Annotated in this window: 97 protein-coding genes, 1 other RNA gene and 1 pseudogene (1 of these 99 running past the window's edge); 48 read left to right on the top strand and 51 right to left on the bottom strand. The window is 39.6% G+C overall.

The window, feature by feature from the left end:
- Together ABJE44_RS19880 and ABJE44_RS19885 are read right to left on the bottom strand one after the other, a co-directional pair.
- Positions 1-815, bottom strand: the 5' portion of a protein-coding gene (locus tag ABJE44_RS19880) for a KpsF/GutQ family sugar-phosphate isomerase (RefSeq protein ID WP_348112107.1). 151 nt of this gene lie to the left of the window's left edge; 815 of the gene's 966 nt are visible here — the first part of the coding sequence; its start codon is at positions 813-815; its stop codon lies off the left edge, out of view.
- 8 nt (positions 816-823) lie between these two features.
- Positions 824-1,780, bottom strand: coding sequence for a calcium/sodium antiporter (locus ABJE44_RS19885; protein ID WP_348112106.1), 957 nt, complete (start codon positions 1,778-1,780; stop codon positions 824-826).
- Between the two features lie 361 nt (positions 1,781-2,141).
- Between ABJE44_RS19885 and ABJE44_RS19890 the strand changes: the two genes are divergently transcribed.
- The 7 genes from ABJE44_RS19890 to murA all read left to right on the top strand — a co-directional run bounded on the left by ABJE44_RS19890 (position 2,142) and on the right by murA (position 6,825).
- On the top strand, positions 2,142-2,942 hold the full coding sequence (locus ABJE44_RS19890; RefSeq protein WP_348112105.1) for an ATP-binding cassette domain-containing protein: 801 nt from the start codon (positions 2,142-2,144) through the stop codon (positions 2,940-2,942).
- Positions 2,939-3,718, top strand: coding sequence for a lipid asymmetry maintenance ABC transporter permease subunit MlaE (mlaE, locus tag ABJE44_RS19895; RefSeq protein WP_348112104.1), 780 nt, complete (start codon positions 2,939-2,941; stop codon positions 3,716-3,718). Before ABJE44_RS19890 ends, mlaE begins: the two co-directional genes overlap by 4 nt.
- 12 nt (positions 3,719-3,730) lie before the next feature.
- Positions 3,731-4,198 (top strand): outer membrane lipid asymmetry maintenance protein MlaD, encoded by a 468-nt coding sequence (gene mlaD, locus ABJE44_RS19900; RefSeq protein ID WP_348112103.1) that lies wholly within the window; start codon positions 3,731-3,733, stop codon positions 4,196-4,198.
- Between the two features lie 80 nt (positions 4,199-4,278).
- Positions 4,279-4,866 carry an ABC transporter substrate-binding protein gene (locus tag ABJE44_RS19905; protein ID WP_348112115.1) on the top strand — a complete coding sequence of 196 codons (588 nt, stop codon included), beginning with the start codon at positions 4,279-4,281 and terminating at the stop codon, positions 4,864-4,866.
- Between the two features lie 4 nt (positions 4,867-4,870).
- Positions 4,871-5,188, top strand: coding sequence for an STAS domain-containing protein (locus tag ABJE44_RS19910; protein ID WP_348112102.1), 318 nt, complete (start codon positions 4,871-4,873; stop codon positions 5,186-5,188).
- 28 nt (positions 5,189-5,216) lie between these two features.
- Positions 5,217-5,474, top strand: a complete 258-nt coding sequence (locus ABJE44_RS19915; protein WP_348112101.1) for a BolA family protein — start codon at positions 5,217-5,219, stop codon at positions 5,472-5,474.
- 91 nt (positions 5,475-5,565) lie between these two features.
- Positions 5,566-6,825 (top strand): UDP-N-acetylglucosamine 1-carboxyvinyltransferase, encoded by a 1,260-nt coding sequence (gene murA, locus ABJE44_RS19920; RefSeq protein WP_348112100.1) that lies wholly within the window; start codon positions 5,566-5,568, stop codon positions 6,823-6,825.
- 90 nt (positions 6,826-6,915) lie between these two features.
- Here the strand turns inward: murA and ABJE44_RS19925 are convergent, their stop codons facing one another.
- The 3 genes from ABJE44_RS19925 to ABJE44_RS19935 all read right to left on the bottom strand — a co-directional run bounded on the left by ABJE44_RS19925 (position 6,916) and on the right by ABJE44_RS19935 (position 10,012).
- Entirely contained in the window at positions 6,916-7,923 is a 1,008-nt protein-coding gene (locus ABJE44_RS19925) for a trypsin-like peptidase domain-containing protein (RefSeq protein WP_348112114.1), read from the bottom strand.
- A 228-nt stretch (positions 7,924-8,151) separates the two neighbouring features.
- Entirely contained in the window at positions 8,152-9,516 is a 1,365-nt protein-coding gene (locus ABJE44_RS19930; protein ID WP_348112099.1) for a Do family serine endopeptidase, read from the bottom strand.
- 58 nt (positions 9,517-9,574) lie between these two features.
- On the bottom strand, positions 9,575-10,012 hold the full coding sequence (locus ABJE44_RS19935; RefSeq protein ID WP_348112098.1) for a DUF1043 family protein: 438 nt from the start codon (positions 10,010-10,012) through the stop codon (positions 9,575-9,577).
- 234 nt (positions 10,013-10,246) lie between these two features.
- On the opposite strand from ABJE44_RS19935, the gene zapE reads away from it, so the two are divergent.
- Positions 10,247-11,353 (top strand): cell division protein ZapE, encoded by a 1,107-nt coding sequence (zapE, locus tag ABJE44_RS19940; protein ID WP_348112097.1) that lies wholly within the window; start codon positions 10,247-10,249, stop codon positions 11,351-11,353.
- Positions 11,354-11,486: 133 nt separating this feature from the next.
- Complete coding sequence (locus ABJE44_RS19945; protein WP_348112096.1) at positions 11,487-12,209, top strand: YebC/PmpR family DNA-binding transcriptional regulator; 723 nt, start codon at positions 11,487-11,489, stop codon at positions 12,207-12,209.
- A gap of 88 nt (positions 12,210-12,297) precedes the next feature.
- On the opposite strand, the gene ABJE44_RS19950 is transcribed toward ABJE44_RS19945, so the two are convergent.
- The 7 genes from ABJE44_RS19950 to ABJE44_RS19980 form a co-directional block, all read right to left on the bottom strand.
- Positions 12,298-13,464 (bottom strand): ABC transporter permease, encoded by a 1,167-nt coding sequence (locus ABJE44_RS19950; protein WP_348112095.1) that lies wholly within the window; start codon positions 13,462-13,464, stop codon positions 12,298-12,300.
- The gene (locus tag ABJE44_RS19955; protein ID WP_348112094.1) at positions 13,457-14,377 is read right to left on the bottom strand and encodes an ATP-binding cassette domain-containing protein; all 921 of its coding nucleotides are present in this window, start codon (positions 14,375-14,377) and stop codon (positions 13,457-13,459) included. Before ABJE44_RS19955 ends, ABJE44_RS19950 begins: the two co-directional genes overlap by 8 nt.
- 99 nt (positions 14,378-14,476) lie before the next feature.
- Positions 14,477-15,451, bottom strand: a complete 975-nt coding sequence (locus tag ABJE44_RS19960) for a 5'-methylthioadenosine/S-adenosylhomocysteine nucleosidase (RefSeq protein WP_348112113.1) — start codon at positions 15,449-15,451, stop codon at positions 14,477-14,479.
- Positions 15,452-15,659: 208 nt separating this feature from the next.
- Positions 15,660-16,214: a GTP cyclohydrolase I FolE gene (gene folE, locus ABJE44_RS19965; RefSeq protein WP_348112093.1), complete on the bottom strand. Its 555-nt coding sequence runs from the start codon at positions 16,212-16,214 to the stop codon at positions 15,660-15,662.
- A gap of 151 nt (positions 16,215-16,365) precedes the next feature.
- A complete protein-coding gene (locus ABJE44_RS19970) occupies positions 16,366-16,548 on the bottom strand; it encodes a hypothetical protein (RefSeq protein WP_348112092.1) in 183 nt (60 codons plus the stop codon).
- Between the two features lie 36 nt (positions 16,549-16,584).
- The gene (locus ABJE44_RS19975; RefSeq protein ID WP_348112091.1) at positions 16,585-17,013 is read right to left on the bottom strand and encodes a CopD family protein; all 429 of its coding nucleotides are present in this window, start codon (positions 17,011-17,013) and stop codon (positions 16,585-16,587) included.
- Between the two features lie 22 nt (positions 17,014-17,035).
- Positions 17,036-18,712: a chloride channel protein gene (locus ABJE44_RS19980; RefSeq protein WP_348112090.1), complete on the bottom strand. Its 1,677-nt coding sequence runs from the start codon at positions 18,710-18,712 to the stop codon at positions 17,036-17,038.
- A gap of 125 nt (positions 18,713-18,837) precedes the next feature.
- Here ABJE44_RS19980 and ABJE44_RS19985 point away from each other — a divergent pair, with 125 nt between their 5' ends.
- A complete protein-coding gene (locus ABJE44_RS19985; protein WP_348112089.1) occupies positions 18,838-19,536 on the top strand; it encodes a DUF6776 family protein in 699 nt (232 codons plus the stop codon).
- 74 nt (positions 19,537-19,610) lie between these two features.
- Positions 19,611-19,955 carry an iron-sulfur cluster insertion protein ErpA gene (erpA, locus tag ABJE44_RS19990; RefSeq protein WP_133470797.1) on the top strand — a complete coding sequence of 115 codons (345 nt, stop codon included), beginning with the start codon at positions 19,611-19,613 and terminating at the stop codon, positions 19,953-19,955.
- A gap of 33 nt (positions 19,956-19,988) precedes the next feature.
- Here erpA and ABJE44_RS19995 read toward each other — a convergent pair whose 3' ends face one another.
- From ABJE44_RS19995 to rpe, 8 genes are all read right to left on the bottom strand, one after another.
- Complete coding sequence (locus tag ABJE44_RS19995) at positions 19,989-20,810, bottom strand: DUF1338 domain-containing protein (RefSeq protein ID WP_348112088.1); 822 nt, start codon at positions 20,808-20,810, stop codon at positions 19,989-19,991.
- Positions 20,811-20,832: 22 nt separating this feature from the next.
- Positions 20,833-22,305: a succinylglutamate-semialdehyde dehydrogenase gene (gene astD, locus ABJE44_RS20000; RefSeq protein ID WP_348112112.1), complete on the bottom strand. Its 1,473-nt coding sequence runs from the start codon at positions 22,303-22,305 to the stop codon at positions 20,833-20,835.
- Positions 22,302-23,336 carry an arginine N-succinyltransferase gene (astA, locus tag ABJE44_RS20005; RefSeq protein WP_348112087.1) on the bottom strand — a complete coding sequence of 345 codons (1,035 nt, stop codon included), beginning with the start codon at positions 23,334-23,336 and terminating at the stop codon, positions 22,302-22,304. Before astA ends, astD begins: the two co-directional genes overlap by 4 nt.
- Before the next feature lie 21 nt (positions 23,337-23,357).
- Positions 23,358-24,563: an aspartate aminotransferase family protein gene (locus ABJE44_RS20010; protein WP_348112086.1), complete on the bottom strand. Its 1,206-nt coding sequence runs from the start codon at positions 24,561-24,563 to the stop codon at positions 23,358-23,360.
- Between the two features lie 278 nt (positions 24,564-24,841).
- Positions 24,842-26,005 (bottom strand): HDOD domain-containing protein, encoded by a 1,164-nt coding sequence (locus tag ABJE44_RS20015; RefSeq protein WP_348112085.1) that lies wholly within the window; start codon positions 26,003-26,005, stop codon positions 24,842-24,844.
- A 195-nt stretch (positions 26,006-26,200) separates the two neighbouring features.
- Positions 26,201-26,809: an aminodeoxychorismate/anthranilate synthase component II gene (locus tag ABJE44_RS20020; RefSeq protein ID WP_348112084.1), complete on the bottom strand. Its 609-nt coding sequence runs from the start codon at positions 26,807-26,809 to the stop codon at positions 26,201-26,203.
- A 6-nt stretch (positions 26,810-26,815) separates the two neighbouring features.
- Entirely contained in the window at positions 26,816-27,820 is a 1,005-nt protein-coding gene (gene trpS, locus ABJE44_RS20025) for a tryptophan--tRNA ligase (protein ID WP_348112083.1), read from the bottom strand.
- A gap of 51 nt (positions 27,821-27,871) precedes the next feature.
- Positions 27,872-28,549: a ribulose-phosphate 3-epimerase gene (gene rpe / locus ABJE44_RS20030; protein ID WP_348112082.1), complete on the bottom strand. Its 678-nt coding sequence runs from the start codon at positions 28,547-28,549 to the stop codon at positions 27,872-27,874.
- Between the two features lie 313 nt (positions 28,550-28,862).
- On the opposite strand from rpe, the gene ABJE44_RS20035 reads away from it, so the two are divergent.
- Both ABJE44_RS20035 and ABJE44_RS20040 read left to right on the top strand, forming a co-directional pair.
- A complete protein-coding gene (locus ABJE44_RS20035; protein WP_348112081.1) occupies positions 28,863-29,531 on the top strand; it encodes a TorF family putative porin in 669 nt (222 codons plus the stop codon).
- A gap of 162 nt (positions 29,532-29,693) precedes the next feature.
- Entirely contained in the window at positions 29,694-30,011 is a 318-nt protein-coding gene (locus tag ABJE44_RS20040; RefSeq protein WP_348112080.1) for a hypothetical protein, read from the top strand.
- Positions 30,012-30,032: 21 nt separating this feature from the next.
- Here the strand turns inward: ABJE44_RS20040 and ABJE44_RS20045 are convergent, their stop codons facing one another.
- From ABJE44_RS20045 to pilM, 9 genes are all read right to left on the bottom strand, one after another.
- Positions 30,033-30,857 (bottom strand): Dam family site-specific DNA-(adenine-N6)-methyltransferase, encoded by an 825-nt coding sequence (locus ABJE44_RS20045; RefSeq protein ID WP_348112111.1) that lies wholly within the window; start codon positions 30,855-30,857, stop codon positions 30,033-30,035.
- 81 nt (positions 30,858-30,938) lie between these two features.
- Positions 30,939-32,450, bottom strand: a complete 1,512-nt coding sequence (locus ABJE44_RS20050; protein ID WP_348112079.1) for a DamX protein — start codon at positions 32,448-32,450, stop codon at positions 30,939-30,941.
- Positions 32,451-32,504: 54 nt separating this feature from the next.
- Positions 32,505-33,572, bottom strand: a complete 1,068-nt coding sequence (aroB, locus tag ABJE44_RS20055; protein WP_348112078.1) for a 3-dehydroquinate synthase — start codon at positions 33,570-33,572, stop codon at positions 32,505-32,507.
- Between the two features lie 31 nt (positions 33,573-33,603).
- A complete protein-coding gene (gene aroK / locus ABJE44_RS20060) occupies positions 33,604-34,119 on the bottom strand; it encodes a shikimate kinase AroK (protein WP_133470810.1) in 516 nt (171 codons plus the stop codon).
- 226 nt (positions 34,120-34,345) lie between these two features.
- The gene (locus ABJE44_RS20065; protein WP_348112077.1) at positions 34,346-36,115 is read right to left on the bottom strand and encodes a type IV pilus secretin PilQ family protein; all 1,770 of its coding nucleotides are present in this window, start codon (positions 36,113-36,115) and stop codon (positions 34,346-34,348) included.
- Entirely contained in the window at positions 36,108-36,641 is a 534-nt protein-coding gene (locus tag ABJE44_RS20070; protein ID WP_133470812.1) for a pilus assembly protein PilP, read from the bottom strand. The genes ABJE44_RS20065 and ABJE44_RS20070 overlap by 8 nt, the downstream gene beginning before the upstream one ends.
- Positions 36,638-37,264, bottom strand: a complete 627-nt coding sequence (locus ABJE44_RS20075; protein ID WP_348112076.1) for a type 4a pilus biogenesis protein PilO — start codon at positions 37,262-37,264, stop codon at positions 36,638-36,640. Before ABJE44_RS20075 ends, ABJE44_RS20070 begins: the two co-directional genes overlap by 4 nt.
- On the bottom strand, positions 37,261-37,845 hold the full coding sequence (locus ABJE44_RS20080) for a PilN domain-containing protein (protein ID WP_348112075.1): 585 nt from the start codon (positions 37,843-37,845) through the stop codon (positions 37,261-37,263). The genes ABJE44_RS20075 and ABJE44_RS20080 overlap by 4 nt, the downstream gene beginning before the upstream one ends.
- Positions 37,833-38,864: a type IV pilus assembly protein PilM gene (pilM, locus tag ABJE44_RS20085; RefSeq protein WP_348112110.1), complete on the bottom strand. Its 1,032-nt coding sequence runs from the start codon at positions 38,862-38,864 to the stop codon at positions 37,833-37,835. The genes ABJE44_RS20080 and pilM overlap by 13 nt, the downstream gene beginning before the upstream one ends.
- Positions 38,865-39,035: 171 nt before the next feature.
- On the opposite strand from pilM, the gene ABJE44_RS20090 reads away from it, so the two are divergent.
- Both ABJE44_RS20090 and ABJE44_RS20095 read left to right on the top strand, forming a co-directional pair.
- Entirely contained in the window at positions 39,036-41,663 is a 2,628-nt protein-coding gene (locus ABJE44_RS20090) for a penicillin-binding protein 1A (RefSeq protein WP_348112074.1), read from the top strand.
- Positions 41,664-41,720: 57 nt separating this feature from the next.
- Positions 41,721-43,415 carry an NAD-dependent malic enzyme gene (locus ABJE44_RS20095; RefSeq protein WP_348112073.1) on the top strand — a complete coding sequence of 565 codons (1,695 nt, stop codon included), beginning with the start codon at positions 41,721-41,723 and terminating at the stop codon, positions 43,413-43,415.
- A gap of 13 nt (positions 43,416-43,428) precedes the next feature.
- Here the strand turns inward: ABJE44_RS20095 and ABJE44_RS20100 are convergent, their stop codons facing one another.
- On the bottom strand, positions 43,429-43,791 hold the full coding sequence (locus ABJE44_RS20100) for a DUF3703 domain-containing protein (protein WP_348112072.1): 363 nt from the start codon (positions 43,789-43,791) through the stop codon (positions 43,429-43,431).
- 176 nt (positions 43,792-43,967) lie between these two features.
- Between ABJE44_RS20100 and ABJE44_RS20105 the strand changes: the two genes are divergently transcribed.
- On the top strand, positions 43,968-44,141 hold the full coding sequence (locus ABJE44_RS20105) for a DUF6435 family protein (protein ID WP_348112071.1): 174 nt from the start codon (positions 43,968-43,970) through the stop codon (positions 44,139-44,141).
- 11 nt (positions 44,142-44,152) lie between these two features.
- On the opposite strand, the gene ABJE44_RS20110 is transcribed toward ABJE44_RS20105, so the two are convergent.
- From ABJE44_RS20110 to ABJE44_RS20120, 3 genes are all read right to left on the bottom strand, one after another.
- Positions 44,153-45,145: a D-cysteine desulfhydrase gene (locus ABJE44_RS20110; protein ID WP_348112070.1), complete on the bottom strand. Its 993-nt coding sequence runs from the start codon at positions 45,143-45,145 to the stop codon at positions 44,153-44,155.
- Positions 45,146-45,198: 53 nt separating this feature from the next.
- Positions 45,199-45,798, bottom strand: coding sequence for a GGDEF domain-containing protein (locus ABJE44_RS20115; RefSeq protein ID WP_348112069.1), 600 nt, complete (start codon positions 45,796-45,798; stop codon positions 45,199-45,201).
- Between the two features lie 175 nt (positions 45,799-45,973).
- Entirely contained in the window at positions 45,974-47,203 is a 1,230-nt protein-coding gene (locus tag ABJE44_RS20120; RefSeq protein WP_348112068.1) for a cation:proton antiporter, read from the bottom strand.
- A gap of 543 nt (positions 47,204-47,746) precedes the next feature.
- Between ABJE44_RS20120 and ABJE44_RS20125 the strand changes: the two genes are divergently transcribed.
- Together ABJE44_RS20125 and ABJE44_RS20130 are read left to right on the top strand one after the other, a co-directional pair.
- Entirely contained in the window at positions 47,747-49,462 is a 1,716-nt protein-coding gene (locus tag ABJE44_RS20125; RefSeq protein ID WP_348112067.1) for a hypothetical protein, read from the top strand.
- A gap of 20 nt (positions 49,463-49,482) precedes the next feature.
- Positions 49,483-50,985, top strand: coding sequence for a mannitol dehydrogenase family protein (locus tag ABJE44_RS20130; protein WP_348112066.1), 1,503 nt, complete (start codon positions 49,483-49,485; stop codon positions 50,983-50,985).
- Here ABJE44_RS20130 and ABJE44_RS20135 read toward each other — a convergent pair.
- Together ABJE44_RS20135 and ABJE44_RS20140 are read right to left on the bottom strand one after the other, a co-directional pair.
- A pseudogene (locus tag ABJE44_RS20135) lies at positions 50,982-51,221 on the bottom strand (hypothetical protein); the annotation flags it as partial. The gene ABJE44_RS20130 and the pseudogene ABJE44_RS20135 overlap by 4 nt on opposite strands.
- Positions 51,222-51,409: 188 nt before the next feature.
- Positions 51,410-51,595, bottom strand: coding sequence for a hypothetical protein (locus ABJE44_RS20140; RefSeq protein WP_348112065.1), 186 nt, complete (start codon positions 51,593-51,595; stop codon positions 51,410-51,412).
- A gap of 172 nt (positions 51,596-51,767) precedes the next feature.
- On the opposite strand from ABJE44_RS20140, the gene ABJE44_RS20145 reads away from it, so the two are divergent.
- From ABJE44_RS20145 to ABJE44_RS20160, 4 genes are read left to right on the top strand one after another with little or no spacing between them, the layout of a single operon-like run.
- Positions 51,768-52,625 (top strand): MipA/OmpV family protein, encoded by an 858-nt coding sequence (locus ABJE44_RS20145; RefSeq protein WP_348112064.1) that lies wholly within the window; start codon positions 51,768-51,770, stop codon positions 52,623-52,625.
- A 60-nt stretch (positions 52,626-52,685) separates the two neighbouring features.
- Positions 52,686-53,006, top strand: coding sequence for a DUF3019 domain-containing protein (locus ABJE44_RS20150; protein WP_348112063.1), 321 nt, complete (start codon positions 52,686-52,688; stop codon positions 53,004-53,006).
- Entirely contained in the window at positions 53,006-53,707 is a 702-nt protein-coding gene (locus tag ABJE44_RS20155; protein ID WP_348112062.1) for a response regulator, read from the top strand. The genes ABJE44_RS20150 and ABJE44_RS20155 overlap by 1 nt, the downstream gene beginning before the upstream one ends.
- Positions 53,708-53,713: 6 nt before the next feature.
- Positions 53,714-54,946, top strand: a complete 1,233-nt coding sequence (locus ABJE44_RS20160; RefSeq protein ID WP_348112061.1) for an ATP-binding protein — start codon at positions 53,714-53,716, stop codon at positions 54,944-54,946.
- Positions 54,947-54,988: 42 nt separating this feature from the next.
- On the opposite strand, the gene ABJE44_RS20165 is transcribed toward ABJE44_RS20160, so the two are convergent.
- Genes ABJE44_RS20165 through ABJE44_RS20175 form a run of 3 tightly spaced genes read right to left on the bottom strand, consistent with a single transcriptional unit; the run spans position 54,989 to position 60,286 of the window.
- Positions 54,989-56,581, bottom strand: coding sequence for a hypothetical protein (locus ABJE44_RS20165; RefSeq protein WP_348112060.1), 1,593 nt, complete (start codon positions 56,579-56,581; stop codon positions 54,989-54,991).
- A 31-nt stretch (positions 56,582-56,612) separates the two neighbouring features.
- Positions 56,613-59,126: a LamG domain-containing protein gene (locus ABJE44_RS20170; protein ID WP_348112059.1), complete on the bottom strand. Its 2,514-nt coding sequence runs from the start codon at positions 59,124-59,126 to the stop codon at positions 56,613-56,615.
- 2 nt (positions 59,127-59,128) lie between these two features.
- Positions 59,129-60,286, bottom strand: coding sequence for a hypothetical protein (locus ABJE44_RS20175; protein WP_348112058.1), 1,158 nt, complete (start codon positions 60,284-60,286; stop codon positions 59,129-59,131).
- A gap of 668 nt (positions 60,287-60,954) precedes the next feature.
- On the opposite strand from ABJE44_RS20175, the gene ABJE44_RS20180 reads away from it, so the two are divergent.
- The 17 genes from ABJE44_RS20180 (at position 60,955) to rnpB (ending at position 77,736) form a co-directional block, all read left to right on the top strand.
- Positions 60,955-63,849 (top strand): hypothetical protein, encoded by a 2,895-nt coding sequence (locus ABJE44_RS20180; protein WP_348112057.1) that lies wholly within the window; start codon positions 60,955-60,957, stop codon positions 63,847-63,849.
- Between the two features lie 41 nt (positions 63,850-63,890).
- Positions 63,891-64,649 (top strand): SH3 domain-containing protein, encoded by a 759-nt coding sequence (locus ABJE44_RS20185; RefSeq protein ID WP_348112056.1) that lies wholly within the window; start codon positions 63,891-63,893, stop codon positions 64,647-64,649.
- Positions 64,619-65,257: an outer membrane beta-barrel domain-containing protein gene (locus ABJE44_RS20190; RefSeq protein WP_348112055.1), complete on the top strand. Its 639-nt coding sequence runs from the start codon at positions 64,619-64,621 to the stop codon at positions 65,255-65,257. Before ABJE44_RS20185 ends, ABJE44_RS20190 begins: the two co-directional genes overlap by 31 nt.
- 27 nt (positions 65,258-65,284) lie before the next feature.
- Positions 65,285-65,845 (top strand): TlpA disulfide reductase family protein, encoded by a 561-nt coding sequence (locus tag ABJE44_RS20195; RefSeq protein WP_348112054.1) that lies wholly within the window; start codon positions 65,285-65,287, stop codon positions 65,843-65,845.
- A 12-nt stretch (positions 65,846-65,857) separates the two neighbouring features.
- A complete protein-coding gene (locus tag ABJE44_RS20200) occupies positions 65,858-66,094 on the top strand; it encodes a DUF4266 domain-containing protein (RefSeq protein ID WP_348112053.1) in 237 nt (78 codons plus the stop codon).
- A 22-nt stretch (positions 66,095-66,116) separates the two neighbouring features.
- Entirely contained in the window at positions 66,117-67,250 is a 1,134-nt protein-coding gene (locus ABJE44_RS20205) for a DUF3570 domain-containing protein (protein WP_348112052.1), read from the top strand.
- Positions 67,251-67,289: 39 nt separating this feature from the next.
- Positions 67,290-67,835: a hypothetical protein gene (locus ABJE44_RS20210; RefSeq protein ID WP_348112051.1), complete on the top strand. Its 546-nt coding sequence runs from the start codon at positions 67,290-67,292 to the stop codon at positions 67,833-67,835.
- Between the two features lie 2 nt (positions 67,836-67,837).
- Positions 67,838-69,910 (top strand): tetratricopeptide repeat protein, encoded by a 2,073-nt coding sequence (locus ABJE44_RS20215; protein ID WP_348112050.1) that lies wholly within the window; start codon positions 67,838-67,840, stop codon positions 69,908-69,910.
- Complete coding sequence (locus ABJE44_RS20220; protein ID WP_348112049.1) at positions 69,907-72,933, top strand: tetratricopeptide repeat protein; 3,027 nt, start codon at positions 69,907-69,909, stop codon at positions 72,931-72,933. Before ABJE44_RS20215 ends, ABJE44_RS20220 begins: the two co-directional genes overlap by 4 nt.
- Positions 72,920-73,675, top strand: coding sequence for a tetratricopeptide repeat protein (locus ABJE44_RS20225; protein WP_348112048.1), 756 nt, complete (start codon positions 72,920-72,922; stop codon positions 73,673-73,675). The genes ABJE44_RS20220 and ABJE44_RS20225 overlap by 14 nt, the downstream gene beginning before the upstream one ends.
- Positions 73,672-73,950 (top strand): hypothetical protein, encoded by a 279-nt coding sequence (locus tag ABJE44_RS20230; protein WP_348112047.1) that lies wholly within the window; start codon positions 73,672-73,674, stop codon positions 73,948-73,950. Before ABJE44_RS20225 ends, ABJE44_RS20230 begins: the two co-directional genes overlap by 4 nt.
- 63 nt (positions 73,951-74,013) lie before the next feature.
- The gene (locus tag ABJE44_RS20235) at positions 74,014-74,682 is read left to right on the top strand and encodes a MotA/TolQ/ExbB proton channel family protein (protein ID WP_289029991.1); all 669 of its coding nucleotides are present in this window, start codon (positions 74,014-74,016) and stop codon (positions 74,680-74,682) included.
- A gap of 38 nt (positions 74,683-74,720) precedes the next feature.
- Complete coding sequence (locus ABJE44_RS20240) at positions 74,721-75,260, top strand: biopolymer transporter ExbD (protein WP_348112046.1); 540 nt, start codon at positions 74,721-74,723, stop codon at positions 75,258-75,260.
- Positions 75,260-75,814: a biopolymer transporter ExbD gene (locus tag ABJE44_RS20245; protein WP_348112045.1), complete on the top strand. Its 555-nt coding sequence runs from the start codon at positions 75,260-75,262 to the stop codon at positions 75,812-75,814. Before ABJE44_RS20240 ends, ABJE44_RS20245 begins: the two co-directional genes overlap by 1 nt.
- Positions 75,811-76,839, top strand: coding sequence for an AgmX/PglI C-terminal domain-containing protein (locus ABJE44_RS20250; protein WP_348112044.1), 1,029 nt, complete (start codon positions 75,811-75,813; stop codon positions 76,837-76,839). Before ABJE44_RS20245 ends, ABJE44_RS20250 begins: the two co-directional genes overlap by 4 nt.
- Positions 76,840-76,887: 48 nt before the next feature.
- Positions 76,888-77,313 carry a hypothetical protein gene (locus ABJE44_RS20255; RefSeq protein ID WP_348112043.1) on the top strand — a complete coding sequence of 142 codons (426 nt, stop codon included), beginning with the start codon at positions 76,888-76,890 and terminating at the stop codon, positions 77,311-77,313.
- Positions 77,314-77,368: 55 nt separating this feature from the next.
- An RNA gene (gene rnpB / locus ABJE44_RS20260) (RNase P RNA component class A) lies at positions 77,369-77,736 on the top strand.
- A gap of 91 nt (positions 77,737-77,827) precedes the next feature.
- Here rnpB and ABJE44_RS20265 read toward each other — a convergent pair.
- The 6 genes from ABJE44_RS20265 to ABJE44_RS20290 all read right to left on the bottom strand — a co-directional run bounded on the left by ABJE44_RS20265 (position 77,828) and on the right by ABJE44_RS20290 (position 86,006).
- Complete coding sequence (locus tag ABJE44_RS20265; RefSeq protein ID WP_348112042.1) at positions 77,828-79,264, bottom strand: hypothetical protein; 1,437 nt, start codon at positions 79,262-79,264, stop codon at positions 77,828-77,830.
- A gap of 180 nt (positions 79,265-79,444) precedes the next feature.
- Positions 79,445-82,615, bottom strand: a complete 3,171-nt coding sequence (locus ABJE44_RS20270) for a CHAT domain-containing tetratricopeptide repeat protein (RefSeq protein ID WP_348112109.1) — start codon at positions 82,613-82,615, stop codon at positions 79,445-79,447.
- Positions 82,616-82,621: 6 nt separating this feature from the next.
- Positions 82,622-83,140, bottom strand: a complete 519-nt coding sequence (locus tag ABJE44_RS20275; protein ID WP_348112041.1) for a hypothetical protein — start codon at positions 83,138-83,140, stop codon at positions 82,622-82,624.
- A gap of 13 nt (positions 83,141-83,153) precedes the next feature.
- The gene (locus ABJE44_RS20280; RefSeq protein ID WP_348112040.1) at positions 83,154-84,563 is read right to left on the bottom strand and encodes a peroxidase family protein; all 1,410 of its coding nucleotides are present in this window, start codon (positions 84,561-84,563) and stop codon (positions 83,154-83,156) included.
- A gap of 13 nt (positions 84,564-84,576) precedes the next feature.
- Positions 84,577-85,212 carry a hypothetical protein gene (locus tag ABJE44_RS20285; RefSeq protein ID WP_348112039.1) on the bottom strand — a complete coding sequence of 212 codons (636 nt, stop codon included), beginning with the start codon at positions 85,210-85,212 and terminating at the stop codon, positions 84,577-84,579.
- Positions 85,209-86,006, bottom strand: coding sequence for a sigma-70 family RNA polymerase sigma factor (locus ABJE44_RS20290; protein WP_348112038.1), 798 nt, complete (start codon positions 86,004-86,006; stop codon positions 85,209-85,211). Before ABJE44_RS20290 ends, ABJE44_RS20285 begins: the two co-directional genes overlap by 4 nt.
- Before the next feature lie 297 nt (positions 86,007-86,303).
- On the opposite strand from ABJE44_RS20290, the gene ABJE44_RS20295 reads away from it, so the two are divergent.
- Positions 86,304-88,925, top strand: a complete 2,622-nt coding sequence (locus tag ABJE44_RS20295; RefSeq protein WP_348112037.1) for an ATP-binding protein — start codon at positions 86,304-86,306, stop codon at positions 88,923-88,925.
- A 73-nt stretch (positions 88,926-88,998) separates the two neighbouring features.
- Complete coding sequence (locus ABJE44_RS20300; protein ID WP_348112036.1) at positions 88,999-89,478, top strand: thioredoxin family protein; 480 nt, start codon at positions 88,999-89,001, stop codon at positions 89,476-89,478.
- A gap of 106 nt (positions 89,479-89,584) precedes the next feature.
- Here ABJE44_RS20300 and ABJE44_RS20305 read toward each other — a convergent pair whose 3' ends face one another.
- From ABJE44_RS20305 to ABJE44_RS20330, 6 genes are all read right to left on the bottom strand, one after another.
- Positions 89,585-90,988 carry a M20/M25/M40 family metallo-hydrolase gene (locus ABJE44_RS20305; RefSeq protein WP_348112035.1) on the bottom strand — a complete coding sequence of 468 codons (1,404 nt, stop codon included), beginning with the start codon at positions 90,986-90,988 and terminating at the stop codon, positions 89,585-89,587.
- 77 nt (positions 90,989-91,065) lie between these two features.
- Positions 91,066-92,205, bottom strand: coding sequence for a carboxynorspermidine decarboxylase (gene nspC / locus ABJE44_RS20310; RefSeq protein WP_348112034.1), 1,140 nt, complete (start codon positions 92,203-92,205; stop codon positions 91,066-91,068).
- 92 nt (positions 92,206-92,297) lie between these two features.
- Positions 92,298-93,500, bottom strand: a complete 1,203-nt coding sequence (locus ABJE44_RS20315; RefSeq protein ID WP_348112033.1) for a saccharopine dehydrogenase family protein — start codon at positions 93,498-93,500, stop codon at positions 92,298-92,300.
- Positions 93,501-93,596: 96 nt separating this feature from the next.
- Entirely contained in the window at positions 93,597-94,136 is a 540-nt protein-coding gene (locus ABJE44_RS20320; RefSeq protein ID WP_348112032.1) for an ATP-binding protein, read from the bottom strand.
- A complete protein-coding gene (pnuC, locus tag ABJE44_RS20325; protein WP_348112031.1) occupies positions 94,136-94,753 on the bottom strand; it encodes a nicotinamide riboside transporter PnuC in 618 nt (205 codons plus the stop codon). Before pnuC ends, ABJE44_RS20320 begins: the two co-directional genes overlap by 1 nt.
- Positions 94,754-94,855: 102 nt before the next feature.
- Positions 94,856-95,758, bottom strand: coding sequence for a pyridoxal-phosphate dependent enzyme (locus tag ABJE44_RS20330; protein ID WP_348112030.1), 903 nt, complete (start codon positions 95,756-95,758; stop codon positions 94,856-94,858).
- A gap of 404 nt (positions 95,759-96,162) precedes the next feature.
- Between ABJE44_RS20330 and thrA the strand changes: the two genes are divergently transcribed.
- The 5 genes from thrA to ABJE44_RS20355 all read left to right on the top strand — a co-directional run bounded on the left by thrA (position 96,163) and on the right by ABJE44_RS20355 (position 103,471).
- Entirely contained in the window at positions 96,163-98,625 is a 2,463-nt protein-coding gene (thrA, locus tag ABJE44_RS20335; protein ID WP_348112029.1) for a bifunctional aspartate kinase/homoserine dehydrogenase I, read from the top strand.
- Positions 98,625-99,620 (top strand): homoserine kinase, encoded by a 996-nt coding sequence (gene thrB / locus ABJE44_RS20340; RefSeq protein WP_348112028.1) that lies wholly within the window; start codon positions 98,625-98,627, stop codon positions 99,618-99,620. Before thrA ends, thrB begins: the two co-directional genes overlap by 1 nt.
- A gap of 89 nt (positions 99,621-99,709) precedes the next feature.
- Entirely contained in the window at positions 99,710-100,993 is a 1,284-nt protein-coding gene (thrC, locus tag ABJE44_RS20345; protein ID WP_348112027.1) for a threonine synthase, read from the top strand.
- Positions 100,994-101,002: 9 nt separating this feature from the next.
- On the top strand, positions 101,003-101,662 hold the full coding sequence (gene ung / locus ABJE44_RS20350) for a uracil-DNA glycosylase (RefSeq protein WP_348112026.1): 660 nt from the start codon (positions 101,003-101,005) through the stop codon (positions 101,660-101,662).
- Between the two features lie 174 nt (positions 101,663-101,836).
- Complete coding sequence (locus ABJE44_RS20355) at positions 101,837-103,471, top strand: FMN-binding glutamate synthase family protein (protein WP_348112025.1); 1,635 nt, start codon at positions 101,837-101,839, stop codon at positions 103,469-103,471.
- A gap of 59 nt (positions 103,472-103,530) precedes the next feature.
- Here ABJE44_RS20355 and ABJE44_RS20360 read toward each other — a convergent pair whose 3' ends face one another.
- Positions 103,531-104,499: an integron integrase gene (locus ABJE44_RS20360; RefSeq protein WP_348112024.1), complete on the bottom strand. Its 969-nt coding sequence runs from the start codon at positions 104,497-104,499 to the stop codon at positions 103,531-103,533.
- A 1,054-nt stretch (positions 104,500-105,553) separates the two neighbouring features.
- Between ABJE44_RS20360 and ABJE44_RS20365 the strand changes: the two genes are divergently transcribed.
- Both ABJE44_RS20365 and ABJE44_RS20370 read left to right on the top strand, forming a co-directional pair.
- Positions 105,554-105,868 (top strand): hypothetical protein, encoded by a 315-nt coding sequence (locus ABJE44_RS20365; RefSeq protein ID WP_348112023.1) that lies wholly within the window; start codon positions 105,554-105,556, stop codon positions 105,866-105,868.
- A gap of 125 nt (positions 105,869-105,993) precedes the next feature.
- The gene (locus tag ABJE44_RS20370) at positions 105,994-106,449 is read left to right on the top strand and encodes a hypothetical protein (protein WP_348112022.1); all 456 of its coding nucleotides are present in this window, start codon (positions 105,994-105,996) and stop codon (positions 106,447-106,449) included.
- The last annotated feature ends 220 nt before the right edge of the window (positions 106,450-106,669 follow it).

Raw genomic sequence — 106,669 nt, forward strand, 5'->3', positions numbered from 1 at the left:
TGCTTGGTCATGATGTCTTTTATCTGCACCTGATGTACGTCTATTCTATCGTCTAATACACGTCTGAGGTCGCCATCTGTGAAAATACCGAGTAATTTTCCTGTATTATCTACTACTCCCGCCATACCTAAAGCTTTTTTAGAAATTTCTAATAATACTGTACTTAAAGTCTGCTCTGGCGATACTAGAGGTAAGGCTGCTTCTTTTACCATTATATCGTCAAGTTTCAATAACAAACGTTTTCCTAGAGAGCCACCCGGGTGAGACATGGCAAAATCTTCTGATGTAAACCCCCTTGCATCTAATAAAGCGACAGCTAGAGCATCGCCCATAACCAAAGTTGCGGTGGTGCTAGAAGTAGGAGCGAGGCCGAGGGAGCAAGCTTCTTTTTCGACCTTTACGCAAAGTTTAACATCGGCATATTTTGCTAAGGTACTATTCACATTGGCTGTCATCGCAATAATGGTTACACCAAGGCGCTTTACTACTGGGACTAAAGCTAATAGTTCCGCAGTTTCTCCAGAGTTAGAAATAGTTAACAGTATGTCTTGTTCAGACAGCATACCCAGATCGCCATGGTTGGCCTCAGCTGGATGCATAAAAAAGGCAGGGGTCCCAGTACTGGCTAGGGTTGCCGATATTTTATGACCAATATGACCGGATTTACCCATGCCCGACACTATTACTTTACCCTTGCAGCTCATAATAAGCTCACATGCTTTAGTAAAGTCATCATCAATATATTGAGTCAATTGCTCAATGGCTTGAGTTTCAATTTCTAATACTCGTAGCGCAGATTTTTTAAACTTTGTCATGTGTATATTTAACTAAACAATAAAAATTGATAAGCACCAAAACAAGCTAGTAAACATAAACCTTCCACCCGGTTAATTCGCCTGGAGCCTCTAAAATTAAAACTAAATATTATCAGTAAAACAGTTAACCCAAGCATAACGTAACCATCTCTACTGGCCGCACTACTGTCTATTGCTCCAGGGGCAATCAGGCCAGGCATTGCGAGTACCGCTAAAATATTAAATATGTTTGAACCGATGATATTACCTAGGGCCAGATCGTCTTCATTTTTGAGCACCCCTGCAATACAGGCTGCTAGTTCTGGTAAGCTAGTGCCTATCGCAATAATAGTGAGACCAATCACTAATTCACTTAAACCGAAATATCTAGCTATGATTTCAGCAGAACCCACCATAAAGTGAGCACTGAGTGGTAATACTATCATGCCAACTATTACCCAAAAAATAGCTTTGCCGGTGCTGACATCGGAAGGAATTTCGTTTTCTGTTTCTGGCTCTAAAGGGTCGCCTTTGTCCATATTTAATGACATCCAAGTCAATCCCCCAATTGTGGCAAAAAATAGCATGATAAGAATTATTCCTTCGAAACGTGTGAGTACGAAATCAGATAGGAAATAAACGGCCATTACGCACACTAATAACAGAATTGGCATTTCTTTTTTTAGGGTGCTTGAAGCAATTGATAAAGGCTTAAGGAGGGCTGTTAAGCCAAGAACTAAGGCTATATTAGTGATATTGGAGCCAAGGGCGTTGCCAACAGCGGTATCGGTTACGCCATTAAAAGATGCTGTTGCAGCAACCATTATTTCTGGTGCTGATGAGCCCATCGCGACAATTGTTAAACCAATAATCATTGGCGAAACACCAATATTTTTGGCTAAAGCTGAAGCGCCGTAAACAAATCTATCTGCTGCCCAACTCAGAACAACTAACCAAACTAAAAAATAACCGGCTTCTAAAATCACACAAGCTCACTTCTATAAGTAATACAATTCAAACGCTATAATAGTTAATTGTCTCAAAAAGCAAATGCTTTGCATATGGAGTTAGTAATAAATATTTTGCAACTTTTCTTTATTGGTGTTGGTCTAGTAGTTGAATTAATCAAGGTTACACATCGAGTTTGTGGATTAAATACTAGGATTCTAGTGTTTAACCTGTGTGGTCTTTGAGACAATTTGAAAATAGAGGAAAGGAATTAATGAAAATGAATATACTTTGTTACTTTTTCTCTTTGTTATTCAATACAGAAAGCGAATACAATAGCCCCTTAGTTCAGTAATAAACTTAAATACATCTACTTAAAATTGGAATACCGCTAAATCAATGGAAAATTTGATTGAAATAGACAATCTTACCTTTAGTCGTAGTGGCCGTATAATATACGACGACATATCACTGCGAATAAAAAAGGGCAAAACGACCGCTATAATGGGGCCCAGTGGCATAGGTAAAACCACCATGCTGCGTTTAATGGGGGGCCAGTTAACCCCAGACTCCGGTGACATTAGGTTTAAGGGGGAATCTATTCCTAATATGAGCCGCCGTAGATTATTTGAAGTACGTCGCGAAATGAGTATGTTATTTCAAAGCGGTGCACTTTTTACTGATATGACAGTGTTCGATAATATTGCCTTTCCATTAAGAGAACATACCAAACTCACAGAGGCTTTGATTCATACGGTTGTGATGTTAAAGCTTCAAGCTGTTGGCTTGCGGGGGGCAGCAAATTTAATGCCTGCAGAATTATCTGGAGGCATGGCGCGTAGAGCTGCGTTAGCGAGAGCTATCGCATTAGATCCTGAGTTAATCATGTACGATGAACCCTTTGCTGGGCAAGATCCCATTTCTATGGGGGTGCTAGTTAAATTAATTAAAGCTTTAAATGATGCATTGCAATTAACAAGCGTTGTGGTCACTCACGATGTCACAGAAGTGTTAACTATTGCAGACTATATCTATATTTTGGCCGAAAAAAAGGTAATAGGTAGTGGTACTCCAGAAGAGATTAAAAACAGTGATTCTCCACTCGTTCAGCAGTTTTTGCAGGGGCAAGCTGATGGCCCGGTTCCTTTCCATTATCCTGCAACTTCAATTGAGGAAGCGTTTTTAGGCGGTGAACTATGAATTGGCTGATAACTATTGGCGCAGCGACAATTGAGCGTTTTAGTTTGTTTGGTAGAGCCACCTTAATGTTAATCGGGGCTATTTTTGCTAAACCTCAGCCAGTAAAAATGTTCCCCTTGCTGATTAAGCAAATCCATGTAGTAGGCGTGCAGTCATTACTTATTATTGTTGTGTCTGGTCTGTTTATTGGCATGGTAATGGCATTGCAAGGATACACCATATTAGTGGGGTACGGTGCCGAAGGGAGTTTGGGTCCTATGGTTGCGTTGTCATTATTACGGGAGTTAGGGCCCGTTGTGACAGCTTTATTATTCGCAGGTAGAGCTGGTTCTGCTCTTACCGCTGAAATTGGTTTAATGAAAGCTACAGAGCAACTTAGTAGTTTAGAAATGATGGCTGTTGACCCGTTACGCAGAGTGATATCTCCTAGGTTATGGGCTGGGATTATTTCTATGCCTATGTTGGCATTACTCTTTAGTGCAATTGGGATCTTAGGTGGCCATATGGTTGGCGTAGATTGGCTTGGTGTAGATGCCGGGAGTTATTGGTCAATAATGCAAGCAACCGTTGACTGGGATAAAGATGTAATTAACGGCGTAATCAAGAGTGTCGTGTTTGCTTTTGTTATTACGTGGATAGCAACGTTCAAGGGGTATGATTCAATCCCTACTTCAGAAGGGATAAGCAAGGCGACAACTGAGACTGTGGTATATTCATCTCTAACAGTGTTGGCCTTAGATTTTATTTTAACAGCATTAATGTTCGGTATTGAGTAGAGGAAAATAGGAATGAAATCCAGAAAATCAGAGTTATTGGTCGGTATCTTTGTTGTATTGACTATTGCGGCTGGTCTTATGTTAGCGTTAAAAGTCGCTAACGACAGTATGTCCAGTAGTACTGATACATATACCCTCTATGCCAAATTCGATAACATTGGCGGTCTTAAAGTAAGGTCAGCAGTAAAGGTTGGTGGTGTTACAGTGGGTAGGGTAGATAATATCACCTTAAGTAAAAATGATTTTACGCCCGTTGTTGAAATGAGTATTTCGACCGAGTTTAATGAATTTCCAGAAACAAGCTCTGTTTCGATTTTAACTTCGGGCTTATTAGGAGAGCAATATGTAGGCTTTCAACCTGGCTTTGTAATCGAGGGTATTGAAAACCTTGCACAAGGTGACTACATAGAAGACACAAAATCGGCATTGGTACTCGAAGATCTTATTGGTCAATTCTTATTTAGTAGCAATGATGATTAATTTTAAGTAATTAGTGGAGAGATAACGTGACAAATCGATTTTTTAAGGGGCTGATAGCGGGATTATTTGCAATCGCTTCAATGACTGCTCAAGCAGAAAGTACTAACCCTTATGCCATGCTTCAAGAAGTAGCCACAATTACATTCGATCGAATCAAAAGAGAGCATGAAGACATTCAAAAAGACCCAGAGCTTTTACGCAAAGTGATGGAAGAAGAGCTGTTACCCCATGTTGATTATAAATTTTCGGCTTTAAAGGTTTTAGGTAAACATTATAAGATAGTACCAAAAGAACAATTTCCAGAGTATATCAGTGTATTCCGTTCTTATTTGATTACCACGTATGCGTTAGCTATGGCTTACTACAATGGACAAGAAGTCGAGTTTCAACCAGTCAGAGAAGTTACTGATGAAACCACTGTTACAGTTAGAGCTATAGTCAAAGAGCCGGGAAAACCGGATATAAACCTAGCCTTTAAGTTACGTAAAAATAAGAAAACAGATGAGTGGAAAGCTTACGACATGGTAGCTGAAGGTATTAGTTTGTTATCTACTAAGCAAGGTGAGTTTGAATCTATGTTACGTAAAGATGGGCTTGATGCTGTAATGGATATGATGAAACAAACCATCAACAAACCTATTAATTTAGAAGCAGCGAAAAAGGTATAGTGGAGTGAATAGTTTCTCTGTATCTGAGTCATCAGATGGACATTTTATGCTTCAAGGTCATTTAAATCGTAATACGGTAATGTTTGCTTGGAAGAACTCGCTGAGTGACTTGAATGCTAAGCAAGATAAAAGTAACACTGTGTTGCCTATTGTTGATTTAGCAGAAGTGCGTGATGTTGATACGGCAGGTTTGGCTTGGTTGGTGAATTTGTTGAGACAAAGCAAACAACAAGATATCCAGTTTCAGTTAAAAAATGTCCCAGTTACTTTAATTAATCTCGCGAAAATAAGCGACGTAGATAACTTTTTATCTGTACAATAGTCGCCTTTTTCGCGCTTTAGGAGCGACCATGGATAATCAACAAATTGAAACCCTATTGAAAGAGTCTTTAAATCTTGCAGAGGTTCATGTTAGTGGTGAAGGTTCACATTTTCAGGTGATAGCTATCAGTGATATATTTGCTGATATGAGCCGAGTAAAAAAACAACAATTTGTATACGCGCCACTTGCGGAAAAAATTGCTGAAGGCAGTATGCATGCTGTTTCAATAAAAACCTTCACTGAAGCACAATGGCAACGAGAAAAGTTGTTTAACCTTCCCCAATAATTCACTTGTTAGTTACAAAGCCAAAATTCAGTTTTCTGACAAACGCCTACCATCTACCTTTCTGTAGGCATATTTCAATTAGAGTAGTGTTATGGATAAATTAATTATTGAGGCGTGTCCGCCTCTATCAGGTGATGTCATTATTTCGGGGGCAAAGAATGCTGCCCTTCCTATCTTAATGTCGAGTATCTTAGCTGACTCGCCATGTATCTTTGAAAACGTGCCAGAACTTAGAGATATACATACCAGCTTGTTGCTTTTAGAAGAGTTAGGAGCAAAAGCGGCTAGACGTGATGGACAATCTGTAGAGATAGATCCAAGCACCATAAATCAGTTTGACGCCTCTTATGAACTCGTTAAAACCATGCGTGCCTCTATCTTAGTTTTAGGGCCATTATTGGCAAAATTTGGTGAGGCCAATGTATCTCTGCCTGGTGGTTGTGCAATCGGTGCTCGCCCTGTAAACCTGCATTTGCAGGGTTTAGAGCAAATGGGCGCAAAGATTGATGTTGATGCGGGTTATATTCGCGCTTCGGTTGATGGAAAGTTAAAAGGCGCCCACATCTTTATGGATGTAGTGAGTGTTGGCGCTACCGAAAACCTTATGATGGCTGCGTGTTTAGCACAGGGTGAGACTATTCTAGAAAATGCTGCTAGAGAGCCAGAAATTGTTGACCTAGCAAATTGTTTGAACGCTATGGGAGCTAACGTTTCTCATGCTGGCAGTGACAAAATTGTGATACAGGGTGTAGAAACTTTACAAGGCTGCAACTACTGGGTTTTACCCGACCGTATTGAAACAGGAACTTTTCTGATTGCTGCGGCAGTCACTCGGGGCAAGGTACGCTGTGTTAATGCAGCCCCTAAAACGCTAGAAGCGGTATTAGATAAATTATCTAAAGCAGGCGCAAAAGTGACCACTGGTGAAGATTGGATTGAGTTAGACATGACATCTGGTGTATTGAAAAGTGTTGATATAAAAACTGCTCCACACCCTGGTTTTCCAACCGACATGCAAGCGCAATTTGTAGCCCTTAACTGTTTGGCTGAAGGTACAGGAGTGGTAACAGAAAACATATTTGAAAATAGATTTATGCATGTACCTGAATTACAAAGAATGGGGGCTGTTATTTCATTACAAGGTAACAGTGCAGTATGTGATGGCCAATCAACCCTAAAAGGTGCACAGGTTATGGCGACTGATCTAAGGGCTTCAGCAAGTCTAGTGATCGCAGGCTTAGTGGCAGAGGGGCAAACTATAGTAGACCGAATCTACCATTTAGACAGAGGTTACGAACATATTGAAACTAAGCTCAATGGTTTGGGCGCTAATATTAAAAGGGTAAAATGATAAGTATTGTTGAGCAGTCTGACTACTTAACCTGTATTTATAAAGAGGTGCTATAGACTTCTTTATAGTTACTGCTAGGTATGGTCAAGACTACTTAAGTTCTGCAACCTGCATGGCTAAATTGAGGAGCTTGCCATCTCTGTTTACTTCGATATCTAAAATGGTCCCAGGGGGAGTATCTGTTATAAAATCTAAGGTTTTACGGATATTAGTCGCTGGGCGTCCTCCAACTGATACTATCAAGTCTTTGACGGCTAAACCTGCCGTTTCCGCTGGAGTTCCGCTGTATACACTTGTGACCAAGATTCCCATGTCACCCAAGTTATTCTGCTCTCCTGCAAAGCCTAAGGCACCTCTGGTCACTTTACCTGTAGAAATTATTTCATCCATAACTTTTTTTGCCAAAGTGTATGGAACCGCAAATGAAACACCATCAACTGATTCTACTCTGTTGCGGCTAATTCTAGTTTTAAAATTAGCATTGTTTATTCCGATTAGGTAGCCTTCACTATCAACTAAGGCACCACCAGAGTTCCCTTCATTAAGCACAGCGTCGGTTTGAATGTAATCAAAATAGTTATTTAAACCATTATTGCTTATTCGGCTTACGATACCTTGGGTGACGGTTTGTCCTAAGTTGTATGGGTTGCCAACAGCTAAGACAACGTCTCCAACTAATGTTTTTGGATCTTCCATTTGTGGAATCGCATGCAGGTTATCTACAGGAATACTTAACACAGCTAAATCTGTAACCGCATCAAATCCAACAATTTGTGCTTCTTCAAGTCGACCATCTTGCAATGCCACTAAAATGAGTTTTGCGTTAGCAATTACATGGTAACAAGTTAATACATAACCGTTTGAAGTCATGATGACTCCAGAGCCTAAACTTGTCCGCTCAACCGCTTGACGGCGGTTGTATCCAGCATTTTCGATATTTTGACTATATATATTAACCACAGCAGGGCCAGATGCATTAACTGCACTATTAAAGCTCATTTTATTGATTGAAATAGGTTCGGCAGAGAATACTGCCAAAGGTAAACCCGTTCCTTGGCGTAAATTGGGAACAAGAAAAAGTATGACACAAGCGATCATCACTCCAATGACGATTGACTTAAATATAGAGGTTATGAATTTTAACACGAGAATATTGAACGCTTATAACACCAAGTATCGAACAATAATAACATTGAAGTTATAGCCAAGCTATATCAATTGTTTACAACCCGTTTAGCTGGTTTTAATGAAATAATATTGCACAAGGGGAAGGGAATTTGGATTGCGGTACAGGTGAATCTGTACCGCTATTTTATCTTGAGGTTATTAGCGAATCACTAAGTATAAAGAGGTAAGGCCTCGTTTTACATTTAAAGCAATAACACCTTTTGCATCCTCTAACTCTGCACGAAGCTGTACTACCGTATCTACTTTTTTACGGTTAATACCAATAATGACATCACCATTTTTAAGGCCAATACTTGCAGCAGGAGAGCGGGCTTCTAATTCAGAAATAACAATACCTTTATCACCTTGCTCAGTTTCACCATTGGTTAAGGTAGCACCTTCTAGAGCAGGGTGTATTTCCTTGGCCACTACTGAATTGGTAGACGCGTCACCTAACACCACTTCAACAGTTTCAGTTTTACCTTTACGAATTAGGGTCAACTCTAGCTCTGCCCCAGCTCCTTTACTGGCAACTTTGGCTCTAAGCTCAAGGAAGCTAGTTACGGGTTTACCATTGATTTCAGTAATGATATCGCCTGCTTGTATCCCACCTTTTTCAGCGGCAGAATCTGGTGATACTTCACTGACAAAGGCTCCTTGGCTGGCAGATAGGTTCATAGCTTCAGCTAAACCAGAGTCTATGTCTTGGCCTAAAATACCTAATAGTCCCCTACGTACTTCACCAAACTCTATAATTTGATCCACTAAGCTTTTCATCATATTGCTTGGAATGGCAAAGCCGATACCTACATTGCCACCGTTTGGTCCAAATATAGCGGTATTAATACCAACCAGTTTTCCTCTAAGGCTAACTAAAGCGCCACCAGAATTACCACGATTGATTGCAGCATCTGTTTGAATAAAGTTTTCGTAACCACCTATGTTTAGACCTGAACGCCCAAGTGCACTGACGATACCTGAAGTAACGGTTTGGTTTAATCCAAATGGGTTACCTATGGCTACCACAAAATCCCCGACTCTTAATTCGTCTGAGTCGGCTAATGGTACAGCTGTTAGGTCATCTGGCTCTATCTTAAGTAGTGCGATATCACTTTGTGGATCTGAGCCTAATTTTTTTGCTTTAAACTCTCTTCCATCAGTAAGTTTTACAGTGATTTGATCGGCATTATCAACCACATGATTGTTGGTAACTACATAACCTTCATCGGCATCAATAATGACCCCTGAGCCCAAGCCTTTGAACGGTCGTTCTTGAACTTGTTCATCAGAGCCTCCAAAGAAATGCTTAAACATTTCTGGCACTCGTTGCCTTGAGACTTGCGTGCCTTCAACTGAAATACTAACTATTGCCGGTGTAGTGTCTTCTATCATCGGTGCTAGGCTAGGTATTTCATTTTTATCACTAGAAAAAAACGGCAACGCAGCGCTTGCGGTTATATTTACAGATAAGCTCATTGTCACAATACATGCGCTTAATACAAAACGATTAATACCTTTTTTCATTAACTATCATCTCCAATTAAATACAATACAATGACTATTTAGCTCGACATAAAGTTCATTACTTCGATTCTTTCTCGGCAACCGCTTCGTTGCCAGAAAATAATCCAGAGCCTTGTGATGCAAAGTCTAGAGGCTGAACATCAGCATCTGGAATATTATTTTTTTCGCTTGGGCTGCTATTACGTAAATAGGTAGTGGCATGTTCTCCAAAGTAATTAATAGATTTGCCGTCAGCCCCCGTAGAATGGTTGATTAGTAGTTGTTCGTAGTCTTCAATTTGTTTGTTCAGCGCCTCACTTTGAGCACTGATTTGTTCAGAGATACGTTTTGTTTGGTGAAGATGTTGTGAAGCTTGCTGTGTCATTAATTCTTTAATAGTGAGTTCTTTTTCATCTTCTTTTTTATCGCTAACCTGCTTCTCATTGAAATATTTTGCAACAAAAAAGCCTATCACCATACCTACAACCAATAACAAAATGCCTACTAACCAATCCATAAAAACTCCTACATTTATTGACTATTGCAAAAAGGCTCAGTTGTTTACATTCAAACAGCAGAAATGCCTAGAGCCTAAGAGCAATGTTTGTTTAATATTGTTATTATACGCTCTGCAATTTCAATGCGGTCTTTTTATTTGAATTCAAGTGTAAATGAATGATGAAAATATAAGATTCATTCATACACGGTTTCATCTGTAATAGGCATATAGCGATAGGAAACTCGGGTAAATATGTCCACACAGACACCTTGGCAAAAATATCAACTTGATCTTCAAGAGCAAGATTTTCAATACGATGCAGCGCAAGAAAACGCGGTAAAAGAATTACAACGTCTCTTTGAAGAGCTTACGCACCCTGAACAGAAGCGTACTTGGCGTATTAAATTACAAAATCGTTTTGGAAAGGGAATGACCAAACCTTCGATACAAGGTATTTATTTTTGGGGAGGAGTAGGGCGAGGTAAAACGTATTTGGTGGATACCTTCTATGAATGTCTACCTTTTAAAAGAAAAATGCGTATTCATTTTCACCGTTTTATGCACAGGGTTCATCAGGAAATGCGTGCTTTAGATGGCCAGTCAGATCCTTTAAAAATAATCGCTAAAAAATTTGCAGCTGAAACCAAAGTTATTTGTTTTGATGAGTTTTTTGTGTCCGATATAACAGATGCAATGATTTTGGGTACCTTGATGGAAGCTCTATTCGGCCATGGCATTGTCTTAGTGGCAACCTCTAACATAGTGCCAGATGAGCTTTATAAAAACGGTTTACAGCGCGCTAGGTTTTTACCCGCCATTGAGTTAATTAATCAAAATACCCGCATAGTAAATGTTGATAGTGGCGTAGATTACCGCCTGAGAACCCTACAACAAGCTGAAATATTTCATCACCCTTTAGATGACAAAGCGAATGAAAACTTACATCGCTATTTTAAAGAGTTAGCACCAGAAGAAGGCACAGAAAACCAATCCATCGAAATAGTAGGCAGGCTGATCTCAGCTATTAACTATGCTGATGGTGTGGTGATGTTTGAGTTTAGAGCTGTGTGTGATGGCCCAAGAAGTCAAACAGACTATATGGAGATAAGCCGATTTTATCACACAGTTTTACTCGCCAATGTAGAACAAATGGGACAGGCCACTGATGATATTGCTAGGCGCTTCATCGCTATGGTTGATGAGTTCTATGAACGCAACGTCAAGTTAATTATTTCTGCAGAAGTTCCTTTAGAGTCACTCTACTCTGAAGGGCAATTAAACTTTGAATTTAGACGCTGCTTAAGTCGCTTAAAAGAAATGCAATCTCACGATTATTTGGCCTTACAGCATATTCCATAGGGACTAATTGCAAGTATGCTCCAAAGGGAGGATTGCTTTTGTACTCTGTCTAGAATATCGGTAAAATCAAGATACTAAAGCTAGTTTGAGTTGGTTCGAGCAATGGGCTCGTTATTAAAAAGAGAATAATTTAATGGGAAGAAAGTTCGAAGTTCGTAAGGTCTCCATGGCAAAAACCGCTGGAGCAAAAACCAAGGTATATTCTAAATACGGTAAAGAAATTTATGTGGTTGCTAAAAATGGTGGAACCGATCCACAGGCAAACTTATCGTTACGTCGATTAATAGAGAAAGCTAAGAAAGATCAGGTACCAAGCCATGTAATTGATAAAGCAATTGATAAAGCTGCTGGCGGCGCGGGTGAAGATTATGTACCTGCACGTTACGAAGGCTTTGGCCCTGGTGGTTGCATGGTTATCGTTGATTGCTTAACTGATAACAACAATAGAACCATTACAGATGTGCGTAACTGCTTTACTAAAACAGGTTCAAAATTAGGTGTTGAAGGTACAGTAGGACATATGTTCGATCATCAAGCTGTTTTCGCCTTTAATGGCGATGATGAAGATGCTGTGCTTGAAGTATTAATGGAAGCTGACGTTGATGTGACTGAAGTGGAAGGGGAAGACGGTGTTATAACCGTATATGCCCCTCATACGGAATACAATAATACTCGAAAAGCCTTAATGGATAACGATCCTGAGCTTAAATTTGAAGCAGAAGAAATTACCTTTATCCCACAAACTGAATCAGCAGTAAGCGGTGACGATGTCGCAAATTTTGATAAATTTATGGATATGTTAGAGGACTGCGACGACGTTCAGCACGTTTATCATAATGCGGTTGTAGAGCGCTAGTTGTTATTTTTCTAAATTACTGATTAAAAAAAGCTGAGTTATTACTCAGCTTTTTTGATTCTGAAGTAAAAAACGCTCGGCTAGAGCTTTAAGTCTTTTTTAGCATGCTACGCCAGATTTCAGCCCATCCAGGCTCTTTACCAAATAGGGTAATATTGGCCCGAAAAACACGTGTAGCAAAAAGGCGAACATAATAAATACCTATCACTAAAAATACTAGCGACAGTGCGATATGCCATATTGGTACACTCATAGAAGCAATACGCATTGGCATAAAGCTTATTGACGTAAGCGGGAGTAATGATAGTACTTTGGCTACTTGGCCATTGGGCTCGCCCATAACAATGAATACTAGCATCACGGGCACCATAGGTAACATCATTAGGCCTGTTTTCCCTGAATGATTCGGGTCATCTATAGTGGCTGCAAAACCCACAAATACGTAATTCCAAAACAATACGCCTAGTACACAAAATAGAATTATTTGGGATAGGACCGCAGCGGATACATTGAGATCTTGTCCGCCATCTGAAAACACAGAAATACCTGAAAATACAATTAATATCATCAAGCTGGTGGTGATAAGGCTTTTAAAACTAGATAAACATAAACCTAGGGCTTTACCGTCTACCCACTGTTGGTGGTTGATGCAGGTTAGTAATTGCTCGGTAATACGGTGTTGTTTTTCTTGAGTGACTGAAGTGAAGCATAGCCCAAAGCTACTAAATACTGCCATGGCACTGAGCACAGAGGCGAGTATTGCGAGGGTTTTGACGTTACCACCTACTATTTTTTCTGCTTGGTTTATAAGGTTTAATGTAATTGGATTTTCAAGTTTCTTTAGTTGTTCGTTGCTGACGCCCATCTCTTGTAACAATATCGACTTTTGAGCATCGGTAAGATTTTTTTTGAGTTCTTCTTGCCAACTGCTTTGTTGAGCAACATACAGAGTGTAGACGTCACTTTTTTCTACCTTTAGCACCCCATCTAGGTGAGTGTTTTCTATTTCATCTAAGAGCTGTTCTGTTGTGAGTGTGGAAGTTAATGTGGATAAGGAAAACTTGTTATCGAGTTCAGTATTTATCTCTCCAATAACCGCAAGATTAACGACTTTCTGAGTGCTATTTTTATCCCATACTTGCACCGCAAATATGGCCCCATAAATGGTTAACATAACTAGATAGCTAATGATGTCTTGCTTCCATTTAAAGTTACGCATAAATTCCCACCGGGCAACTAGCAATATCTTATCCATTGTGAGTTCCTTGAATGCTATTTATATAAATGTCATGCAGGCTGGGCTGGTGAATTTGTAAGCCTTCTATTTGGTGGGATGTGAGCATAGTTTGTAAAAACTGTGGGACAGGGCAAGCATGAGATAGGGTAAACTTGATGCTGTTGTTATCTAGACTGCTTGTTTTTATCAATTGTTCACTTAAAGGGAAATCACTTAATGTAACTGGATCGCTGAATTGCACGATTAAGCTATTTCCTAACTTAGCGGACTCTCTAATTTCTTGCATTTCTCCGTATAAAGCGGCTTTACCATGGTTCATTAGTAAAAATCTATCGGCTAGCTTTTCAACTAGAGACATTTGATGGGCACTGAGAATGATAGTGGTGCCTTGTTGTTTAAGAGTTTGTAGAAACTGAATTACCTTTTCTTGGTTGATGGGATCTAAACCAGAGAAGGGCTCATCTAAAAATACAATTTTGGGCTGATGGATAATGGCACTGATGAGTTGTACTTTTTGTTGATTACCTTTCGATAAAGATTTGAGTTGGTCTTTTTTTCGCTCATTTAAATCAAAAACTGTTAACCATTTCTCGGCTTGGCTATGTGCTTCAGATTTACTCATGCCCTTTAATTGGCCCATATAGATTAGGGTATCTATGATTGAACTTTCTTGATACAAGCCCCGCTCTTCAGGTAAGTAACCGAATAATTCACTAGTTAAGGTAATGGTTTTATTTTGGTCATCGAAAAACTGAATGTTTCCGGTATCAGGGTACGTTAAGCCAATTAACATTCTAATGGTGGAGGATTTACCTGCACCATTTGGGCCGAGTAATGCAAAAATTTCCCTTGAATGAACCTCAAATGATAGGTCGTCTACCGCTAAAATTTCTACATATTGTTTTTTTACTTGAGTTACCGATAGACGCATACTTTATTCCCTGAATTAGCTACGTCTATGGTAATTGACAGCGGCTTGCTATAACAGCAACCTTTAAAAGTAAGTGTTGCAAAATATTTGTGTGATTTATTATAAGTTCACAATTTGGTCTAACAACCCAATCATTAACTTTGTTCCTGTACCTGATGCAATACCATCAAATACATTTTCAACATTTTTACCTTGTTGGCCACCGGCTAAATCACTGATTGAACGGATAATGACCCAGTCTACATCGTTGATGAAGCATACTTGGCCAACAGCGGCAGATTCCATTTCAGACACCTGAGCGGTATAAACTCTTTGTAGCCACTGGCGATAGTCTGCGTTATCTAGAAATACAGACCCTGTTACACCATTGCCCCCAACTTTTATTTGAATAGGATGACCAGATGGCATTTTTATTGGGCTAACGGCCGCAACTGCTTTTTTAGTTAATTCAATCAACTCTGGTGTTGCTGTAAAATACGGCATTTGTCTTGGCTCATCCCAGCCCTCTTTCACAACAGCCATTTCTTCTGGATGAATAAAGCCATAGTTTTCATATTTTGGCGCGTGGGGGTCGTTTAGTTCTCTTGCTTTATAGCGGCCGAGAGCTGCTTCATAGTAGTCAGGTAGTATGAATTCACCTGCTTCTTTTTTATCGGGATTTACGTACACAGATTCATCATGAAAATACCAGCGTTCAGGTATGGCTATATCCCCAGGTTGAAATTCTGGGTTAATAGCCCCGGCTATACCCATCATCACTACTCTATCAATAGGAAAATAATCTAGAGCCATTTGCATTGTCATTGCGGCATTGGGAACGCTAATGCCAGTGGTAAAAATAACAATGGGCTCACCTTTATAGGTACCCAATTGGTATTTAACGCCTTTAATTGTGATAGTTTCAGTAATTTGGGCATCATCTAGCTTGCTGAATGCATGATCTATCGCTTTTATTTCAGGCTCATAAGCTGCAACAATGGCAGTCCATTTATTTTCAACTGAAAACTCTTTTGGGCCGTACTCTTGAGTTTTAGCAACAATCTGACTACTAAAAAGTACTAGGCAATGAAGCATGAGTAGGTGAATGAATAATTTGTTTAACATTTGGTTTCCTCTTATTTGAAACTTACGCAGCCAAAAGTATGAGCGTGCATTTATTATTGTTTAGTGTTTAATTGAGAAGTTATCTTTTAATTATATTTTAACGGAGTGTCGGCTCCTTAATGTGAATTATTAAGTCATGGCTTTAGACTTAGTGTTAAATATATTAGAACGCTTTAAGTTACTTTCCTATCAGTCTAAGGAACTCATTTCGTGTAGCGTCTGATGAACGCATTGAACCGAGCATGACTGATGTTATCATCGAAGAATTTTGTTTTTGTACACCTCGCATCATCATGCACATATGTTTTCCTTCCATAATTACGCCAACGCCGGTAGCCCCTGTTATTTCTTGAACGGCATCTGCAATTTGTTTGGTTAGCCCTTCTTGAATTTGAAGCCTTCTTGAAAACATATCAACGATTCGAGCGAATTTTGATAAACCTAACACTTTACCTTGAGGTAAGTAGGCAATATGACAACGGCCGATAAATGGAAGCACATGGTGCTCACATAATGAATAAAATTCAATATCTTGTACTATCACCATTTCATCGCTATCGGCTTCAAAAACAGCGCCATTGACGACATCTTCTAAGTTTTTTTCATAACCATCGGTAAGAAATTGCATGGCCTTTGCGGCGCGCTTGGGAGTATCTACTAAGCCACCACGATTCACATCCTCACCTAAAATTTCGAGAATACTTGAATAGTGGTCAGCTAATTTATTTGACATGAAGTTGGCTCTTAGAGGGGTTGTAAGTGGCATCTTGCTAATTTAGGGTTAGATAAATACCGAATTAATTGGCTAATGATAACATTTTCTATTGAATGGAATAAATACCGCTGTCACGGCATTATCATATTTATGTTTAGAACAATCGCCCTTAACGAGTTTTATTTGACGGTGACAAAAAAGATCGAACTTCAAAAAGGTAAAGGTCTAATTCTTTTTTAGCTGTCTCGTAATCTTTAGCGTACTCTTTTGAAGCGGTATCGTTTTTGTATGCTTCGAAAGCATCATCTGCTCGCCCCATCAATTCTTTAAGTTTATTTTTATTGAAATCCATATCATTTCACTTAGTTAAGAATAGAGAATCAACTCATTACACATACTTTACTACTGCTAACCCGATAATTGCGAGAACTATTAATACTGGAGACTCATTTAAAAATCTATAAAACTTTGCAGAATGCTTATTTTTATCCTTAGCAAATGCCCTCATTATAAAAAATAGATAAATATGATAAACGTAAAGGACTGACACTAATGCTAATTTTATATGCAACCAATGTGCGGCTGCAAACCATTGGGCACCGTATAGTGTTATCAACCATATACCTAATACTAAGGTTAAAATGGCAAAAGGTGTGATAAAAAACCATAATCGCCTTTCCATTACTTTAAACTGGTCTTTTACAGCCTGATTGTTAGTTAAAGCATGATAAATAAATAATCTGGGTAAATAAAAAATACCTGCCATCCATGCAACCATAAAAAACAGGTGGAAGGCTTTTATATACAGCATTGTCATATTTTACTCGCATAGGGGCCAGTTAAAAACTAGCTTGGTGTAAATTGTCTCTTAACTTATTCCAACTGATAACGCCAATGATGTCATTTGGGGTGCCTGCATATATGTAAACAGCCCCTTGTCGTTTAGTTGCCAATATTCCATATACTTCGGCTAAGGTCGCTTGAGATTTTACGCCTTTCATTTCAGTAAAGGTAATACGTCTAGTGTCACAATCTGGTTCTTGATCATAACCTACAAGTGAATACTGAATCGCATCTTCAAGGTTGGATTTGCGCACCACAGTGGTATTTACAGATGAATCTAATAAATTCACTAAGTTATCATTTTGTTCCACGACCAGCTTATAGTTATCTTCCATAACTGACAACACCCCCGTTTTTTGCAATTCCCCTAAAACAGAAGATAAGGTGTATGGAAGTTTTTGAAACTCCAATTGGCGGATAAAAATAGAGCTGTTACCTAAAAACTGTGTGGAGGTAACGTAAGCTGGCACAATCACTAGGATTGCGGGTAATATCAATTGTGGACTATACGATAACTCCATTACTGCTGACAATGCAGCTAAAGGAGCATGTACCACAGCGGCCATTAATCCTGCCATTCCAAGTAAAGAAAAGCTTCCCTGTAACTCGTTTGAATTCTCGACAAATAAACCAAGCGGAGCGGCGAGTATTGCACCGCTTATCATACCAATTACAAATACAGGCCCCATTACTCCACCTGGGATCCCTAGCCCTATAGCAATGACTGTTAGAAAAAATTTTGCACATAAGACTGCAATTAATATTTTCATACTGTCATTTTCAGCAATAAATTCATGGGCAGAGTGAAAATGTGCGCCTAGAGAGTCGGGTAAGATAACCCCTATTATCCCAGTGATTACACCGGCTATAATAAGTCGATAAACCATATTTAGACGATTCGAACGCTGCATTACGAACATTAGAAAGTTATTAAATAATGAGGCCACAAAGCCAAGCACAATGCCAAAAATAATTAAGTACAGGTATACCCATTGGCTGAAATCATGAAATTGTATAAACGATAGTTCTTGTGCTTCGCCAAATACCGCTCTGGTCATGACACTGCCACAGGCCGCTGCGAGCATAACGGGTATAAATATGTGGATCCTGTACTCTCTGAGTACTACTTCCATTACAAAAATAACGGCAGCAAAAGGGGTATTGAAAGACGCTGAAATACCCGCAGCAATGCCACACCCAGATAAAATTCTAATACTGTTATTTGGTAATTTTAACCATTGCCCAAAAAAACTACTCCCGAAAGCCCCAAGGTGCACGGAAGGACCTTCTCGACCAACAGAAAAACCACTAGCTAAGGCAACGGCCCCACCTAAGAATTGATTGACCGTGGTACGAAAAGGGATACGCCCAAAAAAATGTTTAATTCTGTGAATAACAAATGGGATACCCATACGGTAATGTTTAAAGCCTGTTAGATAGGCAATGAAAATAATGCATAGTGCACCCATTATTGGTAATACAAGCCGGATAATTGGGTCTAATTCACCATATTGATTGGTTTCTACTAAAAATTTGGTTTGTAACCAATCTACAGTTAATCGAAATAGTATAATTAGAGACGCCGCGCACACGCCCCCTATAATGCCTATAAGACACAATTGAATAGAAGTATTGGGTTTGGCGAGTTCTTTTCTAAAGGCGTTAAGGTTCATAAACAAAAAGAAAGTATTTTAATTGTTTAGTTCTCTACAGCTTATCACAAGCTATTGTATTTAAAACTAATTTCCAGAGTGTTAGTATGCAATTATGGTGACTTTACAACCTTCGAGAGAATATCTTGACTCTAGCAGAGTATAAAAAACAGTTTGGGGCGTTTCGGGTATACGCTTTTTTGGTTGTAATCATTAGTGTAGCTTTGTATCTCGGCTTTAAATTAGGAGGGGCTAACCAAAGCAGACAAGCATCTCTTATTTCTATTCATGAGCAGAGTATTCAAAACCTAACTACTGAAAACTTAAAATTAACCAAAGACTTAAATGTGTTGGGCGTGGAACTCGAGATCGCCAAATTGGCGCAGATGCGCCATAAAAGTGAAATCGAAACAATATTAGATCGAGAGAAAAAGTTAAAATCCACATTGGAATTTTATCAACAAGTCATGGCTCCAGAGCTTAAAGAAGAAGGGTTCTCTATTGAGGGTTTTTATGCCGAGCCTACATTAAGTGAAAACTCCTACCGTTTTGAGTTGGCACTGGTACAACATGAAAAAACAAAAAATACTCTTAAAGGTACCTTAAATATATCACTAGTTGGTAGTGAAAACGGCCAACCAAAAGAATACCCCCTTAAACAGTTCTTACCGGAGCAACAGGCTTTGCGTTTTAGCTTTAAATACTTTCAATTACTTAATGGAGAAGTAACGCTTCCCACCGGGTTTCAACCTGAAAAAGTCACAGTACATGCAGCTATTTATCAGTTTAAACGTAAAAAAGGTGAGTTAACCACCACATTCGATTGGTTATCTACGCGGGAATAGTTGACCATTTTAGTCAGGTACTGGATAATCTATACTACATAGTGTGTCCTTATTGTTTAATTGAGATTTTTGTTATGACTGTGCAAACCGCTTTACCTATTGAATTTTCAGATGCTGCTGCTAAAAAAGTAAAAAACTTAGTGGAGGAAGAAGAGAATCCAAACCTTAAATTACGTGTATACGTTACAGGTGGTGGGTGTTCTGGCTTTCAGTATGGCTTTACTTTTGATGAAAAGGTCAATGATGGCGATACAACTATTGATAAAAATGAAGTGACATTAGTGGTTGATCCAATGAGCCTGCAATACTTAGTAGGCGGAGAGGTGGATTACACCGAAGGGTTAGAAGGCTCTAGGTTCTTAGTCAATAATCCTAATGCAACCACAACCTGCGGTTGTGGTGCATCATTTACGGTTTAACCGAGTTTAGCTGGACTATATTTTGCTGACGGACTATTTGGAGTTTGTACTTTCAAATATTTTGTCAGCCGACGCAGCGACAAAACCTTGATATAACTCACCATTGCTCATTGGATACCGTTGAGCAAACTCGTAGAAACAACTCGGTACTACTTTTTTCGCATCTGTAAACTCAACTTCAACTTTATCTGCCATGGTGGAAGACTGCGCCAGTAACACTTCAGGCCCGCCTTTTATTTCGCCACCAGAGGTATTCAAGGTAAATCCAGCTTGTTTCAATCTACTATTAACAGCAGCCAACTCATGAATACTGTGCATATGGTTCAAGCTAACAGTGAAGTGATTAGCACAATACCCCCAAACCGACATCCAGGCAGCATATTCTGAGTGAGCAACTAAGGTTTCATACTCTTGTAATGACACTTGCCAGTGCTTCCCAGAGTATAAAAAGTCATCTTGTTGCCAAGCATCATCAGCAACCTTAGTTAGCATTTTATTAATGATACTTTGCACTTGTTGAGGCATCTCTTCAATTAGCAATTCACTTATAAATACTTTTGGTTGCCTAGTGTCAGGGTGCTCAAAGTGCTTTGCTCGCAGCTTTTTTTGTTCAAAGTTGTATTGACCTTGCTCTGTATACCCTAAGTCTAAAAAATGCTGGGCTAATTTGTTCAAATTAACCTTATCCGCATTGAATGTACGTAGTGCAATATGATCATTTACTAAGCTTGATGCTTGCTGTGTTTCTTTTGCTTCGTATTCTTCAAGTAACGTATGAATTTTGAAAGCTGAAGGCGTAATTGCTACATAACTTTGCCATAACTTAGCAAAAAGGGTATTGATTTCGTGTGCCATAAAAATCCTTCCTTCGGTAAAGCTAAATACTTAATCCAGGGCTAAGTGTGCCCGGTAAACTGACTTTTTCAAGTTCAACTGAGGCAACCGGGTAAGCACAGTAATCAGCCGCATAATAGGCGCTTGCTCTATGGTTACCGCTATCGCCGATCCCTCCAAATGGAGCTGCTCCGCTCGCTCCAGTTATAGGTCTATTCCAATTAACAATACCGGCGCGAATACGCTGGTAAAAATACTGATAGTCATCTTTATTATCTGCTAATAAGCCTGCCGATAAACCAAAACTAGTATTGTTGGCTTCTGTAATAGCATTATCGAACGTGTCATAGCGTATTACTTTTAGTAGAGGCCCAAAATGCTCTTCATCTGGTAGAGTAGAGATGATGTCAGTGACATCAATAATGCCAGGTGTAACAAAACCAGACTCTTTGTCTTGATGGACTAATGGTACTAGTGACCTCGCACCTAACTCGGTAAGTTGTTGTTGCGCATTAACCATTAGGTTCGCTGCTTGCTTTGAAATCATAGCGCCCATAAACGGCTGTTCATCAGCGTCGTAATCACCCACTTTAATATTCTCAGTTGCTTTGGTAAGCTTTTGTAAAAGTTTATCCCCAGCTGGCCCCTGCTCGATAAATAAACGTCGTGCACAGGTGCAGCGCTGCCCAGATGTTACAAAAGCAGACTGAATAATATCGTGAACGGCTGCATTGATATCAGCTACGTCTTTGACGATTAAGGGGTTGTTGCCGCCCATTTCTAAGGCTAATATTTTGCCTGGGTGTCCTGCAAATTGTTCATGTAATATTTTACCAGTACGAGAACTACCGGTGAAAAACAGTCCATCTAAACCTGTATGAGATGCTAGGGCTTTGCCGGTTTCAACTTCCCCTTGAACCATATTCAAAACGCCAGCAGGTAATCCGGCTTGTTCCCATAACTGGATAGTTTTTTCAGCTACTAAAGGGGTTAAATCAGAAGGCTTAAATACTATGGTGTTGCCAGCGAGTAATGCCGGGACAATATGTCCATTTGGCAGGTGCCCCGGGAAATTGTAAGGGCCAAAAACCGCTACCACACCATGGGGTTTATGGCGAATAAACGCTTTGCCTAAAGGCATTGAGTTTTCTACTGTGCCGGTTCTGTCATGGTAGGCCTTTTCTGATAAGCCGATTTTCCCAATCATAGCAGCAACTTCTGTTGCTGTTTCCCATAAAGGTTTGCCCGTTTCTTGAGCAATAGAAAGGGCGAGAGCGGACTTATTATCAGCTAATAGTGCCGCAAACTTTTTTACATAGGCTAAGCGAGTTTCAAGGGGGGTATTGCTCCATGGAATAAAAGCCAAGCGAGCTGCTTTTATTGCAGCATCAACTTGACTCGTATCAGCGGACTTAGCCTGCCAGATAGTTTGCTTTTTTGCAGGATCGATAGATTGAATATTATGTCCGTCACCTAAGTGCCAGACCCCATCAATGAAATGAGTAGTCATGATTATGTCCTGAAGTGAGTAGGGGCAAAGCGAATTTCATCACCATCTTTTATGCCCAATGCGTCAGCTGATTGCTGACTTATAATTGCGTAGTTTGATTGTTTGTCGACTTCAAGGCTGGTACAGATACCTCTAAAGTCTTTAATCTGCGTATTAATAGCGAAAAACTTTCGCTCTGACTCAGGTAGTAGTGCTTGAATCTTAACAGGCATTTTTCGACTAGTTTGTGCTGTTCTAATATGTTTTAGGTTGGCTTCAACCGTAGGGCCGGCATCAAAAATATCTACATACCCTCTAGAGCTAAACCCTTCTTGCTCCAGTAATTGTAAAGCTGGTTTGGTCTTCTCGTGCACTTGTCCGATGACGGCTTGAGCTTGTTTACTGAGTAAGCTCACGTAAATAGGATACTTGGGCATTAATTCAGCAATAAACTGTTTCTGCCCAATACCTGTGAGGTAGTCTACTGTTGGGAAGTCCATCGAGAAGAAATGCTCTTCTAGCCACTGCCAAAAGGGCGACTGACCAGTGTCGTCATTTATACCTCGCATCTCTGCGATTATGGTGTCAGCAAATCTTTGTTTATGTTCCATCATGAACAAAAACCTAAATTTTGATAGTAATCGCCCGTTTAAGTTTTCACGGGCGTTTTGCCGCAAAAATAGGGTGCAAATTTCAGATACCCCCGTGTAATCGTTGCAAAGAGTTAAAATATCTACTGTGTTGTAAATGTTTAACTCCCGAGAGGCGTGCACCACTTTGCTTAAATGATAATGGTAAAATGCATCATCTAAACCGACACTGGAGGCGATGCCGCTGGTACCGACTACTTCTTTAGTTTGAGTATCTTGCATTACAAATAAATAGCTTTCATCACCTGGCTGAGTCACTGATTTATTAAATGACTCAAGTGATTTATCTATTTTACTATTCAATAATGCTTCATTCACCGGTAAGGACGTAAAACCCACACCTGATTCTTGAGCTATGGCATGTAAAGATGAGTAGTCGCTCTTTTTTATGGGGCGAATAACTTTCATACTTTCTTCCTTGTAGTTATTTTAGCTCGCGACTGTTTTTGCTACTGCACGTTCAAAACGAGATAAACCTTCAATAATATCTTCATCCGAAATAACTAAGGAAGGTGCAAATCTTACGACATTGGCTCCTGCCACTAAACACATTAAGTTTTCAGCAGCAGCGGCGACTAAAAAGTCTCTAGAGCGACCTGCATATTGCTCATTTAGTACCGCACCTAGTAATAAACCTTTTCCTCTTATCTCACTAAAGCATTGATATTGAGTATTTATTTTTTCTAACCCAGTGCGAAATAGCCCTTCTTTGTGCTTAACACCGTCTAGTACTTCTGGAGTATTTACTATGTCTAGCACTTTTTCTGCAACGGCACAGCCTAATGGATTACCACCATAGGTGCTGCCGTGAGTTCCAACCTTAAGGTGTTTAGCTATCTCTGAAGTAGTTAACATGGCTGCGATAGGGAAGCCGCCCCCTAATGATTTTGCCGTGGTTAAAATGTCAGGTGTGACATCTAGGCCCAAATAGGCATATAAGTCACCGGTACGGCCCATACCTGATTGAACTTCATCAAAAATGAGTAGTGCGTTGTGTTTATCGCAAAGTGCTCTAACGCCTTTTACAAATTCAGTCTCAGGGCTTACAACGCCACCTTCCCCTTGAATGGGCTCCATCATCACAGCACAAGTTTTATCTGAAATTAATGTTTCAAGCGCACTTAGGTCATTGTAATCAATATGGTCTATGGCACTTGGTTTAGGGCCAAAGCCATCAGAGTAAGCAGCTTGTCCGCCTACTGTAACTGTAAAGAAAGTACGCCCGTGGAAGCCTTGGTTAAAAGCAATGATTTGATTTTTTTCAGCTCCAAATTTATCAACAGCATAGCGACGTGCTAGTTTAAGTGCAGCTTCATTTGCTTCTGCCCCTGAGTTGGCAAAATAAACTTTTTCTGCAAATGTGGCTTGGGTAAGTTTTTTGGCTAGCCTAAGCACTGGCTCATTAGTTAGCACATTACTCAAATGCCATACTTTTTCACTTTGCTCTTGGAGTGTTTTAACTAATTCTGGATGACAGTGACCTAATACATTGACGGCAATACCCCCTGCAAAGTCAATGAACTCAGTGCCCGCTTGATCCCATAGTCGAGAGCCTAGTCCTTTAACCGGTATAACGGCTGCGGGGTTGTAATTAGGGACCATTACTTCGTCAAATAAATCGCGGGTTACATTCATACTATTGCCTTAATATATTGGTCTCACAGAAATGATATTCGTGATGACTTTGTCCAAAAAAGGAAAATATTATGTCAGAACAATCCCTCTCTGTCTGCAATCAAATTTTACGCAACACGGCATTTTTAAAGGGGTTTTATTAGTTTTTCATGAATAGTGAATAACTATTAATTTATATTTCGGGGATTAAAATTCTTCTGGGTAGAGTCGTTACTATTATTACAGCGCCTTAATTGTGGAGGTACAAATTAGTGATTTTGCATTAATATGCGTAAAAATTATTCTGCACCAAATGTAAGGTCCAAGGTTCGAAGGTCGGTATTCTTCAGTATTTCAAGGTATCCTTTAGGCATATTTAGGCTTCTTACAAAGTCTTTCGATTGTTGTAAATCAATTAATTTGTAGCTTTTTAATATTCTATATTGTGCGTATCCATGACCTTGTTCTACCGCCTTTGCTAAAGCCGAAATGTCCGCAGCACATTTGTTTTCCACTAACTCTTGCATGGCATTGCCAATAAATACCCTCTTTAAATCCATTTTTTGTATAAGTTGGGTGCTTGTTTTTAGAGCATACTCTGAGTTTAAGTGGTTAAGAAAGTGACCTGAAGGAGTGAGTTTTAATAGGGCTAAATGCTCATCATGTTTACGAGCAGCTTCTGTTTCTTTTAAAGCTTGTATTTGCACACTATCAAATATTCTAAAATACAGTTTAGTAATCACTATTTTGCCAAGCTGCCTAAACATGCCAAGACAAAAAGCATGGTTGTGATTTAGGCCGGCAGCGCGTGCTATTTTTTTAGAAGCTAAGGCGCTTGCTAAGGCCTCTTCCCATATCCTCGTTTTTATAGTGGGGTAGGGGTCTGTTATTTGCGGCAATACGCGCCTAAAAGCTAAGCAAGTGACGACTGTGGTCAGGTTTTCTATGCCAAAAAAGCCTAATGCCGCTCTCATATTATCAACCACGACTAGCTTACCTTTGCTGTCTGTTCTTCTGTATTTAGGTTGGTTAATCATTTTTAACAAATCATTATAAAACCATGGTACGTTGGCTGCTAAAGGCTCGATTGATGAAATTGTGGCGGCTTTTAAACTTGTTGCATCTAATAACTGTGGCGTAGCGCTATCTAACCCCAATACTTTGTTATATAAAAAATCTACATCAATCAGACTTGCGGCTAATTGCGTTTGTATTTCACTATTTACTTGGTCAGATATTGAATTTATGAAGGATAACTCTGATTTGATATTTAAGTCTTTTTCTTGAATCGCTTGCTTTTCAACCCGCAGCAGTGACCGTGCTGTTTTACTTTGAGCGATTTCAATTTTACTTAATTTAGGTTTTCCATCTTGCATTAAATTTTGTTGTGCTTGTTTTAAATCTAAAAACAAATCATCAAAGCGGATCTTAATTAGTTGGTCGATGGGTAAGGGTTGGCTCATTTAATGTAAGGTTTCTTATTCGTTGTTAGTTTTATCGTTTAAGGCTGAATGAATGTTACCGCGTCAATTTATTTGTCAGCTATTTTAGTCTCTAACGTGATTTTACACAGAGACAGAGCTAACACCATTATTAACAGTATTTATCCATAAGTCTTTAACGGAATTCGCTTAGGTTTACTTTAACTAATTTTTTTATTAAGTGCATTTTAAGAAATTATTAAGTAACTCATGTCCATATTCAGTCAATAGCGACTCTGGATGAAACTGCACTCCAAAAATGGGCAAACTTTTGTGCTCAATAGCCATTACCTCTCCTGCAACTTTTACATTAGTTTTGAGTTCTGGGTGGAATTGCTCATCACCACACCATGCCGTGACCTTAAATTCTTTTGGTATAGTTTGGGCTTGAAGTAAAAGTGAATGGTAACGTGTTGCCCTAAAAGGGCTTTTAATACCTTTAAATAAAATCGAAGAGCTGTGGAATACTTGGTCAGTCTTACCATGTATTACTTTATTTGCATTGATTACCCTAGCACCAAAAACTTGGCCAATGGCTTGGTGTCCTAAACAGACCCCTAATATTGGTATTTTTCCAGCAAAATGACGAATTGCCTCAAGTGTAATACCTGCTTCATTTGGTGTACATGGACCGGGCGAAAATACCAAATATTGAGGGGTTAATGCTGCAATATCGTCGCAGCTAACCTGGTCATTACGCACTATGTTTACATCTTGCCCCAACTCTACAAAATAGCGGGCCAAATTGTGGGTAAAAGAGTCATAATTATCAATTAATAAAAGCATAAAAAATTAAGGACGTTTGATAAACCCTACTGCATCGTAGACTTTTTCAAGAGTCTTAGAGGCGCGCTCACTTGCTTTTTCAGCCCCACTTTTCATAATTTTATCTAGTTCAGCTTGGTCTTCCCGTAGTGCATGAAACTTTTCTTGAATGGGTTCAAGTAGTGCCACAACGGCATCAGCAACATCTGTTTTAAGGTGCCCATACATTTTGCCTTCATATTCAGGTACTAAACTATCTACAGACTGATTTGTTGCACAAGATAATAGAGTTAAGAGATTAGATACACCGGGCTTTTCTTTTATATCAAAGTAAATGCGTGCCTGTTCGTCAGAGTCAGTGACTGCTCGTTTTATCTTTTTGGCGATCTTTTTAGGATCTTCCAATAGACCAACAAAATTATTTACATTGTCATCAGACTTTGACATCTTTTTAGTTGGGTCTTGTAAGCTCATTACCCTAGCGCCAAACTCAGGAATGAAAGGTTCAGGTACTGTAAAGGTATCGCCATATAAATTATTAAAGCGTGTCGCAATATCTCGGGTTAATTCTAAGTGTTGTTTTTGATCATCGCCCACCGGAACTTGATTGGCTTGATACAATAATATATCTGCTGCCATTAACGCAGGGTATGTATATAAGCCAGAGTTGATATTAGAAACGTTTTTGGCTGACTTGTCTTTGAATTGTGTCATACGATTCAACTCACCCATTTGCGCATAACAGTTCATTATCCAGCCCAACTGAGTATGTTCAGGCACATGAGACTGCATAAAAATCGTGCTTTTTTGAGGGCTGATGCCGCAAGCCACATACAAGGCCAGCCCATCTAAACATGCTTGATGAAGTGCTTTAGGGTCTTGCCTGACAGTAATGGCATGTAAATCAACAAGCATATAAAGGCAGTCATGGTCATCTTGCATGTTCACCCATTGACGTAGAGCGCCTATATAGTTTCCTATGGTAAGTTGACCTGAAGGCTGGCAGCCACTGAGTACAATTGGTTTAGTCATATATGCTTCTATTATCTTTAATTTTTTAATTGTTTGGTTACGGGAGCTTTTTTAGTTAGCTAAAGCAAGCTCCGCTCGCATTTTATTGATTACATCTCGGTAATCTGCTTGACCGAAAATCGCTGACCCTGCTACAAACATATCAGCACCAGCTTCTGCAATGGCGCGAATATTATCGATTTTTACGCCCCCGTCAATTTCTAATCGTATATCATAGCCAGAACTATCTATTAAATTTCTAGTTTTGCGCAGTTTATCAAGAGATTCTGGAATGAAACTTTGGCCACCAAAGCCAGGATTTACCGACATTAATAATATGTGATGTAGCTTATGCATAACATGATCAAGGTGTGTTAAAGGTGTCGCAGGGTTAAACACTAATCCTGGTTTACAGCCATTGTCGATAATTAATTGCAAACTTCGGTCTATATGCTGCGAAGCTTCTGGGTGAAAGCTAATGTAACTGGCTCCAGCATCAGCAAACTGCTTTATCATATCATCTACTGGTTGCACCATAAGGTGCACGTCAATATCGGCGGTTAGCCCTTTTTTTCTTAATGCTTCACACACCAAAGGTCCAATAGTTAAGTTGGGTACATAGTGATTGTCCATCACGTCAAAATGCACTACATCAGCACCTGCGGCTAAAACGTTGTCAACCTCCTCGCCTAGCCGAGTGAAATCTGCAGATAAGATAGATGGGGCAATGAGGTAAGGATGTTTATTCATGATTGTCTCGTATGTAAGTGATTCAATATTTTATCTAAACCTGAATAGGGATGAAAGTCCGTAGTTTTGCACCAAAATGGTTCGTAAATTATTTTTTGGTGCACAAATTCATATTAAAAAGAAATTAATTGAGTTAATTAATTTCACGTGTTGTTAAAAAATATTTAATTAAAACAAATGGATAGATTGTTTCCCAAGTACAATCATTGTACGTTTTTTTATAGGCATTGGATTTGCTTTCAGTAGGCAAATAATAAAAATAATATGATAAAAAAACAGTAAAATTTTAATAATAATCGGAGTAACACAATACATGAAAACTTTTAAATTAACTGCAATCACTGCCACATTACTAGCAGCATCAAGCTTTAGCCAATTGGCCTCAGCGGAAGGTAGCTTGAGTGCCAATATAGGATATGTATCTGAGTATCATTTCCGCGGAATTCAACAAACGGATGCGGGTTCAACTAGTGCTGGTTTAGATTATGAAAATGGCGGTTTTTATGTAGGGACTTGGGCTGCTGATGTAGCAGATGGTCTAGAAGTTGATTTTTATGCTGGATATGGCTTTGAGCTTGACAGTGGTATTGCCCTTGGTGCAGGTTTCACTAGTTATCAATATACTGGTGATTTTGATAGTGCCTATAATGAAATTAATCTAAGTGCTGGCTACGAAATGTTCAGTTTTGAATATAGTGTGGGTACTTGGGATGGTTCAGATGACTATTTTGATGAAGATGATATGGTGGTTGAAGGTGACCCTGAAGCGGATTATAGCTTTATTGGATTAAGCTTAGAATTTGGCAGTTTCTCAGGCACTATCGGTTCTTGGGGCAAGGACTTTGACGGTGAGTACTTTGAACTAGCGTATGGCACAGAAATCGGCGGCTTTGATGTAGGTGTTGGGGTTATTGTAAGTGGTGCAGACCTTGATGACGACGAAGCTATGTACTTCTCTTTGAGTAAGTCATTTGATCTTTAATCAGTAATAATTAATTTTGTTTCTTTAAAGGCGCTATTAAGCGCCTTTTTTATATCTTATATAAATGGTACGACGAATTAACTAGTAGCTAAGGTAAATGGAGTGTGATGGTTTTTTGTGCAGTAGTATAATGCAACAAATTGTTTCAGTGCAGATAAGATTATGACAAAGAAGCTAAGATTTTCATCTACTATCGGAAGTACCGCTTTCATTGGCGTAATGGTAATTGCATTGTTTGGTTTTTTAAACCTATCAAGTTACCAACAACACAATTTTGCAGATTGCCCAGAAAATGTTGCTTTTCAGCATTCTTTGCCTCTGAGCCATCCTATAAATCGTTGTGCTGCAAAAGAGTCTCAAAGTATCAGTTGGACATCTTGGTTCACCGGCCATTCCAGCTCTTATCAATTTCACTTTATAGATTTATTAGAGTTGCTTTCCCGTGCTGCAGATTCTTCAGATAAAGCGCATCACCATTAGTACGTCAGTTACAGCTTGCTGCTATTTTTTAGAATATAAAGCCAATAACTCTGCTACTTTTAGCCTTTTGTTGCCATTTTGACTAATAAAGCGACTAACTTGCAGCTTTGTAATATCTGCACCTTGATATATGTCTCTTGTAAATTCGGTATCATGATTACTGACTAAAACCGGTATGTTTCGTGTTTCACTTGCTCGTTTTGCTAAATCAGCTAGCTTTATTTGGTTATCTAAAGTAAAGCCTCCCTTTGCGTAACTATTGAACATAGCCGTTTTACTAATTGGAGCATAAGGCGGGTCACAATAAATAATCGCACCTTGGCGGGCTTTGGCAAATACCTTCTCGAAAGAGGTGCAGGTAAATATGGCTTGCTGAGACTTTTCAGCAAAAAAGTGAATTTCTTTTTCGGGATAGTATGGGGCTTTATAGCGACCAAAAGGAACATTAAACTTGCCACTATTATTGTAGCGGCATAAGCCGTTATAGCCGTGCCTATTCAAATATAAAAAGAATACTGCTCTTTCGTACAAGTCATTGGTTTGATTAAACTCTTGCCTTATTTCGTAATAGCGTTGTTCGGCATTATTCACTGCGGTAAACAACTCTATACTATCTTTCACGTACTTATCGGCTTGCTTTTTGACAATATTATATAGATTGATGAGATCTGGATTGATGTCGTTAAGGAGATAACGCGGGTATTGGGTATTTAAAAATACAGAACCAGCGCCTACGAAAGGCTCAATTAATTTGTTTCCATCAGGTAGCTTGGCTTTTAAGTCTTCAATTAACTTATATTTTCCACCGGCCCATTTTAAAAAAGCTCTGTTTTTTTTGTCTTTTATTACAGCCAATGTTCTACCAAACTGAGATACGAATTTTATCAGGCCGAATTGTAACGGCCTATGATGAAAACAACAATTAGCTTAATCAACTTGTATGGCGATTTCTTGTTTTATTTGCATTACTCGTTTCACAAAAGGACTATTTCGAAGCATTGCAGCTGGTAACTTTTGGCTATGTAAGTTTGCCGCTTCAATTGACGGGAAGCTTTGATTGTTTAAAAGCACATACCATTTCACTGTATTTCGGTAGGTTGGGTAAATCCAAATTTGAGATTCTAATTTTTCATCCTTGATATAATTCATCAATGCATTGAAATTTGTCATGGCGGCAATTTGAATAACGAAATGAGAGTCTGGCAATGCTGATACTGCATCAATATCATTCAAATATTGGGTCTCAGCTGTTTTTAGCTCTGGAAGCTGGGAAGCTGAGGTTTCTGCTACAACAGTGCTCTGAGGTTCAGAAGTGATATCTGGTACAGCATAGTCTTGCTCAATCGAAGCTTTCTGAGGTGTTGAGGTTTCAATGTTAGTTACAATCAATTCAGGGGGCGCAGATACAGGCAACTCTGAGGCTTTTTCAGTTGCTAGCTCGGTGATCATTACATCACTCTTAATTGGTACTTGTGTGTCTACTTTTGATGCTACTTTACCTTCAACCTCTGCGACTGCCGTTTTCCAATCAGTCACTAATAAAGTGTTTAAATCATGCTGTATCTCTAACTTGGGCAATTGTTCGCTGGTTTGAGTCTTATCAGCAATGGGTTCTTCATTAATTTGACTTGATTTTTCGACCTTTATTGGGAGCGAAGGCGTTTCATTGACAGCTTCTACAGTGTTGTAAGCTGCTACCCACTTAAGGATGTTGTCAGAATACTGCCAACTCAAAATGCCAGCAAATGTGAGTACAAAAACCATACTAAGTAGGGTTATCATCCACCATTTTTTTAATAAAGGTGTATGAACATAGGTACTTTGGTTTCTATCTTTTATTCGTTCAGCAAATTTTTGACGGTTATGTTGAAGAAATGCCTCTAAATCGGTATGTTCTAGGGACTCAAAATTTTCTTCACCTAAGGTACTGCTCTCTGTGATAGGACTAATACTACTTTTTAGTATGATTGGCTTCTCTCTAGAGTGAGAAGCTAATCCTGATTTCATCTGTTCAGCCCAGCTTGATTCACCCATTAACAATACGTTTAGATGTTGTTTATTGTTTGCAAATCGGCTTTGTAAAACTAACTCCCAGATTTCTTTTACGAGTTTATTAGGGAGGTTATCGGCCTGGAAAATACTAATAAGTACAGTGCCATCCTTGTTATTTAACGGAGCTAATAATTGATTTAGTGGGCGATGAAAGTCAACATTTTGTGTATTGGTAAGCAATTGCTTGAAAATTGTTTCTCGGTAACTAGCGAGTGGAGTAAGAGGGTCTGCGTTGACAAGGGCTACATCGGTTTGGTCATCTTGCTGGCTTAAAAAGCTCTCTACCACACGGGATTGTTGTTTGATTTTATCTGTACAAACAAATACCAGTTGGGAGGAATAACTAATTAAATAATCTAAACGGTCGCTTAGCTCTGTGGTTGCCATTTCTTTTTTGCCTAGGGTCTACTTACCCACAACAAAACTGCAATGGGTAACAAATTACGAAAGAATTGACCTTAAAGTGTCTTCACTTACCTTGTTGGTAACTACGGCTTTACCAATGCTCTCTGGAATAACAAAAAACAATTCACCTGCTTGTACTTTTTTGTCATGACGCATGTGTTTTACAAAATCGTCATAAGACATAGTACTCGGCGCTGCTATTGGTAAATCAAACGCTTGAAGTAATAACTCTACGCGACTAAATTCTGACGCTTTAAGCCAATTCATATCAACTGCTACTGCAGTAGCAAGAACAATGCCTGCTGCTACAGCTTCACCGTGTAACCAGTTACCATAGCCTTGCTCTGCTTCAATGGCATGACCAAAAGTATGGCCTAAATTCAGAATTGCTCTAAGGCCTGATTCTCTTTCGTCAATTGCAACAATCTCGGCTTTAATTTCGCAGCACCTAGCAATCATATATTGCAACGCTTCTTGGTCTTGATGTTTTATGGCTGATTGGTTTTGCTCTAACCAAACAAAAAACTCATAATCATAAATCACACCATATTTAATGACTTCTGCCATTCCTGCTGCAAACTCTCTTGTAGGCAGGGTACTTAGGCTATTTGTGTCAATTAAAACCGCTTTAGGTTGGTAAAATGCACCGATCATATTTTTACCAAGAGGGTGGTTAACTGCGGTTTTTCCTCCTACTGAGGAATCAACTTGTGATAACAAGGTGGTAGGTATTTGAATAAAGGGCATACCTCTTTGAAAGCTTGCAGCGACAAACCCAGTCAAATCGCCAACCACGCCACCGCCTAATGCGATAAGTGTGGTATCGCGAGCTGCTGACATTTCTAAAAGTTGAGTGATAACAAGCTCGAAGCTTTTGAGGCTTTTATGTTGTTCACCATCAGGAAGTACTATTTTATTAACTTCATAACCAATTAAAGCCGTTTCAACTTGAGTGTAATAGAGTGGCTCAACTATATCGTTAGTAATGACGATAACTTTGTTAGTTTTAAGATGTGAGGTAAGAACCTCTGGTGTTTCAAGTAAATTAGCCTGAATTAAAATAGGGTAGCTACGCTCACCCAACTCAACTGTTAGTTTTGCCATAGTGACTGCCCTATTTTAAAAGTGATGTGAATTAAAGACCTATTTTATCAATAATTTGATTCGCGACAGCTCTCGCACTTTGGTCGTCAGTTTCAACGATATAGTCTGCAGCGTCTTCATACAGAGGGTTACGCTCTTCTGCTAAGTTACGTAATACTGTTTCAGGATCATCTTTTTGTAGTAGCGGACGACGTTTGTCTCTTTGTGTTCTTGCCACTTGTTTATCAATGGTAGTTTGAAGGTATACAACTATGCCACGAGCAGATAGACGATTGCGTACGTTTTTAGTAACGATAGAGCCTCCGCCAGTTGCTAAGACAATGCCTTGCTTGTCTGTTAAATCATTAATAACGTTTTCTTCACGTAAGCGGAATCCATCCTCTCCTTCAATATCGAAAATCCAGGCGATATCTGCGCCTGCGCGTTTTTCGATTTCTTGATCTGAGTCAAAGAATTCTAAATGAAGTTCATCTGCTAGGTGTCTTCCGATAGTGCTTTTACCTGCACCCATCGGACCAATTAGGAATATATTACGTTTTTCGGCCATTTTTGCTTATATCACAACTTAGTTTATTTAAGGGGTAGAAAAGTATTGTGCGGCTACCCTTTTATGGATTAACCAGACCTCGTCTAAAAATCGAGTTCGCGATTATCTCAGTTTTATCGTGAATTTTGCAAGCTTTGTAAAACGAAACCTACATTTATACAACAAAAACCCGCTTAATCTAGAGATTAAGCGGTTAAATTGTGTTGCTTAAGCTTGAGTCTAAAGTTTAGTTTGCACTCAACTCTTCATTTACAATTTTAGGTGTAACAAAAATTAGAAGCTCTCTTTTTTCTAAAACCTCAGAGGTATTTCTAAATAAAGCCCCCACAAAAGGTAAGTCACCTAATAATGGAATCTTGCTTATGTCGTTAGTACTAGTTTGTTGAAAAATCCCCCCTAATACTATGGTTTCGCCATTTGCCACTAAAACCTGTGTACTAATTTCTTGGGTATCAATTGCGACAGCATCACCAGTGGAAGTCGTAACTGTATCTCCACGGGTATCTTGTGTTACGACTAAATCTAAAATAATACGGTCGTCAGGTGTGATATGAGGGGTGACTTTCAAGCTTAGCACGGCTTTTTTAAACTCAACTGAAGTTGCACCACTTGAAGTCGCTTCAACATAGGGAATTTCTGTACCTTGTTCAATATATGCTTCATGTTGATTCGCAACCGTAATACGCGGGCTGGCAATAACTTCACCTTTGTTTTCAGACTCTAGGGCTGACAATTCTAAATCAATAATAGTACCGTCAAGTAAACGGGCTATTTGAATCCCAATACTGCCCGCTGGGTTAGATACAGGTAAAGCAACATTAAGCCTGTCTGTGGTCGTTGATGCAGAGCCACTGGCAAGAGCATCAGCGCCGGCTAAGGTGCCAGATACGGCTCCGTCACCAAAAGTGTTGCTTACGCCCCATTGTACACCTAAGGCCTCACTCGCATTATCTCTGACTGTTACCATACGTGATTCAATTAAAACCTGTTTAATAGGTATATCTAAAGCTTTAACTAGGGCTGTAGCTTCGTCAATTGATAGCTGGGTATCACGGAGTAATAAAGTATTGGTTCTTTCATCAACCGCGACACTGCCTCTAGGGGTGAGAATACTGTTTTCAGTCCCTTTTAAAATTTCAGCTAAATCATTCGCTTTTGCATAGTTAATTTGTACATTTGTCGATACTAACGGTGCTAATTCCGCTACTTGTTGTTTAGATTGAAGTTGCTGAGTTTCCCTAGCAGTTAACTCTTCAGTAGGGGCAATTAACAATATATTACCTTCAAGACGTTTATCTAAGCCTTTAATTTTCAAGATCATATCTAGTGCCTGGTCCCATGGTACACCTGATAAGCTTATGGTGACGTTGCCATTTACTGTGTCGGTTGTAACTAGGTTAAAGCCATTAACTTGCGCAATAATTTGTAATACCTGTCTTACAGGTACATCTTGAAAGTCTAGAGAAATGGGCTCACCTTCAAAATTTGTTTGCTCTTGTTCAGCAGGTGCATCAGCTTTACGTTTTTCAATTTCGATGATTAAGCTATTTGATGATTTTTGATGGCGGAACGATACTCTGTCGTTGGTATAAAACTCTACTCGACTTTGTTCGTCATCTTGAAAGGTCTCGATCATTTTTACTGGAGTTGCAAAGTCAGTTACATCCATCTTGAAAATTTGTTCGGAACCTAAGTCAGTTTTTAGTAACACCAATCTTAAGCGGTCTTCCATTTTGCTTAATTGCAATTGAAATTCATCGTTACTGAATTGTAATTTTGCTTGCGCTCCGCCATTGGCGAGACGTTTAAATTCTACATTTTGTAATTCAGACACAAATACACTTTTTGGCTCAGGGGTTAAGTCTACTAAAGCCATGTCTGTCTCTTGGCTGTTAGCCTTGGACGTTAAAAGCAGTGCTACGAATGCAACTAGCAAATATAACCACGTTGAATTTGTATTATGAGTTTTTTTATTATGATTTACGTGATTAGACATTATTTTCTCCAGCCTTCGAAGTCATGGTGAGTGTGGCTTGTTTTTTCTGCCAACATCCAGCGCCATCAGGTAGCATTTCTGTAAATGAAACGGTGCCATTTTTAATTGAGTTTATTTTTCCAAAAAATAAGCCAAGGTAATCGCCAATAGTTGCTTTAAATAAACTACCAGTATTTGCTTGAATTAACGCCCACTGTTTTCCATTTGATTCAAAAACTCCGGTTACAGATAGCGCATCAATACCAAATCCTTGTAATGGTTGTTTGGTTCTATTGAAATCGGGTTGGTCACAATTAGGTTGAGTTGTCACTTTTACGGTAACTCCAGTATTCCGAGGACGTTGAAACGGACTCCTCAGTGTTTTTGCAGAGTAAACAAAAGTGGGTTTACTTTCAAACTCTGGGTAAGGTTCTATGTTCACCGATGTAGTGGCTTTTACTTCTGCTATAAATGTTTGTAAATCATCAGTTTTAGCCTCACATCCACTTAGCACAGCTATGGCAACTATAAGTTTCAAAGCTTTCATTTTGCCCCTCCTTTTGAAACTGATGTAGAGGTTTCATTATCCACTGCGGCCCTGTAGGTTTTTGCTTGGACTTGTAACTTAAGAGTATTTTCTTCTTGAGTCACTTCAAAATCGTGTACGGTTACAATTCGAGGTAGTCCCGCTATCTCAGATGCAAACTGGCCAAAGTCGTGATATCCACCTGTTACTTCCATTTCAATAGGTAACTCAGAGTAAAATTCTTTAGGAATTTCCCGTTGCCAATTGAGTAGTCTAAAGGTTAACCCTGCTGATGTACCTACTAATGTAATGTCGTCTAATAAACCTGGTGTTTCGTTACTGGTAGGTAACGATTTCAACATAGATGAAAAGTCATTTTGTAAGTTTGTTAATTGTTCTTCATAAGCTTTTAGATTAACCGCTATTCTATATTTAGCTTGAAAGGTCAGTTTTAAATCAGCTTCTTTATTTTGTGCGCTTTCTAGCAGAGGTAACTTTGATTTAACTAAACCATAATATCCGCCCACTAAAGACAATATGATAACAAACAAAACAACAACTGTTTTTACTTCAAATGGCCATACCGCTACTTGCTCAAAATCTAAGTCGTTAATTTCTTTTAATTTATTGAAATCAAATTTCATTTTTTGTCCCCTTCATTAGTGGCAGAGAAATCTGGGGCGACACTGGGGTTGATTGTAAATGTAAGCTTAAAATCACTCACTGCTTCTAAAGCTGAGGTATCCGCTTTAATCGAGGATATTTCGCCGCTGCTAAATATTGCTGAATCTTCTAATTGACGCATAAAGTCGGCTAAACGATTGTTTGATTCGCTGACCCCTAAAATTTCCATGCGATTGCCACGTCTAGAGAAACTGCGAAATGACAAACCGGGAGGGACTAAGCGCACTAATTCATCTAAAACAATAGGCACAGCATTTCTGCTAGATTCAAGTTGTTCTATTAGTGCCATTCTTTGTTCAATAGCTTGTTTGTCTTTTTGAATATCTTTGATCTTTGCTATTTGTTGGTCGAGTAAGACGGTTTGTTGCTCAATAAAGTTATTACGATAGGTTTGATTAGAAATCATATTGTCTACCAAATACCCAACTGAAAACATTAAACCAATGGCACATAACGCCAACACAGCAAGTAATGTTAAATAATTCTTTTTGTCTTCTGCCCTGCGACTTTCACGCCAGGGCAATAAGTTTATATGTGCCATGGTTGAAAACTCCTACTTGCTAACCCTAACGCTATAAGTAGCTGAGGGGCTGCATGCTGTAAACTTGCTTGGTTGATTTTTTCATTGCAGGTCATAGTTGAAAATGGGTTAAACATGGTGACATTCAGGCTTAAGTCTGCTGTTAAATCTTCTGGTAAAGTGTTTAGGTGACAACCACCACCGCAAATAATCAAATCAGTGGGGCGAGGAGAGTTCGTGGTACTCATATAAACTTGAATGGCGCGATTAATGTTTTGTTGCAAGTTCGCTAAAAACATAGGGTAGGCATCTTGCTTCCATGTTTCAGGTAAGGTGTTGTCGGTTAATTGTTGTTCAATTTGCACTCTGTCTTGTGAGTACAACATCGATAAGTCTTGTATAAGTGCATCCATGCCGTAGTTATGATCTTTTGTATATATAGCTTGACCATTTTTTACCACGCAAAACTGTAAGTGACTAGCCCCTATATTCAGGCAGCAAGTTAATTCATCTGGGTCCTTGTTGCTAAACTCTGCGACAGCAGTACCTAAAGCATAGCTTTCAATATCTACAATTTTGGCTTCATAACCTTCTTCACCTAAAATGGTTATGCGCCTGTCTACTATGTCTTTGTGCACAGCACTTAGCAATACTTCAACTTTATTGTTACTGGTTTCACTATCACTGATTTCTTCGAAATCTATATAAACTTCATCTAAAGGATAGGGAATAAGGCTGTCAGCTTCGAGTTCAATTTGACTTTCAAGCTCAATGTCAGTTTGACCAGGCGCCATATGCACTACTTTATTGAGAACAGTTGAACCTGCAACCGCAATAGCTACCAACTTATTTTTACTCTTAAGTGCAAGTTTTACGCGTTTAAGAGCTTGACTGACAGCTTCGAAATCTTTGATTTCACGTTCCGCGAAAGCATTGCCTGAAATAGGCTCACAGGCAAATGCTTGTAACTTGTATTGATCTGCTGATTTCTCTAAAACAACCGCTTTTACAAAGCGAGTACCGATATCAAGGCCAATCATTTGCTGTGTTTTAGGACCGAATAATTTTTTCAATTGTTCCACACCCGATTGAAGAATAAGAATTTCACGCAAGCATTATTACGCAATTTTTTATATTTTATGGTTCTAATAAGCGTACATAGGTATAAAATGTAGATCATTTAAAAGAAGTTGCCTTGGTATTGTCTGTTTGTGAAATTACTTAAACCCGTATTAATTGTTGTTTCAAGCCTGTTTCTTGTTGGTGTTGCCATCGTTATAGGTACCTATTTTTATATCAAATCCGATCTGCCTAGTGTCGATGTGCTCAAAGACGTGCGCCTACAAACGCCTATGCGTATATACACTCAAGACGGTAAGCTTATTTCACAATACGGAGTAAAACGACGTATTCCTTTAAGTCTTGAAGATATACCTGAAACCTTAAAACAAGCTGTAATTGCAACTGAAGATAGCCGCTTTTATGATCATCCTGGTATAGATCCTATCGGCATGATGCGAGCTTTAGTTAATTTAGTTGTTACTGGAGAGAAAGGGCAGGGGGGAAGTACCTTAACCATGCAATTAGCCCGTGATTTCTTTTTAACTAGGGAAAAGCGATATATTCGTAAAATTCGAGAGATTATTCTGGCTTGGCATATGGAGCAAGTGCTAAGCAAAGAAGAAATTCTAGCCTTGTATTTGAACAAGGTTGAATTAGGACATCGTGCATTTGGTTTTGGCGCTGCTGCACAAGTTTATTATGGCAAATCTTTAAACGAGCTTACGTTAGCCCAAGTTGCGACTATAGCAGGTTTGCCCCAAGCACCTTCCGTTCTTAATCCAATTAGCCGCCCTGAACGCTCAATTGCCAGAAGACGTATTGTTTTATTGCGTATGCTTGATGAAGAATACATAACACGTGCGCAATTTGAAGAAGCCGCTGCCGCCCCTGTTACAGCCAAAAAATACGGTGCAGAAATTGATCTTGATGCTCCATATCTGGCTGATGTGATTTACAGCGAGATGATCGAGCTTTACGGTAAAGATGAAGCAGAAACGGGCGGTTACCAAATTTACGCTACAGCCACATCAGATTTGCAAGCGGCTGCGCAATACGCAGTGCGAAGAAACCTACACGATTATGATGAAAGACATGGTTATCATGGTCCATTACAGCAACTCTGGGGTGCCGAGAAAGAAGAGGCAGCAAACCTTGATGGTGAAGTACTAGATAATCAGCCTTGGTCAGAAGAAAAAATGTTGGCCCATTTGCAACAAATTAGAACCTTTGAATCTCTTGAACCTGCAGTTGTTGTAAAAGTGAATGAACGAGACATAGTTATCTTTAATCGAGCTGGTAAGTACAGCATTATTGATTGGGATGGGTTGGATTGGGCCAGACCATTTATTAATGATGCCAAGCAAGGTGCCGCCCCGAAAACAGCCAGTGATATTTTGCAAGAAGGTGCGCTCATTCTGATCCGTCAAAGGCAGGAAGACTCCCATTGGCAGTTGACTCAATTTCCAGAGGCAACAGGTGCACTGGTAGCGTTAGACCCTAAAAATGGTGCCGTACAAGCCGTTGTGGGAGGATATAGCTTTTACCAGAGTCAATTTAACCGTGCTACACAAGCTAAAAGGCAAGTTGGCTCGAACATTAAGCCTTTCATATACTCTGCTGCTTTAGATAGTGGCTATACCTTAGCGAGTATCATTAACGATGCTCCTATAACTCAGTGGCAAGCTGGGTCTGGAAATGCGTGGCGTCCTGAAAACTCACCCGCTGAATATGATGGGCCTATTCGTATGCGAGTGGCACTGAGTAAGTCTAAAAATGTAGTATCTGTGCGTTTGCTAAGGGCTGTAGGTTTAGACACAGTGGCAGAATATTTATCAAGGTTTGGCTTTGATAAAGATGATATCCCAAGGGATGAAACAGTATCTTTGGGCTCGGGCTCGCATACGCCATTAGAAGTAGTAACTGCAATGGCCACAATTGCAAATGGTGGATTTTTGATTCAGCCGCATTTTATTCAAAGAATTGAAGACGAAATGGGTGAAGTGCTATGGCAAGCCAATCCAGTATACGCCTGCGACCCATGTGATGAGGTATCCGACTCTAGTGCCAATGATGTAGCTGAAGATGACCTTGAAGCTCTGTTAGCTGCTGAGTTTGGCTTAGATAACCAGCAGGCTGAGGAAACCACTCCCAAACCCGTTTCAGAAAAAATATCAGCCCCTAGAGTTATTAGTGAAGAGAATGCATTTTTAGTAGCAGAAATGATGCGTTCTGCAGTACAAATAAATGGTGCATGGGCCAATAGAGGGACAGGTTGGCGCACGGCTTTGTTACTCAAACGTAAAGATGTGGCTGGGAAAACCGGAACTACAAATGATGTGAGAGATACGTGGTTTAGTGGTTTCACTCCTGATTTAGTGGCAACAGCCTGGGTAGGGTTTGATGACAACAACCGCCGTTTGGGTCGTACCACTGCCAATCAAAACTTGGTGAATAAAAATCCCCAAAAATATAATTATATAGGTAATGCTATGGTGGGCAGTGAAGCCGGAGCCCTGGCTGCTCAACCGGCTTGGATAAGGTTTATGAAAGTGGCCCTTGCAGATGTCCCGGAACACTTGTTACCTATGCCAACCGATTTAGTGACCCAGCGCATAGATAAAAGCTCGGGTAAATTAACCAACAGAACAGATAAAACTTCCATGTTTGAGTATTTCATTCAAGGTACAGAGCCAGACGTATTTGTATCGGATTCTGAAATCTCAAATTCTGATTCAGATAGCGAGTCAAGCAATAGCCAGTTAGAAGATATATTTTAAAATGACTCAAGGTTTAAATATTTATAACAATCAGTTATCACACAGGATATTAAAATAATGCCTCAACCGGTAAAACCTAATCCGTTATACATTCCCCACTCGGGGCCGTCTCTTTTAGAGACCCCACTTTTAAATAAAGGCAGTGCTTTTAGTAGTGATGAACGAGTTGCTTTCAATTTAACCGGCTTGATCCCACCTCGTTATGAAAGTATTAGCGAACAGGTCGACAGAGCCTATATGCAATACTCAAGTTTTGATGAGCCTATCAACAAACATATCTATTTACGAGCGATTCAAGATAACAACGAAACCTTATATTATCGCCTAGTGCAAAAGCACATAGATGAAATGATGCCTATCATTTATACCCCGACAGTTGGGGATGCCTGCGAGCAGTTTTCTGATATATATCGTAGCTCTAGAGGTTTGTTTATTTCGTATTCAGAGCGTCATCAAATGGATGACATCTTGCGAAATGCTACTAAGCGTCAAGTTAAGGTGATAGTGGTGACTGATGGTGAGCGAATCTTAGGCTTAGGCGATCAAGGGATTGGTGGCATGGGGATCCCTATTGGTAAGTTATCTTTATACACTGCATGTGGCGGTGTGAGTCCAGCATATACTTTACCTGTGATGTTAGATGTAGGGACAAACAATGAAAAGCTTTTAGCTGATCCTATGTATATGGGAGCGAGGCACAAGCGTATTGGTCAAGCGGAGTACGATGAGTTTGTTGATATGTTTATTCAAGCTATTCAGCGCCGTTGGCCTAAAGTTATGCTGCAATTTGAAGATTTTGCACAGCCTAATGCTATGCCATTACTTGAGCGTTATCGTCATAAAATTTGTTGTTTTAATGATGATATTCAAGGTACAGCGTCAGTGACGGTTGGCACTATTTTAGCGGCTTGTAAAAGTAAAAATGCTAAACTGAGCGAGCAAAACGTGACCTTTGTTGGAGCAGGCTCTGCAGGGTGCGGTATTGCCGAACAAATCATTAAGCAAATGTGCAGCGAAGGTATTTCTGATGCCCAAGCTCGTAGCCAAGTTTTCATGGTTGACCGTTTTGGTTTACTGACCCAAGGCATGCAAGGTTTACGAGATTTCCAAGAACGCCTTATGCAGTCTAATGACAACATTAGTGATTGGTCATATAGTGGAGAGTACGCGTCTTTATTGGATGTGATGAATTGTGCTAAACCAGGCATTTTGATTGGTGTATCTGGTCAATCAGGGCTGTTCACTGAAGACGTTATCCGTACCATGAAAAAAGGTTGTGAATTACCTATTATCTTCCCCCTTAGTAATCCTTCTCGACAAGTTGAAGCGACCCCAGAAGACGTCATAAACTGGACCGACGGAGATGTCATTATTGCGACCGGAAGCCCGTTTAAACCGGTAGAGTTTAATGGCAAAACTTACCCCATTGCCCAGTGTAACAATAGTTATATATTTCCAGGCATTGGTCTTGGCGTATTAGCAAGTAAAGCCACCTCTATTAGTGATGAAATGCTTATGGCAACCAGTGCTGCATTGGCTAACGCATCACCTTTAGCAAAAACAGGTACAGGCGAATTATTACCTTCTCTTGGTGAAATAGCATCACTTAGTAAAAAAATTGCTTTTGATGTGGCTAAAGTTGCGATGCAACAGGGCTTTGCCTTAGAAATGTCTGATGAAGACTTACAAGCCAGTATTGAGCGTAATTTTTGGTTGCCAGAATACAGGCCTTATAAGCGTGTCAGTATTTAGAGAGGTAACTATCTTATTGTTTAGCTTGTTTAATCTTACTTGCTAGCTTTTCACTTACAGGTAAGGTTTTGAAGGGGCTAATATTAGCCCCTCCAGTATTCCCTATTGGGACCAAACCTAAACAGGTTTTACTTATTGCACCAACAATTCTTAAAAATTGACCTACAAACTCTTTAGTATCGGCGGTCCGTAGCGCCCAAATCAACATCAGAATATGAACTTTTGTATGCCAGTAGGTAGATCCTTGCCCAAGCACATGGGCATTTTCTAGGTATGTAAACTCTAGCGAATAATGGGTGTTTTCTCTTGCCTGTTTTGCCAAACGCAATTCATCTAATACATAAGGGCCAATATTTTTAGTGAAGTTAGTTTTCATTAATATTTATCTAGTCTGGTCTGTCATTAAACAATGTAGCTTAAAATCTTGCTCACAGGGGGATTTCAACAAATCGAGAGTCATTACCTGTTACACCGAAGCAAAAGTGGGCTGATGAACAAATCCAAAACAAGTTTGTCTTCGTACACCTCATAAATAATTTGTGAGAACCGCTTATGTTCAACCTATTTAAGAAAAATCCAATCAAAAAATTAGAAAAAGCCTACTTAGTGAAGCTTGAGCAAGCAATGCATGCACAAAGAAAAGGGGACATTAAATCTTACTCTATGATCACTGAAGAAGCCGAAAAAATTCAAGAGCAAATATCGGCACTACAGCAATCAGAGTAGGGTTTTATTCTTTAAAAAGACTCTTGATAACCAAATAAGCCTTGATTCCCTCCTGTGTGTAAAAATAGCTGGTGGCTGTCAGGTTTTATCACTTCTTCGGCACATAAGTCGATTAAACCTGCCATTGCTTTGCCAGTATAAACCGGATCAAGTAATACTCCTTCAAGCTGCGCACATTGCTGCACTGCGTTAATCATAGAAGGGGTAGTGATGCCGTAACCTTCGCCATAATAATTACCATTGGAAAATACCCGTCCGTTTGCCTCGTCAGGGTTTATCCCAAGTTCAGTAAGTGTTTCTTTAAGAAGCTCTGTAACTAATTGTTCTTGGTCTTGGGTCGAGCGACTTACTGCAATACCTAGTACAGGAATATCTGCTTTAGCGGCAATTAATCCTGCTAACAAGCCAGCTTGTGTCCCAGCACTGCCAGAGGCTAAAACAATTTGATCTATGTGGATATTGTCTTTTGCTAGCTGTTGTAAAATTTCATTAGCACAGCGTACGTAACCTAAACTACCGAGAACATTAGATCCGCCCATAGGAATAAAATATGGTTTACGGCCTGAATTTTTAAGTTGGGTTAATAATGTATCTACATACTCAGAGGCGTCTTGGCTCTGACTTAGTTCATGGATTTTTGCCCCGAGAAGTCGGTCTAACAACATATTACCGTTGTGGTAATAATCTTTTTTTGGCGTACCGGCTACATCTTCTAAAATAAGTTCACACTGAAAGCCAAATTTGGCAGCCGCTGCTGCTGTTTGCCTCGCGTGATTTGACTGTAAGCCCCCCACTGTTACTAAAGTATCTGCTCCTTGTTGTTGTGCATCTGCAATTAAATATTCTAGTTTTCGGGTTTTGTTGCCGCCACCGGCTAGGCCAGTACAATCGTCCCGTTTTATATATAAATTACAGCCTAAATCTTTGGATAAGCGTGGTAAGTGTTCTAAAGGAGTTGGACTATGGGTGATAGTAACCCTTGGTATTAAATGAAACTCTGACATGGATGTTTTACCTTTTTTATATTTTTATCCTAACTTGGTTGTGGTAACTCGTCTTAATAATTTTTACAAAATACACGATTTCTTCCAGCATTTTTGGCTGCATACAAACAAGTGTCGGCTTGTTTGTAAAACTCACTAATGGATTTATCTTGTGCAGGGATAGTAACAGCAACCCCGAAACTACAACTCACAGCAATGGAATTTCCATCAATTTCCATTTTTTTTGATGCTATTTGAGCTCTTATTTTTTCAGCTATAATGTCAAAATTTTCATGACTATAGTTGCTTGTTAACATAGCAAACTCTTCACCATCAATTCTAGCGGCTACGTCATTCTCCCGCCTGCAATAATTTTGAATAATAGCCGCCACATTTTTGATAACTTGATCACCGACTGCATGACCGTACTGGTCGTTCACTTTCTTAAAAAAGTCTATATCTATCAAGACTAACACCATTGATGTCTGTGAGCGCATTGAGGTTTTCCAGGCGCTATCAAGGGACTTATCAAAAAAACGGCGATTAAAAATTCCGCTTAACCCATCTTCTTGATTAAGTTTGGTTAATGAAAATTGCTTCTCAACAAGTAGTGAGTATTCTCTATTAGTGCTTATCGCTAATAAGACCATGTAAGAGGTATATAAAAGCATCATCAGATCTTCGTTTATGCGTTTCTCAGTTAAAAACAAGGCAGTGATTAGTGGGGCTAGTAGACATTAAACCTTCTCTAGAAATTAATGAGTACATAAGACAAGTATAGGCAACGTACTGTGATTGGCGTTACTCTAGATATCTGGGTTACTTCTGTATTTCAGTTAAGTAGAATGTTTAGTCACGGTTTTTTGACCTTTGTGCTTTGGTGTAATGTCCGTACCATTTACCTAAAGGCGTGGCAGTTACTCCATGTAAAACCGCACTGATCCAAACGCCATTAATGGCTACCACTAAAATACTCTGGCTATACTCATCAAGTAAATCCTTCGACACTAATAAGGCAAACAAAGCGGTGGCTAAACCTCTAGGTCCAAACCAACCTAAAAATAACTTCGAAACAAAAGGGATCTTGGCGCCTATTAAAGATATATAAATAGCCAGTGGCCGCACTAAAAATAAACTAATAAAGATATAGCCAACTATGGGCCAGCTTAAATGACGTATAGCTTCTGGTAATAACCCCAACCCTATTGCGGTGAAAGCAGACCACACCAACAGTTGCCCTTCACTTTCACTGAACTGATATATAAAACGACAATGACCTTTTACTACATTACCAAATGCGAGACCCGCAACAAATGCAGAAATAAATCCATTACCACCTAATATAGAAGCAGTTAAATAGGAAGTTCCAGTAAGTGCCAACACACCAATACCTTCGTAAAGGCTAGTGGTTAGGTTTCGCTCTTCAGCAAATACAAATATTTTGCCACTCAACCATCCCATGGACGTACCAACTAAAATACCTACTAAAACTTGGCTACCTCCGAAAATAAGCCAGTTCCAATTAGCGCTATGTTCGTTCGTGGCTGCAGTGACTAAACTTGCGAAAAAGAGAATAAAAGGTAGCGCTAAACCATCATTCAAACCACTTTCTATAGTTAGAGTTTGCCGAATGTTAACGGGAATAGATTTATTTTTAAAAACGGCATCTCCCAAAGCCGCATCAGTAGGTGACATTATCGCAGCAACTAAGGCTATCAATGTCCATGGCCAGTTTGGAAATAGTAACAAACCTACTAGTGTTCCAAATAAAATGCTTAAAGGAAGCCCCAACAATAACATCCTTAATGGCCAGTTATCTCTGTACTTGAGGTGCTTTATATTAATCTGTGAGGCGTCTAAAAATAGCAGTACAAATAATGCTATTTCAGCAATTAAATGGGTTGTCTCTGCTATTTCTACATTGGTGAAAAAGCCTATAAGAGATAGGAGTAAACCAACACTTATAAATACCATAGGTGCCGTAATTAAAGAGAATGATAGGCGTTTAGCCACTATCGTATAGCTGCTAATGCAAAACAGCAGCACAAGAATGCCTAGTTCACTACTTAGCTCTAACATACATTTTACTCTACAGTCTGTTGATCAAAAAACACGTTAGTTCCTTTGCTATTACCTTATCAGCTGTTGCTTGCAGTGCGATTAATTATTTTTAAAAAACGTTTAAAACAAATATCCAATTTGAAAGCGTTTAATAAAATGGTTTAACAATTACCTAAATGGAGAACTGTTTTAAAGTTAAAAAGTTAACGTTAAGTTGTGTTTTGTTATTTTAAGGGCGCTGAATGTTAGTTTTTTAAACTTAAGTCATTGATTATATTTTATTTTGAGTTTTATTTCTCTTGGTTGTAATTAACAACTTTGTATTTTTTGAACGATTTTCATTAACAATATATTGACAGTACCAGTTACTTTCTGGGAATATGCTCATGTTAATAGCAAATGCTCATTTTGTTGAGTGTGATAACTTTCTGTTACGGCAAATAATAACCTTAAATTGGGGATGCAATTATGTGATTGCATCCCCAATTTTTCATTAAGATATTTCGCGGTCACAGTTTGAAAGCAATACTCAAAAGAAAAATTTTAAGGTTGGTAACAAAGATGAAGTCCAAAACATCAAGTGTAATACTCGATAATGTTAGTGAAGAACAACTACCTATTCCTAAACATAAACGTAAGGGGTGGTCACATTTTTTAGGTATATATGCTGGCGAACATGTCGCCGCAACAGAATTTGTTATAGGGGCGACCTTTGTAGCCCTTGGCGCTACCATGACAGATATACTGTTAGGGCTATTGATTGGTAATGTTTTAGCTATTCTTAGTTGGACTTTTCTTACTACGCCTATCGCGGTTGAAACTCGCTTAAGTTTATACACCTATCTCCAAAAAATAGCTGGAGATTCAATGACAACCTTATATAACTGGGTCAATGTTATAATCTTTACCGTGATATCTGCGGCTATGGTGACTGTCTCTGCAACAGCAGTGCGATTTGCGTTTGGTATCCCAGCACAATTGAGTTGGTATCCAACCAACGCTTGGTTTGTGTTAGTAGTATTGGCTGTGGGTATGATAGTGGTGCTGGTGGCTATGTACGGCTTCAATGCGGTATCTAATTTCTCTCGGATTTGTGCTCCATGGCTATTTGTAATGTTCGTTAGTGGGCCGTTAGTATTGATGCCCGCTCTAGCTGAGCATGTAATTGGTCAAACAACATTGACAAGTTGGGCTGACTTTATGCACATTGGAAGCATTTCAGTCTGGACTGGAGTCGATGCGCAAGGTGAACCTGGGATAGGTTTGCTTGAAGTGATAGGTTTTGCTTGGGCAGCCAATACCATTACCCACTTTGGTTTAATTGATATGGCTTTGCTACGCTATGCCAAAAGCCGTACTTATGGATTATGTACTTCATCAGGTATGATGTTTGGGCATTATATTGCTTGGATTTCTGCAGGTATTATGGGGGCAGGAACCGCGGTTATTGTTAAAAAATCAATCATTGAATTAGACCCTGGTGATGTAGCGTTTCAGGCTTTAGGCTTGTCTGGATTAGTGATTGTTATCGTTGCTGGGTGGACAACTGCCAATGCAAACTTGTACCGAGCAGGCTTAGCTGCACAAGCTATATTCAAAAACCATTCACGTAATAAAACCACCTTAATTGTTGGTGTCGTGGCTGTGTGTATTGCGTGTTTCCCTTTTGTTTTTAATAAAATGTTGCCACTTTTAACCTACGCTGGTTTGCTTGTTGTGCCTGTTGGTGCAATCGTTTTTACTGAACATTTTATCTTCCCAAAAATTGGTTTTACTCGCTACTGGGCTATGTTTCAGAACCTTACTCATAGTACTCCTGCTGTGGCTTCTTGGGGCTTGGGTTTAGCTTTTGGCTTTACGTTAAATGCCCTAGACGTGATGTCATTTTACTATCTGTTTCTTCCCACTTGGTTTTTTACATGTGTGGTTTATATTCTTTTAGCGAAACGTTACGGAGCGGCTGAAGCATACCCTGAAGAGCAAGCAAAATTAGATGCCTACGACCGACAAGTAGAAGAACATCATGAACAACAAGCACAGCTAGAAACTGTGTCTACACCAGAACCAACTTTAGTAACAAAGATAATTCACTGGGTTTCACTTTTAAGTTTAGGTATTTCACTAGCTTTGGCATGCAACACTATGTTTTTAAGTGCCGACGTGGCGGCTTACGAAAGCAATCGCGATTTATTCTTTGATGTTGGATTCATTTGTACCATTATTTATTTTGCGTCTGCCTATTGGGTCATGCAACAAAATAAAAAAGTTGTAGCGTAAGTTAATAGGAAGTCTTAATTATGCAAACCAAATCTAATATTCTTTTAAATAATGCCAACTTAACGGCGTTACCAGAATCAGTAATTGTACCTGGGTACGATCGTTCTAAGGTTACATCTGGCATTGTACATGTGGGTGTGGGTGGTTTTCACCGTTCTCACGAAGCGTTTTATACCAACGAGTATATGACACAAAGTGGCGACTTAAGTTGGGGAATTTGTGGTGTAGGCTTACGTGATGCTGACCGTAAAATGAAAACCTTACTTGAAGCTCAAGATTACCTTTACACCTTAATTGTGAAACATCCAGATGGCACCGTAGAAAACAAAGTTATCGGCAGCTTGAGTGACTTCTTACTTGGATGCGATGATCCTGAAGCGGTCATTAATAAAATGGCCTGTGCTGAGACTAAGATTGTGTCTCTTACCATCACTGAGGGAGGCTATAACTTCAATCCTGCCACAGGTGAGTTCGATTTTAGTAACCCAGACGTAATCTATGACTTGGCGAATCCTAATACACCTCGTTTGGTTTTTGGGTATCTTGTGGCAGCATTAAAATTACGTCGTGAAAATGGCTTACCTCCATTTACTATCCAGTCTTGTGATAATGTGCAACATAACGGTGATGTGGCTAAAAAAATGTTGATTGCTTACGCCACAGCAGTTGATAGTGAGTTAGGCAAGTGGATAGAGTCAGAAGTCAGCTTTCCTAATGCTATGGTAGATCGCATAACCCCAGCGACTACGCCAGACGATATAGCCTACTTACAGCAATTGGGTATTCAGGATGAGTGGCCAGTAACCTGTGAGCCTTTCCATCAATGGATCATTGAAGATAAATTTATCCTGACGCGTCCACAGTGGGAACAAGTTGGTGCTCAATTTGTAACCGACGTTACCCCCTACGAAAAAATGAAAATTCGTTTGTTGAACGCAGGGCATTCAGTACTAGGGATCTTAGGTTCGTTACAGGGCTTTGAAACTATTGATGAGAGTGTACAAGATCCACTTTTTGCTAAATTTTTACGCCACTTTATGGATGTTGAAGTGACACCCATTTTGTCGCCAGTAGCAGGAATTAATTTGGATGAATATAAAAGTACCTTACTAGCGCGCTTTGCTAACCCAAATATTAAAGATGGGTTAGCTAGAATATGCTCTGAAAATGCTGCCAAGCTTAGTACTTTTATGCTGCCTACAATACTAGATAACTTAGCAAAAAATGGTGAGATTGAATGTGCAACCTTAATCATAGCGGCTTGGTGTTATTACAGTGATAAGCGTGTTGATAAACAAGGTAAAGCCCTCGTCATTTCTGATGCAATGGCCGATGAAGTACATAAGCTTGCCAGCCAAACATCAGAGCGGTCCACTGCTTTACTAGAATTAGATACATTGTTTGCAAGCCTTACCAGCTCAAGTGTATTTGTGATGGCTTATAAGAAACAAGTTGTGGCATTTTATGATACTCCAGATGTTAAGCATCATATGCAAATGATATTAAACAACTACTCAGTTTAATTCAGGCTACGTAGCACATACTGTAAAATACCACCATGACTGAAATAACTGAATTCGTTGGGGGTATCTATTCGAATACGCGTTATGAAGCTGCTAGTTTTACCACCTTTTGTAACTTTTACTTTTGCTTCTTTTTGTCCTTGAGTCACAGCTTCGATTGAGTACTCTTCAGTACCGTCTAGCTTTAATGCTGTGGCACTATCTCCTTCCTTAAATTGTAAAGGCAATATTCACATGATTTTGATTGCTTTAAGTGCATATTTGAATACGCATTGACGTAACGTTGGCATTGCATTAGATGCCGTTAAATCAAAGAATATAGCTAGGTATTAAGGTGATTATATATGAGGCTGCTGAGTTAACTTTTTACAACTAACTCATAATTGATTGTTTGTTTTTAGTAAATATGCTGGATGGATTGAGATTATTTAGGATTTTTTTTAATTTTTGATAAGTCAGTGGGGGCTTCGAGTATATCTATACTAGGTCTATTATCGCCTGAACATGCCACTAAGACTAAAATAATCATAAAGATAATTGCAAAACATAGTAAATCACCCACATTATGTTTTTTCTGCTGAGACATAACTCGACCTCTCGTTAGCTTCATAAACTTTACTCTCACAGTTTACTGGTCTCTTCGCTTTATTAATGCCTCAAATTGCTATTAATTGTGAATAATTGTAATCGAGCCATTCATAAAAGAAAATATTTGGTAGTCTGGGGACATAGTTCACGATTGGAGTACTTACTTGTTTGTTTTTAGCCGCTTAGCTTTGCTAATGACATGTTTATTTATAAGCTATTCGTCAACAGCATGTTCTGAAACAGAAGAGTGTATTTCAGAAAATAGTTGGCAGCTTGGCTTAGCCGCAGGTTTAGGTATTAAAACCAATCCACTTGTAGGTGGCGATAATATCCCATTGCTATTATTGCCAGATATTGCTTGGTATGGAGAAAAAGCCTATTTAGACAACCTTGAACTAGGTTACCAGTGGATAAATAATGAGGCTATAAGTTCAGAAAGTTTTATACAAATAGATAGTGAGGCCGCTTTTTTTTACTTTCTACACCCCGACAATATATTTACTTCCAACACCATAAGTGGTTCGGATAATCCGAACCGGCCCAGTTCTGATGAATATTTGGATACGCCCAGCGAAGATGACAACACTAACAAAGTTCTATCCATAAATGAGGTTACTGATAGGTATTGGGCTGTAAATGGGGGTGTTCGTTTACATTACTTTGTTGTCAATTCTGAGTTTTCCATTGCAGCGATGACAGACGTTTCAGGTGTGCACAAAGGCCATCAACTCGAGGTGGTTTATCAGTATAAATGGCAATGGCATACGGCTCGCTTTAACACTAAGCTTGGCGTTAATTGGAAAAGCGCAGATTTAGTTGATTATTATTACGGTGTTGACGAACGGGATACTGATCAAAAAGATTTGTTTTATGATGTGAAAGGCGGATGGCAGCCACACCTTAGTGTAAATGTACAAATTCCCATTGATGAGCATTTAATGTGGCTCGTTAATTTAGGGTATCGTAAATTACCAGACACTCTTTATCGTAGCCCCCTTGTTCAAAGTAATCATATTAAGCGAGTTTTCTTTGGAATGGCATATCGCTACTAATGGGCTGAGACATTGAAACATAGCCTCTTAATACTTGCCTTATTATGGAGTAAATGTGGATTGGCAAAAACACCATCATGGACGGTGCAGCCAAATATTTGTATAGCAAAAGAAGTGGGTGAAACCTGCCATATTGAGTTGATTATCACGACTCAAAACCTGCAATCTGGCGTCTATTGTTTATTTATGGGTTCAAAAAAAGTAATTTGTAGCCAAAAAGGGGGTCTACCTAGAAAACTTGCCCTTTCTTATAGTGAAAATATTAGCTTGATATTAAAAGATAAAACCGGAAGTCAGGTACTCTCTCATAATTTATCAATAAAATATAAAGAGGCTAAAAAGTATAGGCGTAGGATCCGTAACCCCTGGAGTATATTTTAATGAAACAGGTTTTATTAGTTGAAGATGACGAAAGACTAAGCACACTTATTTGCCAGTTTTTAATTGAAAATGGATTTGCGGTCAAACGTTTAGCCAATGGTAAAGGCCTTATGGAGCAGGTTAAAAGATCGCCCCCAGATATATTAATTTTAGACATTATGTTACCGGGTGAAAATGGATTTACACTTTGTAGAAATGTACGTTCTTTTTACCAAGGGCCGTTATTATTCATGACGGCAAAAAATGACGACTTTGATCAAGTATTAGGCTTAGAAATAGGGGCTGATGACTATATTATAAAACCTGTTGAACCTCGGGTACTAGTTGCAAGACTAAACGCACTTTTACGCCGTAAGGCACCTATTATAACAGAGGCTTCAAAGTCAGGAAAATTACGTTTTGGGCAGCTGGTTATAGATAGCTCAAGTCGCACAGCACTGCTGCAGGGCGAAGATGTATTTTTAACTAGCCATGAATTTGACATGCTTTGGAAGTTAGCTGAAACCCCTTCTACCTTAGTTGAGCGCTGTACACTTTATACTGAACTTATTGGCCGTGAATATGATGGTTTAGACCGCTCTGTAGACGTAAGGATTTCTCGATTGAGGAAAAAGCTTAAAGATAATAGTCAACACCCTTACCGAATTAAAACCATTTGGGGAAAGGGCTTCTTTTTTGTAGCTGATGCTTGGGACGATTGATAAGTAATGGCCCGATTATTTATTAGTCTGTATGTCTTCATAGTGTTTGCCTTAGTTGGTCTAAGTGCGGGTTTAGATAGATTGTTCTTCAGCGATGAAAGTAAACAAGTTTCTGATGTGTATATTTCTTTAATCGAACAAGCTAACAAGCAAAACATTGAACTTACAGCGTTACTTAAAAATTTGGATTTAACTTACAAAGAATATGCTACAGAGGATATTGCCTGGTCCAAAAGTAATTTGAAAAAACTGGATAATGGGGAGGCTATTAAGTTAAGTGATCCCGTGTATGGTTCTCAAGTTTATATTTCTGTAGATGACGGTAGTCTATTTGAAATAGATATACCAGAATCAGGTCTGGATTCAGCTCATTTCTTTATATACAGTTTATTGTTTTTTATCCTCTTAGGAGGCGTGATAGGACTATGGATTTGGCCCCTATGGAAAGACTTGGCTAGTTTACAAAAAATAGTCGCTAAGGTCTTACCTGATGGGAGTATTGCTAAAAACAAAATCCATCACTCTTCTGTAGTTTTTCCCATCGCACAATCTCTGAATACCATGGGTGAACAAATTGCCCAGCTGATGCAAAACCAACGCGAGCTGAGTGGTGGGGTGGCTCATGAGTTTCGCACTCCATTGGCGAGATTAAAGTTTGCCTTAGCCATGAAACCCAATGCCCAAAGTGAACCTTGGAAAGACATGCATAACGATGTAAATGAGCTAGATAGATTAGTGCAAGAGATGCTTGATTATGCCAGTACTGAAACCCGAGTGCCTGAAATGAACTTGGCAGAAATTCCCATAAAGCAACTCTGTAATGAATTACTTGAGCGGCTCAAAAAAAGTCATTTTAAAAATTTAGAGGTTGTCGTAGTGGGAGACGATGTGACGATCTTAGCGGATGAGCACTTTATAGAGCGGTCAATTAAGAACTTAGTGTTAAACGCAGTGCGTTATGCCCGTAGCAAAATAATAATTCAAGTTATACAAGATAAAAATTACATCGATATATGTATCGAGGATGATGGACCTGGGGTAGTTGAAGATATTCGCGATAGAATATTTCTACCTTTTTTTCGTCCGGATGAAGGACGAGATAGAGATAGGGGCGGCGCTGGTTTAGGTTTAGCCATAGTCAAACGTATCGCAAGCTGGCATAAAGGTACCTGTTATGTTGATACCTCTGAATTAGGTGGCGCAAAGTTTGTGATTCAATTGCCGAATTTACTCAATTAAGATGTAAATAAGCAGTTGCAGGGGTTGCACCATATTTGGTTTTTAGCTGTAGGTGCCACTGACTATGGGTTCAAAGGCTGTCAGGCTATCCATCAAGGCACTATTTCCTAGACCATGAGAAGGAAAAAGATCCGCGAACTTACCTTGTTCTCCATGTAGCGCCATGTAATTCAAAATAACAGTTTCAGCTAGTAGGTTCACGTTATTTGCTGCTGGGCTTGAGGCTGTTTCTACTGAAGCATCACTGCGCATATAACCAATTTGTTGGTGCTGAGCTTGGGCATCTGGCGTAGCCCCTATTAATTGTGGGGTGCCTGTTGGGTTATACACTAAGAAAAATGAAGATGCGGTGGATGAGTTATCGCCACTCCATACGCCTTTACCACGGCCGTCTTCAGATTCATCGACCATGCCATTACTGGCAACTGAACCATCACTGCAGACGTACATCATTAGAGGAACACCCACTCTTGCTGCATATTCTAAACAGGCGCCCATGCATCTTCCGGCTCTTAAATCTCTAGATTCACCAGTAGAACGGTTGCCAGTATGGTAGTCAAAACCACCCATTGTAATGGTGCCTGCTCCGGCAAAACCATTGATCACTAACTTCATCGTTGAGGCAGTTTTTCTGTATTCGGCATCACCGTCAAATTCATCTTGGGTGAAAATGCCGCTTTCACCAACGATATCAGCATCTAATTCTGGGTTAAGAGTTGATGGGTCACCAAATCTGTCGGCAATATCAGCACTCTTTACGTATCCACAATTGACTAAATCTTTGAGGACGTCGTCAGTGGTGATTTGCGTGTTGACCTTGCCCAGCTTCATGGCGCTAATGCGTTGAATTGATTCCATGACAGTGACAGAATCTTGCTGACTTAATAACCCTATCAAGTCTCCGGTATCCACTAATCCAGTAACATCAGAAGGTCGATCAATTTTGGTGGGACGTTTGGCTGCATCGATCATAGAAGTAGGAGACATAGAGTTACCGCCAGAATCCGTATTTCTAGAGCCAATTAAAGTAAGTAGCGAGCCATCTGATCCTGCCTTGTTTACTCCGTACATAGGATTGTGAGGGTTATTGCCTGTATCATTTTCAGAGCGGGCTGGAATAACTGCTCCATTGACATTTGCTCTGTTAGTGATATTCAATTTGTCTTGGATACCACGTAAAAAAGCACTGTCAGCATGGAATCCTAAGCCAAGCTCTGTATTAATGTAGTCACTTAAACCAGTATCCGGGTTGGCAATAGATGGGATCATGTCGCCAGGTAATCCTAACTTGCTATAACCTGCTGTGCTTAAAAAGTCTTGCTGTCCACCTTGGCCGCCAACCAGAACGTTAGAACCAGAAATATTAGCTCCCCCTGCTAAATCAAATACTATAAAGGGTATTTTTCCTGCACCTTGAGTTGCTATACCACAGCTACTTTTTAATGATTCAAGATCTGAGGATAGGGCAGCGTGAGCTTTATTCGGAGAGGCAAATAGGCTTAAGGCAGAACCACTTAAAACCGTCCCCATGCCTGCCATAAAACCTTGGGCAATAAAATCTCGCCTCGTCATGGGCTTAGCATGGCAAGCATGATAAAGCGGGGCGTCTGGACTTAATGTTGGTTTATGTTTCATCTGGGGACCCTTTTAACTTTATCTATCGTTATTATTGCAAAGTGATGGCAGCGCTACCTAGCGCGCCGGCACATAAAGCTTTAACGACGGTTTTTGTATAACTTGCATCGCAGGTTTTACCATTACTACAGTCTGTGAGCCTGTCTATTAATGAGTTTAACTCAATCGCTACCGAACTATTGTCAGGTTGGGTTTCTAAATCTATACCTAAGATATTTTCTGAAATAGGATCGAGTATGAGGTTCCTATCTTGATTCTCGAAAGCACTAGATGCGGCTTCATCAAAATCAAAACCATTAAAGTAACTTTCTCTTAATGAAGTGGTTTCCACTAACTGATCGCAGTATTTAATGGCCATTTGGGTTACAGCCATTTGGTTTGATGCTAAAAAGCTGCTCATGTTGGTAACTGACGGAAGCTGCTGTTTTAGTGCTTCAAAGGTCGCTTTTACCTCAGTATTATTTATAGGTACTGTGGTGGTGGCTGCCATACTGGCATTAATTTCAATAAAGTTTCTGATACCAATATCAGACTGGGGATCCAAGTCTGTGGCTTCAGCAGATGCTGCTGGGTCTGCTTCAATTACCACATTGGTTTGGTCACCAAGTACTTCAAATGTTAAAAAGAATTCGTCTAATTCTGCGCCTTTTTCTATGGCTACTATAGTACCCATAGAAGACAATATTTGGCCTTCACCGGGTATGTAGTCTGAGTCGGTTAGCTGAGTGTCGAGGTTTTGAAAAACTTGCCCAACTGTGGCCTCACGGCCATTGATACCGATGCGCATACCTTCAACAGGTATGCTACCAATATTGACTGATTCATCTAGCGAGATAAAGAAGGGTTCGGTAAATAAGTAACTGTAACTATCAAATTGGCTAACTTCTAATACTACATAACTTTGGGGGACTTCTGTGATGTCTGTAACTTCGAATAATAAAAAGAATTTTTGACCTATGCCCATCTCAAAGTTCTGGGTAATTTGCTCACTAGATAATACTCGGTTGTGGATGGCTACCATACGAATTGAACCGGCCCACGGAATATCACCAGATACCTCATTACCTAATACAAAGGCGTAGCTGTCATTCCAATCTCCAAAGCCACCGGCCTGCACATTGTCTAAGTTACCTGTGAATTCACCATTTACAAAAATTTGGCGGCCATTGATAGGATCATAGTTAACAACTACATGTTGCAAGCTAGCTTGTAACACTTCGTCTGCATCTGAAGTCGATAATGCCGGCTCGCCATTTAGGTCTGTCTCAGTGGTACGCAGTAGTACATCATAATTGTATAAGCTTTGCCCAAGGCTAAAGTTACGGGTGGTGTCACCACCAGAATAGCTGATGATCCGCGCAGGGCCTTCCTGAGTCACATTTGCAGGTACTACCCAAGCTTCAATTGAAAACTCACCAGTAGCGGTAATTGAATCATATATTTTTTTACTATTAGCGGTTGAGCCTTGAGCTTTTCCGTCTGTTAGTTGTATGCCCCAGCCACTAAGCCACTCTACATCACCATTTAAGGTTAAATCCAATGCGGGTTCAACGCCACTAGTATCAAAGGCAGTACTGCCAGAGCCTGCTTTGAACTCCCATTTGGCAATAGCATTGGTTTCAAAACGACCACCGCCGGTTGCTAATGTACCTTCATATAGGGTTATCGCTTTACTGTTAATAAGCGACTCATCTAATTCAGTGACAGATATTTCCTCAGCCATGGCTAAAATAGCGTCTACTAGATCACTTGCATTGTTAGAGCAGTCGCTCCAACAATTATGGAATTCGTCTCTGACTCGTTCTACAAAGCGAGAGTTTTCTGGGATATCCAAATTGATTCTAGATTTTGAGGCTTCGTAAGCTTCGTCAATATCACTAGACGCAAAATACGGTGAAATAGGAATTGTGGCAGAATTGGTGTGGCAGTTTGCACAATAGGTTTCTAGTAATGGATAAACAGTGTCAGTAAATAATTCATTAGACTCTGGGAAGTTTTTATTAGCGCCTGGCTCTTTAGATTGGGGGGCTTCTAATTGGACTTCGTTGGCAACATTCTCGGTTTGTGCCCAGTTGGATACCCAAGTTGTCATGATGTCAGCACAAGCTTCGTCACTACTTAGCCAGCAGTTGTGTCCTTCAGAAATTTTACTCACTAACATTGAGTCTTTAGGTGATACTAAATTAACTAATGATGTGGCTTCTTTATAGGCAAGGTTTATATCGTCATTTCTTACGAAAGCGGGCGATTGGGTATTTTGTATATGGCAAGCGCCACACCTACTCTCAGTACTAATATTGTCCCATAACTCTACTTTAAATTGTGTTACATCTTGGGTTGATGCAACAGGGCCTGAGTAAGCTGTTGTCTCGATTGTGTCTGCAGAGTTTAAAGGGTTTTCGACCACAGCTGTGGTGTCAGAACCACAGCCGCTGAATAGTATGGCAGCTAACGCTAAAGTGACTGAGTTTTTTGCAATAACGCTGCTATGATGAATGAACTTAGCTCGTAACGGGTTGAATAGGCTGCGAATCGTGATACCCATGATCATTCTCCCTTACAGTAGTCAGCTGAATCAGCAAACACTTGTTTGATGTTGTAACCAGTGTTGGTAAATGTACTTGTCATTGCTGATATTTCGGCTCGGTCTGTGGCATCTTGGGGGCTGCGCAAACATACATTTTCAAAAACCTTAGTGACTTGGCAGCTCGCAAATTGCTGGCTATTCGCCAACTCTTGTCCCATGGTTTTGGCACCGTTACCGCTGTCGGGCAGTGATTCATTCCATCCTAAGTTTTTATTTAAACCTTCACGCCAATAATTACTCCAACTGTCATCATGGGTAACATAACCAAATGGGAAGTTATTGCTATTGATATGATATTTACTTTGGACTTGTGTACCTGTATCTGGGTCTATCAGTGACCTAGTGTTGTATTGTAAAGCACCGTATTCGCCATCGGGATCAGATTCTAAATCGTATTCATAATCGTAATACGCAAAAGCTTGAGCTAGGGGGTCCATACCCGAGTGACAACCAATACATGAGTTATTAAATATTCGGCTATCTCCACCTGGACTGCGGCTAATATCCTGACGAATACGGTCTGGGCTGCGAGTGGTGTCTTTCACCCCTTCTAAATCAGTACACATGTGATTGATTAGAGTAAAACGAAACATGGCGCGATTAGTGCCGTCTTTAAAAAATGATTTTGCCGCGGCTCGGGTGGTCATCACACCTGCTGATGCATTCGCAGGTAAGCCCGTCACTGATGATTGTGTGGTCGCTTGTAATACTTCTTTTAGGTCTGCGTCTAAGTCGTCTAATGCTTGGTAGTGAGCATTGCTGGTAACAGAATATGCGGGAGCATTCACTGTGTTATCAGCTACGTATAAAATATCGCCACTGAGTATTTCTCTAAAATCCACATCGTCTCTGATCATACCAATGACTGTGGCCGTATAATCGTTCAAGGGAGCAAATACGTCGGCCTCTTCATTGGTCCATGGCGTAACCCAATTTTTGAGGGTCACAGAATAAAACGCAGAGTTTTCCATCGCTAGGTATGCGGCGTCAGTTACCTTGCCTTGGTCTATGTAAGTGGTCATTTCATCAAGCACATCTGCAGTTGGAGGTATGCCTACAACCCTATCGTGGATGCGTTTGGCCTGCTCTCGCGAACCTGCCGAGCTAATAGCCGGCATCAATAAGCAGCTTACAGTAATGCCCAAAAGCAACTGTTTGCTAATCTTCTTGTGTGTGATGAAATATGTCAAAGGTAACTCCCATGGCCGCCTGTTGGTGCTCAAGCTAAACGTCTTGAGAAGGTTTTAATCAATATCACTAGGTGCAACAACATAAGATCTAGTAACTAGGTCTAGGTTTTAATACCCAAGTATTTGCTGATCTATTTTCAATACCCTTAAACATCTAGGGTTGGAGCTTATAAGTGTAAAAATTAAACTTAAACTTTTTAGCTAGTTAGCATGAAGTGGGCCATGGCTTATCAGCGCTTGGTATCTATGAGATTAAGCATACAAAGCCATAGTTGATGGCTTTGCCAAGCCAAGATGGCGTTACTTTTTATAGACTTGTTGCCGCAAATATTGAGGCTGTTTTTAATACAATATTTGTGATGTGACTTGGTAGCTAGCTGAAAAAAGTCGTTTTACTACAAATTGGAAGAGTTTGTGGATGTCGTCAAAAGGGCACATGAGTTTTTGTGTAAGCCCTTTTGATAATTTATGAGGTTTATTTTTAAGGCCTATTGGATTGCAATCTAGTACGTTTTAAAACGTATTAAAAATCATCCCCAATAATAGTTTGCTTCATTGTTGATTACTGTCGTTAATGTAACTATCTAAAAACAAGAATGCTCAGAGTTGCATTAGATAGACAGTATTTACTAAATACCAATACTGATAATCTATTAACTACCGATATAGAGTGGGGTACAGCCATTAACCTTATTCTTAAGAGACGCTTTACATCAGTTCATTTGGAGACACGAAATAATGTTTGGAGTATTACTAATGTCGATATACGTATGTTTTCGAACCTAGTTTTTAAGACTCTTAGGTGCTCACTTTACCTCAGGCTGCAGGCTGTGTTTCTGTGTCTAGGTCTTTTGGGGTGCGGCGATGATTCTATATTGCTCAGTGATCAAGATGCTGATCCAGTCGTGATAGACGTTCCCATTGCCTATATTAAACGTATCGCCCCCTATGATGATGAACAACTTTTGGTTGAGCAAAGTATCACTCGACCAGCTGACTTTATTCCCGGTGCATCTCTATATATAAAAAGTAGAGCTGCTGTGAGTGCGGCTGAAACTAACATCTCGGCTGCAGCGTTTTTTAGTGAAGAGCAAATTGCCGCTAATGATCCTGAACTTGATACCTATGATGTTAAAGATTTGAACGTATCTTATGATGGCGAACGGTTAATATTTGCTATGCGTGCTCCAGAAATTGAAGATGCCAACGATGATGAACAACCCACTTGGAATATTTGGGAGTATGATTTAACTAGCGACACGCTAAGACGAGTCATTGTCTCTGATCTCGATGCTGAATTTGGTGAAGATACAAGTCCAGTGTATTTACCAGATGGGCGTATCGTGTTTAGCTCTACTCGCCAGCAAGCTAATCAAGCTATTTTATTAGACGAGGGCAAACCTCAATACCAAGCTATTGATGAAGATAGAAATCAGACTGCCTCTGTATTACATGTAATGGATGCCGATGGTGAAAATATACAGCAAATTTCATTTAACCAAAGTCATGACTTAGACCCAACCATCCTTAGCTCAGGCAAAATTCTGTTTAGCCGTTGGGATAATGCGGTTACAAACAATACTGTTAATTTGTATCAAATGAATACAGATGGCAGCGATTTAGAAATTGTATATGGCCGTCATAGCCACATTTCGAGCAGCAGTGATTTAGCGCTTCATTTTACGCAATTAGCGGAACAGCCTGATGGTCAAGTATTAGCTATGTTACGGCCTTTTAGTACTAATCAATGGGGCGCAGATTTTATCAACATTGATGTGGCTAATTATATTGACGATACCATGCCCATAGCCTCACAACCTGGTTTAACTGGCCCAGCACAAACCCCAGCTATATTTGATAACGTATTAATAAATGGTGATATTTCTCCAGGAGGAAGTTTCTCGGCTATGTATCCTTTGTGGGATGGAAGTGAGCGAATTCTATTTAGCTGGAGTCAGTGCAGAGTGTACGATCCTGAGCAAGATGGGGATACTGACGATGCGTTACAAATATTGCCTTGTGATGACACTTTATTAGAAAACCCAGTGGTAGAAGCCGCGCCGCTACTTTATGGATTATGGATGTATGACCCCATAGACAATACTCAATTGGTTATTAATGTTCCAGAAGAAGAACTGTTTTATACCGACTTAGTGGCTATGCAGCCAAGGGCTTTTCCGGGTAATGCGCTTATCGCTGATGAATATGATCAAGATTTGGCATTAGAGGGGTTAGGCAGAGTGCATATTCGTAGTGTTTACGATTTTGCTGGTATTGATACTAGTCCACAGGGTATCACAGCATTGTCAGACCCAACTCAAACACCTGTCGTAGATAGACCCGCGCGCTTTTTAAGAGTGGTTAAGGCGGTATCTTTGCCTGATGATGAAGTGCGTGATTTTGACAATTCAGCTTTTGGGCGAAGCAGCGCTCAATTAATGCGTGAAATTATAGGTTATGTACCTATTGAGCCTGACGGTTCAGTGCTATTTAATGTGCCTGCGAATGTACCACTGAGTTTTAGTTTGTTGGATCAAGATGGTCAAAGGATCAGTGAGCGCCATCAAAACTGGTTACAGCTTGTTTCCGGAGAGGTGAAAACCTGCAATGGTTGTCACACTCAAAATAGTGAAATGCCCCACGGCCGTTTAGATGCTGAAGCAGACAGTATTAACTTAGGAGCGACTAGTTCAGGTGGAGGATTTCCTAATACTAACCCTGCTCTGTTTACGGATGTTGGGGATACTATGGCACAAACAGCAGGTAGAGTTTTAGGGGTTAGTTACCCTTCAGCAGATATTGTTTTTGAAGATATTTGGACTGATCCAGATATTCAAACGCCAGTAGCAAGCTTTAGTTACGCTTATTCAGATCTACAGTCTACATTGCCTATATCTAGCAGTTGTGCATTAATATGGACCTCCTTGTGCCGTATTGAGATAAATTTCCCCGATCATATTCAACCGATATTCTCTGTAGACAGACAAGTTTATTCTGAGGACGGCGTTACCTTATTGGAAGACAGAACATGTGTCAGTTGCCATACCCCAGATGGGTCTGATGACTTAGCCCAAGTTCCCGCTGCACAGTTAGACTTAAGAGGCGTCGCTTCCACAGATGACCCAGATGTTTTTACCAGTTACCGCGAATTAATGTTTAGCGATAGTGAGCAAGAGCTTTCCGATGGTGTATTGATTAATCGCCTAGTAGAAGTGACAGATAATGATGGCAATATTGTCTACGAAGTAGATGAAGAAGGAGAGCTTATTCTAGATGCTGAGGGTAACCCTATCGCGGTCACAGAAACCGTGAGTGTGACCAATAGTATGTCTACCAATGGAGCTATTTCCAGTAATCGATTTTTTAGAGTGTTTGACCAAGGTGCGATTCATGACGCTTGGCTAACACCCGCAGAAAGCAAACTATTATCTGAATGGTTAGATATAGGTGCTCAGTATTACAATAATCCATTTGCGGCACCCGTTAATTGATGTTGTGTTTAAGGCTAAAAAGTGGCGGGCATAAAGTGAAAATGGCATTTCAAAACCCATTTAATTTCAGATGTTTATTGTTAGTTTGCATGTGGCTTTGTACGACTTCTGCGTTAAGTGAAGAGCTTATACAGGCAAAAGTAGTAGAGCCTTACATAGAAATGCATTCAGGGCCTGCTGGTGGATATCCAGTAATACACGTGGCCGCTAAAGGTGAATGGATAACCGTATTAAAGCGCAGAACCAGTTGGTTTAAAATTATCACCGCCGATGAAATTCAAGGTTGGGTTAAGCAAGATGACTTGCATTTAACTGAGAGTAGCCAAGGGCAACCTGTGAAATTATTTGATGGTTCTTTTGCTTCTTTTTCTGAGCGTGATATTGAGTTTGGCATGTTAGGCGGCTCATTTGAAGGTATCCCATCATTAACTATATTTGCCGATTGGGTCGCCACAGACAATATTAGTGCCGAAGTCAGTGTGACTCAGGCGTTGGGTGACTTATCTGAAAGTCAGTATTTTTTGGTAAAGGCACAACATACTACTTTCCCCGAGTGGCGGTTATCTCCCTATATTAGTCTCGGAGTGGGTCAAATTCGCACCCAACCTAAAGCAAATTTAGTACAAAGTGGCGATGAAGCACGTACCAGCGATTTATATGCTGTTGGTCTTGGTGTGAGGTATTACCTAGCAAAAAACTTTTTAGTGAAATTAGAATATAACAATCTTCAAGCTTTAACGAGCCGAGATGAAAACGAGGAAATAGAAGAATGGAAGTTAGGTTTCGCAGTTTATTTCTAGTGGTGTTGGCATTGCTGAATTCTTCAAGCTTAATGGCTCAAGAGCCTGTAAAAGCCGGGACTCTAATTGAGCCAAAAGTAACAAGACAAGACATCAATGAAGCGAATATTGATTCAGAAAACTTTGAGCTTGGCCTGTTAGTGGGTGTGATTAGCATTGAAGACTTTTCATCTAGCCCTTTGTTTGGATTACGTGCTGCCTACCACATAAATGAAGATTTTTTTATCGAAGCTACATATGGCCAAGCAGAAGCAGGGGAGACCAGCTTTGAAGTCTTGAGTGGTGGTGCGCCATTTCTTACTGAAGAAGAAAGAGATTACAGTTTTTATAACGTGTCATTTGGGTACAACTTAAATGGTGAAACTTTTTTTACAGACAATTTAGTTTTTAATTCTGCTACCTATTTTACCCTAGGGGCAGGTAGTACCGACTTTGGTGGAGATGAACGTTTTACCGTGAGTTTAGGGGCGGGTTATAGATTGCTTCTTACTGATTACATGGCATTGCATTTTACCCTACGTGATCACTTATTTAACTCCGAACTTATAGGTGAAGAAAAAACTACTCACAATATTGAATACGGCTTTAGTGCGACGTTTTTCTTTTAACCAAGCCCCTTTTAAAACGAGAATTTTATGAAAATGATAGCTAAACAAGAAACACATATCTTCGGACGTAAAGCATTGATGCCTAGCATCAAATCCACTTTAGGTTTTATTAGTACTAGCGCTTTAGTCTTGCTTTTAAGCTTTACTGCGACTGCCGCCTCTACCCCAAAAGGACCTGCGCCAGATTTTACTTTGGCGAGTAAGGACCATGGTAATGTTCGCTTACAAGAACAAATAGGTAACGTTGTACTTATTAACTTTTGGGCATCATGGTGTGGCCCTTGCCGTGAAGAGTTACCACATATGGAAGCGCTGCAACAAGAATTCGCCGACTTAGGTTTTGTTATTCTAGCTGTAAACGTGGATGAGGACCCAGCGAAAGCGGATGTATTGCTAAATGACATCCCTGTGAGCTTCCCTGTGTTGTTTGATAGTAAAGATGAAGTTAGCAAGCTATACAAGGTTAATGCTATGCCCACAACTGTATTAGTAGACCGAGATGGTAATCACCGTTTACTTCACAACGGTTATAAAAGTGGGGACGAACTGAAATACAAAAAAGCGGTGAAAGCCTTACTAAGAGAGTAGGAATTATTCACTATGAAAAAAGCGCATATCCAAATTTTACTGTGTTGTTGTATTGCTATTGGTGCAAGTGGTTGTAGTACTACATTTGAACCTTGGGTAAAACCCTATGAGCGGGATAACTTAGCCGACACGATTATGAGTATGAATAGAAACCCAGTTTCCGCTTCTTATACTAACCATGCACTACAAGCTCGTGAAGGTGCTCGTGGAGCCGAAGGTGGCGCTGGGGGTGGCTGTGGTTGCAATTAATAGTATTTATAAAGTTAAAAACATGAGCTTAATAAAAGCAGTGACCTTATTCAGTCTAATTGCCCTGACTTGGCAAACCCAAGCAGCTGTATTGCCTCAAGATAGATCCGATGCCATGTATCATTCTTATCAAGGTGGCGGCATGTCTATTGATGGCCCTTCGATTTTATTACGTAAAAAAATCGGTAATTCAGTATCCGTTTCAGCCAATTACTATGTGGATACTATTTCAGGCGCATCCATTGATGTGTTAGCTACTGCTAGCCCCTATGAAGAAGAACGAACAGAGAAAAGTGTTGGGGTGGATTTATTGCACGAGAAAACCTTGGTGAGTTTTAATTATACTAATAGCTTAGAGAATGATTTTTTTGCTGAGTCTTATCATTTAGGTGTAAGCCAAGACTTTTTTGGTGATTTAACTACTTTAACGTTAGGTTTCTCGAAGGGGAGCGATGAAATATGTAGGATTGGTGATGTATCATTTTACGAAAAAGCCGAAAGACAAAATTACCGATTAGGGTTAACCCAAATCATTACTAAGAATATGATTGTTGGTCTTAGCTTTGAAAATATTGCAGACCAAGGCTATTTGAATAATCCTTACCGCTCGGTGCGCTATATAGATCCAACAGCTGCCAAGGGGTATCAATTTGAAACCGAAGTTTATCCCAATACCCGCAGAAGCAACGCGGCAGCCGTCACCGCTAATTACTATTTACCTTATCGAGCATCAGTGTATGCAGAGGCTAAATTGTTTTCGGACTCTTGGGGCATAGACGCCAACACTTATAAATTAGGTTACATACATACCTTCGGTAATGATTGGATAGTCGAACTAAGAGCCCGCCATTATGCCCAAGAAAAAGCCGACTTTTATCAAGATTTATTTAGCCGTAGTGCTGAGTTTAATGTACGCGCCCGAGACAAAGAAATGAGCACATTTAATAATGTGTCATTTGGTGCCAGTGTTACCTATGAATTCCAGTTTTCTGCGGCAAATTTTTTCAAAAAGAGCACCATTAACCTCGACATAGATCATGTTAATTATGATTACGATAATTTTAGAAACGTACTTCTTGATGCGCCTGTGGGCGAAGAACCACTTTACCAATATTCAGCTAATATCACGCGCTTGTACGTGTCGATATTTTACTAATTGCAAACTTGTGAAATAGCTCAAAGGATAATCGATATTATGACGTTTCAATTTAAAACACTGCCCGCTAATTTTGCGTTTATATGTCTTATGCTAAGTGTTAATACTTACTCACAAGATACTGCAAATACGCATGTTGATGGACAATCCTTGACGCAACAGTTGCAGACCTTGAGAAAGGAAGTGATTGCCCTAAATAGAGACTTGTTTGTACTAGAGGAAGACTTATTATTTCCTTCAAGTACACAAGTAGTGGTGTATCTTTCAATGGATGTAGGTACTTACTTTGATTTAGATTCAGTTGAGTTGAAACTAGATGATAAAACTGTGACTCACTACCTATACACAGAAAAGCAAATTAAGGCTTTATACAAGGGGGGGGTGCAAAAGTTACATCTAGATAATTTGGGGCAAGGTGAACATGAATTAACTGCGTTTTTTATTGGTAAAGGACCGGAAAATAGAGAATACAAAAGAGCCACGAGTTTAACCTTTAGCAAGACAGCAGAGCCCGTATCGTTGGAGTTGAGTATTGTAGATTCAAGCGTTAAACAACAACCTTTATTCAAGGCTGTTGAGCTGTAAACATGCAGAAGAATTCCTTGGTTAAATCAGTTCTTTATTTTGCCTGTAGCGTGGTTATATCCGCCATGGCTTCGGCGCAGGATTCGACGGATGAAATACCCTCTAATCCAGTATTACAAAAAGCTTATCAACAAGTTTTATATGATTATTATCAAGGTGATTTTGCCGAAGGCCTCACCAAAATTTCAATACTAGAACAACAACACCCTAATGGCTTATTGGCTATATCTGAATCTTTACGAGGTGATATTATAGAGCCTGAATTATTAAAGGGCGCTATGAGTTTAGCCTATGGTTTGAATGCTCAAGCAGCAGAAATATTCACTCGATTATTAAGAGATAAACAGTCAGAAAAAGTGTCGGCTTACGCGTGGTTGTTGTTAGGTGAAGCCCACCATCGAAGCCGTGAGTTTGAGCAGGCGGCAAAAGCATTTGCTAATATTTCAATGGAGCAAGCAGATACTTTTTTTGATACGACAACCCGAGATCATTGGTTGTATTTGCAGTCTCAGTTACATGGTTTTTTAATCAATTCAGATACCCCAAAAAATACTCGCCGCGTTAAAGCTCAGAGTCATTGGTTACAAGAACTGTCTGATGATTCAATATACCGTCAATATATTGCTTACAATCAGGCGTTAGGTTTATTGCAAAATGGTGAGGTAGAGCTGGCAATATCTGAGCTTGATAGTTTAGCTTCAACAAATACCGGTTTAATTGAAAGCTGGGGAAATTGGGTTAACCCCCTATTTGATGCAGAACAAAAAGCGCAGGAAGAAGACGAAAAAGCAGCAATTAAAGATAGAGCAAATCTAACTCTGGCTTACGTTTTAATGCAACAAGGTGAACCCCATGATGCATTTCGAGCCTTTGAAAAAATTCGTACAGAAGGCTTAGATTACGACGGCGCACTCTTGGGATATGGCTGGGCCGCAGCAGAAAAAGGTGATTGGCAAATCGCATTGGCTATTTGGCAGAAATTGATTCAAATGCCCCAGCATAGTGAGTTTACCTTGGAGGCTTATATTGCCAGTGCTTATGCCTATGAAAAAGCCTTTGCGCCTAAACAAGCTATGAATATGCTGCAGTCAGGCGTTGCTCGTTTTAAACAAGCATCTAACGTGTTAGAGATGGCTCATGAGCAGGTTTCACAGCCACAGTTTATTTTAGACTTAATACCATCCTCTCTAAATTTAGAAAAGCAATCTGATAGTTATGAGTTGCTAAGTGAAAAAGGCCAACAATTAAACACACAGTTTATTTTTAAAAGCATTAGTGTCAGCAATGAATTTAAAGCGGGTATAGAAGCCCTAAAAGCTAGCCTAGAAATTCAAACTCAATTACTGAATTGGCAGCAACGTATGTCGCAATATCATCTTATGTTAGACGAACGTAAAGTTGAGAGAAACCTGCGCGCAGAAAATATGAGTGCTGATCGTACTTTAGATAAACTGGCTGATTTAAAAGAGGTGCGAGAGCAATTAGCTGCTCATTTACAGCGGGCTGAGGAGTTGCAAGATGGCAGTGTCTTTATGTCGGCGCAGTACCAAGATTGGGTAAAAAGGGTGAAACGCTCGCAGCTGCGGCTAAAAAAGATAGCCCAGCTTAAATCTCAGTTAAATCAAACGCCTTTAGCAGAGTCTTACGCTAACCGATTGGATGTGGTTGCAGGAAGATTAACCTGGCTGTCATCCGAAGCGCTACCTGCCAATATGTGGCAAGCTAAAAAAGCATTAGCGCTTTTAGATCAAGAATTATTAACCACCGAGAAAAGACAATACGATTTACTAAGCCAATTGGCTAGAGCGCCTCTTTATGCAGAACAGTGGCAAAGGGTTGACTCCATCGCCGCACGTTTAACAGTACAGATACAAAAGAACGAAGTGCTGCAACAAAATCTTATTACTCAACTTTCAGTAATTTTTAAGCAAGCCATAGTGGCCCATCAAGATAAAGTGAGCAATTACTTATTACAGGCACAGCTGGCTACAGTTCGTTTAAGTGATCAAGCTTTACAGAATGAAGAAGGTGACCTAATAGAACAAGGCCAAACCCCAAAGGATAATTCCCAATGATATTGAGTTATCTGAAAACACCTAAAGTTGCCATTTATGCAGTGGGTATAAGTGGATTTGTTCTAAGCAGTTGCAGTATTTTTACTGAAGATTTCGAACCTCAATCACAAGCAACACCGCCAGTATCTAGCCAAAATTTAGGTGATGTGTATTTTGAGCCATTACCTTTAGATCATGAGCCATTACAACAGCCAGATACCAAGACTTTAAGAGATCGATATCAAGCATTACTTACTTTGGTGGGGGACCCTAAAACTAGAGAAGTTGCAGCCTATCGTCTTGCGGATTTAGAAGGGTTAGTGGCTGAAGCGCAGCTTGAAGAAGGGGCCGCTTTACAATCTTCTAGTTCGAATTCTGAGGCTGTGGAGTCCCAGTTGTTTGGTGCCACTATTCAGCGCTATCAAGAATTGTTGAACAGCAACCCTGACCACGAAAATAGTGCAGAGGTCTTGTACCAATTAGCAAAGGCCTATGAACAACAAGGTTTAACTGAACAAAGTTATCAAGCCTTAGAAGAGTTAGCTATACAGTTTCCAGATTTCCCCTATTTAGCGGAAGCATATTTTCGTATGGGTGAAGCCCAGTTTAATCTAGGCAATTACTTAAGTGCCATAAGCAATTATGAGCAGGTGATAAACCTAGGGGCTCAAAACCCCTATTTTGCTACCGCTGCCTATATGTTGGGCTGGAGCTACTTTAAAGATGAACAACAGCCACAAGCGCTAAGCGCATTTAGGCAACTTTTAGATCATACCCTCCCCAATGAAGTGATTGCGGAGTCTATGCTTTCTCAAGTGGATAGTCAGGCGCAAATAGAAAGGTTACCTGTAGGTAAAAAGCGTTTGGTGAAAGATACTATACGTATAATGAGTTTGTTATTTTCATATCAAGACAGTTTATTCACTGAGCCTGCCGCCAGTATTGAAGAGCACTTTGCAGGGATTGGCCCGAGACATTACGAATATGTTTTATATGATGCGCTTGCGCAACATTACCTTAACAATGACCGCTATCGAGACAGTGCTAAAGCTTATAAAGCCTTTAGTGAGCTCCATGCTCAACACTTTCAAGCGCCTATTTTTGCAGTTAAACAAATTGATGCCTATATCCTAGGGAAGTTCCCCACTTTAGTCTTACCAGCAAAAGAGGCCTTTGTACTAAGCTACGGAGTGGCGGGAGACTACTGGACACAATGGCCAGTAGTGCTTCAAGAACAGGTGGCACCTTATTTAAATCAGTATTTACAAGAGTTAGCACAGTTTGAACATAGCCGAGCCCAGTTACTTGGTAATGCTAGCAAAGGTGATACGGGTCAAAATTTCGAAGCTAGCTCACAAGAATTGCTGCAACAAAGTGTGACAGCTTATCTAAACGCTGCCACCTGGTATCAACAATTTATCGACACCTTTCCTCGAGATCCACAAGCTCCCGAATTTCTATTTAGATTAGGAGAAAGTTACTTTGCTGCTAAGCAATACGTGAAAGCTATCGAAGTATTTGAAACCTATGCTTATAAACCTAGTTATGGCATAGATTATTCTCTTAAGGGATACCCGAAAGCTGCAGAAGCGGCCTACTTAACCTTATTGTCGTACCGAGAGTTAATGGCAAGCCCAATAGGAATGGCTCAAGAAGAGCAATCAATCTGGTTAGAAAAACAGCTTGAGAGCCAAGTGGATTTTGTAACTGAGTTTGCCGATGACCCCCGTGCTCTTGATGTGTTACATACTAATATTCAGCAATTGTTTTTGCTGAATCGATACGAAAACGCCATAAGCAACGCCCAGCTGTTATTAGAATGGCAACCTCAAGCCAATGCCGATAAAGTGTTAGCTAGCCACTTAGTGATGGCACATAGTTATTTTGCGCTATTGCAATATGCTGCTGCCGAGTCCAAGTACGAAACCATTCTGCAAATATTGTCGCCTGAAGATTTACGTCGTTTTGACATGCAAGAAAGGCTTGCCGCAAGTATTTATAAACAGGGTGAAGAAAACATTCGCCTTAACTTTTTACCTTTAGCCGTAAACGACTTTTTAAGAGTCATCGCTAAAACTCCTAACTCTACCATTAGACTTAACGCTCAGTATGATGCCGCTAGTCACTTGTTAGAAATGAAAGAATGGCAACAGGCCATTGGCTTATTAGAAGACTTTAGGCGTCGTTTTCCTACACACGAGTTAACTAAAAACATTCCTGAACAATTGATTTTAGCTTATCAACAAAACGAAAACTGGCAGCAAGCCGCAGATGAGTTGTTGGTTTTACATCGAGCTAATCCACAGTCAGAAGAAGGACGTCAGGCTTTATATGTAGCTGCTGGATATTTCTACAAAATTGATAATAGAGAACAAGCCCTTAATTCTTATCGTACTTATGCTCATAGTTACCCGTTACCTTTTGCCGAAGCCAATGAAGCGCGTTTTATTATGAGTGAGTTTTATTTAAAAAGTAACGAAGCCAGTAAAAGACGTTTTTGGTTAAACAAGTTAATTTTGGCTGATAATCAAGCCCAGCAACAAGCCAATATGCAGCGAAGTGATCGTTCTCGTTATTTAGCCGCTATGGCGTCTACTGTCTTTGCCCAGGATAAATTGTATAACTATAAAGTTATAAAATTAACGCAACCGTTAAAAACCAGTTTAGCCAAGAAAAAAGCAGCGCTTACTCAAGCGCTTGATGCTTATAACCAAACCTTAGCTTATAAAATTGAAGAATTTAGCACGGCCGCCAATTTCAGTATTGCGGATATATATCATCAATTGGCTAAAGATTTGATGGACTCTAGTCGCCCTGCAAACCTAAATGAATTAGAGCTTGAACAATACGAACTATTGTTAGAAGAACAGGCTTACCCTTTTGAAGAAAAGGCTATCGACATCCATGAGACTAATGCCCAAAGAAGCTGGAATGGTGTGTATGACGACTGGGTACAAGAAAGTTTTCAGGCATTACAAATCCTATTACCTGGCCGCTATAACAAGCTTGAAAAAGCGTCGGAGGTAACAGATGAAATTTACTAAATACTCAAGTTTTGTATGGGCTGGTATAGGATTAATGTTGGCGGGTTGTGCCAATCTGCCATTTTCTGAAAATACACAGGAGCCGCCAGAAGTAACTGATACTGCTACAGCTGAAGCAGTAGAGCCTTTAACACCTATACAAATAAAAGTATTAGATTTAAAGGCACAGCCTAATTTATATACACAGCAGTATTCTCAATCAAACCAAATTTTGTCGCCCTTACTTAAAAAGCAGTTTACTCAAGCTATGGCTCACAAGACTGAAGGGGAGTTTCAGCAAGCCGAGTCGCTACTCAAGCATTTGTCTGAGACTCAACCCCAGCTATCTGGTGTGTGGTTGCAATTAGGGGCTATAGCGTTGTTAAAAGGCAGTCAATTAAAAAAGGCCGATAAAAATACCAGCTTAGATAAAAGCGAAACCTATTTAACTCATGCCATAACGGCGAATGAACTTAACTTCAAAGCCCATAACTTATTAGGTCAGGTTTATCGTAATCAAGGCCAGTTTACTCAAGCCTTGCATCACTATGATAAAGCGATAGAAATTTGGCCCGCATTTCCCGAAGCATATATGAATAGAGGTATTTTGTATGACCTATATTTAGGCGATAAATCACTCGCTTTAGATGATTACACTCTATACCAAGCCTTGTTAAATGAGCCATCTAGGCAAGTAAAAGGTTGGATCGCCGACTTAAATAGACAAATCAAAGCCCAGCAACAAAATGGAGGCCTACAGTGAAATTGAAATGTTTTACATTGATTATGTTAAGTTTATCTAATTCTATACTTTTTGCTCAACAGCAAGAAGTCGTCACCATAGAAGAAACTATTCGTGGTAATCAAGAGCAACCTAAAGTCTTAACTATAGTGCCTTGGCAGGCTCCGTCGTTGAAAGAGGCTTTACCTAGTCAGATTGTTGAGCGTATTAATAAGCAATTTGTTCCCCTACAACGTGATGAGCTTTTGAGAGAACTAAGCTCGTTACGTACCAAAAACTCATACTCAAAACACTAGCTTTATACCTTGTTGGTGAAAATAAAGTTATATAGTGCACCTACTGATTTTTAGGAGTAAGTCATGGATTTTTTCCAAACAATTGTAAGATTTTTTCAGGAAGGGGGCGCCTTTATGTTCCCAATTGCAGTGGTGCTAGCATTAGGCTTAGCCATTGCTATTGAGCGCTATTTCTTTATTAGCTTTGCAAAAAGTGTCAATAAAAAAGCGTTCAAACAAATGGAGCCTTTGCTGAACAAACATGACTATGCAGGTGTTTTAAGTTTTGCTAGCAGTAGTAAAGCGCCAATTAGCCGCATTATTGGTGCGGGTATGGCGAGATTAAATCATAGCCAAAGACGTGAAGACATTGAATATGCGATGGAGGAAGGTTTGTTGGAAACCACCCCTCGTTTAGAAAAACGTACAGCGTATTTAGCTACCTTGGCCAACATCTCAACCTTGTTGGGACTACTAGGTACTATTATTGGATTGATTGCTGCGTTTTCTGCCGTGGCTACCGCAGACCCTTCAGAAAAAGCGAGTTTGTTATCTCAAAGTATCTCAGTTGCCATGAATACCACAGCATTTGGGTTGATCGCCGCCATTCCTCTTTTAGCATTTCATTCTGTTATACAAACTAAAACCACTGAAATCATCGACAGCATGGAAATGGCTGGCGTGAAGTGTGTGAATGCTTTGATTGCTCGTAATGATTTGAACACTCGTTCACGCTCATCTGACGATAGTTAATTGAGCTGATAGTTAAAGATAGGATCTAGGACGTTTTTATGGCTGGTAGAGCATCATTCGGGCGAAAAGGGCGCAAGCCAAAACAAGACGCTGAACTTGATATCACTTCATTTATGAACTTGATGATAGTGCTGGTTCCAGTGTTGTTAATGATGATGGTTTTTTCCCGTATTACTGTATTAGAACTTTCCTTGCCAGAGTTAGGTGATGCAAGTTCTGCAGCTATTGACACAAAAGATCAACGTTTAGAGCTAGTTGTACGTGCCAATAGTGTTGCGGTTTATTACCCTCAGGGTTATTTGGTGAAAGAATTACCTAGTACAGAGCAGGGCCACGATTACGAGGCATTGCAAATGGTACTAAAACAAATCAAACAAAGCTTATTAAACAAAGATATCGATAAAAAAGCAGCGACATTATTGCTTGAAGAGAATACCCCTTACGAGGTAATCGTTGCCCTGATGGACACCACTCGTTCATACGAAGATGTATTGATTACCTCTGTGGTAGATGCTGAATTATTTCCTGAAATCTCATTGGGTGATGCGCCTTTACGTGCAGAGCAGGGGAGTAAGTAATGAAAAAGTCAGCGAGAGCTTTGCGGATGCAACGGCATCATAAGCGTATGGCAAAAGAGTCAAAATTAAGTTTGGTATCTTTGATGGATATTTTTACCATTTTGGTTTTTTTCTTGATGGTGAACGCCTCAGACGTGCAAGTTTTACAAAATAACAAAAGTGTCGAACTGCCAAAATCTACTTCTCAAAAAGCCGCCAAAGAAACCCTAATTTTGATGGTGAATAACCAAGAGTTAATCCTGCAAGGTAGAAAACTAGTTGATGTAGCTAATATCTTAAATCAGGATCAAGATATTATTTCTGAATTAGTGACTGAACTTGAATATCAAGTTAATCGTTCAACTAATTCAACGTCAGAAATCTCTAATACTGAAGAGCCCGTTGCAAGAGCGATTACAATTATGGGTGACAAAAGCATTCCTTACACAGTATTAAAAAGAATTATGCAAACTTGCGCTGAGATGGGATTTACAAATATATCCTTGGCGGTAGAAGGTGAAATGCCTAATGAACAACAAACAGCCACCGATACTGCGCAACAGGAATCAGTATGAACGTTGCCACAGCCACTCAAAACAGCAAGCTGTTGACCGCAAATAGTTTTGTGACCGAGCTGCCTTGGTCATCAAGTAGTGCTGAAAACAAGCGTTTTACCACTATTACCGTTATTGTATTGTGCATAACGTTAATCTTTGCGGCGTTTGTAAAATTTCAAGAGTTGCCCGAAAGACCTAGAGCGGAAAAAGAAAAGGTACCCGCTCAATTAACCCGTATTATGGCTCCCAGGAAAGTTGAGCCGCCTAAACCTAAACCTATTCCAAAGCCTAAGCCTATTGAGCCTGAGCCCGTGAAGCCAAAACCAGAGCCTAAAAAAGAGCCTCCAAAACCAAAGCCACTAGAGCCTAAAAAGGCTCAACCTAAGCCAGAACCCGTTAAGGTCAACGTACCCACTCAGGCTGAAATTACCGAACAAGCTAAGGCTAAAGCACAACAATCTGGTGTACTGGCGTTTCAAGATGATTTAGCAAGTTTGCGTGATGACTCTAGTATTAACAATTTAGCCGATACTGAAACGATTAAAGGTGCAGGGGCTAGCGACCAAACTCAACGAAAGTTTGTTGGTAAAAAAGTAGCTGGCAACAGTGGCGGTGTTGATACAAGCCAATTGACCACTGATATTGGTTCTAAAGGCGAGCTTAAAGGCACAAAAACAACTGAATATGCTGCACCAACTGAAGGTCTAGCCTCTATTGCGGCTAAGCAATTAGTGGTTGACGACCAAGTAATCGGGAGCCGAGATTTAGAGTCTATCCGTAAAGTACTCGATGCCAATAAAGGTGCAATATACGCCATCTATCGCAGGGCTTTGAGATCAGATCCTAGCCTTGAAGGTAAACTTACGGTTAACTTGACTATCGAACCAAGCGGCGCGGTTTCTACAGTAAAATTAGTTTTCAGTGAGCTAGAGTCAGATACATTAGAAACTAAATTACTTCGACGTATCAAGTTAATCAACTTTGGTGAGCAAAGCGTTACACAAACTCTCTTAGATTATTCATTTAATTTCTTACCGTTCTAGCCTACAGTTTAGCCATACTTGGAAGTAAATTGTAAGGGATACCATAGAATGTTTATTCAGCATGGGTTTTATTCATTAACTCGTTATGAGCGAGTCTTATTTTTAGAAATGAAAGGCGCGTGGAATCAAGAAACTACACGCGCTTTTCAGCAAGATATTTATCAAAAATCAGCCGTACTGCATGGCCAACCTTGGACGGTAATAACTGAAATGACCGACTGGGAATTATTTACTCCAGAGTGTGAGCCCATCATAGTAGAAACCGTCAAGCAGTCTGTGGCTAATGGCTTGACCAGAGAGGCTCTGATAAATAGTAAAGGCTCACTTAAGCTCCACCTCTTTGAAAAGTATAAAGAGCAAACATTATATTTTGATAAACACATTGCTTTTACAAGGCACGTTTTTACAGATATGGAAGCAGCCTTACAATGGTTAAAGAGTGAAGGTGTCGATGTCCCAAATGAATTTAAGTAATATGAATTGCCATAATCCGTTTACTGAGCTTTGTATAGCCTGTAGAATCCGCCGCGGAGTTGGCCTGGTAATCGCCGTTTAGTTTTCACTTGTGAATTTCTAGAGGGAGGAAAGTCCGGGCTCCACAGGGCAGGGTGCCAGGTAACGCCTGGGCGGTGTAAGCCGACGACAAGTGCAGCAGAGAGAAGACCGCCTTTTTGTTATTCGTAATAAATCGGTAAGGGTGAAAGGGTGCGGTAAGAGCGCACCGCGTCGCTGGTAACAGTGTACGGCAAGGTAAACTCCACCCGGAGCAAGACCAAATAGGATCTCTTATGGCGTGGCCCACGTTGAGATCGGGTGTGTTGCTTGAGCCAGTGAGTGATTGCTGGCCTAGATGAATGATTACCCACGACAAAACCCGGCTTATGGCCAACTCCAACTAATTCTATTACCCTAATTAACCTTACCTTAAGGTAACGGCTTCAAAGCTTATCGCCATTAAAAAACATGACAATAAGTAACCTTTACTCAACTAGCTCCAAAGTGCTTGCTGCTTGTTAATACTGAAGTATCTATGGGGGTTCCAAAAGCCTTCATTGTAGTCAGGTAGCTTCGTCTCGCTTAGTTGATGAATATGGATTTCGCGCAGGGTGTTCAAAGCTTCTTGGCTTAAACTTTCCAGATGTTGTTTGGGCTGTTCGTAAAACAAATTGTTATCTTCTAATAAGGTGAAGTCTTTCTCATCTTCATTATCGCAATCTAAACTCGTTACACGTCTGCAAGTTGGACTGTTTGGATGTTTAGGGTTTAAACGGGTAACGATGGCATAGTAGTAATCATCTTGTTTGTGCGGTAGCAGGTACAACATACCCAAGCCTAACGGAAAATGCCCAACTAGCTCAATAAAAGACTCACATGCATGACTACATATAAACCCATGTTTAGCAGAGTTTTTAAGCACAGAGATAACGTTTGGCAAATCTAAAAAGCGATAAATTGGCTTAGTTGATAGTATAAAAGATGAATATATTTGGGGAATTTTAATAATATTGCCAATACTGTCTTCTGTAGGTTTAACGGCATCAGTTAATAGGCCAAACACGAACTTCATGCGGTTAGCTTGTTTTTTTTCATAACGTTGCTTTTTATCTGAGTCATTGCCCTCGTATTCAGATATCCCAATCCCATTTTTAATAAAATCTTGGGTTTGTTCGTGATTAATTATTAGTAGTAATGTGCGGGTTTCTCTATCTAAAACACGAAACTCATCTTGCGTCCCGTCAGCTCCTTTTAGCAAACGCTGTGTTTCTGGGTGTTGCATGCCTACATCTTGTAAAAGGGCGGCAATGATTACAGGGATAGCCACATCAAGTTGAAATTGGCTATAGCGCCCTGGACCTTTCGAGAAGCGGGTTGCTGGGTCAAATCTACTGGTAATATAGGTATTGGTTAATTTGTCTTCAGCTAATAATTTATCTAACAACCTTAAAGATAAAACCGCTTTATACAAAGGTTTGAAAAGCTGATGCATGTACTGCCTCTTACCAACATCTGTACTCGACAACATAAATAGAGTGGCTAGTAATTTAGAGCTTTTTAGTTCGGTTTGTTGTTGATTTTTGCCTTCAGTTAATCTCAATATATTGACACAGATATTTGCTAAGCATTTGTATCGATGTTGGCGGTCGGTAAATTGTTTGTGCTCTTCTAATTTCAATTCATGTTGAAATTTTTTAACTTGCTGTTGAGCATATTCACGCTTGTTTTCAGGCACTGTGTCTAAATACTCTTCAGCTCCTTTTAGGTTTGCTTGGCAGATTCTGAGCGCGCCAGCATCAGCTTGGCATGATGTATAGTAAACTTGGGCTAGTTCGAAAAAAGAATCTTTACGGGTAGAATCTTGTTGAACTTGATTTATGAGAGACTGTACCGAGCGGGTATAGTCAGAATCGCTCAAATTTGATGCCATGTAAATTTGTTCCAAATGCCAATAGAGTTTTGCACCATGCATACTACTAAAGTCTATGTCTTAGATAATAGTGATTAGAAGGGCTGAAAGCAATGGGGAAGTTTTTTGCGACACAGAGTAAAATTTTATTGTTAACTAACAGCAATTAAAAGTTTATCTAAATCCGCTGTAAATTTTAGGCTAGTACAATTCTACTTGTTCGTATTCTTTTTTGGCTATCGTTAAATTATAGCCAGCCCAATATTTTGGATGTTTATAGCGCCCAGATTTTATCATTTTGCGTTTTGCTGAAGTAAACGATTTAGATATATCGCCTTTGTTCAGTTTTAAGGATTGATAAAAGTACTTCATGAAAATAGCTGTGCTTTTATCCGAAACCTCCCAGATAGTACTTATCACCGAGCCCGCCCCTTGCGCTAACATTCCTTTTGCCAATCCACTCAAACCTTCGCTTTCACTATATTTTCCTAATGAAGTATCACAGCCACTTAAAACAACTAAATGTGCCGATACTGGCTGGCTCAAAAGTTCGTTTAATGACAAAAAACCAGAGGTAACTCGGCCAAGCTCGTCTTTACTTCTCGTTGTTGCTAGTCCAACAATCTCTGGAGCGCTGGGATCATAATAACCATGGGTAGCAATGTGCCAAATCTTAGACGATCTAGATGTGCTAGACATAAGTTCTTGGTTAGTTGCTTCAGTGTCTCCACTCAAATTTAAGCGTTCATTTGGGAATAGATTTTTAATGACCGCTAATTCGGATTTGCTACCAAGTAAAGGAGATAAGTTATTACGCCAAGAATTATTAAATTCCCCAGCGTTATTATCTGTGCCTAAGTAAGAAAAATCAGGATTAGCAAAAATAGTAAATTGTCCATTATGACTGGCTTTATTGTTCGTTTTAGAAAAATATTCTGACAACGAAGGCACTCTAATTACTTCAAACAATGCCGCTAAATATTCCTTACGATTCTCTGAAGTTGTGACTTTTGCTGCTGAGATCGATAGCTGATTAACTTCGCCGTCACTCGCCACGTAAAGTTTGTCTATGTTTTCTGCCATTAGCCATTGTATTGGTAAGTGTGAAGCATTCATTATTTTGGAATAACTTGAATGACCATTTGACGCAATGCTCAGATCTGACTGAATCATATCTTTTTCAATAGTGATTAATTTGTAATTATTTTTTGTAATTAAAAAAGCTTTATATTCAGCATTAAGTTGTACATACCGTAAAACAGCTTCATTGCTTGATAGTTTAGTTTTTATAGCGTTGATATCTAAATTTTCGAAGAGCTCAGTGTAGTCAGTGGTAATTCTTTTTGAGGTTAATTCATAAGATTTCTGCTCTTCTATTTTATCAATCTGATTTAGTATTTGTTGTTTATCTTCTTTGCTACTAACAGATACTAATAGACCCTCGGCTCTATATTTTTCTTTTGATAACTCGTGGGTGTTTTGGTTTTCATATTCAAGCTCAGAGTAATATTGACGGCTCTTTCTGAGCATAAAGCTGAAGTAACTCTCTAGTGTTTCAAAGGCCAAGTTATGAGAATCTATATCTGGTTGCTTGAGTAGGTGTGAAATGTATGTGCTAACTAAGTCTTTTGACTGGCTCATCCAACTTGGGCCATCTAGTCTGATGTCCATACCATTAGTTTTGGTGAGTAAAAGTGTGAATGCATCCTTGAAGTATTTGGTAACCTGAGTATTACCCAATTGAAATTTGTTTTTACTAATAGACAGTGCAATGCGTAATTGGTTGTATTTTAGGTTTTCTGTCTGGTTTTGTTTTAAATATAGCTGCGAGTAATCGAGCCATTTTGAACTTGTGTCAAACTCACCATAGTTTAAGTATGCCTCGGCTAAATATAAGCTAAAAATTACTTTGTCTATATCTCTAGATGTGTATTTAGATGGTTCTTGAGTGACTGCAAAAGTGCTATTGTCTTTTTGTTTACTATAGCTTTTGGATAGAAAGTATGCAGCTTCAATAATAGGAATTTGGTCTTGTAGGTTCTTTTTTACTCCTAGATGTATTTTTTTGTATTGAGCTATGACACTTTCGTAGTCTTTTGTTTCAAAGGCTAGTTTTATTAATGACAAACCGGTATTTAAAGCTCCAAGTTCAGAGGCTTCATTGTCAAAAATATTTATGGCTTCTTTGAAGTAACGCTTTGCTTTTTTATGGTTACCTAACTGTGTGGCTACCTTTGCATAATTATGAAGCTGTGTCGCTAATGATACCTTATCTGGCAACTCTCGACTTAAGTAGATCGATTTTTGAAGTAAATGTTGAGCATTTAACAGTTCTCCCATCGACATATAAATTAACGCTAAATTATTTGAGTAACTAACTGTTGCTTCTTCTGAATTATTAATCAGCTCTGTATGGTAAATAGCCTGCTTTAAATAATGAATAGATTGCTCTTTGTCATTAGATATCCAATAAAAAGTAGCAAGCCCGTTGTAGACTTCTGGCAACAAATCGTGCATTTGACTGGTTTGAGCTAGGTCTAGCGACTTTTCCAAATTTCTAAGCCCTAATTTTATAAGACTTTGCTCGCTCGTTTCCGCGCCAATTAGTACTTGGCTGAAGCCCATTTTCATAATGGTATAAGTGCAATGCTCAGAAGATGCACATTCTAAATTTTCATTCAAAAATTGGTGTGCTTGGGTGTATTGGGGAAGGGCTTCACTAAACATTCCTGTATTAAATGCGATATCTGCACCTAGAGTTGGTAGCAAGGCGCACGAGTTTAATAGATTTGCTTCAGTGTGCTTGGAATTGATTGCTTCATTTATGTTTTGTTTGGCACTTATGTTATTGCAGGTGTGTAATGTGCTGGGAGATATGAGGACTAAATTATTTACATCATCAGTGATTGAGCTGCCTTTAGTGGTTTGATGATTCGAATAAAATAGTGAAGCATTGTCTGAACGAAGTAATGTTAAACCGTGATTTACGGACTCCACAATATGCCCTGAGGTATCGATTTTTTTAATTATATGGGTATGAGGATGGTCTTTGTACTCAGCATCATTAGTCATTGTTATTGTATAGGTTAAGTCGTCGCTAGTTTTTGGTGAAATTAAGTAATTAAATACAGGCTTTTCATCAACAAGGTGTACGCGGCTCAATAATTGTCCATTTTGATATACTTTCAGTGTGTAAGGGCTATCACTGTATATCCAATAGATACTCTGCTCTTTTGAAGAATGAACCTCAGTCTCAAAAATATGGAATGATGAGCCAGGGCTTGCTTCATGGGCTTCTGGGTTTTGATGAACTCCTAAGCCCATAATAGTAAGGAAAAGTAACCACCCTAGCATCCGTGCGAGTGAGGCCATCAAAAATTAACTAATCCAGGTGTAACTGGTGGTTCTAAAGTTAGGGTTCTTGAGTAACATTTGTTCAGGTGCTGATGTTAAACTCGGTGAGGTACTCTGACGATTTTCCCATAATACGTGTGTAGTAAATTCCACTTCTTTTTTTTCATTTTTGTTATATTCAATCATTAATGTGGCGTGTGTAAATTTGTCAATTCCCCCACGAATCTCAACTGGAGCAGAAACTAATAAACGCTCACTTGCAGGGTAAAATTTTGATGCATCTAATATTTCTTTTGATTTTACATTCCACGGAGAGCTATTTGTGCCTTTAGTGGAAACTTCAAGTTTGATATATACATCTTTACCATTATTATCGGTGGCAACTTTTGAGCTTATCAAGTGACAGGGTTTGTTGGTAGGTTTTGGCTTACCTCTTCCTGTTGGGTGGTAGTCTGCTAAGGTTTCACCCGCAGAGACATTTGTGACTTCACTTACATAATAGTCGGTGATCTCCCAACTAGATGGGAATATTGGTTTTGTCATTTTTATTCTCCGTTTAAAAAGGTAGGTTAATTAAAGAATACATAGTTTTGTTTTTAGAGCTTTTTTGCCATATTGACCATAATGGTTCAGAGCGTTTTTCTATCGTTTGCAGGATATTGCAGCAGTTCGCAGAGGAGCTTGTATTTGCTTGTTGACTTAAAATTGCTTTTCTAAGAACTTCGGAAATAATTATACTTGCTATTCCACCTAACCTTTTAGCGTAAGGAGTTGTAAATTCAGCTTCTTGTAAAGTGTACAACCAAAGTGGTAGTGGGCGCGCGCCTTGGTTGTCTACTTTGAAAATACTTCCGCATATATTTTTCTCACTTTTTTCAAGTTGGCAATCTCTAATTAATACTTTATGTCTATTGAATATCCAGTCACTTATACAGTCTCCAGATGGTAATTTAGCTCTATCTCCTGCTAATAAATTTAACTTAACAATATGCTTTTCAATAGGAATGTTAGCCATACTTGATGTTACTCTAGAGTCAATGTTACTAGCTTGTTGAGTCGCCTTTGAATTCAAGTCATTACTAAAAAATGCCTGCCAATTCTTAATTTTTAATGTAAGTGGAAGGTTTCCATTATTTTGTCCTCTAAATATTTCAGTTAGAGTTCTTTGATCTTTTTGATCATCTTTAATATCTAAATTATAGTCACTTCTTACCATGCTGTGCCCGAATCGAAAAGCGGCATGTGAAAATTCTACTGGAATAGCCTCTAATTTATTTTTGTCTTTAAGAATGTATTCTTTCGTTTGAATTGTTGAATCTTTAGATATGGTCCCAAAATAACATTTGAAAACATCTGGGTGGAGGATACGTTCTGCATAGTCATAAATAGTTAAGTACTGAAAAAGAGAGGTAGTAATCTGGCGAGCTTCATTATGAATAGTAATAGAGTCGACTTTGCATTTTTTATCCATATTTAGGGTTATAAAGTCGATAATTTTATTATGAATATTTTGCCAAAGCACATGAAACTGTATAATAATTGCATTCTCGTCATTGCGTTGATCTGGAATAAGCGCTCGCCCATTTTCATCTCTTATAACATCATAAGGTCTAGTGTCACTGACTCTGAACTTACCTTTATCATCAAATAACATGGAATATTGGGATGGCTCTCCATATAGGCTTTTTAAATCTAGTTCGGGTGTTGTTGTATAGTTGTGTTCACTAGGCTCTGGGCTACTGCAAGGTATTATTTCATGTGCAATAAATTGACCGAAATAAGTGTAGCCTGCATCTAGATTTTTTAGTTTTGATTGAGAATTAATAATTGCAATATTTGACTTTGTATTGCTTGAAGCTAGCTCTTCAGGTTTTACGCCGGTTAAATATTCAGCTATCTCATTTATTTCATCTTCAGTTAGTAGAGGCTCTTTGGCGTAGATTGGAAATAATCTAGGTTGATTCACTTTTTTGCTCCCATTAACCATTGGTATTTAAGGTTATGGGAAAGCTTAAAGGCGCCTGTGCACTATTAGATGGGCTAACAATAATAATGCTGTCTGATATCAGTAATGAGTTATCTTTAATCGAAAATATCACTTCCTTTGACTCATTTACTAGTAACTCAGTAGTTAATGTGTGTTTACTACCATCGGGTAATTGCAGCATCACATCAAATTTATCTTCGGCGAAGTCACTGGTATCCACTACAAATAAAGATGAAGTAATGTTAGATGAGTTGATCTGTGTGCTTGTATTGGCACTACGGTAACTTTCTAAATATACAATGTTGGGACTTGGATAGTTTTGGCTCGAGTCTGTTTGCGTTAAAAAGAATACTGAAACAACAGCGATACAAGCTGTTCCAGAAAGAAAGCTTGGAAGCATAGAAGTACCCCAAAGAAAACTTTTTTTAGGGGTACCCTTAACATTCGGCATTGTCTCTACCATCACACTATCCAATTCCAATTGCTCCAGTAAGTGGGGTTTATCCATTATGTATTCTTCAAACTCTACCGTTTCTTCTGGTGTCAGTTTGTTGCGCAAATACTTCTGTATTATGTCGTTTTGAGTGATGTACTCATCATCCATTTTGTTTGGGTGCATTTTATTCATACGCTCCTTGACTTAGACGTTAACGGCATACTCAAATTGGTTAGTTTGGGTATATAGCGACTGTTCATTGTTGGCGTTGTAATTGGTAAGTGCTCTTGATGCTGCTTATCTCTCACTTGTGTTGCGAATAAATATTCCCTTTTTAATTCAGAGTTTTGTAGATTGAAAGCAGCTACAAAAATACCTAGGCCTAGATAGGTTGCGGTAATTTTTGATGATTTATCTTCACTTCCAAGTTTATGTTGAATTAACTGCTTAAGCCTTTGCCTAGCTCTAAACAATACTCTGTCAAAGTGTTCTTTAGTTAGGGCTAAGTCTTCACAGATTTGCTGTTTGTTTTGCTCGTAAACGAAGTAATTTTGCAGAATTTCTTTGTCTCTTGGGCTTTTTAGTTCATTGAGTAACTGTGTGGTTATTTCGAGTAGCTTACCTGAGTGTAAGGCTTGACTGATTTCCATGTTTTCGGTGGGGGAGTGTACTTCAATATTGTCAACCCCATGGGTATCGCGACGTGACTCTTTACGTTTATGACCTATTAATAGGTTAATACCAGTTTGTCTGATGAAAGCCGAAAGAGCTGCCGGATTAGTAATACCATTAGCTCTCGCTTTTTGGATAACGACTATAAACGTATCTTGTGCTAAATCTTCGGAGAGGGCTTGGTTTTGAGTTTGTCTATTAAGAATAAACACTAAACCACGATAGTAGGTAGTGATGAGTTCTTGTTCTGCTTCTTTGTCACCTCTCGATATTCGTAAAACAATCGATTCGGCTTGGCTTAATTTTTGGTCCATCTCTACCACTTTTATTGTTTTAATATATTGAATTGGTTGAAATTTACACTTTCTGAACAAAGGTTAATCGATATTGCTTGGTGGTGCAATTGCAGCCCTCCAAATAAATGACAAAAACGTGATAATTTTAAGTTATTAAATTGCTATTCTGGGTAGTTTAAAATTTAAGCGTCATTTAAAGGTATGAATATCCGTTTTTTGAAATTTAGATTAAGGTTTGTTTGTCTGTATAGGCTCATTATTAAGAGTTGACCTTTATCCCATGGATTTTATGCTGAACAAGCTTTGGATGAGATTTTGAAAACACATTTACAAAAAGGTAAACAATTGATCTGGACTCCCTTGCAAAAGAAGGTGTTTTTGCTGGTAGTTAGTTTATTTACTTTAGTATTTACATTAACGCTAATTAGTATTTATCAGGCTGCCTACAATCAAGCCGAGCGGGAGTTTATTGCACGTCTCAAGGTGGGCGAAAATGTGTTTATGAATGAGGTGACTATTGCCAAACAGCACCTTGATTCTAGTGTTGAGACCATAGCCAAAGACTGGGCATTACGAAGTGCTATTGGGCAAGGAGAAGATGCTCGGTCAATTAAAAGTGTGTTGTTTAACCATGGTAAACGTATTAACGCTGATATCGCTCTAGTATTAGACAATGATTTTGAGTTGATTGCCCAGTATGGAAATGAAGATGTCATAGTTGGTCATTCATTTGCAAAAAACCTAAATAAAAATCAACAAAATATGCCCTGGATTGCCATGGTAGGTAATCAAGCTTACATGATGTCAGCAGACCCAATTAAAGCTCCTGCCACTATTGGTTGGTTGTTAATGGGTAAAAGGCTTAATCAAGCATTTTTATCTCGCACCAAAAAATTAATATCATTAGATATCAATGTTTTGGTACAGCATGAAGGGCAGAGCACTATCTTGTTATCCACCCTTGAAAATAGTCCTGATATTCAAAAAGAGTTGATGCAACTTTCCTCAAAATTTGTGAACCGTGGTTTGTTAGCAGATATGTCTATCATGGAAGCTGATGATGTGGTGGCGTTACCTTTTAGTATTTTCAAAGACTCCAACCAGCATTTTGTGGTGATTTTACAAGACTCTATTAGTGCTTGGCTTCAAACACGAAACGCTTTTATGGTTGAGCTGTTACCCTTTTTTATTGTAGGTATTTTATTAGCGCTCTTAGGTTCTTTTTTTATTGCTCGAAGTATCACTCGCCCAGTTAGTCGCTTATTGGAAGTGGCACAGCTCGTCGCGAGCGGCAGTTATACTGAAAAAATCAACATATCTGAAAAAAGCGAACTGGGTGAGTTAGCGCGCGAATTCTCAAATATGCAAAGTGCCGTGATGGAGCGTGAGCAAAAAATTAAAGACCAGGCTGAAGAAATTCGGCAGGCACACGTTATTAAATACCAAGTTGAATTGGCTCAAAAAGAACAAAATTTAGCAGCGTCTGCAACCGAAGCCAAAAGTTTGTTTTTAGCGAATGTAAGCCATGAAATCCGCACTCCCCTTAATTCTGTAGTGGGATACTCAGCTATTTTAAATGATCCACTGGCAAGCCCTGAAGAAAAAAACAAGGCGATCCAAGCAGTACACAGTGGTGGGCAGTATCTACTTAATATTGTGAATGACGTACTGGATTTATCTAAAATTGAAGCGGGTAAAATTCAGCTAAACAAAACAGAAACTAGCCTAGTGAGCCTATTGGATGAAGTGGCCTCGCACATAGAAGGGTTTGCCCTTGAGAAACACCTTAAATTTCATTTAAATCTGAACTTTCCGCTACCAGAAAAATTTATCACTGACGGTACAAGGCTCAAGCAAATTTTACTGAATTTATGTAATAACGCCATCAAGTTTACCCAAGAAGGGCAGGTGGATGTAAACATTCACTTAGATAGTTATAGGCGCAGACTAATATTTGTTATATCTGATACCGGTCCTGGTATGAGTGATGAGCAGCAACTACGCTTGTTCACCGCTTTTTCTCAGGGTAATCAAGCAATTAACAGGAAGTATGGTGGCACAGGGTTAGGCCTTTATATCAGTAAACAGCTGACAGAAATGCTAGGAGGGCATATTAAAGTCACCAGTCAAGAAGGCAAAGGTAGCCAATTTGCAGTTTATTTACCTTGGCTTGAGTCAGCCGAAAAGTCTATTTTAACTGCAAATCAACAGGTCGAGGTTTTGCGCCGCTCCGAGGTTAAAAGCGAGCTAACTATTCCCAAATTGAGCGGCCGAGTACTGGCAGTGGATGATAATCAAGATAATCGGGATTTGGTGTCTTATTTACTTTCTAAAACAGGTCTTGATTTGGTTCTGGCGGAGGATGGTTCTCAAGCATTAACGTTTGCTGAAAATCAAACCTTTGATCTTATTTTGATGGATATGCAAATGCCGGTTCTTGATGGTTTGCAAACTACCGCGATGTTGAAACGAAATGGATTTACAGGTCCTATTGTCATGTTAACTGCAAATGTTGATGCAGGTAGCAAACAACAAGTACTCGATGCAGGTGCGACTGAACATTTTGCAAAACCCATTGATAATCAAAAATTCTATGAATTGTTAAATACATATCTAGGGGCTAAAGATACTGCTGAGCAAGGTGTCGCACCTGAGGTTATGTTAAGCGAATTTGATAAATTAGTAGATAAGTATCGAATGAGCTTTAAAGAAAAGCTAGCCGATATTAACGCTGCGTTAGCGAAGCAAGACTGGGAATTGCTTAACGGGTTAATGCACAAAATTAAAGGCTCTGCGGGAAGTTACGGTTTTCAAAAAGTAAGTGACTTAGCTGTGCTAGTCGAGCAAAAAATAGAATTGCATGAACTTCAAGAGGCTGAACAATATATCTTAGAAATGGGCACCTTAATGCAAGAATTATATGCCAAATATCAGTAAATTTATCGTTTAACCTTTTTCTCAACCTAAAATTTAGGTAGCCTCGTAACACAATAAAAATAAGGATTTATGCATGAAAATTTTTTTAATAGCGTTGGTGTTGATGGTTTCAATGGGTTGCAGTACTGCTAATGAACATTCTGCCAACCCTGTGGATTACAGTGGTGCCATTTCTGGCTCTCAGTTAATTGCTGATTATCCTCAGTTCCAGTCGATGTATAACAGTTATGAGCCCAGTGAGGCAGAAATAACGGCAATAAAATCGATAGAAGGTAAATCTTTGATGGTCCTGTTTGGTACTTGGTGTCACGACAGTGAACGAGAGGTCCCTAGGTTATTGAAGTTATTGGACCTAGCTCAAGTTAAGTTAGTCAACCTCTCATTAGTTGGGGTTGATCGTAACAAGCAAGAACCAGGGAATAGGCATAGTCAATTTGCACTAAAATACACGCCCACCATTATATTGTTAGATGGTGACAAAGAGCTAGGTCGTGTAATAGAAACGCCACAAGTCAGCTTGGGTGAAGACTTAGAAACATTTGTTAATAATTAGGACATTAGAAGAAAAGGGACTTGTTACCAGAGTCATTATGGGTTGTTTATTAAAAACGCCTTTACATTTATTGATGTAAAGGCGTTTTTATTTTTGACCTGTAGTTTTATTTAAAACTTCCTGGCCATTGTGCTGCCATAAAAGTGAAGACAGTCCAGGCCGCTACATTTTGTCGCATATGCTCAGGATTAACCTTATCAAAGGTGTCGTCAGGTGTGTGGTGTAAGTCAAAGTAGTCAGTACCATTTTGCATCAAGTTGATGGCTGGTACGCCTAAGGCCGCAAGTGGGATCATATCAGGCCCTCCACTAGTGTTACCAGGTCTACGTGTGACGCCTAATTCACCCATTAAGCTGGCCATAGTATCGACAACATGTAGTGCATTAGGTGAAATATTGTTAGATGACTGTAACCCATATACTGGGCCCGCTCCAAAATCAGACTCAGACCCTATGATATGATTAGCAATAGAGCCATCTTCTTCTCTAGCTTTAGCATAAGCCCTAGCACCAATTAATCCCAATTCTTCAGCTCCCCATAGTATGACTCGTATTGTACGGCGTGGGTTTTTGTCTGTATTGCTTTTGATAAGAGATGCGGTGGCCATTGCAATAGCAACCCCAGCGCCGTCGTCAACAGCACCGGTCCCTAAATCCCAGCTATCTAAGTGACCACCGATTACAACCACTTCGTCAGGGCGTTCACTACCTGTAATTTCACCGATTACGTTTTTAGTGACTATTGGCCCTAAATCTTTAGTTTGTATATTAAGGCGAATTTTAGGTGTATGTCCGTACTCTAATAAACGTACAAGCTGGTCAGCGTCAGGGTTAGACAAAGCTACCGCGGGAACTTCAGTGTATCCCATGGCTACGTTAGTCGCCCCCGTATGTGGGTTACGATGATCATCTGTTCCAATAGAACGTATTAGTAGTGCTTCAGCGCCTTTTTGTGCTGCTATTTCGTGCCCTTTTGAGCGAGCAATGTTGGCTGGGCCGTAACCTGCGCCATTTTTAAAGCGTTCCATGCGATTACTAATAAATGCGATTTTGCCTTTTAGGCTGCCATCTGGTGCTTGTTCGAGTGCCGCATAATTTTTAAAATGGACTATCTCTGCTTCTAGGCCCTTTTTGGGGGTTGATTTAGAGCGGCCTAGGGCGGTAATAATCATCTTTTGGTATGAAGGAAGTATAATCTCTGCGGTTTCAACCCCACGAAGCCAACCATTCATTTTTACATCTTCGGTGTAAACTTTATCAAAACCCAAGGCCTTTAATTTATTTACTCCCCATTCAATAGCGGCTTTTTCTCCTGGCGTTCCAGGGTGACGGGCACCTACTTCAGTGGTTAAAGATTTTAAAATTTCATAGGCGCTATCATCTTTGAAGGCTTTGTCTCTCAATGCTGCTGCAGTACTTTGAGTCTTTTCTGAAACAGGTACGATATTGTCTGCATAGCTGGTTAGGGTAAATACAAAAGTAGCAGCTGCTACCCACTTTTTTAGGTTCATAGAAATATCCCTGATGTTATGTTTTATTATGTTTATTTAATTTTAGAAAAATAGCGATACTAATGATTTTATTGCCATTAAGACAGCTTGTTTTTAAAGTCTTCATATTCAAATTTTCGTATTAGCTCAAAACTGCCATCTTTGCGGATAATACCGATAGATGGATGCTCTACACCATTGAAAAATGTAGTTTTCACCATAGTGTAATGGATCATATCTTCAAATATTAGCCGCTCACCAATCTGTAATTCATGGTCAAAACTATATAAGTCGATGGCATCACCTGCTAAGCAAGAGTTCCCGCCAATTCGGTAAGTGTAAGGCTTTTCATTAGCTTTACCTGCATCGCTAATCTCGGGGCGGTAGGGCATTTCAAGTACATCAGGCATATGAGCTGTGGCCGACATATCGAGTATGGCTATCTTGTCGACATTGTCGACTATATCCACTACTTCTGTCACTAAAAAACCAGTTTGCCAAGCTACGGCTGAGCCGGGTTCAAGAATAACAGTTAAATGTGGGTGCCTAGCCTTGAAGTCTTTTAAAGTCTGAATTAAATGCTCCACATCATAGCCTGCTCTGGTCATCAGGTGGCCGCCACCAAAGTTAATCCAGGTTAGTTGCGGTAACCATTTTCCAAACTTTTTCTCAACCGAGAGTATGGTGCGCTCGGTGGCGAATGAGTCAGACTCGCATAGATTGTGAATATGTAGGCCACTAATACCTGTTAAATCTGCACCATTTAAATCTTGTGATTTTATGCCTAACCTAGAGCCTGGCGCACTGGGATCATAAAGTTCGGTTTCAGCTTCTTGGTGTTCAGGGTTAACCCTTAGTCCTGCGGATACCCCAGCATCTAAAATTTGTTGCTTATATCTTTGCCACTGATTCAAACTATTGAAAGATATATGGTCAACAAGAGTAACAAGTTCATCAATATCTTTTTGTTTAAATGCCGGAGAATAAGCGTGAACCTGTTTGCCTATTTCTTCTTTACCTAACCTTGCTTCCCATACCGCACTAGCGGTAGAACCCTGTAGGTACTGACTAACTAAATCAAAGGTCGACCACATAGAAAAGCCCTTTAAGGCTAAAATTATTTCAACGCCACTTTCTTGTTGCACCCTCTGCATAAGCTGCAAGTTAGCCTCTAATTTTGTTTCTTCACATACATAACAGGGTGAGGGGATATTAGTGTTTAACATAAAGTCTGCCATCAAAATAACTGGGTTGTTGGTAACGAATTGAATTTTATCGGAGGCTTAAATCCACCTTTAAACGTTTTTAAAGGTGGGTACTCTAGATTTTATTACTTAGCGAATGGGCTTTGGTCACATTCGATTACATGCCATGGTAAGCCGTGTTTGTTAAGCATTTCCATGAATGGGTCTGGGTCGAACTGTTCCATATTCCACACGCCTGGTTTTTTCCACGTGCCGTCTAATATTAAGCTGGCACCTATCATTGCAGGTACACCAGTGGTGTAAGACACCGCTTGTGCCCCCACTTCTTCATGACATAGAGCATGGTCACAGTTATTGTAGATAAATATGGTTTTTTCTTGGCCATCTTTGACACCAGTAATATACGTACCAATACAGGTTTTACCTGTGTAACCGTCGGCCAAAGAACCTGGATCAGGTAATACCGCTTTCAAAAACTCTAAAGGTACTATTTGCTGCCCTTGAAAATTAATAGGTTCGATACTCGTCATACCTATGCCTTCAAGTACTTTTAAATGCGTCAGGTAAGCATCGCCAAAGGTCATCCAAAAACGAGCACGTTTAATGGTCGGGAAATGCTTTACGATTGACTCTAATTCTTCATGAAACATCAAGTACGACGCACGTACCCCAATGTTTTGATACGCTAAGTCCTCACGCACACTAAGTGGCTCGGTTTCTTTCCATTCACCATTTTCGAAAAACCTGCCACGCTGAGTGATTTCACGTATATTGATTTCTGGGTTGAAGTTGGTCGCAAAGGCTTGGCCGTGGTCGCCACCATTACAATCTACTATGTCTAAATAATGGATTTCGTCGAAGTAATGCTTAGCTGCGTAAGCTGTGTAAACATTGGTAACGCCTGGATCAAAGCCACTACCCAATAATGCCATTAACCCTGCTTTTTCAAATTTATCTTGATAAGCCCACTGCCAAGAGTATTCAAATTTAGCCACATCTTTAGGCTCATAGTTAGCAGTATCTAGGTAATCTACTCCTGTTTCTAAACAGGCATCCATAATGGCTAAATCTTGATAGGGTAAGGCTAGGTTTACTACTAAATCAGGCTTCACCTGATTAATAACTGTGACGACTTCACTTGCATGGTCTGCATCTACAGCAAATACCCCTTTTACGCGGTCAATGCCTACTTCTTTTTGTAGCGCTTCACATTTTGAAACTGTGCGACTGGCCAAGTAAATCTCGTCAAATAATTCAGGTAAACGAGCACATTTTTTAATGGTAACTGCAGCAACACCGCCAGCTCCAATGATCAAAACACGAGACATAGGGAAATCCTAATAAACAAGGTTAAACAGTAAAAACAGAATGCTATCAGTAATTTGTCAGGGTGCAAGCTGCAATATAAACAATTATATAAGGCGTTATGTGATGGCTTCTAATTTACTGGGAGTGAGCATTTTTAAAAGCGTTTGTTTTCTTTGCTCAATATCGCCAGTAACCTCAATATAGGGAATATTATGTTGTTGCATATAGGTGCGGTTGAAGGCTTGAAATTCTTGACGGTTGGCGTCTCCAGATCGTTCCCATGTGTCGTCGTAGGGGATCTCATCTCCACATAACACCACTAATGAATAGCGGCTCCAGCAGTCTTTTGCGAGTTGCTCTAACTCTGGCAAAGCTTGTTGGTGATAATGCATGGCAAAATGCCAAGTGGTAAAGGCACTGGTATCGCAGAGTAAATATTCTTTGGCTTTTTCTGCAGCTTGGTCTTCCCATTGATTTTGCATTTTCGCAATATGTAAGAGTTGCTCTGGGGTTAGGCGGCGGTTAACTTGGTGGGTGATCCAATATTCACGGCCATATTCAGGGACTGTTATGGTGTTGAGACTTGTCGCCAAGGCTTCACATAAGCTAGTTTTGCCTGTTGATGGGCCGCCTAAAAATACAATTCTTTTAATCACTAAGTATTAGGTCCTTGGGTTTGATTTGAGTGGTAGCTTTTATACCATTGCCATTGTCCTATGATTGCCATAATTAGTAAGCAAAAATATAAGACTGAGGTTGGAAATAACCCCTTTTGCCAATAAATACCAATAGCGACCACGTCTACGACTATCCAAATAGTCCAATTGAGTAGCTTTTTACGAGATAATAACCACTGTGCTACTAAGCTGGCACAGGTTGTAAACGCATCAGGATAAGGGAAGCTCGCATCAGTGTTATTGCCCATCAAAGTCCCAACTATTGTTGTTCCCACTATTATGGCAATTAACCATAATGCGTATTCTATGGGGGCCCCTTTTACAACTATAACGTGTCCTGATGAATCTTGAGCATTACGCCATATCCACCAACCGTAAAATTGAAATCCAATATAAAACACATGTAACACCATATCTGAATACAGTTTTACGTCATAAAAAATCCATGTGTAAATGGTGACTTGAATCAAGCCAAATGCAAAACTCCAAATGTTTCTTTTTATCAATAAATACACACATATGAAACCTGCTATGGTAGCAATCCACTCTAAGGGAGATGCACCAGCAAAGCCGCTAAACCATTCAAGCCAATTCATTTAATGAAGTGCATTCCGTCTTAATTCCACGATAAAGGCGCTATTTGACCGAATATCGCTGCAAATTGAAAGATTTATTTAAACACCTTTAGTTGCAAAAACTTAACTTCTTGCGCCCTGAAGTCCGCCAGTATGCAGAATCAAGACTTTGGCGTTAGCGGGGAAAAACTCTTCAAAGATAAGCCTTTTTAAGGCAAAAATAAGCTTTCCGCTGTATACAGGTTCAATGGGAATGTGAGTTTGTTTTAGAAAGTCACTGCAAAATTCGTGAAGTTCAGTTGTTGATTTGGCGTATCCACCAAAGTGAAAATCATGGTTTATATGCCAGTTATTGCATGCCTGCCTGTTTGGTAGTAAAGAGGCCACTAGTTCTTCTAAATATCCTTGGCCTTTTAACACCCCTATGCCGAGCACTTGGGTGGTAGGGCTATAGGTAGACACTCCTTTAATTAAGCCTGCTAAAGTTCCGCCGCTAGCAACTGGAGCAATTATATAATCATAAGTTTGCGGCAATTCAGTGATGATGTTTGCTACACCTTGCAGTGCTTGTTGCTGTGAGCCCCCTTCGGGTATTAACAAAGCGCGTGGATACTGTTTTTGTAATTGTTGAATATATTCAATGTTAGTGCGCTTCTTGTAGGTCACTCTATCTACATATTGCACATCGGTTTTCCAATCTAACAAGTCTTGCAACATAGGGCTTAGATTTTTAGAGTAATCACCTCGCACAATGGCTGTAAATTGAATGTTTAACTGATGGCAGCAATAACCTAACGCATGCAAATGATTCGAAAAACCTCCACCAAAACTTACTATGTGTTTGGTATTCTGTTTTACAGCTTGCTCTAAGGTGTGATGGAGTTTGCGCCATTTATTACCAGAAATGATGGAATGTATTTGATCATCTCTTTTAATTGATAGTTGAATCTTATTATTAACCCAATCTGGGGTGATGACTTGCACTGAAGAAGGCGTGTTGATAGTTAATTTTTCAGTTAGTTGCATAGGTTATTGGTTGAGCGGTTATCAGCTTTAAAGACAACTAATTCTTACTCATATGGTTATATATACGCAACCTTAAATAGTCTTTAACTCGGTTTTTATTGGGCATTTCACACATCTGCTGTCAAAGTTTTTTTACCTTTACGTAAAGCGGGTATAACAAATAACAAAACAACTGCAGTTGTTGGTTGACATATAGACGTCTATACGGCAAATTGCACCCATGAAAATGAATACTTTAACTACGACCAGCATGATTATTATCACCCTCTATGAGGTGGTCGCTGGCTAGTGCATACGCATTACACATTAAAAGCCCGCAGCCAAAGCGGGCTTTTTTGTTATTAGGCTTTGTGAAAAGCGAATAAAAATATAAACATAGCTAAGTAAAGATTGAGGAGTACAAAATGAAGGTGTTGAAGTTTGGTGGATCGTCTCTTGCTGATGCAGAACGTTACTTAAGAGTAAAAGACATTAGTATGTCTTGCCACACCGAAACTGGCGCAGCAGTTGTTTTATCTGCTCCTAAAGGTGTCACCAATGCCTTGTCTTTACTTTGTGAAGAAGCTGCAGCGGGCAAAGATTATGGTGAATTGTTTGCTAAATTAAACATGGTGCTGTTTGGCATTCTAGATGACTTACAAGAGAATGTGCCGAATTTCACTTCTACTAAATTATCTGAGTTTGTTCAAAAAACCTTAAATGAGTTAAATCAACATTTAGAAGGTTTTGCGCTGTTACAATGTGCCCCAGAGCAAGTTGTCGCTAGAGTCTTAAGCGTAGGCGAATATGTAAGTGTTAATATTTTCAGTGAAATCTTAAATGCGATTGGCCAAAGTAACACGATTATCGACCCAGTTGACTACATCATTGCTGAAGGTGATTACCTAGACAGCATAGCCGATGTTTCTGCCAGTAAAGCACGCTTTAGTGATGTTGATAACTCAGGTAAAGATGTTCTTATTATGCCTGGTTTTGTTGCGGTAAATGAAGCGGGTGAAAAAGTCACGTTAGGGCGTAATGGTTCTGATTATTCTGCTGCTATTTTAGCTGCGTGTATTGATGCTGAGTGCTGCGAAATATGGACAGACGTGGACGGTGTTTATAATGCCGATCCTAATCAAGTAGATGGAGCGGTACTTCTAGATAAGCTCACTTACCAAGAAGCCATGGAGCTATCCTATTTTGGCGCTAAAGTTTTACACCCTAAAACGATTGGCCCAATAGCACAGCACCACATACCTTGTTTAATCCGCAATACTTTGAACCCAGCCGCTCCAGGTACCCTCATTAGTAACGAAGCGAGTACTAAGTGGACTAGCGTTAAAGGGATCTCTCACCTAGATGATATGACTATGTTTAATGTCGCAGGTCCAGGTATGAAAGGCATGGTAGGTATGGCGAGCCGTGTATTTGAAGTCATGTCTAATGCTAACGTTTCTATCAGCTTGATAACTCAGTCTTCATCTGAATATAGCATTAGCTTTTGTATTCATAGTAAAGACGCCGATAGAGCCTTGGACTTATTAGAGGATTCATTTGCATTAGAGCTAAGTAATCAACTCCTTGATCCCATTGAAGTGCGTCACGACTTAGCTATTGTTACTTTGGTCGGTGACGGCATGCGTCATTCTAAAGGTTTAGCGGCTAAGTTCTTTAGTTCTCTTTCTCAAGCAAGGGTGAATAACGTCGCGATTGCCCAAGGGTCTTCTGAACGTTCAATCTCTACTGTTATTGAAGCGGCTAAAGCTAAAAAAGCAGTTAAAGTGGTGCACTTAAACTTTTTCTCTAACTTGCATGCCATCGATGCCTTCTTAGTGGGCTGTGGTAGTGTTGGTAAAGAGTTGCTAGAGCAAATATCTCGTCAACAAGCCTCATTATTGGAGCGCAATATCAGCTTAAATGTTTACGGTATTGCCAACAGTAAAAAACTACTGCTGCAAGCTGGCGGTGTCGACTTAAATTCTCCTTGGGAAGACTCTTTAAACCAAAGTGAAACACCGTTTTCAACTCAAGCTTTAACTGACTTTGTGCATGACAACAGCTTAGTGAACCCTGTTATTATCGATTGTACCAGTAGCTCTGTTATTGCCGAGCAGTACCCAGATATGATGCAAAGTGGTTTTCATGTTGTCACCCCTAACAAAAAGGCAAACACAGCAAGCTATGAATTCTATGAGTTGTTAAGAGAAACAAGTAAACAAACCAATCGTCAGTTTTTGTATGAAACCACTGTAGGTGCTGGGCTACCTGTTATCGATAATTTACAACATCTGTTTGACGCGGGTGATGAACTGGTCAGGTTTGAAGGCATTTTATCTGGGTCTCTGTCATTTGTATTTGGTAAATTGGACGAAGGTTTAAGCTTGTCGCAAGCTACGGAAATCGCCAAAAAGAATGGCTTTACCGAGCCAGATCCTCGTGATGACTTAAGCGGCATGGACGTTGCCAGAAAATTACTTATCATGGCTCGTGAAGCCGGCATGAAGTTAGAGTTAGAAGACATCACTATTGAGCCGGTATTACCTACATCATTTGATGCTAGTGGCAGCATTGAAACGTTTATGACTAACCTTCCAGAAATAGACGCGGCTTTCGCTAAGCGAGTTGAAGCGGCAAAGAATGAAGGTAAAGTGCTTAGATACGTGGGGTCAATCGACCATGGTAAATGTGTGGTGAGCATCGAAGCGGTAGATGAGTCCCATCCACTGTATATGGTAAAAGAAGGTGAAAACGCTTTAGCTATTCACAGTCGTTATTATCAGCCGATTCCATATGTTATACGTGGATATGGTGCCGGTGCCGCAGTAACGGCTGCAGGTGTGTTTGCTGATGTAATGCGCACTATGCCTTGGAAACAATCAGTATAATGTCAGACTCAAATATGAATAAATCAAAGCTAGTCGCTTATGCCCCTGCATCAATTGGTAATGTCAGCCTTGGTTTTGACTTGCTAGGTGCAGCTCTTAAACCCATTGACGGTAGTTTATTAGGGGATGAAGTTGAAGTTGAAATCGCAGAGCAATTTAGCTTAGAAGTTAAAGGTCGTTTTGCTGATAAATTACCACCAGACGCAGATAGCAATATAGTGACCCGCTGTTATCAGCACTTTATAAAAGTCTTAGCGCAACAAGGTCATAAGGCGAGTGCGATCCCTGCTTTAAAAATGGTGTTGCATAAGCACTTACCCATTGGTAGTGGTTTAGGCTCAAGTGCTAGTTCTATTGTGGCAGCGTTGCATGCTTTGAATCAGTTTTTTACTGAATACTTAGGTAAAGCGCCTTTCACTGATAACGAACTGCTATTGGTAATGGGAGAGCTAGAAGGCCAAATTAGTGGCAGTATTCATTACGATAATGTCGCTCCTTGTTTTTTAGGTGGCCTGGTTCTCATGGCCGAACACAAAGACCAAGTTGCATTGCAGTTACCTTGTTTTAAACATTGGTATTGGGTGTCTTGTTACTCTGGTATTAGTGTGTCAACGGCCGCGGCCCGAGACATCCTTCCTAAGCAAGTTCCTATGGCTGACACCATTAAATTTGGGCGTCAATTGGCCGTATTTACGGATGCTTTATATCGTAAAGATGAAGAGCTTGCCGCTGCTATGATGCAAGACGTTATCGCCGAACCTTACCGTAAGTCCTTGTTGCCTAAGTTTGATGAGTCTCGAGCTTTTGCTGAGCAAAATGGCGCATTAGCCTTTGGTATTTCAGGCTCAGGACCAACGGTATTCGCGGTTTGTGATAACCTACAAAATGCAGAAAAAATTAATCAGTGGTTAACTGACAATTATATTCAAAATGACACCGGCTTTAGTCATATTTGTCAATTAGACCAAAACGGCGCAACATCGCGTCATTGTTAAAAACCAAACCGTGTCATAAAGGTGCGGTAACAATAAATAAACACCATAGAAATTGAGTGTGTTGATATTGGAAAACAAAGGTATTAAAAGTGGAACTTGTTAATCTAAAAGATGCGGCAGACCAAGCAACATTTGCAGAAGCAGTGAAAAAAGGCTTAGGAAAAAACCAAGGTTTGTATTTTCCTAAAGCACTACCAACATTCGAAGATATAGACGCAATACTGGCGATGCCATTTGTTGACAGAAGCATCGAAATATTAAGCACGTTGATCGGTGACGAATTACCCCGAGAAACAGTTGCTAGCATAGTTACAAAAGCGTTTGCTTTTGACGCGCCTTTAGCAAAAGTCACAGACAATGTTTACAGTTTAGAATTGTTTCATGGTCCTACTCTGGCGTTTAAAGACTTTGGTGGCCGCTTTATGGCCCAGTGCTTAACCGCCATATCTAACGGTGAGCCAATTACTATATTAACGGCAACATCAGGTGATACCGGTGCTGCTGTAGCCCATGCATTTCATGGTATAGATAACATTAATGTTGTCATTCTGTATCCAAAAGGCAAGATTAGCCAGCTACAAGAAAAGTTATTCACTACCTTAGGTGGCAATATTCATACGGTCGCCATCGAAGATGACTTTGATGCGTGTCAGCAATTAGTAAAGTCTGCCTTTGATGATCCAGATGTAAGAGACGGTTTACACCTAAACTCTGCAAACTCTATTAATATCAGTCGCTTAGCTGCTCAAGTTTGTTATTACTTTGAAGCCGTTTCTCAACTTTCTGAAGAAGAACGTCAAGACTTAGTGATTTCAGTTCCAAGTGGTAACTTTGGAAACTTAACCGCTGGCTTGATTGCTAAAGTAATGGGATTACCGGTGAAGCACTTTGTTGCGGCAACTAATCTAAATGACACTGTGCCACGTTATTTAAAAACGGGTGAATGGGCTCCAAAAGATACTATAGCCACTATGTCTAACGCTATGGATGTTAGTCAGCCTAATAATTGGCCTCGTATTGAAGCGATTATCGAGCAGGGATATCTTGATAAGTCTGTTATCTCGGGCGATACCGTTGATGAAGACTATACCCAAGTGGCGATGCGCCAATTAGCGCAACTGGGCTACGTGAGTGAGCCCCATGCTGCGATAGCGTATAAAGCATTGACTAGAAAACTTGAAGAAGGCCAAACAGGTATTTTCTTAGGGACAGCGCATCCCGCTAAGTTCAGAGAGACAGTTGAAAATGTACTAGGTCAACCTATCAGCTTGCCACAGCCTTTAGTTGATTGTGCTGGTAAAGAAGGTTTGTCAGCTGAATTGCCAGCAGACTATGAGGCCCTAAAAGCCCATTTATTGGCCTTACTTGGGTAAACTCAAGTTATGTCAAAGTGGGCCGATGTCTTAGCTCAAGAACAGCAGCAACCTTATTTTCAAGATATGATTCAATATGTTGAAAATGAGCGAGCTGCTGGTAAGACTATTTACCCACCATCACAAGATGTATTCAAGGCATTCTCTTTAACTGAGCTTAACAAAGTAAAGGTAGTGATTTTAGGGCAAGACCCATATCACGGCCCCAACCAGGCTCATGGTTTAAGCTTCTCCGTTTTACCGGGTATTAAAACACCTCCCTCGCTGGTTAATATATACAAAGAGTTAGCTACAGATATCGAAGGCTTTAGAATTCCTGAGCATGGTTGTTTAAATGCTTGGGCAGAGCAGGGCGTATTACTGCTGAATACGGTTTTAACCGTTGAGCAAGGTAAGGCCCATTCACATGCTAAAATAGGCTGGGAGCCATTTACCGATCACGTCATTACCCAATTAAACCAACAAAAACAGGGCCTAGTGTTTTTATTGTGGGGCAGCCATGCTCAGAAAAAAGGCGCGATGATAGACACTCAAAAACATCATGTTTTACATGCCCCACACCCATCTCCCTTGTCTGCATATCGAGGCTTTTTTGGCTGTAAACACTTTTCAAAAACGAATTCTATTCTCGAAAGCCAAGGGCATTTTTGTATCAACTGGCAGCTTTAGCCAAACTTAACTTACCTCTTACTTTTGTAGTTTTTCACATCAACAACATGTATGAAAGACTAACGGCCCGTTGGTAATTAACACTAGTTACGACTGAAAAATATCGATAGACTAACTTTTCTATATATTTCAAATAGATAATATTCGGATTTTTACTCAAATAGGGTCATTAATATGCGTAGGTGGTTTGTAAAAGGTGTCGTGTTAACTTGGTTCTTTGTCATTCTATTGAGTTTTATTTGGCCTGGCTTATTGTGGTCAGTTCTAATTCTATTACCTGTTACGGCAACAGGTATTTACGATATGTATCAAACCAAGCACGCGCTTTGGCGAACCTTTCCTGTGGTGGGGCGTGGCCGTTGGGTCATGGAGTTTCTAAGGCCATTTGTACGCCAATACTTTTTTGAGTCAGAGACAGATGGCGTGCCCATTAACCGTATGTTTCGTTCGGTTATTTATCAAAGAGCTAAGGGCCAAAAAGATACCGTACCTTATGGTACTAAGTTAGACACTCGCCAAGTGGGTTATGAGTGGATAGGTCACTCTATGGCAGCGATTCATCTTGATACCCATGCCATATACCCAAGGGTGAAAATTGGTGGGCCAGCTTGTAAGAAACCATACCAAGCCAGCATTTTTAATGTATCTGCTATGAGTTTTGGCTCTTTAAGTGGTAACGCGATTCAAGCACTGAATAAAGGTGCTAAATTGGGAGATTTCTATCATAACACTGGAGAAGGTAGTGTTAGCCCATATCATTTGCAGCACGGAGGGGATCTTGTGTGGCAAATTGGCACAGGGTACTTTGGCTGTCGTGATGAAAATGGCAAATTTAGTGATGATTTATTCGCGAAAATGGCGGCTAAAGATAATGTTAAAATGATCGAAATAAAATTATCTCAAGGGGCTAAGCCAGGTCATGGTGGTATTTTACCGGCAGATAAAAATACTATTGAAATAGCTGAAATCCGAGCCGTTAAGCCGGGCACTAGAGTGGACTCACCCCCTGCTCATAATGCATTTAAAACACCTCTTGCAATGATGGTGTTTATTCAAAAACTTCGTGATTTATCTGGTGGAAAACCAGTAGGGTTTAAATTATCTGTAGGGCGTAAAAGTGAATTTGTGGCTATCTGTAAAGCGATGGTTGAAACCAATATCAAACCAGACTTTATTACCGTAGATGGAGGTGAAGGAGGGACAGGAGCCGCGCCTTTAGAATACAGTAACTCTGTTGGCATGCCTTTAGTAGAAGCATTAGTATTCATACGTGATGTTTTAGTTGGTTTTGACCTTAAAAAAGACATTAAAATTATCGCTAGTGGCAAAGTATTTACTGGGTTTCATTTAGTGAGGAATTTAGCTCTGGGTGCAGACGTGTGTAACAGCGCGCGCGGCATGATGGTGGCGTTAGGATGTGTGCAATCTTTGGTTTGTAATAGTAATGAATGCCCGACAGGCATTGCTACCCAAGACCCAACTTTAGAAGCAGGCTTAGTGGTAGGTGACAAGGCTACCCGAATTGCAAGGTATCAAAAAGAAACGGTTCGAGCGTGTATGGATCTTATTGCATCAGCTGGATTACGAGACCCACGTCAAATTAACCGTACTCATATTCATCGCAGGGTGAGTCAAACCGAAATTAAACGTTACGATGAGATATACCCAGAGCTAACGGATGGAGAATTATTGACTGAAAATTATCCAACGCGATTTGAACATGAGATGAAAGAATCATCGGCTGAGTGTTTCATGCCAAACCACTATGTGATCGAGTGCTATAGCGGCTTAGAAACCTTACCTGATTAAGTATATAAGTTTACAAAGTAGACGCCTTAACGAGAAAAAATTCGTTGAGGCTTTTTGATTTATAAGTGGCTTAAAGGGCTAGTTACCCCATTGGCTCCTTGCTGCAAAACATGCGTATAAATTTGTGTGGTTTGCACATCTGAGTGCCCAAGTTGGATTTGAACGGTCCTAATATCAGCTCCAGCTTGCAATAAATGGGTAGCAAAAGAATGCCTAAACGTATGAGGTGTAATTTGCTTGGTCAATCCCGCAGCTTTAACTGCAGCTTTAACTGCTTTCCTAATACAGGTATGGTGATAGTGATGTCGTCTAATTTCACCTGTTTCAGGATCATTGCTGAGGTTATGAGAAGGAAATAAAAATTGCCAGGCCAGTGTTTTATTTGCCGAAGGATATTTTTTAGCTAATGCATAAGGCATCCAAACCCCAGAAAATTGCTCATTTTTTAGATCTAACTTCAAGTACTCATCCACTTGTAATATTTGATTTCTAAGGGCAGGAATTAATTCAACGGCTAATGTCACTACCCTGTGTTTGTTCCCTTTTCCATTCCAGACACGAATACATTTGTAGTCAAAATCAATGTCTTGTACTCGTAATTGAATACTCTCCATAACTCGCAAACCACTCCCATACATTAACCCAGCTATTAGATAGTACCTTTTCGTTAATTTTGTCATTAATAGCTTTACTTCGTCTTTTGTCATGACCACTGGTAATTTAGGTTGTCGCTTTGAACGAGCGAAGTTTAGATTTTGAGATAATTCATTTTTAACAATGTGTTTATATAAAAAAGCCAAAGAGTTTAATGCCGTTGCTTGAGTGCGAGGAGACACGTTTTTTGTTAATACTAAATATTCGAGATAGATTTCAACCTCAGAATCGCCCATAGAGCTTGGGTGCCGTTTTTGATGAAAATGAATAAATGAGGTAATCCATTTTAAATAAGTTTCAATGGTTCTTAATGAATATTGCCTAGTTAACATGTAGTCAACTATATACTGCAAATATGGAGATTTTGTTTTCATTTTACACACCCAACTTAGCTGTTTATTTATACAGTATAGTTTAGTTTCCCCTATATTTAGGAAAATGCGCGAATCGCGCATTTTTGTGGGATCATAAAAATTTCAAAGTCCAAATTTTTCTTTAGGTAGCAAAGTGTTACTGAATTTGGTAAAAATAGGTAAATTAAGAAAGTGCGCGATTTGTAAATAGAAAAATGCGCGGTTCGCGCACTATTAAATTGTTATACGTTGCATTAATTATGAGTATTGAATCGAGTAAGAGAAAATCTTGTGGACTCGCAAAGGCATTGTTAACAAGCAACGAAGACTATTTGGATAATGTCTTAGCATTGTCGTATTTGGGAAATGAGATTCATGGTCAGTGCTGGGAAACAGAGTTCCACACTTTTGGGCTTATCGCTTCAGAAACTGATCATTTGCCACTAAAAAAAGTTAGGTCACGTTGTAGCGAAGAATTCCTATCTAAATCGGATAGGGAAACTCAAGAAACTATCAAGTATTATTCAACGCAAGTACACGCTGCTTGCAGTGAAATATTGGCGAAATATAGCAACGTATAACAAGTTTATTAAATATCGTTACGGCCAAACAACGGCCTTCACTGGACGCGCAAAAAACGCGCGCCATTTATAAAAAGCGTTATATGTTGCGAATATTCATTGGAATACGTAAGAATGGTCATAATATTTATAGCGGGAATGGTTGTACTTGCGTTTATCAGTTTAGCGCCAGCATGGGTGATTCTATCAATGCCTAACGTTTGGTTTAACTCTCGGGTGAAAATCCCAGCCAAAAGGTTAACTGTTTTGACGTTTGTAATTTCTATTTCGTTTGCTTACATCACAAATATTGAGCTCGAAATGGGGGCTATTACAGCGTTTCTTTATTTGATAGTTAGCACTATAGCGTTGAGTTCATTTTTGTTACCAACAATGTATTTTTACCTAAGATGGAGATCGGTCGATGGCAATATATAACAAAAGCATGAGGACGGATTTTGTGGAAGAACGTCACGAAACCGCTTATGCAAGGTGTTATATGCAAGTGAACTTCTGTGTTTAAAGAAATACTTCCGCAACTTTACAAAGAGGCTAAGAATTCTCTTTTAAAAGATGGTGAGATAGAGTTTGCAAGTCAGCTTGACAGTTGTTTAATCAAATCATGCGAGTCATTAGCCTCTGATGATTCGGCTTTTACGGTCAACTTTGAAGGTTTTGTCAGCGATATTATTGAGGATACTTTCCCAAGCGGTAGCAAAAAGCATACTGTTATGGTTTGCTATTCGAATACACATAAAGTTATTGGAATTGATGTATTTGGGTGTGAAAATACAAAACTACAACAGGAACTACAAGCAGCATGCATATAACAAACACATTATGTTCATTCACTACGCTCATTGGGACACATACTCGCTGGCTCGGCTCATTCTTCGCAATTATAGCCAGCAAGCCTGCGCCCCATATGTGAAGCGTTATGTTTTTAAGGAGTCACATGGAAGTCTTGAGTACTGGTTTATTTTGGCTTTGTTGTATATTTGCAACATTGTCTTTTATTTTGTTGTTACTAGTAAGGCATCAAAACACTCCTCGTTGGTTGGATGTTTTGACCGGTGTAATTCTAATAGCTACTTCAGCATTGTTCTTAGGGATTTTTTTGGATGTACAGGCGTTAATTCCTTCAATGGTTGATAATAGCTCTGATGCTAGTCACCTCAACTCTCAATATACCGTGGCGATACTCATTATTCCGTTTATTTCAGCTGCTATAGGTACTAATTTAATTTCGCATGCCATTACCTACAATCATGATTATAAAAACACCAAGACATTAGAGTCTATCGGCACTGACTTAAAAGGTATTCTAAAATGGATTTTTTTAATGACGCCACCGATAATAATTTTTACGGGACTACATTATTTAGTTAACAGATCAAAACATAACAAGTAATTAAACAGGGACAAAAAACAGTTGGCTTTTTGTTCACTCCGTTCACTTATTTTAGCCAACTATTTTTTGCCCGTTAATTGGGCGTTGAGGCTGTAGAAAAACCCTAAAATAGTTTGTTTTTTGTTCGCATTTTACTTTCCACAGATCACTGTTTGTGATCAAATAGGTATTATCAATTAGGCAAAGGAGCCTTGGTGATGCCACGTTTTATCCCTCTTAA

It is taken from the genome of Paraglaciecola sp., from assembly GCF_039942875.1.
Taxonomy (GTDB): Bacteria; Pseudomonadota; Gammaproteobacteria; order Enterobacterales; family Alteromonadaceae; genus Paraglaciecola.

Excerpts from the sequence above, each read along its gene's own strand:
- ABJE44_RS20245 (WP_348112045.1), top strand. The coding sequence starts at position 75,260 with ATGAAAAAGTCAGCGAGAGCTTTGCGGATGCAACGGCATCATAAGCGT.
- ABJE44_RS20120 (WP_348112068.1), bottom strand. The coding sequence starts at position 47,203 with ATGTTAGAGCTAAGTAGTGAACTAGGCATTCTTGTGCTGCTGTTTTGC.
- ABJE44_RS20265 (WP_348112042.1), bottom strand. The coding sequence starts at position 79,264 with ATGGCATCAAATTTGAGCGATTCTGACTATACCCGCTCGGTACAGTCT.
- ABJE44_RS20155 (WP_348112062.1), top strand. The coding sequence starts at position 53,006 with ATGAAACAGGTTTTATTAGTTGAAGATGACGAAAGACTAAGCACACTT.
- astA (WP_348112087.1), bottom strand. The coding sequence starts at position 23,336 with ATGAAAGTTATTCGCCCCATAAAAAAGAGCGACTACTCATCTTTACAT.
- ABJE44_RS20070 (WP_133470812.1), bottom strand. The coding sequence starts at position 36,641 with ATGAAAGCTTTGAAACTTATAGTTGCCATAGCTGTGCTAAGTGGATGT.
- thrA (WP_348112029.1), top strand. The coding sequence starts at position 96,163 with ATGAAGGTGTTGAAGTTTGGTGGATCGTCTCTTGCTGATGCAGAACGT.
- ABJE44_RS20300 (WP_348112036.1), top strand. The coding sequence starts at position 88,999 with ATGAAAATTTTTTTAATAGCGTTGGTGTTGATGGTTTCAATGGGTTGC.
- ABJE44_RS20225 (WP_348112048.1), top strand. The coding sequence starts at position 72,920 with ATGAAATTTACTAAATACTCAAGTTTTGTATGGGCTGGTATAGGATTA.
- ABJE44_RS20065 (WP_348112077.1), bottom strand. The coding sequence starts at position 36,115 with ATGTCTAATCACGTAAATCATAATAAAAAAACTCATAATACAAATTCA.
- ABJE44_RS20145 (WP_348112064.1), top strand. The coding sequence starts at position 51,768 with ATGACATGTTTATTTATAAGCTATTCGTCAACAGCATGTTCTGAAACA.
- ung (WP_348112026.1), top strand. The coding sequence starts at position 101,003 with ATGTCAAAGTGGGCCGATGTCTTAGCTCAAGAACAGCAGCAACCTTAT.
- ABJE44_RS20200 (WP_348112053.1), top strand. The coding sequence starts at position 65,858 with ATGAAAAAAGCGCATATCCAAATTTTACTGTGTTGTTGTATTGCTATT.
- ABJE44_RS20205 (WP_348112052.1), top strand. The coding sequence starts at position 66,117 with ATGAGCTTAATAAAAGCAGTGACCTTATTCAGTCTAATTGCCCTGACT.
- ABJE44_RS19980 (WP_348112090.1), bottom strand. The coding sequence starts at position 18,712 with ATGAACCTTAACGCCTTTAGAAAAGAACTCGCCAAACCCAATACTTCT.
- ABJE44_RS20050 (WP_348112079.1), bottom strand. The coding sequence starts at position 32,450 with ATGGCAACCACAGAGCTAAGCGACCGTTTAGATTATTTAATTAGTTAT.
- erpA (WP_133470797.1), top strand. The coding sequence starts at position 19,611 with ATGACTGTGCAAACCGCTTTACCTATTGAATTTTCAGATGCTGCTGCT.
- ABJE44_RS20130 (WP_348112066.1), top strand. The coding sequence starts at position 49,483 with ATGCAAACCAAATCTAATATTCTTTTAAATAATGCCAACTTAACGGCG.
- folE (WP_348112093.1), bottom strand. The coding sequence starts at position 16,214 with ATGTCAAATAAATTAGCTGACCACTATTCAAGTATTCTCGAAATTTTA.
- thrB (WP_348112028.1), top strand. The coding sequence starts at position 98,625 with ATGTCAGACTCAAATATGAATAAATCAAAGCTAGTCGCTTATGCCCCT.
- ABJE44_RS20235 (WP_289029991.1), top strand. The coding sequence starts at position 74,014 with ATGGATTTTTTCCAAACAATTGTAAGATTTTTTCAGGAAGGGGGCGCC.
- ABJE44_RS20240 (WP_348112046.1), top strand. The coding sequence starts at position 74,721 with ATGGCTGGTAGAGCATCATTCGGGCGAAAAGGGCGCAAGCCAAAACAA.
- ABJE44_RS20215 (WP_348112050.1), top strand. The coding sequence starts at position 67,838 with ATGCAGAAGAATTCCTTGGTTAAATCAGTTCTTTATTTTGCCTGTAGC.
- ABJE44_RS20290 (WP_348112038.1), bottom strand. The coding sequence starts at position 86,006 with ATGGACCAAAAATTAAGCCAAGCCGAATCGATTGTTTTACGAATATCG.
- ABJE44_RS20115 (WP_348112069.1), bottom strand. The coding sequence starts at position 45,798 with ATGATGCTTTTATATACCTCTTACATGGTCTTATTAGCGATAAGCACT.
- mlaD (WP_348112103.1), top strand. The coding sequence starts at position 3,731 with ATGAAATCCAGAAAATCAGAGTTATTGGTCGGTATCTTTGTTGTATTG.
- ABJE44_RS20040 (WP_348112080.1), top strand. The coding sequence starts at position 29,694 with ATGACAAAGAAGCTAAGATTTTCATCTACTATCGGAAGTACCGCTTTC.
- ABJE44_RS20165 (WP_348112060.1), bottom strand. The coding sequence starts at position 56,581 with ATGAAACATAAACCAACATTAAGTCCAGACGCCCCGCTTTATCATGCT.
- aroB (WP_348112078.1), bottom strand. The coding sequence starts at position 33,572 with ATGGCAAAACTAACAGTTGAGTTGGGTGAGCGTAGCTACCCTATTTTA.
- ABJE44_RS20175 (WP_348112058.1), bottom strand. The coding sequence starts at position 60,286 with ATGCCGGCTATTAGCTCGGCAGGTTCGCGAGAGCAGGCCAAACGCATC.
- ABJE44_RS20355 (WP_348112025.1), top strand. The coding sequence starts at position 101,837 with ATGCGTAGGTGGTTTGTAAAAGGTGTCGTGTTAACTTGGTTCTTTGTC.
- ABJE44_RS20270 (WP_348112109.1), bottom strand. The coding sequence starts at position 82,615 with ATGGCCTCACTCGCACGGATGCTAGGGTGGTTACTTTTCCTTACTATT.
- ABJE44_RS19970 (WP_348112092.1), bottom strand. The coding sequence starts at position 16,548 with ATGGATTTCAATAAAAATAAACTTAAAGAATTGATGGGGCGAGCAGAT.
- ABJE44_RS20190 (WP_348112055.1), top strand. The coding sequence starts at position 64,619 with ATGGAAGTTAGGTTTCGCAGTTTATTTCTAGTGGTGTTGGCATTGCTG.
- ABJE44_RS20285 (WP_348112039.1), bottom strand. The coding sequence starts at position 85,212 with ATGAATAAAATGCACCCAAACAAAATGGATGATGAGTACATCACTCAA.
- ABJE44_RS19925 (WP_348112114.1), bottom strand. The coding sequence starts at position 7,923 with ATGATCGCTTGTGTCATACTTTTTCTTGTTCCCAATTTACGCCAAGGA.
- ABJE44_RS19975 (WP_348112091.1), bottom strand. The coding sequence starts at position 17,013 with ATGACAATGCTGTATATAAAAGCCTTCCACCTGTTTTTTATGGTTGCA.
- ABJE44_RS19930 (WP_348112099.1), bottom strand. The coding sequence starts at position 9,516 with ATGAAAAAAGGTATTAATCGTTTTGTATTAAGCGCATGTATTGTGACA.
- ABJE44_RS20015 (WP_348112085.1), bottom strand. The coding sequence starts at position 26,005 with ATGAGCCAACCCTTACCCATCGACCAACTAATTAAGATCCGCTTTGAT.
- ABJE44_RS20160 (WP_348112061.1), top strand. The coding sequence starts at position 53,714 with ATGGCCCGATTATTTATTAGTCTGTATGTCTTCATAGTGTTTGCCTTA.
- ABJE44_RS20185 (WP_348112056.1), top strand. The coding sequence starts at position 63,891 with ATGGCATTTCAAAACCCATTTAATTTCAGATGTTTATTGTTAGTTTGC.
- ABJE44_RS20255 (WP_348112043.1), top strand. The coding sequence starts at position 76,888 with ATGTTTATTCAGCATGGGTTTTATTCATTAACTCGTTATGAGCGAGTC.
- ABJE44_RS20020 (WP_348112084.1), bottom strand. The coding sequence starts at position 26,809 with ATGCTTTTATTAATTGATAATTATGACTCTTTTACCCACAATTTGGCC.
- ABJE44_RS20140 (WP_348112065.1), bottom strand. The coding sequence starts at position 51,595 with ATGAAGCTAACGAGAGGTCGAGTTATGTCTCAGCAGAAAAAACATAAT.
- ABJE44_RS19945 (WP_348112096.1), top strand. The coding sequence starts at position 11,487 with ATGGGAAGAAAGTTCGAAGTTCGTAAGGTCTCCATGGCAAAAACCGCT.
- ABJE44_RS20100 (WP_348112072.1), bottom strand. The coding sequence starts at position 43,791 with ATGAAAACTAACTTCACTAAAAATATTGGCCCTTATGTATTAGATGAA.
- rpe (WP_348112082.1), bottom strand. The coding sequence starts at position 28,549 with ATGAATAAACATCCTTACCTCATTGCCCCATCTATCTTATCTGCAGAT.
- pilM (WP_348112110.1), bottom strand. The coding sequence starts at position 38,864 with ATGATTGGCCTTGATATCGGTACTCGCTTTGTAAAAGCGGTTGTTTTA.
- trpS (WP_348112083.1), bottom strand. The coding sequence starts at position 27,820 with ATGACTAAACCAATTGTACTCAGTGGCTGCCAGCCTTCAGGTCAACTT.
- ABJE44_RS20075 (WP_348112076.1), bottom strand. The coding sequence starts at position 37,264 with ATGAAATTTGATTTCAATAAATTAAAAGAAATTAACGACTTAGATTTT.
- ABJE44_RS19995 (WP_348112088.1), bottom strand. The coding sequence starts at position 20,810 with ATGGCACACGAAATCAATACCCTTTTTGCTAAGTTATGGCAAAGTTAT.
- ABJE44_RS20170 (WP_348112059.1), bottom strand. The coding sequence starts at position 59,126 with ATGGGTATCACGATTCGCAGCCTATTCAACCCGTTACGAGCTAAGTTC.
- pnuC (WP_348112031.1), bottom strand. The coding sequence starts at position 94,753 with ATGAATTGGCTTGAATGGTTTAGCGGCTTTGCTGGTGCATCTCCCTTA.
- mlaE (WP_348112104.1), top strand. The coding sequence starts at position 2,939 with ATGAATTGGCTGATAACTATTGGCGCAGCGACAATTGAGCGTTTTAGT.
- aroK (WP_133470810.1), bottom strand. The coding sequence starts at position 34,119 with ATGGCCGAAAAACGTAATATATTCCTAATTGGTCCGATGGGTGCAGGT.
- ABJE44_RS19955 (WP_348112094.1), bottom strand. The coding sequence starts at position 14,377 with ATGCGTCTATCGGTAACTCAAGTAAAAAAACAATATGTAGAAATTTTA.
- ABJE44_RS20095 (WP_348112073.1), top strand. The coding sequence starts at position 41,721 with ATGCCTCAACCGGTAAAACCTAATCCGTTATACATTCCCCACTCGGGG.
- ABJE44_RS20330 (WP_348112030.1), bottom strand. The coding sequence starts at position 95,758 with ATGCAACTAACTGAAAAATTAACTATCAACACGCCTTCTTCAGTGCAA.
- ABJE44_RS20180 (WP_348112057.1), top strand. The coding sequence starts at position 60,955 with ATGCTCAGAGTTGCATTAGATAGACAGTATTTACTAAATACCAATACT.
- nspC (WP_348112034.1), bottom strand. The coding sequence starts at position 92,205 with ATGGCAGACTTTATGTTAAACACTAATATCCCCTCACCCTGTTATGTA.
- murA (WP_348112100.1), top strand. The coding sequence starts at position 5,566 with ATGGATAAATTAATTATTGAGGCGTGTCCGCCTCTATCAGGTGATGTC.
- ABJE44_RS19950 (WP_348112095.1), bottom strand. The coding sequence starts at position 13,464 with ATGGATAAGATATTGCTAGTTGCCCGGTGGGAATTTATGCGTAACTTT.
- ABJE44_RS20125 (WP_348112067.1), top strand. The coding sequence starts at position 47,747 with ATGAAGTCCAAAACATCAAGTGTAATACTCGATAATGTTAGTGAAGAA.
- ABJE44_RS20035 (WP_348112081.1), top strand. The coding sequence starts at position 28,863 with ATGAAAACTTTTAAATTAACTGCAATCACTGCCACATTACTAGCAGCA.
- ABJE44_RS20220 (WP_348112049.1), top strand. The coding sequence starts at position 69,907 with ATGATATTGAGTTATCTGAAAACACCTAAAGTTGCCATTTATGCAGTG.
- ABJE44_RS20305 (WP_348112035.1), bottom strand. The coding sequence starts at position 90,988 with ATGAACCTAAAAAAGTGGGTAGCAGCTGCTACTTTTGTATTTACCCTA.
- ABJE44_RS19960 (WP_348112113.1), bottom strand. The coding sequence starts at position 15,451 with ATGCTTCATTGCCTAGTACTTTTTAGTAGTCAGATTGTTGCTAAAACT.
- ABJE44_RS20110 (WP_348112070.1), bottom strand. The coding sequence starts at position 45,145 with ATGTCAGAGTTTCATTTAATACCAAGGGTTACTATCACCCATAGTCCA.
- ABJE44_RS20250 (WP_348112044.1), top strand. The coding sequence starts at position 75,811 with ATGAACGTTGCCACAGCCACTCAAAACAGCAAGCTGTTGACCGCAAAT.
- ABJE44_RS20010 (WP_348112086.1), bottom strand. The coding sequence starts at position 24,563 with ATGAATGTAACCCGCGATTTATTTGACGAAGTAATGGTCCCTAATTAC.
- ABJE44_RS20210 (WP_348112051.1), top strand. The coding sequence starts at position 67,290 with ATGACGTTTCAATTTAAAACACTGCCCGCTAATTTTGCGTTTATATGT.
- ABJE44_RS20315 (WP_348112033.1), bottom strand. The coding sequence starts at position 93,500 with ATGTCTCGTGTTTTGATCATTGGAGCTGGCGGTGTTGCTGCAGTTACC.
- ABJE44_RS19890 (WP_348112105.1), top strand. The coding sequence starts at position 2,142 with ATGGAAAATTTGATTGAAATAGACAATCTTACCTTTAGTCGTAGTGGC.
- ABJE44_RS20360 (WP_348112024.1), bottom strand. The coding sequence starts at position 104,499 with ATGAAAACAAAATCTCCATATTTGCAGTATATAGTTGACTACATGTTA.
- zapE (WP_348112097.1), top strand. The coding sequence starts at position 10,247 with ATGTCCACACAGACACCTTGGCAAAAATATCAACTTGATCTTCAAGAG.
- ABJE44_RS20195 (WP_348112054.1), top strand. The coding sequence starts at position 65,285 with ATGAAAATGATAGCTAAACAAGAAACACATATCTTCGGACGTAAAGCA.
- ABJE44_RS20080 (WP_348112075.1), bottom strand. The coding sequence starts at position 37,845 with ATGGCACATATAAACTTATTGCCCTGGCGTGAAAGTCGCAGGGCAGAA.
- ABJE44_RS20105 (WP_348112071.1), top strand. The coding sequence starts at position 43,968 with ATGTTCAACCTATTTAAGAAAAATCCAATCAAAAAATTAGAAAAAGCC.
- ABJE44_RS19905 (WP_348112115.1), top strand. The coding sequence starts at position 4,279 with ATGACTGCTCAAGCAGAAAGTACTAACCCTTATGCCATGCTTCAAGAA.
- ABJE44_RS20370 (WP_348112022.1), top strand. The coding sequence starts at position 105,994 with ATGGAAGTCTTGAGTACTGGTTTATTTTGGCTTTGTTGTATATTTGCA.
- ABJE44_RS19935 (WP_348112098.1), bottom strand. The coding sequence starts at position 10,012 with ATGGATTGGTTAGTAGGCATTTTGTTATTGGTTGTAGGTATGGTGATA.
- ABJE44_RS20275 (WP_348112041.1), bottom strand. The coding sequence starts at position 83,140 with ATGACAAAACCAATATTCCCATCTAGTTGGGAGATCACCGACTATTAT.
- ABJE44_RS19915 (WP_348112101.1), top strand. The coding sequence starts at position 5,217 with ATGGATAATCAACAAATTGAAACCCTATTGAAAGAGTCTTTAAATCTT.